A 115,343-nucleotide genomic window follows, 5' to 3' on the forward strand; every position below is an offset into this window, starting at 1 on the left:
TTACCATGAAATTAATATAGGCGGATATGCCCTCATTTTTGCCCTTACCATAGTTTTCTCCGCACTAACGTATTATTTAATTGAGCAGCCCTTTAGAAAGAGATTCTCCACCAAGACAGTACTGGTTTCTGTCCTTGTTGCCTTTATAGTTACAACGGGGGTGTCATACTACATTTATAAGGTCGGTGGTGTAATTCGGGACATTCCAGAATTGGGGTTGACTTTTGGTCAGGGACAGAGAAATATTCATGCGAAGTATAATGACCGAATAAATAGCATTGGTTTAGACTTTAAAAAAGAACCTAACAAATTAAAGGTCCTGATCGTGGGTAATAGCTTTGCTAGGGATTGGGCAAACGTCCTTCTGGAGAGTAAAAATAAAGACCGTATTGATATTTCCTATTCACCAATAATTCAAAATGAAACAGTGTACTTTTCGACAGAAGCAGATATCATATTTATCTCGGAAATAGAAAAACATACAATTCTTACGAGTGACTTGCCTATTAATAAAATTTGGTATGTAGGTACAAAGAACTTCGGAATAAACAATGGTTTGTTTTATAATTATTCAGGACAAGATTACTGTCAACAGAGAACCAAAATGGAAAGTGGATATTTGCTAAAAAATGATTCACTAAAGATGCTTTGGGGCGATCGTTATATTGATTTGATTTCAAGGATAATTGATGATAATGGAACTGTCCCGGTATTCGAAGATGATTGCATGTTCATTAGTCAAGACTGTAGACATCTCACCAAAGCGGGTGCCAAATTTTTTGCTCATTTATTCGAGGATGAACTAGATGAGATTTTAGAGAAATAGATATTTCTTTTAACCTTTTCCATAGCCCCTCCTCTGAAATCTTTGTTATTTTTATCCCTCGCTTAGGCCCCAAAAGCAATGGCAGAATCAACCTTTGAAATAGACCTGGAAGAAAGCGGTCAGGGACAGGACCTTAAAAGTCTTGTGTCCCGATACCTCAAATACTGGCCCTGGTTCGTCGCTGGAGTTATCCTATGTGTTGCCCTGGGCTTCCTGTACATGCGTTATGCGCCGGTGACCTACGAATCCACCGCTAAGATCGAAATCTTAAACGAGGAGGAAGGGATCAATATCAATTCCGACGCCCTTTCCTTATTGGGGACTGGGTCTTCCATCAACATGGAAAACGAAATGGAAGTACTTCACTCCTATCGCATTTTGCGGCAGGTAGTGGTGGCCTTAAATCTCGATGTAAGCTATTATCAGGTCGGTAATGTAAAGACTACGGAAATCTGGAATCCGCCTTTTGCCGTTACCAAATTAATCCAGGAGGATAGCCTTCAGAATTCCTTGAGCTACACCCTGGTCATTAATGGAAACGAAGCCGTAATAACCGACGAGAACGAGCGTTCCCGAACAGTGGCCGTGGATGTTCCGGAATCAGGTGCAGCAGGATATCCTTTTGACTTGGTCTTGCGCCCAGACACCACTCCGAAGGATTACGCAGACAAAGAATTTAAAATAGTCCTGATGCCCCTGAAACAGGCGGTAATGAACCTGGCGCAGCAAATCCGGATCGAACCGGTTAATAAGAACAGTGAAATCCTTGCCTTATCGATTCGCGGCGAATCCGTTGAGCGTTCGGAATCCATCCTCAATGAGCTCATTGCGAAATTCAACCAGGATGGGATTGCAGACCGGCAATTGGTATCTAAACGTACTCTTGACTTTATCGATGAGCGATTTGTAAGCCTTTCTCAAGAGCTGGATTCCATAGAAGTGGGCAAGGAAGATTTTAAACGGATCAACGAGCTCTCGGAGATTTCCTCAGATGTGGATTTCTCGATACAACAATTGGGTTCTGCACGCGATGAAGCCACGCAGCTGGAAACCCAGGTAAGCCTAGCAAATTTACTTAAGAAAGCAGTTACGGACCAATCCTCCTATGACCTCCTTCCAGTCGATGTAGGCCTTGAAAACAGCGGACTTAATTCAATGGTCGCCGAATACAATCAAAATGCCATTGAGCGGGAACGCTTGTCTGCAAGTGTAGGGGCGAACCACCCTACCCTGATCTCGATCTCCAACCAGATGCAGCAGGCGCGGTTGAACATCCTGAAAACGATCAATATTTACCAGACCCAGTTACGGCTTTCCCTGCGCCAGCTCAATCGGGAACGCAGCCGGGCGAATACGGCATTCTCCAGCCTCCCTGAAAAAGAAAAAATCCTTCGCTCCATAGAGCGGCAGCAAAGTATCAAAGAGAACCTATTTGTATTGCTGCTACAAAAACGGGAAGAGGCCGCCCTGAATTACGCGGTTACTGCCCCATCGATCAAAGTGATCGATTACGCCCTGACGGATAGCGAACCGCTTTCCCCTAAAAAACGCATTGTATACCCGATGTCCCTGATGCTGGGGATGTTTGTGCCCTTTATTTTCCTCTACCTCCGCTTCTCGCTTTCCAACAAGGTAGAAGAGCGGGCCGATTTGGTGAAAATAGAACCGGCCATCCCAATAATCGGGGAGATTCCTTCCTACCGCAAGGGGAAAGAAATTATCCGCGAAAAGGATCGCACCGTGCAGGCGGAATCGTTCCGTATCCTCAGTACCAATCTGGAGTATTTAGGTGGAAAGAACGTGGCTTCCGAAGCACCGGCTTTCGAGAATGCTTCCTGCATTCTGGTTACTTCTGCAGTAAAGGGAGAAGGGAAGTCTTCCGTGGCCCTGAACCTGGCCCTCGCGAGTGCTGAGATGAACAAACGCGTCCTGTTAATTGGTGCGGATTTGCGCAATCCCGGCCTGGCCAAATACGTAAAGCCACAGAACTATGCGTACGGTCTCGGAGATTACCTCACCGACTCCAAACTCAATACTTCGGATGTAATCATTGCGGGCAGCCACAACCATGAACAACTGGACATTTGCCTGAGTGGTAAGTTACCAGAGAACCCGGTGAAGTTGCTCTCTGGTTTGCGATTTGGTTCCTTTATCCGGGAGGTTTCCCGAAACTACGACCTGGTTATCCTGGATACCGCTCCCTGCATGTCAGTCGCCGATACCCTGCAAATTGCGCGTTATGCAGATGCTACCCTCTTTGTCGTACGAGCGGGCTATTCCGACAAAAACATGGTAAAATATTCCCGGGAGCTGCACCAGAAGAACCAGTTGCCTCAAATGGCCTATGTCCTTAATGATATGGGCTCGCTAAAGTCGCGGAAGTACTAGGTTATCAAATTCCCATTCTCGTCCCATTCCGCCTGGATGTTCCGCTTGCTTTGGTCTACGCATTTGGCCAACCATTCCGGCTCATAGGCCACCCCGTGCTGTTCCAGCACATCATCGGGAACGCCATCCCAGACATTGGGCATGTTCCCTTTGTATCCGAGCTCTTCAATTCCAATTTTGGAGGTGTAAAAGCCTGTAAGGGTCAGGTTCCGGGCCAGGGAAAAGAAATTTACAGCCATCCCCCGCTCCGATTCAGGAACCTCCGGGTCGTACCAGGCAATGGGGTCAATAATCTGCTTTTGCTGCTCTTCGGAAGCCTTGGCAAAGTCCAGGTTAAAATTGGTGTTGGATTCGTGGTTTAAATACGCCAGGCCGCCGCGTAAGGGAGTTTCCAGCTCCGGGATATCCTTGGCCATAAATTCGATAAAACCAGCCACATCGGCTTCAGAAGCGGCTTTGTAGGTGTCCCCAGCAGGGAGTATCAGATCGCAAAGGGTTACCAGGGTAGCCCGTTCATGGGCGAGGAACACCTCATCCTCCATGAGTTCGGCATCCCGTTCTAACTCTTCCTTGGTCCGGCCGTAGTATTCCTGGGAGCCGCGATCTACTTCTTCGATTAAATCGGTATCGGCCTCGGGCTTGCACCCATGCAGGGCGAGGCTCCCGGCCAGGGAACCCAATACTATATTCCGTAAACTTTCTCTTCTGTCCATGGATCAGATGTTTTGTTGCTTCAATTGGTTCACGATGTAATCCGAAGCGCGCCAGGAGAGCGCAAGGATGGTCCAGGTACAATTCTTGTCGGCCTGGCTCACAAATGGCCCGGCGTCTACCACGAATACGTTGTCCGCGTCGTGTAATTGCTGGAATCTGTTGGTAACGGAGGTCTTGGGATCGTCTCCCATCCGGGTCGTACCCACTTCGTGGATAATGCGTCCCGGGGCGTGCAGTCCGTAATCCCGATCCGCTCCCGGTTTTTCCCCCAGGAGTTCCCCTCCCATATTGGTGAGGATCTCTTCAAAGGTGTTGTGCATGTGACGGGCCTGGTTGCGTTCCAGATCGGACCATTTGTAGTGGAAACGCAATACCGGTATCCCCCATTGATCTACCGTATTGGGATCAATCTCGCAGTAGTTGTCTTTGCGGGCAATGGATTCCCCGCGTCCGCTGACCCCTACCAGGGCGCCGTAGTATTTTTTGACGTCGGAGCGCAGGACATCGCCATAGCCTCCGACCTTGGTGCCAAAGAATTTATTGAAGTCGACCACGTTAAAACCAAAGCCGTAGGAGGGCATTCCCATACCACCCCATTGTTCAATATGGTAGCCGCGTGGGAAATCCAATTTGGAATTGTCTCCCCACCAGGGCGAATACACATGCATTCCCCCTACTCCGTCTTCGTTGTAACTCACCTTGCGGTTCATCAGGTCCGGAACAAAAGCCATACGGTCTGCCCCGGTGGAATCGTGCAAATACTTTCCAACTAAATCACTGCTGTTCCCCAAACCATTGGGGTGTTGCGGGCTCTTGGAATTCAGGAGGATACGCGCACTACTACAAGCCGAAGCCCCGAGCACGACTACCTTTCCTTTGAGTTTGTATTCTTTGCGATCTTCTTTGTTGATATAGCTTACCCCAGTGGCCTTGCCATTGTCGTCAGTGGTAACTTCCCGCACCACACAATTGACAAAAAGGTCTACCTGACCCCGGCTTTTCTGGGCGGGGAAAATCAGGCAGGTCCCGGCCGAGAAATCGGCGTAGACCGAACAGGCGCGACTACATTGTCCACAGTAAAAACAAACCCCGCGTTCCTGGTTGATTCGCTTGGTAAGCATGGACATCCGGGCCGGGTAAACCGGAATCCCGGATTTACGTGCCCCGCGGATAAAGAACAATTCATGAAGTCGGGGTTTAGGAGGAGGCAAAAAGAATCCATCCGGGTCATTGGGTAAACCTTCATTCGTGCCGAATACCCCGATGAGTTTATCGACCTGGTCGTAATAGGGCTTGATATCCTCGTAGCCTATGGGCCAGTTGTCCCCATAACCGTCGACGTCTTTGTGTTTGAAGTCGAGCGGGCCAAAACGCAGGGAAATTCGCCCCCAGTGATTGGTCCTTCCCCCTAGCATATGGGAGCGAAACCAGTCGAACTCGGTACCCTCGACACGGGTGTAGGGCTCCCCTTCGATTTCCCACCCCCCGTAGGCTGCATCGAAATCGCCGAATGGTCGGGTGGTCGATGCGCCACGTCTGGGACTTTCCCAGGGCCACTTCATTTGGGTTTGTTGTTTCGGGGCGGCAGGGTCGTAAAACGGACCGGCTTCTACCACGGCCACATTGAGACCTGCGTCGGCCAGTACCTTGGTTGCCATTCCGCCTCCTGCCCCGGAGCCTACGATTATAGCATCGTAAACTTTGGGATCTTCTATGATTTGCATGCGTTTGGTTGTTAGCTCCGTAAAATTTAGTGGTTTTCGTTCGATTCTATGCGCAATCCTCAAATTTTCTGGTAGGCAGCGCCAAATTCTCCAGAGTACTGACAATTATCATAGTAGTTCCGGATTTATGATAATACATTGAACTTCAACGCAGGCGGATCCCAGTTCATGGCTCGGGAAGTCTAAACGGGTAGTCCGATGAAAAAAGAGAAATCATGAAAAAGTTACTCCTAATTGCTCTCGTGATACTGGTAAGCTGCAACAATGTAAGCCTTGTCGAAAACTGGAAAGACCCGGATACCGTTATTTTTCATGCCAATAAAGTACTTATCGTGGGGATGACCCAGGATGCCGATGTGCGAGAGGCATTTGAAACCAAGCTCGTTCGGGAATTCGAAAAACGAAATGTGGAATCTATGCGGAGCCTGGACGTATTCGATGTATCCTTTACCAATACCCCGCATACAGAAAGGGAGCTGGACGAATTGGAACAACGGCTGCTGGCTAAGGATTTTGACGCTATCCTCTTTACCAAGCTTATTGGCTCCGAAGACAAGAAAGGATTTATCCGGTCCTACTCGGAATGGGATAATTACTGGAGCCGGTTCAATGAAGATTATTTCGAATACCAGGATGTGTACAGCAATCCGGGAACCGAACATACCTTCACGGTGTACCATGCGCAAACTACGCTTTACTGTATTTGCGAAGGCAAAGAAAGAGCGATGATCTGGAGGGGAAGTGTAGACATCACCGACCCCAAGAGTATTGAGAATTCTGTGAATGCCTATATCAAACTCGTTGTCCTGGCTTTGGAGGAACAGGACCTTATTTTTTACGAAGAGCTAAAGGAAGGTCAAACCGATGCGTCTAGAACTGTATTCCGAAATTAATTCCGCTTTCATTCCTGCCTTCAAAATGTCGGAATACATACCCCACCCGAAGGAATCTGAATTTCTTCCACCCCAGGTTTCCAAGGCTGATACCGCATTCGGAGTAGGGTAGGTTGTTGCTTGTCGAAAGTAAATTGAAGTTGAGGATTAAGTTTGACTTCAGATGCTTTAACAGCGGTATCCGATTCATAATAGCTCCTTTGAAATTATGCTCGAAATGACCTTCGAAATAGTCCCGGTTGGTGCTAAACTCATAATAGGGCAGTAAAAAAAAGCTGTTGAGATAGTTACCGCGGGTAATTCGCGTCCTGTTTCCATTGAAATGCTGGAAATCGACAAAGGATATCCCCTCGGCATTCAGGAAGGTTCCGGCCCTGAGATTATATCCAAACCGGCCAAGACTACCCACGTCAAAGTCCTGACTCAACCGGATTTTAAGCTGATCGAAATTATTTTCCGCTTCGCTCCCGGCAAAGCCCTTTTCATAACCCAGATATAGAGTAGGATAGCGATCGGGTGAATAACTGAACCGGCCTGTGGGGTAGTTTATGTATTTCTGGCCGAAACGTATTCGGGTATTAATGGACAACTTTAAGATATTATGCGCCTCAATAGCCCCGTTGATAAAGTCCTGTGGCGCTAAGGGATTGTTAGACGTGTAATTGATGCCCTCATTGTCGATAAGTACGTAATCCGAAGTGTTAAACAATGAACTCCGGTCTTCGTAGCTGAACCGGGCAAACAGGTAAATCCCGTTCACCAGTTCCTGGGAGTAATTGAGTTCGGCAAAACTTCGGTCGTAGAACTTCGCCAAATTGCTTTCGAAAAACAAGGTTGCCAGGGTATTCCCGAATGGAGTAATCGGATTGTTTTCATTGAATTGAGCTGCCTGATTGCCTATTTCCAGCGACAAATAGGGCCTGGAAAAATTATTGAATCGATACGAGGCGCTTACTACTGGGCGGAGTCTTTTATCTGAAAGGCCGTAATTCAACTGCCCGGCCAAATTCAGGCGGGTACCTTTTTCTTCACTGAGTTTCAAGTACTCCAAGCCCAGCGTACCCTGCCAGCCCTGTACGGTATTGAAGGCAACATTAGCCACCGGACTGGTTAGGGTGTACGTCTTTTCCTTGAAGCTGTTGGTATAGGTGTATCCGAACAACAGGGATCCCAGGGTAAACTTGTTGCCTTTGGCATCCACAGAGTCGAGGTACTGCTGAGACTTTCGGATAACCTGTATACTGTCCTTAAAAACGTAGTCCTCGGACTCTTCCTGGGTTAAGGGTACAGGCCGTAATGCTTGCCAATAGGTGGAATCCTTCTTGTTTGCATCGGTGTCAAAAGATAGGATTTCATTGGAAAAGTGGCCTTTGGCAAAGCCAGGATTGAGCTCGTAGTTCTTGTATCCCGCCGTAAACCTTCCGTCGCCCTTGAAGCCAAAGATGCTGTATTGAAAGTCCATTCGCTGCAGGACCTTTAGCCAGGTCTTGCTGGTTACGTCGTAGTTGAAATTTTGCGTGAGGCGTACAGTATCTATAGGCAGGATCTGGGTTTGCTCCCCGGTAACCTTAACGTCGATCGCATAAAACGCCCAGGAATTCTCGACGATGTAAATGATCCCGGCAAATACCCGATCGCCCGGTCTTCTGGGGATTACTTCTATTTGGTTGATCAGGTTATTCTGATCGTCGTAAAACGTACCCAGCAGCCGATAGCGATAGTAGGAAAACGCATTATCCGCAATAGGCGAGATTAATTGAGTCCCAAATTCCACGGAGTTTTCATAAAAATTAAACTCCACGTCCGAGGCATTGTTAAAGCTAAATCCATTATCATCCCCACTGACCTTGGAGGCGATAATCTTCTCGTTAAATTCGTTGTTCTGACGTTCGATTTCCGAGATCGTCTCTGAGAGGTACAGTATTCCGGATCGCGTTGAATCCAAGCCTCCTCCTAAATCCCCTAAATCCTGACCCAGGATGCGCTCCGGTGCATCCTTAATACGTATGAGTCCTTTGGAATAGAAATCGGCCCGATATTCCATTATTTCTTCCCGATGCCTTCGCCTTTCGGCTATGGCATTGCGTATTATTTCGTTCGCGGGATTCTCGGTGGCAGCAACCTGAACCTCGTCCAGGGCGATTTCTTCCTCTTGAAGTACTACATCGAGGGTATAGGGATAAGTGGAAACTGTAACGGTTTCTTTTCGGGTTCGGAAGCCCAGGAATTTGTAAATCAAGGTGAAGGTACCCGTCTGGGAGATGTCCAATTCATAGTACCCATTATCATTGGTAATGGTTCCCGTTAGACTTCCCTCGAGATAAATGTTTACAAAGGCTAAGGGTTCATTCTTGGAATCCGTAACCCGGCCTGTAATCTGCGCTTGGGTGACAACGGTGAATAAAAGTGCCAACAACAGCAGGCGATTGTCCAATATTTTCATAAATGCCTCTTGCGGTCAGGTGAGTTTGAGCTACGCTCGCCCTATAAAGATAAGGACCTAATTCTTCTGAAGGAAAAAGGTAAGGGCCAAAATTACCGCTGCCAGGCCAACGCCTTGATAGAGTATATCCATTCCGCCCGCATAAGTTACAATCCTACCCGTGAAGGATACTGCCATGATAAAGATGATCATTTTGATCAGCATGGATTTTAGTCCATCCAAATCATCAATAACTAACCATGAAGGCAAGTTTGGAATTTTGCCGATATAGAGTTCAAATAGTCCGGTGGCCACTGAGGTAAGAATAACGCCCAGGAGAACCAGGTCTAGTGACTTCAAACTATCCTTAACGATAGTATCTTCGCCTTTGTGTCCCAGAATTATCTCCTGAATGGTCGCATAAATCTGTTTAAAGGCATAGATTTCGACACCCAAGGCAAGGACTATGATGGCGAGGACTGCCACAAGCGATACTGCTCGCAATCCCCAGCCCAGAATTCTATTCATGATATCGGTTTTTGCCTAAGGTCTCAAATTAAGAATTTCCCTGTGTTAACATTTGCCTAAAAAGAGCAAAAATTCCCCCCAATAGTTAGGAAAGCCCCGTCTTTATGTCCTAATTTCAACATAAATTCCGAAAGGCTGCATTATGGATAAGGAAAGAAAAAAAGTCGTAATCGTGGGAGGTGGTTTTGCGGGAATAAATCTTGCTCTAGCACTTTCAAAAGTGAAGTATTACGAGGTTGTTCTTGTAGACAAAAACAACTACAACCATTTTGCTCCGTTGCTTTATCAAGTGGCAACCGGAATGCTACAAGTCTCCAGCATTTCCCTGCCATTCCGAACCTTATTCAAGAACAAAAAACACCTTCGTTTCCGAATTGGAACCCTCAAAAAAATTGATTGTGAAGCAAGGATTTTGCACCTGAATAATGGAAAAATTACCTATGACCTGCTCGTCCTTGCGACAGGTACAGTGACGAATTTCTTTGGGAATGAAAATATCCAGAACGAAGCCTGGCCCATGAAATCCGTAGAAGACGCCGTTAAACTTCGAAATGCTTTGCTTCGCAACGCTGAAAAGGCCTCGATTACCCAGGATCCGGAAAAATTGGAGGTACTTCGAAATATCGTAATCGCCGGTGGAGGACCTGCCGGAGTTGAAGTCGCCGGTATGTTGGCCGAGCTGAGAAACAGGGCCCTGCGTAAATTATATCCGGACCTCGATGCTTCCAGATTACAAATTTACCTGGTCGAAGGAAGCCCGAATCTTTTGGGTGGCATGCGAACGGCCTCTCAGGAGTACGCTATGGAGAGTATGAAAAAACTAGGCATAAAAGTTATCCCGGATGTAATGGTGGAAGACTACAGGGAGGAAACCGTTTATTTAAGCAATGGTCAGGAAATAAGATCGAAAACGCTTATTTGGACCACTGGAGTACGCGCTCAACACTTTGAAGGGATCCCTGAGGAACTCTATGATAAGTCCTTTCGTATTCGGGTAAATCAATACAATCAAATCGATTCGCTGCCAGAGATTTTTGTGATTGGCGATGCTTCTTTACAAGAACACGAAGGTTTTGACGATGGCTATCCCCAATTGGGCAGTGTTGCCACCCAACACGGCAAAACGCTGGCAAAAAACCTGATTCGATTAGCCAAAGGCCGTGCTATGGAACCCTTTGAATATTTTGATAAGGGCACCATGGCCATTATAGGTAAAAGCAAAGCTACTGCCGATCTGGAAATTCCCAAAAAGACGCTAACAGGTTGGTTTGCCTGGGCAGCCTGGCTTACCGTTCACCTGTTCCTGCTGATTAACTACCGGAATCGCATCAAGACCATGTGGGAGTGGACCAACTCCTATCTAACTACCACTGAACCTGAAGGCCTACTTTTAAATCCTGAGAATGACAAAGTCTGAAAAACGACTATAAAGGTTTCCTCCCGCTAATAATATTGTAAAGGACCGCAATCACGGCCAGAACTAAAAGTATGTGAATCAAATTATTGGTTGCTAATCCCTGGATAATTCCCAGGATTCCCAATAACCACACAACTATACATATTACCGCGACTAGCCAAAGAATACTTCTCATTTGTTTACAGGTTTAGATTAAGATTGTTAGACAGCCACTTTCTCTACTACAGGGAGTTTGTTCTTCCTGAATTCACTTGGGCTTATTCCAAATTTCTGTTTGAATATTTTAGAAAAATAACTTCGACTAGTAAAGCCGATAGTATAAACGATTTGGGAGATATTCATATCCGTATTCACCATATAATCTCGAGCGGCTTCCAACCTAACATGCCGGATATACTCGTTTACCGTTTTGGTGTAGAGCAATTTGAATCCTTCCTGTAATTTTGCCTGCGAAATACCCGTCTCGACTGACAACTCGCTTATAGAATAGGCTTTGGAAGGGTTTTTAATTATCCTACCGGCCAATCTGCGGATCACCTGCAGTTCCCTTTTGAGCAAGGTGGTTTCAATCCGCTGCTTGGTGGCTTCCCGATCGTGTTGTTGGATATGCATAGATAGGATTTGATACACCATACCTTCTATTTGCAGAATGCGTATCATCCCTTTTTGCTTCACGCTTCTGAGCGCCTTGATCTTATCGGCCAACTTAAGATTGAAGGTCCCAAAATAGGCGAAGGCCTTGTTATGATCGGTATCTAGAAATACGTGGTACAGCCGCTGATTGAGCAGCGATACATTATTCAATCGTTTTTGCAGGAATTGCTTGCGAACAATTTGAATAACGTTGATCTGCAACTTCATGTCCGCAGGAAAATATCCATAATTGTATCCTCCATCGGTGCTGGTAATTATAACAGACTGAAATTGTTCGAGCTTTCGCTTTTCTACCTGGGATTCAAAACGGTGGAAGCAATGTCCCTCAAGACAGTAAGCAAAATGGATCGGATTGTATTGCGAGGCATCCATGATCAAGGTAAGCGGCTTCTTGAACTCTATATCGTATTCCAATAGGCTTACCCCCCAATCAAAAGTGATATATCGGATTGAACCAATCGCTTTTTCATTATCGATATTCAGGGTGGTCTCTCCCCAACGTTCTAAGATCTCTCCACCGAGGAACTCTTGAATTTGTTGTACGGTACCCGCAGTGCTTTTCGCATCTATCAAAATTTCCATATCCCTGTCGTTCATTTCAAAAATCGATTAATTCATTTAATATGCCGTTCGCAATCGAAGTTAAAAAGTGTTTGATCGGCACGATTCATAACAGCTCCTAAATAGGTCAATTTTCCGTTACAAAAAGCACATCGATTCAGCCTAACCATCCTACTTTTATATTGCTCACTTAAAGAATCAAAAAGATAAGATTCTTACTTGATTTAGTTTGGTTGGTTAGAAAAAAGATCCGTTGCTATACAACGGATCTTTTTGGTTAAGCAGGCCTGGAAAGATAGTTTGTTTTATCAGGCTGAGAGAACTTCCGGCTGGATATTCTTTTTGGTTTTATAATCCCTGGGAGAGCACTTATATTTTAGTTTAAATATTTTACAGAAATAGCTTCGTGACGTCAAGCCAACAGAATAGACCACCTCAGAAACGTTCATATCGGTTTTGCGCAAGAGATACTCAGCGCGTTCCAAACGCACATTGCGGATGTAATCTGCGACTGTCCGTTGGTACAAAAATTTAAAGCCTTCCTGCAGCTTAGAAGACGACATCCCCGAACGGTTACAAAGGTCTTTAAGCGAATACTGTTTTTCTGGGGTCCGACTAATCTCATCTCCCAGAGTCATTATTTTTTTGATCTCCCTTTTTATGAGACTGGTGGAATTTACCTTACCTATTGACTCTGCCAGGAACTGGTCGATATGACTGGCCAAAATTAGCAGGCATATCCCTTCGAAGCGCAGGTATTCCGGTACTGGGCTCTCGTAGTTTATCTGCCCCAACCTTTTTATTAATTCCGCAATTTTTAAGTTTATATTTCCCGGGTGGAAGTAAGGACGGGATTGCTTGGCAATAGATGTGAAACTCTTGATTCTTGCCGGGATCTTGTCGGCTGCTGAGAATTCTCTTTCGACCAGGCCTTGAATATCGAGTTGGATGATGTTAATTGATGTTTCTTTGTCCTCTTTAATAATGAGGTGAAACGGGTGATCCGGATCGGAACACACAACTGCAGATTGCAACTCGTTGAGCTTAACAAGATTCTTATTTGCGGTTTCATAGTAGCAGTCTCCCTGCAAACAATAGAGCAGAAAAATTGATTCGGCCGCCACACCATTCATTGGTACCTTTATGGACTTTTCCAGGCATACTTCATATTGAGATGCGAGGAAACCTTTTTCGATCTGTAAGGAGCTAACTTTTCCTTTACCTAAGGACCTCGCCAACTCAAGAATCCAAAGCCCTTCATGCACCGATCGCTTCCCTAAAAGCGGCGTCGCGTTTGTAAAAACATCTTCCTGTAATTTTTCCCTGGGTGCTATCATTTGGGCTGTGTGGAATTCCCAATAAATCCACAACCCGAAATTACGGGAATCACCAGCCAAGTGGTAACACAATGGATGAAATGTTTAACAAAATCGAGCCAGAGACTAACAATTGATCATAAAGCCTAAACAACTTACAGTAAATGTGTTACACTTTAATTTTTTTGGATCAAAAGATTACAATCGAATTTCCTTACTTCGTTTATTGATGAAAGAAAGAAGTTGCTGATGTATTATAAACTCTCCAATATTGCCGAAAAAAATGTGGTAGAAACGACTTTTGGTCGAAAGATAGAACACCCAAACCTATACGCTCCAAAGTTGGTCGTAAACGGTCTGGGAGAAGACAACCTCTTTATTATTACCGGAAATGACGATTCTTGCATCCACATCGCGATTTGGGGACTAATGCCTAATCAATTCAAAGAGGACTGGATTTCGTTCCAGCGCATCATGAATACGCTGAATATCGATCGGGAAAATTTTCAGGAATCTGACTGGATTCATCAGTCGCTGGTTCAGCGGAGATGTTTAATAATTGTAACCGGATACTTTTCCCACTATTTGCAAAATGGCATAACCTATCCCTACTATATCAGTCTTAAATCTGAGGAGCCTTTTTTACTGGGAGGAGTTTATTCGGAATTGGAAGATGGTTTTTTGAGCTGTAGCCCGCTTACTTGCAAAGCTCTTCCACCTACAAGCAGATTCCATAACCTCAATGATCAAATGCCCCTGGCCATACCTGAGAGCATTACACAAGAATGGCTATCGCCCGAGACGGATACTGAACTCATTAAAGAGATCATCAACAATCCCCCCGCAATGAATTATAAAGCGAATCCTATTGCAAAAGAATTCTTTAAAGAGGATATCGTTTACGAATCCATGCTACAACCCGTCTATTACGACGGCATTCCGGATGGGACTGAATAATTGAATTCCCTAGATTTTGCTCTTTATTTTTTTCCGATACTCCGATGGAAGCAGCCCATAGTGTTCGGAGAATATCTTTGAAAAGTAACTACGGCTTCGGATACCCACTAAATAGACTATTTCAGAAATAGAGAGTTCCGTACTTCTCAGGTAATCCCTGGATATTTCCAGCTTCACTTTCTTCACGTATTCATTTATCGTGGTCGAGTACAACATCTTGAAGCCAAGCTGTAATTTTTTCGGGCTTAGCCCCGATTGCTCCGACATAATTTTAATGGTCAGGGGATTGGAAATATTATCGACTATGTACTCCGATAGCTGATATATCTTCTTTATATCCCCAGCCGACAAGGACTCCGGCATTGTTTCCTCATTGAGGAATTTATGGTGCTCCAGCAGCTGTAAGGCCAGAATAATATTCATGCGACCTTCCAATCCGAGCGTCCGAATAATACCTTCGTCCTTATTGCCGCGCATTTCCCTAACCTGATCGGCAATTTTCAAATTGAAATTTCCCAAGTGTTCAAAAGGCAGGCGCTCTGATTTATCTTCAAATACAGAAAACAAGACCTCGTTCAAATATTGCAAATTACTGTGCTTTTTACGAGCGTATTTTTTCTGATCAATTTGGATAAAATTCACCTTAATTGAAACCCCGGCATCAAAGAAAAACGCGTGCTGAGCATTACCTAAAGGGGAGAGAATCACATTTTGATAGCGCTGCAACGTGTGGCGCGTATTGCTGCCATTATGAACATACCCGAGTTGTCCTTCCGAGACAAAAATGAAGTCTATTGGAGACCTGTTCTCAGGGCGGTAGGTGAGCTTCACATCCTCCACAAAGGTAAGATCATAATCAATCAGGGTAACGCCCCAATCGAATTGGATATATTTAATTGTGCCCTTGCCTACGGCATTTTTGAAGGTTAATACTTTCTGACCCCATAGATCTGAAATTTCCCCCTCCAGTATTTGGTTAAGTTGGTTTAGCAAGTAATCAGCATCCTGATTTTCTATAACTATTTCTTGCATAACACCAGTTCTTAAATTTGGTGTCGCAAAGAAAAATTGAGAAGCCCTTTTCGATTGTCAAAATTGAATGAAATTGTATCAAAAATGAGTAGTTTTTGAACTTAAATTGTTAAACAAACTTAAAAGGGATTACGCGGTAAACTTACCTGTCAGAATTAGGCAGAAAGATTCGAATTATCTTTTTTACGTCGCATGCTAATGTAGTCTTTAGGGCTTACCCCAAAGCGATCTTTAAACAATTTAGCGAAGTAGCTTCTGGAGTTTATTCCGATCCTATAGGTGATTTCCGTGATATTGAGGTTGGTATTTTCCATAAGTGCCTTCGCTTTCTCCAGGCGCACTTCACGGATGTACTGGTTTACAGATTTATTGTAGAGCTTTTTAAATCCCTCCTGCAAGGTTTGTTGGTTGAGTCCTACGCGCTTGGCTATGGAAATTACGCTCCCGAGGGCGTCCATTTCTGCCTCGATGATATTACCGGCTTCTTCGATTTTCTCCGCGGTGGATTGACGCAGAATTTTCCGGCGATCCGGCTGATTCGCATCGTCGAGGAATTGCTGAAAGAAATGCGTTAAAATTTCGTACACCTTACCTTCCAGAAAAACATAGCGCATAAAACCCGTAAGGTCGGTGGTGGTAAATTCCTCAATGAATTTGGCAATATCAAGACTGAAATGGCCTTTTTGATAAAAAGTGTTGACTCCGTTTAAATCCTTAAAAATCCCCTCCAGTTGCTCATCCATTGAGCTGAGGAATTCACTGATTTTATTTTCAAACTCCTTTCGGTTTACCAACAAAGCAAAAAAACAGGCCGATTGCTTCTCTTTAATACTAAATCGATTTTCAAATTCAAGCCCTGCAGAAACCATTAAGGACTCCAGGTGATTGATGGCATGCGGCTCTTTTGCCCTGAAAGCGTGTTCAATGGCTTCCTCCCGGTTAAAAAGCAAAATCAAAGGTTGTACCGGAGTCTTTTCGAAAAGAAGTTGAAAATCCTGCTCAAAGGTGCAATCAAATTCATAAACGGAAATACCGTGATCGAAATCGAAAGCCTTGATATAACCTTTACCCAGATCAGCGCTAAGACTTACTGAATATTCACGTTGTTCACTGGCCACCGAGAGGGATAACTCGTTAGCCAATTGATTTACCAGTTGACCTGCGCGATAATCAGGAATACTCAATTTATTCATCGAACCTTTAGAATAATTACTAATGTAACCCTTTTACAGGGTTTTTATCTACTTGATCTATGCAATGAGTTAAGGTTTCTATGAATCAGGGCAAGCAGTCTAATATAATAACAAGACATTTGTAATGTACTGATTAAGAGATAATCAGATCTTAGAACCTAATAACACATTATATGCTACGTTGGACGATTGCCTTTGTTATACTAGCCATCATTGCCGCCATTTTTGGATTCGGCGGAATTGCAGCAGGAGCTGCAGGAATAGCTAAGATTTTATTCTTTGTATTCTTAGTGCTGGTCATTGTTTCATTAATACGAGGAAGGAAAATAACATAAACATGAAAGATTTGAGAAAAACACTATTACTACTAACGGTTCTGGTCTTTTCCGCGTTGTCTCTGGCCAATTGCAGGGAAACTGAAAAGAGCAATGCCGAAGAAATGATTGAAGAAGTTGAAGATGGCGTTGAAGACGTCGGAGATGAAGTCGAGGATGCCGCAGATGGCGTTGAAGACGGACTTGAAGACGCCGGAGATGAAGTAGAAGATGCCGTAGACGACCACTAAAATACCCCTTAAACACTAATCAGCTTAACTTTCCTGTTCCCATCGTTGCGTGGGCTTGTGATGGAACGGAAAAGCAAAAGCCAGGCGATCCAACGCCTGGCTTTTTCATTTTGAGTTTAGTGAGCTAATTAGTACTTCCAACTCAATACAGAGAGTTGCAGCATAATTTTGATGGAGTCCTTGTAGGACAGTTTGGAGCCGTCGGCGTGGATCCAGCGTTGCAAGGGTTGTTCGCAGATAGCCGCGATAGCTTCCTCTTTTCCAAAAGCCTTGCGCATGCGGAGGAAAATTTCCACATCAAAAAGCCATTTGGTCACAAAAGGATTAGTGAACATTTTCACTACCAGGTCGCGGTGCATCACCTTGGCACCACATTGGGTATCCTTGAAAGGCATCCCCAGGATTCGCTGGATCACCAGGTTAATGGTCTTACTGATAATTTTACGTGCAGATTCCTTGGTAATGTCCGCTCCCATGCGGCTAATCCGGGATCCACTGACAATTTTAAAGTCTGAGTTCTCCAGGGTTTGTACCAGGGCATCAAAATCCCGGAAGTCCGTAGATAAATCCGCATCCAAATACCCGATATAATCGAATTGAGCGTCCTTGGCCAGGTGTAACATACCCTGGCGAACGGCTTCGGCTTTTCCACCGTTTTTCTCACAATTGTAAACGCTGATGCTTTCTTCATTTCCCTTGCGGATACCTTCCAGTACCTCTAGGGTATTATCGGTACTGCCGTCGTTTACAAAACACAGGTGGTACCCCAGGTTTTTGAAGGCAAAATTCTGGAACTCCTCACCCATCAGGCGGTCGGCCTCATTGTAACAAGGGATAACAACTCCCACGCAGTGTTTTCCAACCATTTGGCTTTCCTGCTTCTGAACAGGACTTTCCGATACCTGAGGGGAACCAATAGTGCGCTTAATACGGGCTACCATTTCGTCCAGCCCAACAGGCTTTTTCATGTAATCATTAATCCCCAGGTCAAATCCTTTAAGGATTACCTCCTCATTGGTATTCCCGGAAAGTACCAGGATTGGGGTTTGTTGATTCCGGAATACACGAATGTATTTAACTACTTCAATTCCTTTACAGGAAGCGTAAGCCGCTCCGGATGGCTGAGGCATATTCATATCCAGCAGCACGAGATTGGGTTGAAAGGAATCATAGAGGCGAATACCTTCTTCAGCTGAAGATGCAGTTTCTACTACATATCCGGCCTCTGTCAATTTTTTCTTTACGGATAACAAGATCAATTGTTGATCGTCAATAGCTAAGATTTTCATAGGTTAAGCTTTAGATTTCTATTAATACTATTTAGGTTTTTTGTAATAATATGATCCAAAACTACTCCGGTTAGCCAACTTAATTTGATGGAAATAGGTGGATGGGCTTTTACTGTAGACGAATGGAACGGGTTAGCAGATAGGCGGTTGCAAGAATTTGTTACAATATTCTGATCTTTATTTTGTTATATTTTCTTACATAGATGATGCAACCAAAAACCTATAGTTTACTGGCATTTGCCCTTGTTTTGGGCCTCATTTTCCATGGGGTTAGCATGTTCTTTACCCTGGAGTCTACCTACGATGCCCTGATCCACCTGTTTTTTGCGGATCACTATGCCCAGGATTGGTTCGAACCCTGGGATTATCGCTGGTATACAGGGTTTACCGTACAGTCCTATCCGCCGCTGGTTCATCAGTGCATTGCCCTGCTGTCTCACGTAGGCGGATTAAAGTTCGGACTCTTTACCATGGCCTTAATCATTGTAGGCCTGTTTATTACCGGTATCTACCGGTTTGCACTGGTGCTGACCTCGAGCCAGAAAGTTGCGGGTTATACCGCCATTCTGGGGGCGTTTTCTTCCATGTTCTTAGAAACCCTGCACTTGTTTGGCCAATTGCCGAGCCTTATGGGCATAAGCATCTTGCTGCATGCCCTGCCGGAGATATACTCCTGGATTAAATTGGGGAAGTTGCGGTACCTGGGAACCTCCCTGTCGCTCATTACGGTAATGGTTACCTCGCACCACGTAACGCCCATTTTTGGGATGGTTTTCTTTATTTTCCCCCTGATTGGCCTGGTTTTGATGGACGTGAGCAAGGAAAAAGCCGGGGATATCAAATCCATTACTTTTCGGGTTTTCCTGGGGGAATTCAAAAAACACCTGTTGCGCATAATCCTATTCGGATTTAGCTCCCTGGTGTTGATTATCATTTGCATTCTCCCCTATTGGATCAATTCCAAGAACAACCCCATAACCCAGGTTCCTATTCCTCATGGTTCCCGGGACAACTTTTTAGAAGTCACTTCTTCAGGGCTGGTATTCTTCCTGATTCCCTGGGGCGTGCTCTTACTGATTCTGCCGTACTTGTTCTATCGCTTTTACAGCAAGCGCTTGTTGTTTTTCGGGCTGTCGTTCTCACTGCTTAGCTTGTTAGGAACCGGGGGTACCACCCCCCTGCCCCGGATGATGCTCGGGGCAACCGCCTTTGATATCCTGACCCTCGACCGTTTTACCCTCTGGGCAACGATTATGGCCCTTCCCATCTTCGGGGAATTTGTCTTTAGACTGGTCGAAGGGGATATTAAGGATCGAATTCTGGGTCGCTTGAACAAGTCCTGGTACTATCTGGGCACCGGGGTACTGGGAGTAGGCTTTATCGGAATGGCCATTTTTACCATGAGTTTGGGCTATTTCCGCCCTGCTCAACCCCAGAAAATCAAGATGTTGCCCATCGTTAACTTCCTGAATCAGGACCAACACGACCAATGGCGCTACCTGACCCTGGGATTTGGCGATCAAATGGCCTGGTTGTCGGCACAGACCAACGCCATGACGGTCGATGGCAATTACCATTCCGCACGGCGCTTGCCCGAACTCACCACACGGGCTATAGAACGCCTGGAAAATTCGAAATTCCGGGGAGTTGAAGGGATTGGGTCGTTGCAGCAATTCCTGACCGTGCCCAACAAGTATAATCTGAAGTATATCTTCTCCAACGACAAATTCTACGATCCTATCCTCTATTTCTGCGGCTGGCAAAGGCTGCAGCAGCTCGAAAACGGCATCATGGTGTGGGAACGTCTCAATGTGCCGCCCCTTCCCAAAATCATCCCAAAGGAAGATGTTCCGAACTTCCTGAAACTCATGTGGGGGCTCATCCCCATGGGCACCCTGATTTTCGCCTTCATCTGCAACTTCCAACTCGGTTGGTTGCGAAAACTGATTCGGGGAAAAACCGAGAAAGAGATGACGTTTACCCATACCGTTGTACGCAACGAATTACCGCGACTGCTAACCCGGATAAACGGGGTTTGGGTAATTGTACTGGCCGTAATTTTTATTAGTAGCGGATATGGACTTTACATGGATAATTCCGCCCAGCGCAGCCCGGAGAATGTGGTTAAAGCCTACTACGACGCCCTCGATTTTAAAGAATTTGAAAAGGCCCATTCCTATATTGACCCGGCTTCCGGGGTGACCATTGCGCAGTACATGCTGGAGGTTTCCGTAACTGATGGATTGCTGAGTTCCTATGCAAAAATGGATTCCATCGGAATTTCCATCGAGAACCTCACGGAAGATGCTGCAAGCCTGAAGGCATATACCCAATGGATTACGCCTCTTGAGAAAATCGAGAGGAATTATCAACACAATCTGGTGAAGCGGGAGGGATCCTGGTATATTCAGCCGACACCTGTAGATACGGATATTCCCCCGAACCAGCTTCTGGTCCGGAATCAACCTCAGTTCTTCAATCACGGGCGGCGGCGGATCACCAGCCAACAGACCTACCACGAAGATGTTCTCAGGCAACCAATCCTGGAAGTCCTGCAAGCCAAACTCGTTAAATTTGAAGGACGCTACAGTATTGTGGGCACCCTTCAGAACATAGATAATGCCCCAGCCGATGTTTCCCTTAAAGGGACGCTTTACAATAATGAAAATACGGCCCTGGCGCAATACGATGCGAAATACCACGTGAAACACAAATTGATGCCCAAGGAGACCACCCCCTTCCGAATCGATTTTGAGGGTACCGCCTGGGTCTCTGAAGACGAACAGGCTCCGGGGGTTTTTGATCCGGATACCTTTACCCCTGCGGAGTTTGCAGAAATCCCGGCCACCTTTGATTTGCAATGTGCGGGGAATGTGGCTACCACTGACCTGGAAAAGTCTTTGGTACTCCAGGAGGTTTCCCTGGACGACCGCAATCTGAATGGCACTTTATTTAATGGAGGGCTACAGGAAGTTACGGTTCCTCAGGTTTTAGTTTCCTTTTACCGGGAACCCGGGGAACTCATCTGGGTAGACCATCATTTTCTCAGGGAAGGTGTCCGCGTTCAGCGAAAACAAGAGTTCAGCTATGTAATTCCCGATCTTAGCGGGGTGGAAGTCCTTAAAGAAGGCTTGGAAAACTGTTTTGTCAACGGAACTCCCAATTCGGAAATACGTCGGAAATACACCCCGGATCGGACATCGGATAGCCGTAACTACCTGGAGTTAATGCAACCCGGCACGGCCACCCGGTATATGACGTTGGATTTTAATTCATTCATAGGGAATCCAAGATGATAAATCGATGCTGGCATAGTATTGTTCTGCTTTGTTTCCTGCTGGCTTGCGGGGAATCCAAAGTTACTACAGAAGATATCGCGGAAGGGCCGTACGCCTTGCAAACAGAAGTAACCTTCATTGCAGGAGCACCCATTACCCTGGAGTTTTCGGGCACCCCTTCGGACCAACTGGTGCTGCTGGTCGACAATGCCTGGGGTTCGACCCTGCTCGCTCCTGATGATTCTAAGAGCGTTAGTTTCAGCCTACCCGCGGCCCTTGCGCAAAAGGCCGGTTTATCCAATTGGTATTTGGTGGCAGGCCAGACCGTCCTGGACAGCGGGGAATACACTATTCTGCCGGCTAAGCCTCCAATGCCTACCCTGGAGACCTATATTGGACCCCCGAGCATATTTGCTAACGGATTGGATCAAAGTATGCTGGTGGCCCTGCCTCAGGATCAGTACGGCAATGCGCTCCAGGATTCAACCCCGGTTCGGATCCGGACCCTATTCCGGAATCAGCAAGAAGAAACCCGGGTAAACGTGAATCGATTAATCGCTTACGATTACATAGCTACCAGACCTCAGGCTGGGGAATTGTTTATTGCGGCTTCCGCAGATACCCAGGTCTCCAAAGAATTAACGGTACGGGTACTGGCTTCCCTTCCTACGGATTTTGAAATCGAAGCCATTCGGGAGCACACTTATGCAGATGGAAACCAAATCGTTACCCTTCGTACTTCCCCGATCCAGGACAGTAATGGGAATAGTATCGCAGATGGAACCCTTGTGAACTTCCAGGTAAAAAATATCCTGGGTCCTGCCCTTCATGCACAGGGGCAAACCGTAAACGGCGTTGCCCGGGCCAATTTGCTACACCCCCAGCAGGCCGATACCTGGGAAGTTTCCGCCTATATCTCCGGATTGGCGAAAAGCAATTCCATTGGGTTGGAATTTGAACCCGCGGTGGCGGATTTCTCCCTCTTGCTTTCCGGCGATGGCCGGGAACTGCAGATCACCAGCATCCAGAGCTATATGGAGCAACTAATTCCGGATGGATTAACCGTTTCCCTGACTATTCTGGATGCAATGGGTAAGCCACTCTATACTGACCAATCCAGAACCTTTGCCGGTAAGGCAAGTTTCGATTTGACTTTGGAGTCAATAGAAGATGCCTCCGTATACCGGATTAGTGTCGGCGGTGTAACCAAAGAGATTATACCGTGATAAGCCGTTCAAAAAATCTATACAGAGCCCTGTTGCTCACGAGTTTTCTTCTCGTGAACGGCGCCATTATTTATGGTATTGCCGCAGGCTGGAGTTTCCTCAATACCGGGGCTGATCGCTCAACCATGCTGCATCTGTCCGGAACGCTGGAGGAGTCCTACTTCCCCGAGGTAAACTGGGATCTCGACCAACAGGAAGGGCGGCCTATGGAGCTTCAGACCCTGGGTGAGCTGGAGCAGGATTATCGCAATGCCTGGTATGTTCGCTCCCTGGGATTACTGAATAATGACCGTTTTGGGTTGGACGACTATTTCACCACAGATGCACGCGAAAAACTCTTTCAGCAACTCGATCTGAATATAGCCGCGCAAATCACCGTAAAAAGTACCACCCTACAACACAATCCGCAGTTAGATTTTTATAGTCTCGATGGAAAACTGGTGGTACTGACCGATCACAACGTACAGGGTTATCGGCAAATATTTCGGGACGGTTCCTCAATACACGAAGGACGCACCCAGGAAAGTTTTCGGGTTATCCTGCTATTGGAAGACGGTTTTTGGCGTATCCGCCAACTGGTTAAGATTCCGCATGAATCCCATCCCGATCCAACACCATCCCGGGAGTTTAGTCTGGAAAGTAATAAGGGTATAAACTATTACCCCAAGGGGCAGCCCTGGGGGCTCTTTGGAGAGGATTTTGACCCGATTCGCATTGAAACGGATTTCAGGACCCTCGCTGAGGCGGGATTTAACAGCGTTCGCATCTTTGTTCCGTATGAGGATTTTGGCAATGCTCAAGTTCCGGAAGTGGCCCTGGGGCAACTGCGGGAAGTGCTGGAACTTGCCCAAAATCAGCAACTACAGGTCCTGGTCACCCTTTTTGATTTCTATGGTAATTACGATATCCTGGACTGGACCCGGACGTACCGACACGCGCAAACTGTGGTCAATGCCTTAAAGGATCACCCCGCCCTCTTGGGTTGGGACCTTAAAAACGAACCCGATCTGGATTTTGAAAGCAGGGGAAAGGATAACGTCCTGAATTGGCTCAGGCTACTTTCGGAAAATATGCGGACCTGGGATCCGAATCATCCATTGACCATTGGTTGGTCGAGCCCTGAAGCCGCAATTCATCTTAAGGAAGAAGTAGATTTCATATCCTTTCACTACTACGGCGAACCTGAAGACCTGGAAGCTCGATATCGGGATTTGAGAAAGGCTGCCGGGAATAAACCGCTGGTGCTGGAAGAATTTGGCAAATCGAGTTACAGTGGCTTTTGGAACGTATTTTCTGGCTCGGAGGAAAAACAAGCTGCATATCTTGAGGAACTTCAAAGTTTTATTAAGGAGGAGGAGCTATCGTCCTACCTCTGGACCCTACATGATTTTGACCAGGTTCCTAACCGGGTCGTAGGCCGCTTACCCTGGCGAAAGGCGTACCAAAGACATTTTGGTATCCTGGATACCGAGGGGAATCCCAAGGCAGCATTCGAAATTGTCACGGAAAAGTAAAAAGAAAAGGGGCAATGATTGCTCATTACCCCCTTTCCGACTTAACCTAAAAAAAACCTAATCGATTAATACTGTTTCTACCGGATGCTCATGCGTTGGCAGCTCGATACGTTGCTTGGTATCCTTGGCGAGGATTATGGCCTTGAAATAGTCAACATAACGTCCTGCAATAGCAGACATAGGCAGCGAACAAGCCGCTTTATAATTCTGTACACCAAGGTGGGTGCGATAATTTTCATCAATTAAGAGGGTACGGATGGCTGCAGCCAAAGATTCCACATCCTGAGGTTCAAAGAACTCCCCGCGGTATCCTTCCTCCCGTACCAGGATTCCAAGGTCTCCCAAATCGGGAAGGACAACGGCTTTTCCATAGCTTCCGGCCTGGTGCAATACTCCTGAACTTCCGGTGGTAGAGGTATATGGAAAGACCACTACGGCACTCTCATTAAAGATACGGGGTACATCTTCTTCGGCTACGTATCCGGTGAAACGCAGCTGCGCTACATGTGCATAGTCGTTTTTAACACCTTCCAGGTAACCCGGGGTATTCGGGCTGTCGGTTCCGGCAATTACCACCTCGATATCGAGTTCGGTATCCCGGCGAATCAGCTCTACGGCTTCGATGAGCGATTCTACCTTCTTGTAGGTTCCGAATTTACCAAAAGCCATGACCTGCAGGGGGCCTTCCGGTAAAGTAAAATCTGGTGTTGGTGGCGTTTCGAAGGAACCGTGTGGAATCAGGGCCACATTACGCGCCTTGTATTTCTTTTCAAGGATTCCCTTATACTTACTTATGGTAACAGCCAACACATCTGAGGCCAGTACAAATCGGGTCAACGTACTTCCGATAAAGTTATAAATACGTTGAAGGATCTTGTTCTGAGTAATTCCGGCATTGTCGAGATCTACCTGCTCCATAATGTTATGCAGAAGTGAAATGGTAGGAATTCCCATAATTCTGCAGATGAATGGCAACAACAGGCCAAGGGCAGCGGGGATTTTTTTATCTCCGAATTTCAGGAACTGCAGGTTAAACAAGACGGCGTCCGGTTTTTCCTGACGAATTGCACGCATGATCTTAAATGCGTTTCGGTAGTCGTTGAAGCTCCAGCACTCCTTTACAGTAATCGGGCAACCTGGCTCTTCGAAGGACAAGTCCTTTGGGGCTTCGGTTACATCGGTTAGCAAAACAATTTCGGAAACTTCCTCCTGAAGTCTGAAGTGTTTTACCAGGTGGTATCCATATTCAGTCAGGGTTACTTTACTGGGCGGATAAGCCGTTACGATTGCAAGTTTCATAGGTCTAAGATTTTTAAGATTTAAGGTTAAAGTCTTTTGTAATTCTGATACAAATTTGCGCCATAAACCCAATAAATACAGGCGTTTTCAGGTGGTTGGCGGATAAGTGTAGACGAATGGAAAAACTTGTTGGATAAGCGGTTTTTAAGCTTTCTGACAGCTTGTGCAATGGGATTAAATAAAAACACCCACCTGTCTCCAGGTGGGTGTCTCTGATGCGGCTCATTTCAGGACGAAATTGCTGAACGTCCTTCAGGCCACGAGATTAGTTCCAGCGTATGCTGTATTGCTTGTAATAGATGAGTTGCGTAATCAACAAGGCAACCATGGCCAGGAGCTGGACCTGAACAACCATGGCCAGATTATCGTGAAAATTCATGATCAGCACCACCTGAGAAAGTCCGAAGAAGGCGGAAAACCAAATGGGCTTATACCGGTCAATCGACAGGAAGTAATAGGTGAATATGTTAGCGATAGCGAAAAGTGAAGTTGCCAGCGCATATTGCCACAGCATCCCAGCCATGGACAGATAGGCATCCCCGAATAACAGGGAAATAATCAGTTTTGGAAAGGCGACACAACAACCGACGATAAAGAGTGAAAGAACACCCACATAGCCTACATATTTCATCAGGAGTTTGGTCGTATCCTTCCCTTCTCTTTTGGCATTGACTACCTCTGGAAGCAAAAGCATCACGAACATCCAGGCAACAAAATACACGACCCTTCCGATAAGTGCCAGGGAGGCGTACAATCCGGCCTGCTCTGCTTCAAAATAGCTTTTTACCAACAGGATATCGCTGTTGTTGATCAGTATTTGGGTGAGCTCATAAAAAGCGGTTACAGCAATAAAGTTGCGGATCTGCTTCTTATAAGTAATTTCCAGGTCCCGGGATCCGGTTCGAAATAGTTTCAAACCTTTAAGAGGGAACAATCCCAGGAACAAGGAAACTACAATCCCTATGGCTACCAAAACCCCATGTCCTGCCGGGATTAAGATTAGTGCCATTAGGGTTATGATCAACCTACCCCACATTTCAGATTGATAGGAGAAAGACAACTTGGTGAATTCCTGCAGGCCCTGATAACGACCTCGGTTTACACTCATCAGGAAATAAACCGGAATTCCCACTCCGAATACCCGGAACATCAAGGGTTCCTGGGTATTGAAAAACTGCTGCAGCCATGGAGCGGAAATAAACACCGCCACGCCAAAGGCCAGCCCGAGAATAAAGGCATAGCGATTAATGGTATCGATTACCGCTTGTCGGTTTTCAGGCTCAAAAGCTGCTGTGAATTTGGCAACGGTAACCTGGAAGGTCATCCCTACAAAGGAAAGCACCAACAACAGGGTTACCATAAGGGCAGCTTCGGCAAAAGCCTCCGGCCCTAACATTCTTCCCAGGATCAGGTTATAGAGGTAGTTACCGGCATTAACAACCAGGGTACTTACCAGAAACCATTGCTGGGGCGATATCTTTTTGGCGAGAATACTAAAAGTGGTCATTGCTCAGGATATAAGAGGTTTTGGAAGCCTGCATTACCGGGAGGATTTCTTGGTTCTCCTTTCCGATAATGGAGAGTAGGATATTCTTGCGCAATGCGAAGGCATGCAGCTGAGAAAGTACAAGCGATGCCTGACGGTCAATAGATTTAACGCGACCTAAATTCAGGATAATAGGTTTTTGCGGCACAAAATAAGCCGACAGGTGTTGTCTGAGAATAGCGGCATTACCACTATGTAAGGATCCGTGAACGGAAAAAACACCTCGACATTCTGAAATTTGTAAAGCCATGATAGTAGATTTTTAAAGGTTAAGATTAGGTACTTATTTGAAGCAAATGTCCACGAATCTGACCACTAAAATGGAGCGGTATAGGTGGAAGGCAGTTTAGTGTAGACGAATGGCAGGGTTCGCACTTCGGGTGCGGAAAGACTCGCTGTACCTTTACATTGAACCTAAAATCAGATTTCAGGGGTATTAAAAAATCCCCTTAAAATCAAAGACTTAACCTATGAAACGTTTAATTAGTTTACTGCCAATTGCACTGTTTACCGCCCTTAGTTTCGGGCAGGAAAACATGGCCGCTGGATTCCGAATGTTGGAAAGTGGGGATTTTGCCGCAGCAGAGACCTTCTTTGAATCCTACCTTAAATCCAATCCATCCAACAAGACCGCCCAATTGTGTTACGGACGCGCGGTCGGACTTAATGGAAGGCCTGAGGTCGCAACAAACAAATTCCAGAACCTCCTGAAGCAATATCCCGGGGATCTGGAAATTACCTTAAACTATAATGAGTCCCTGCTTTGGGATAAGAAATTTGACCAGGCCAAACCCCTGTACGCCAAATTGGTCCAAACGGCTCCGGAATCATTCGGCGCCTTGTTGGGTTATGCCAATACGCTTAGTAACTTAAAGGAATATAATGAAGCCCTTACCTGGGTCGAGAAGGCCCTGGCCCTGGATCCTGGAAATCCGAATGCCGAATTATCGAAAAAATATATCCTCCTGGGCTACGCCAATACCCTGGCTACTTCGGACCAGTTCGAGGCTGCCGAAGGTTATTTGCAGCATATCTTTACGATATACCCGGAAGACCGGGAAGCACTCTTGAGTCTGGCTAACCTGTATCTGCAACAGAAAGATTTCACTGCAGCGCGGGACGCCTTTCAAAAAATGGCAACCTCACCACAAGATTCAATAACCGCCTTAAACGGGATTGCCCTGGCGGCCCATCTCGATGAAAAGGATAAAGAAGCTCTGGAAACCGCCGCACTATCTTTGAATAAAGCGCAAATACTGAACGAATTTGAGTTATTGGAACGCGCTCAAAACCGCTACATCCAGGCCCTTATCTGGAACCGCAAGTACGTTCAAGCTGGAAAAATCATAGACAGCCTGGCTGTGGCTGAGCCACAACGCGAATGGATCCTGGCCTTGCGGGCTACCCTGGGACTCTATACCGGCAGCCCTAAGGAAAGTGTTCGGAACTACAACCAACTCCTTGCCCTGGATAGCACCTCTTTTGATGGAAACCTGGGTAAGGCCAATGCCTTGTTCGCTGCCGGACGTCCGGAAGAAGCACTCGAAGCAGCCCGGAAAACCCTGAACTTTTACCCGAATCAGAAAGATGCCCTGCAATTGATCGAAAAGATCAACCGGAACTACATCCCGCAACTTTCTCAGCAAGGCGGGTATAGTTTTGACAATGGCAATAATGTGGCTGTTTTCTCGAATACAACCGTAAGTCTGGCCACTTCCACCAAGTTCCAAACTTCTTTGACCTATGGGTATCGCACCACTGAAAATACGGTTAGCGGAGAAGTTGCTGAATCCCATAACCTGATTGCGGGTGCGGCTTATACGCCATTTCCAAAAGCCACGTTTAGTGCCCAGGTGGGTGCCAACGCAGCAGATTTTATGGGGGAAAACTATGTGCAACCCCTGTTCAATGCAGCCTTCCAATGGGAACCCCTGAAGCTTCAGAATATTCGCCTGGGATACCAACGGGAGATGGAAAACTTTAATGCCGCCCTTATTGCTCGTGAAATTGTAAAGAACCACTATCAACTGACCTATAATCTCGGCACTAACTTTGGTTTGGGTTGGTATACCCAATTAATGCATACGGAGCAATCCGATGCAAACAGCCGGGACCTGCTATTTACCTCATTATACTACAGCCTGCTGCGAAAGCCTGCCCTCAAGGTAGGGGTCAACTATCAATTGATGGGCTTTACGGAACAAGTACCGGAATTGTATTTTAGTCCGTCGCGCTACCAGGCGATAGAATTGTTTGCGGATTTCCGGGGGCAGTTCAGTGAGGAAACAGGCTTTGTCCTAAGCTCGGCTTTTGGACAACAGCAAGTAGAAGAAGATCCGACTTCCGGCCTCTTCCGGATCGAAGCTGGTCTGACCCACCAATTTTCCAAACGCTTCGGGGCCAACCTCTATGGAAAGTACAGCAACGTTGCCTCTGCAACCGCAGCCGGGTTTGAGGCCACCGAAATAGGTGTGCGGGTAAACTGGTTAATGGGAAATCAACCGATATTTAAAACCTCAGTATCACAGTAAGTTCAGGCGCCGCATGAGTTCCGGCCGGTTCGACCGGCTAATAGGAACAACATTTTTGGCGATCAGCACACTGTTGTCCTCGATATCGATAATCTTCGAGAAGTTGATGATGTAAGATCGGTGGATTTGCAGGAACAACTCCTCAGGGAGTTTTGCATGGATCTTTTTAAGGGTCGTATGTACCAGATATTCCTGGTTCTCCGTCTTGATATTGATATAATCTCCTTTGGCCTCGATCAGCAGGATTTCGTCGTACTTCAGTTTGATAAGGCGACGGTCTATATTTATGTAGAGGTCCTCCCCCACCGTATTTCCACCTTCCCCATTGGCGGCCTGCGTGGGCTGAGCAGTAAGACTGTTCTGAACCTTTTGGATACATTTTTCAAACCGTTCGCGTGTAATCGGTTTAACGAGATAATCCACAATAGCCTCGTATTCATAAGAGGCAATTGCAAATTCAGTATCCGAGGTAGTCATGACAATTTTGGGGGGATTCTTCAGGGTCTCAACAAAATCAATTCCCGTGAAGCCCGGCATATGAATGTCCAGGAAAATAACATCGATTGTTTGCTGGTTTAAGAACTTGATCCCGTCGATCGCATTGTCGAACTGTTCAATAATATCCAGATCAGGAACTTCAGAGCAAAGCTGGGCAATGATAGCCCGGGCAGCTGCTTCGTCGTCAATAATGATGCAATTCATGGTCAGATGGTCTTTAAATAAGAAGCTATATAGTTGAGTACCTCCTGGAATTCCCCGCTCAAGTTACACAATCCTTCCCGCAATTCAGCCTCGTGGCGAACGGCCAGTGCATGGCTCCGCTCCATCCCCAAAACATTGATCTTATGTTTGACCTTATGGACGGTTTCATAAGCCATGCGATAGGATTCCTCAGAAATACTCTTTTCATAGAGCGCTTTCTCTGAAGGGAATTCGTCCTTGAGGATGCCGATAAATTGCTGGCGAAAACTCGCATCGCCTCCTGCTAAATTATCGATATAGTCCAGATTGGCTTCTTCTGTCATTTTCTATCCTTTTTTAAGGTGAAATGAAAGGTTGTCCCCTTACCCACTTCGGATTGTAACCAGATTTTACCTTCGTACAAATCAACAATTTTCTTGACGATTGAAAGGCCAATTCCCGTAGAGCGCTCTTTGGTCCCGAGCGACTGGAATATCTTGAAGATCTTCTCGTGATATTCCTGCGGAATACCCACCCCGTTGTCGGAAATGCTAAATTGCCAGTGGGTTGGGGTTTCTTCGCTGAATATTTTCACCAACCCTTCCTCATTCTCAATATGCATTACCGCATTAGACAACAAATTCTGGAATAGCTGGTGCATTTTGGTCTTTTCAGCACAAACCGTGGGTAAGGTATCCATGATTACTACCCGCACGTGCTCGGGAATAAAAATGATTTCGCGAATTTCTTCGACCACCTGGTTCAAATCGACCTCGGTTTCTTTGTCCGAACGCCGGTCGATGCTGGAATATTTGAGGATCCCGCTGATCAGGTTGTCCATCCCTTCGATCTTCTCCTGCATCATTTGCAGTTGGTTAATACCATTATCGTCAAGGACCGACTCGTAATCCTCCTTTAACCAGGAGGCCAGTGCACTGATACTGCGTAAAGGCGATTTCAAATCGTGGGAAACCACATGGGCATATTCCTGTAGCTCTTTATTGCTCACCTGTAGTTCTTTCAACAGGCTTTCTTTTTGAAGTTCGAGCTTTTTGTGATCCGTAATATCCAGGTGAATCCCAATAGAACCGATGACCTGGTTGGCCTCGTTGTATCGGGGAGCACCACTAATTAACCAGTGCCGAGTTTCACCCGATTTATTGAGTACCCGCAATTCGTAAGAATCCGAAGTGTTTTCCAGTCGTTGCGCATTTTTCTCCAAGACCAAATCCTTTTCCTGTACGCTAAGAACATCCCTAGCGGTTTTCCCAAGCAATTCAGCTTCTTCGAACCCACTCATGGCGCAGAAACTTTGGTTTACCATCTGGATCTTATCCTCGTTGTCTACTTCGATCAGCCCCAGGTTCATATTGGCAATAATACTGCTGTACTTATCCTTTTCGGCCTGGAGATTCCTCCTGAAATTCCTCCTGAGGGTAACATCGCTATAGGTCCATAAATGTCCGCGATAGACGCCTTCACTGACGATCGGGATAAAATCCCTTTCCAGGATACGCCCGTCGGTCATTTCGAGTTCATCGGAGAGTACGGTATTCCGTTTTTTAAGGATATCCGCTGCACGCTTATCAAAGGCCTTCGGATCCCCGACGAATTTTTTTGCCTGTTCAATGGCATCCGCACCTTTTTGACCCATAAGTTCTTCAGGAACCGCCTCCATCCCAAACATCTCGCAAAACTTGCTGTTAATCAGGGCAATTTTTCCGTGCTCATCCTCCAGTAAGACGGCCATTTCCAGGTTTTTGATCAGGGTAGCCAGGCGATTTTCAGAGGCTAGTAATTTGTCCTTTGCCTCAATCTCCTTGGTAATATCTTCGACCATGGCGACCTGATAATCGACACTGCCATCGATATTCCGAACGGAACTTACCGATGTCTTCGCCATGAATGCACTCCCATCTTTCCGCTTGTAGCTTTTCTGAATCGCGAAATGATCGAGTTCGCCTTTGTTGAGCTTTTCCACCAGCTTCAGGGATTTCTTGGAATCCGTGTAAGCAGAAATCTGCCCGATAGTCAATTCCTTTAGTTCCTCATTGGAGTAGCCCAGCATCTGTTGCATGGTGGCATTACATTTAATAATGCGATCCCCAACAGCTAGTACAATGCCTAAGGGGGAATTCTCAACAATTATATCGAGCTGCTTGCGTTGTTCTGAGAGCAACGCCTCGATCTCCATTTCCTGGGTGATATCGCGAATAATTCCCTGGGCTGCTATGGGCTTGCCCTCGTTATTGTGAATTAAGCTGGCATTGATCTGAACAAACTTCAACGCCCCATTCTTGGTGTAAATCTTGGCGCGATAATTTTTTAAGATTCCCACTTCCAGGAGCGTTTGCATGGATTCGCGGGTATACTGCAGGAAATCGGGATGAACCAGATTCCCCAGATTCAATGACTCCCGGGTGTAATCAAACCCTAAAAATTCCTTTGCCGATTCGTTAGTGCGGATCACATCGAAATTGAGATCCATGACCACATAAGGATCGATAACGCTGAGAAAGGCCGTATCTACATCCTCGGACTGCTCATCGAGCAAGTTGTTTAGCCGGGCATTGGCACGCTTCAGGTGTTGGGTGGTGTCGTAAAGTTCCTTGGATTTTTCCTCCAGGATTTTTTCCGCCTGTAGTCGCGCTTTTTTCTGACGCTCCAGCGCGCGTTGTAATATTTCCAGCTCGGTTTTAGGCACTCTGGACTACATCAAATCTTACCTCGGTACCATCTTCTTTCAGGACCTCAAAGGATACCTGCGCACTTGCATTGAAGTGCTCAAAACACTTTTCGATCAGGCCGTGAGCCAATCGATACAAGCCTCGTGAAGAACTGTATACCATGGAGATTGAAGTATCGGTTTTCTCCAGGATTTTAAATGTCGGAAGTTCTGCGTCCGGGTACAGCTTTTGCACATGGACATGGATATGATCTTCTATGGAGTATAGCAAACCAATAGGAGAATTATAGCTTTGGATAACTTCCGGATGGGCCTTGCCCAAACTGGAGAATAAATACAATCCGAATGCGTACAACAAATCCTCGATAGGTTTATCGACGATCTTATTGAGGTTGGTCAATAAGGTGACCATTTCGTTGAACTCGTACGTACCTACCGAAGTATATATACCGTCGGAAGGTAAATCCGACGCTTCGATTATGGCGTCTACGGTTTCGAGGCCAAATTCAGATTCGACCATCTCCAGAAATTCTGTAAAAACTATACCCTTCATGCCCTGAGATTTAGCTTTAAAAGTAGGAAAATGACTACTTATGCAGCAAAAAATGTTGTGAAATGCCTGATTCTGTTAGGCTTTTACCAGTTCGTTGTTGCTCCAGTATTCCAAAACCGATTTTATTTTGGTTTCGTAATCCTCAAATTTAAGCGGTTTAATCACATAACCAGCGACCCCGACCTTATAGCATTCCAGCAGGTCGTGGCGATTTTCCGAAGTAGTCAGGATTATCGTTGGGAGATATTTGATTTGATCGTGTTGCTTGAGCTTTGTCAAAAACTCTATACCGTTCATCCGTGGCATGTTCAGATCCAGGAGGATAATATCCGGTAATTGATTGCCGGAAGTCAGCAACTCAAGGGCTTCTTCCCCGTTCTTGGCCTCCATTAATTTGTGCGGGGAGGCTATTTTTTTCAGGACGCGTTGAAACTTCATGGTTTCAATGGCATCGTCTTCTATTAGTAGCAGATTCATAGGCAGGACATGATAGCTTACAAAGAACGCACTTCCATATTTACCAAAAATCATTGTCCGGTGGAGCGGAGAGAAGTGTCGGTGGATGGCAGAAAAGTGTAGACGAATGGAAATGAGATAAATGTACCGAAGACGATGTCAGAGCCTATTGGGGGCTATGGGATAAGGACGAAAATTTGAAATTCTAGTTCTTATTAACCCGGATCGTAATCCTGCGATTACTGATTACCGTTGTTGGTGCGATCATATTCACCGTTACGTCGGCAGTGGGATCATCTGCGGTAATGTTAAGGTCGGTCTGGTCCTGGGTATTCGTTACGGTATTGGTAAGCGTCTGGGAGCTGAGGTAAATGTTGGTTAGCCTCGCCTCGGCGGTAATGGTCATCGTTTCCAACTGACCGGGATTCAAGGTACCGAGATTCCAATTGGGATTGGTAAAGGTTCCTGAAGTAACTGTTGCCGAAATAAAAGTTAACCCATCGGGTAATATATCGGTTAGCACCAGATTGGTCACCGGATCATCCCAGAAATTCTGAACGGTAATGGTAAATGTAACATTGGAGCCGTCCTGCACGCTGCTGTTGTTGACCGATTTATTCAAGACAATATCCGGATCGCAGTTGTATACCGCAATAGAATTGGAATCATAGCTACAGGGGCCTCTGGTTACCCTGAGGTAGTAATCTCCCGGGGTAGTTGCCGTGTAGGAGGAAGTGGTTGCACCAGGAATCAACACCCCATCTCCATACCACTGGTAGGCGTCAAAACTCTCCCCACTGGCAATTTCTAAAACTGCTCCCGGAAGACAGCTGTTTCCGGTGATCTGCAGGTTGATATCCGGAACAGTATCAAATCCCGAATAGTACCCGGCTACTCCCCGGGCGCCATTGAAACCAAAAAATCCTACCGCAATAGGCCCGGTAGACTGCACGCTTACATCCCCTGAGAGGTTGGGCAAATAGAAGGTCTTCCAATCCGTAGTCCCAGCCACTGCAGAAGAAGCTGGCAAAGTAACCGTTCCGCCTCCGTCGGTTACCACGATATTACTATCGGGAGTTGTCGTTGCCGCAATGATGGTAACCCCACCATTGATATTGATTCCCGCAGCATCCCGGATATCGGGAATATTGTCCATGGTATCCGGCAGCAAGCAATTGACCGGGGCCACGAAATTAAGCCCCTGGGTATAGGCCTGGTTGGAACCTGCCATACACTGGTAGGCGTATACATCTTTTGAAGTCTCCACATACATATTGGCCCCTACGGAATTCGAAGAGTAATTGCTCGAGGGAATTTCAAAAAAATCGCCATCGTTAAGCGTTGCAATGGGCGTTGCAGAGCCATTAACGAAGACCTGGGTATTATTTTCGGTTGCAATGATCAATGGAAATTCCGTCCACCCATTACTATTTCCGTTTCCACGGACAAAGACGTATTCCTTTCCCAATCGGTTTTCCGGAACCGGTTGGTCGATCCCGGCATCTCGATTCGAGGAACCTGCCTGCCTACCGTAGTTTAAAGACCCGTTGCTAATGGCGATGTCCTTGTCGGAAACAATGGAGGCCCCGATCCATCCCCTTTCATGGGCAAGGGTTGGTGAAGTCCCGATATAGGTCTCGAAGACAAAGGATTCATTTTGATCCAGGGTAATGGTAAAGGTATCTGCGGTTATCCCGGCGCGATTGCTACCTACCCGAAATTCACAATCCGGATCATAGCCCGAAAGCGTGATTGTGGTATTGTCTTCAGTTGCCATGATTCCGAGGGTGTTCGATTTGGATACATGGCTTCCCAGATTGGGTACCCCACCCCATTTAAAGTTCTGACCCAGGGCAACCCGGCCCTTCGAAGTTAAGGAGGCCGCCTGGCTACCGGAACGACCCCGATAGTTCACATAAAAATTATTTCCTCCCGGGGCTTCGAAACGCAAGCCACTATTGGTAAGGACTACACCGGTATTCGAATCAGAAACCAGGGTAACATCGTTATTCCCATTTCCGAGGTTGTAGACCGCAGGGGTGGTGTTGGAAATGGAGAATGTAGCTACCGGGGTAGCCTGGGTTCCCTGGTAAACGTTCACGGTAAATGCGGTAGTTTCAGGCGTGGAAAGGTATACGGCCTGTTGTTGGATAGCTCCATTATTCTGGCCTTGCCGCAAGGGTGGTAAATAGTGCAAATCGCTTAATTGAGCCTTCGCCCCTAAGCAATAGAACAAGAGAAAGAAGAGTAAATACAGTCCCTTTTTCGCCGAAATCATGGCAGCCAGTAGTCTTTTTCCTGCAAGTAATCAGATATACTGGCCTGCCACAATAATTTGTTGTGAATCGCGTCTTGGGCGATGCGAACGTTCGGACCGCTTAACGATAGAGTGTAAAGTGGCCCACGAACTCGCGCGTATCGGCTTCTCCGTTGAGTTTAATGATATACCAGTAATCCCCCGAAGGCAGGTCGGTGAGTTGGTACTGACCGTTCCACCCGTCCTGGTTCCCTGAGAATTGATAGAGCTCCCGTCCGTAGCGGTCAAATATCACAATGTAAATATTCGGATATGGCTCAATGTTATTCGGTCGCCATATATCATTGACATTATCGCCATCAGGAGTGAAATAGTTGGGGATTTCGATATCGATAAACTCCATAAATATTTCCTCGGTTACCGAGCAGCCGTTTTCGTCCGTTACGGTCACCGAATAGGTGTCCGTTGCCGTGATATAATACTCGGGATCATCTCCATTATCTACCCCGTTAAAGGTATAGGTATAATTACCCGTACCCCCGGCAGCAGTAGCCAGGATGGTATTGATGCCCGGCTCGGTCAAATCCAGGGTAACCGGCTCAAATTCAATGATTTCGAAGTCAAAAGTGTTTTCACATCCGTTGCTGTGGATTACCGTAATGAAGTGGTCCCCTCCGGAAAGATTTTCGAAAGTACCGTCCATTACCATCTCATTAAGATCCGTGGTATCCAGGCCATAGAGTACGTTGCCCAAGATTGTATCGTCTTCAAAAGCAAGGCTCACTGAATTGGTTGCAACACCCATATCGCAGGGATATTCGACCTGAACTTCCCCGGCCAGATTCACCCCACTGGCTACTTCAAATACCTGGTAAATTTCACATCCGTTGGCATCCCTCACAAACACTACATGTGTTCCGGCAGGGAGGTTGTTGTATTCGATAATCCCGGCAGCAAAATCGGAATCATTATTGCTGTTTAAGGCAGAGCTATAGGGAGCTGTTCCTCCATTGATATCAAGGCTTACGGCCCCGTCATTGCTTTCAAAACATACCTCATCCAGTACGGTTGTATTCAGGGTGAGTTCGGCTGGTTCAGTAATGGTAAAGTCAATTACTTCGAAGCATCCCAACGCATCCTGAGCGATTACTGTGTAATCTCCAGGCTCGAGCTCATCGAATACATTGTCATCGACAAACTGGTTGAGGTTCGGAGTGATTGCGAATTGGTAAGGCCCTGTCCCGCCCTGTACATCGAGTGTTATGCTTCCATCGCGAGCACCCGCACAAGTAATATCAGTAATTGTAGGCTGTACTACCAGTGGTGTAGGTTCGTCGACTGCAATTGCCGCGGAGGCCGTTTCACAGTCTTCGCTTTGAACACGCACATAATAGGTGCCTTGCGGTAGGTCCGCAAAGGTACCCGATGCCTGGTTTGGACGGATTTCAGCGGTAAGGGCTGCATCGGTAAACAAGGCATACTGGTAATTTCCGAGCCCGCCGTCGGCAGCCGCAATAATTACTGCGGTGCTATCGCCGGAACAATTAACACTGGCCGACGAACTATCGATATCGAGGACAAGGTTGGCTATCGGGTTTATTGTAATCTCATTGGAGATCACGGAAATACAGTTAAAGCTATCCCGTACATAGTATTGGTACGTGCCGTCGGCAACGTTAGTAAATACATGGGTATCCGGCCCGGCTGCCCCGTTCATTGCACTAAAGGATATTCCATCGGTGCTCCAGGTATAGGGCGCTGTTCCTCCCGATGCACGTAATTCCAATTCGGCACCAAGCTGGCAACTCAGGGTCTGGGTCGTGATCAATTGGGCATTAACCTCAACAGGTTCCGGAATTTCCACGATACTCGATTCAAAGGAACATCCCATATCGTCCAGAACGGTGATAGCATAGAAACCAGCTCCCAGATTCGGGAAGGTCGCTGCGGTTTGGGCGGCAGTAGTCTCCAATACTGTTGTACCGGTGGTATCGCTGTACTGATTCAGGATAAAGCGATAGGTGCTCGGCACATTTCGAGGGTTCAGAACAAGACTTACCGTGGCATCCACATCGCCCTCACACAAGAGCGTAGTGTTAGAAATGGTCCCGGTAATCGGATCTGGCAATAAGAGCTCAAAAGCGTTGGTAGAGACTTCAGTACATCCTAATGCATCGGTAACACTAATATCGTACTGCCCTGCGGTTAATCCCTGGAAAATATGTCCGGTAACTTGCGTAATTACCGTCACATTACCGGTTCCGGTATGGGTAAGGCTTATATCATAAGGAGCCTGCCCACCCTGAGGAGTCACCGAAGCACTTCCCTGGTCATTGGTACATCCAACCTGCGTTAGATCGATCGGTGCCAAAGAAAGCGGGGCACTTGGGGTAGCAATGCTGAAGAACCGTACCTGAGAACAGTCCGGGAAGGCGTCCTGGGTTACTTCCACCAGGTAGTCTCCGGCTGCCACAGCAATGGCAGGAGTTGGACCTGCAGTTGCCGAGTTTCCGGTCAGTATGGCTGCTCCATCGTCTGAACGATCGGCAGGTGTACCATTGGTGGCGTAAATACTCCAGCTAAATCCTCCGGCATAGGTAGCATCTACAAGCGTCAATTGTATGCTGCCATCATCCCCGAAGCAAACGGCATCCGCTAGCTTATCCACAAGCACATCGAAGGTGTTCGGTTCTGCTACTACATGTTCTACCAGCAATTCACATCCGGTATTTACATTGCGCACCCCAAAAGTGTAAGTTCCCGGAGCGAGGTCCGTAAACTGATTGGTCGCCTGATAGGTGGTGGCCGGTAGCTGTCGGAATTCGTAATTACCCGGATTGGAAGCATAGGTGCTCAGGCTCCCGGTAACATCGATGGAGATGTCTTCCCCGGCATTCACACAGCTTATGGCATCGTCTACCTGTACCGTCGCTGCTTGCAACTCGTCATAAGGCGGGATATTGACGATGGTAAATTCGGTACAGCCCATATCGTCGAAGACCCGGACGAGGATGCTTCCTCCTGCATAATCGGTATGGGTATAGGTGGTAGCGGCCCCATCCTGCAAGACCGTACTGGTCGCGTTATCCACAAAGACAAAGCGAACATAATTACCACTACCTCCAGCTATACTGCTCACATCCCAGGCAACAGTGGCGTTGGTGGTTGTATTTCCTGCGGAACATCCAAATGGGGTTACCGCCGGCATCGTAAAGGTGATGGCCGCGGGCTCGTTTACCTGGATATTTGAAACGATTGTAGTACAACCGTTTGGTCCGGTTCCGATTACCTGGTAGGTTCCACCTGGCAAATTCTCGAAAGTCTGGGTAGCCGCGTTATAGCTCCCATTGTTTGGTGTCAGCGTATAGGTGAGCGGGTTATTTCCATTATTTACCTCTGTTATAGCAATGGTTCCATCCGCAGCGCCAAAACAGCTCGTATCCGAAGGGTTTACACTGAAATCCGGAACAATAGCGGGCGGAATTTCCAGGGTAAAACTGCGACTGCATTCCGGTCCGGAGGTTCCCGTATCAAAGACAGTAACCGTATAGGTATCGGCCGTATTCACGCTGATATTCTGCACGGTGGAAGGCAAAGCCTGCCGGGCAACCAGGGTGCCCAGAGTCCCTATAACTTCGTAATCATAGGATCCCGATCCGGAGGTCACCTCCAGCCGGATCTCGGCCTCATTACCAGCGCCACAGCCCAAGGTAGCCGTAAGCGAAGCAGTGGCCTGCAAGGAGGGCTGCACATCGATGCTTTGGGAAGCTGTACATCCAAAACCATCCTTTACCATAACGATATAGGTACCTGCTGCCACATTGGTGAATGTTCCCCCATTATCCAGATAGGTGGTTCCACCATCAAGGGAATACATGATCGTTGGCGAAGTACTGCTAGCGGTAATGGAAACCGTATTCGAAGCAGTACAGTTATCGATGGCTATGGCGTCGATTGTCGGGTTTGGAGACAAATCCATAGCGATACTACCCAGCGGGGTACTGCACCCGAATTGATCCGTTATGGTCACATCATAGTTTCCGGCAGGGGAATTAGCCGGGATTTCAATCGGATTATCTGCGGTCCCCACCATGGGAGCGAAAGGAGCTGGTCCGGTTACCGTGAAGGTGTAGGTTCCACCCCCACCCTGGATATTGTCAATCGAAATAATTCCGGGGCCTTCGCAGCTGATATCCTGAATCTTGGATAAGGTGGCTGTAATCGGATCGAGTTCCTGTAACAACAGGTTTTCACTTGCTGAGGTACACTGAACCACCCCACCATTGACTTGTTCCACAACGATGTAGTATTCATCGGGAGCCAGGCCGGTAACCGTAATGGTACCGGAATAAGGTACATCTCCACCGCTTGAAGTAATTGGATTGTCATCGATATCGTAAAGGGTCCAACGCATGTCGGGCTCTGTAGACCCATCGGTATCGGTTATGGTATAGGTAATCTCCCCATCATTCGAACCGCTACAGGAGGGTTCAAAGGCGGCATCGATTTCCATAGGATTGGTCACGATGTCGTTAACGTTGACACTACTTTGGCGCACACAACCCACGGCATCGCGCACGTAGAAGGAATAGGTCCTTCCGGGTACCAATCCCGGGAAGGTATAGGTTGAACCAGCAGCAACGGGGGCCGTCCAGCCATTGACCGGAGTAACCTGATCAAAATTGGCCGGGTCGTCGGAAAAGGTGTATTCATAAGGTGCCGTACCATTGGAACCGCGTACGCTTACCTGCAGTTCGTTGCAGTTCACGATAATTGGCAGGATCGTAATATCCAGGTCGTCCAGGGGGAAGGGGATTACGAATGGAGGGAAATCGGTTTGACACACCGTATTTCCGAAGCCATCCACGGTTCGCATCGATGGATTTACCGTTGAACCTGAGACATAGCCGGTTAATTCGTCCGTAGTTCCGGGAATGGTATTATCCCCGGTCCAGGTAGCTCCGCCATCGGCACTGAACTCTATGGTTCCGCCAGGCAGCACCGGATAGTTACTGAAACTGAATCCAAAATCACTGACCAGACCGGTACAGGATGCCGGGGTCACACCGTTGATATCGGCTGTGAGTTCTGCGGGTTGCGAGACTACGATGCCGCTATCGGTAACGACACATCCGTGACTATCCGTAATGATTACATCGTATTGTCCGGGCAGCAGGTTGAAATACGTTCTTGTCGTAGCGACCACGCCGGTTTGGGTTTCATCAGATACCCCATTATCGGTATCGACCAGCTCAAAGGTATAAGGGCCCTCCCCTGCAGTAATACTGACCGCAATATTCCCGGTTTCTCCGAAACACTCGGCATCTTCAGGTGTAGCCGTAAACGCCAGGGCTGGTGCTGTAGCCACAGTAACCGTTTCCATATACTGGCAATAGGGAGCAGTACCGCTATTGTCTCGGATATAAACATCGTAGTCTCCTGCGTTTCCAGGGGTTACGGTGTAGGCGTTCGCAGCACCAAAATCGGTGTCCTGAACCGCAGTTCCGGTGGGCAGGAAGGCATAGCTATAGTTGGTATCCCCACCTGAGGCAGTAACGGTAATACTTCCATCTCCACAAGAACTGATATCCTGGATATCGAGCTGCCCCTGCAGCATTGGGTTAATGGTGATACTTTCCGGGGCCGAAACACATCCGAAGGAATCACTGACTTCCACAGTGTAGGTTCCGTCGGAAAGTCCACCAAAGGTATAGGTAGTTACAGTAGCCGGCGTTGGAGTAAGCCATGCGCCTCCATTGATACGGAAGGTATATCCTCCATTACCGGTATTCACAGTTGCAGTAACCTGGGCATTGTTCTGACCGTCATAGCAAGTTGTTGCCGTTACATCAAAATCAACCGTCTGTGGGGCGGTAACAACCACCGCAGTTGTTGTGGCCACTTCACAATTTCTGGAATCGCGAACCCTTAGGATATACGAACCGTCGGGTACATTGTTGAACAGGGTCCCGGACTGGTAAGGACGAACCACAGCCGTTGCGGTGTCCTCTAATTGGAACTCATATCCCGCCGTACCGCCGCTTGCAGCAGCTTCCAGCGTAGCACCGGTATTGAAACAGGTGTAATCCGCAATCAGGTTGAGCTGAGGAATAATTGCTGTTGGCTCAGATAAGGTAGCATCGAAACTCACTGTACAGGTTAGTTCATCGAGCTTACGGACCTGAACGGTATAAGTTCCGGCAGCTAATATCGCAGCGGTAGTTTCAGAGGTATTCAGGGAGCTGGTCCAGGTGGTCCCGCCATCCAGCGAGTACTCATACCCTACTCCACCGGTGAAATTGGCTACCTCAAAACGAATAGAACCGTCAGAACCACCATTACAACTTGGGTCATTGGTGCTCAGTAATTGCGCATCAAATGCCTGGTCGGCTTCGATAACCACATTCAAATCCTGAGTGCGCTCACAAACCTCGGCCGTTTGATAGGCCGTAATGTCGTCCAGTACGAGATCATTCCCGTCGTTACTGTTTACATTGCTTCTGAAGACAATGTCGATATCAGTGTTGGCACCGGGATTGAAAGTTATCGTTCTTTCGTGCCAGTCTGTATCGTTATTATTCTTTGGGATGGCAGGAGCAACCTCAGAGTGGATAACCGTTCCGGTATTGTCCAGGATCTCTACAAGGACTTCAGGGTTGTTCCCGGCATTCCCCACCTGCATCAGGTTATACGCCCAGAAATTCAGGGTAATCTCTTCGTTTGGCAAAACTTCAAGGTCACGACGGGCCCACAATACAGAGTTCAACACCGGAAGACCAGTGTCAGAGAATGTACTGACATCAATAGCCAGGAAACGACCGCCAGCCAGCCCGCTGTGATCCTGCGGACTCAACCAGGAGGGTACCGGGTTGGTGACAAAATTCGTTACTGTGTATTCCCCATTCACAAGGATCCCAGCAGGTCCCCGATTGCAGTTCGTGGTAGATCCATCCTGAGGCTCAAAACAATAGTCTGTACCTACTTCAGCGATCTGGGTTGAGGGACCACTGCCAAAGTCTTCAAAGAACAGGGTGCTTTGATTCGGGGTGAGGGCCGAGGCATATCCTACCGTTACGGTGTAAGTGCCGGCGCTCAGATTGGTAAATACATTGTTATCCCCAGGCGTGTTTGGTGTACCATCCAGGGCATAGGTATAGTCAAAATCACTGGTGTTGCTGGTGTTCAGGGTCAGGGTCGCCGTACCGTCACAGTTGTAAGCGATATCACTGCTTAAAGTTGGATCAGCAACCGGGGAAGGAACCTCGAGCTCCATAGTATGGACACATCCCAGCGCATCGCGCACCTGAAGTTGATAGTTGCCCGGCAGCAACAGTCGCTCATCAGTGCCATCAAAGGTGGAACCTCCATCGAAGCTGTACTCATAAGGTGCCTGCCCGCCTGTAGTGTTGCGAATTTTCACCCGTGCCCCGGCCGGGTTACACGAAGCATCCTCAATAATAGAAGGAGAAGCATTTAAGGGGAAGGGTTGGTCTATTTCATAAGCAATGGTCTCAACGCAAGCCGTACCACTGGAGTCCATTACCGTGATGGTATAGAATCCGGCTGCCATATTAACGAAGGTATTGCTGCTCTGATAGGTAGCACCCCCATCCAGGCTATACTGATACGGTGCGTTCCCCCCGCTGGCCGAAATCGTTAAGGTGGAACTGGACGAATCGGCGCATACAATGGGCGAATGGGAAGCTGTAACCGAAACCCCGCCCAGGTCTTCCACAGTTACCGCGTTGGATAAACTACTGCAGCCATTTCCGTCAAAAACGATAAAGACATAGTCGCCATCTTCGTTGGGGAAATAGGTCGCAGGAGTTCCCCGATAACCAAAGAGGAAACTGGTTGCCGTTTGCTTGGCCGCATCCGGAACACTTGCAGCATCTGCGTATAGTGGAACCCCATCTTTACTCCAGACAGCCAATTGATAATCCGGGCTGGGCGAGCCCCCTCCGGGAGTAAGTATCACAATTCCTGCAGAGCAGGTAATGTTTTCACTGGTCACCGCGCTCAGGGTCAATTCGGGAATTTCATCAACCGTTATGGGCTGGGTATCTGAACATCCATCCTCCGTAGAGGTCACCACCAGATAATCTCCGGGATTTACATTCTGGAAGGTATGGGTATTGTCATTTGTTGCCACTTCCTGGGCCACAAGGGTTCCCTGGCCTCCATTGGTCCCATCGTCCAGTCTCAATTCATAGGAATAATTGGGCAAGACATTCAGGGCCTGGATAGCAACCGTTCCCAATTGGTTACAATCCGCAGGAGTAGTACTGAGGTTAACCTGGAAATCCCGTTCCAGGATTCCGATATCATCGGTTTCGAACAAACAGCTACCCGGGATAGGATCCCCGCTGATCGGATCTAACTGGGTAACCTGCACCACGTAAGTCCCACTGGTTGCAATATCAAAATTAGGACCATTGTTAGCCGAAAACGGCACTACGATGGCATTGGTATTAGCATCGACCAATTGGAAGCCATAGCCCGCTCCAATATTGGTCACCCGGATATTTCCAGGGGTACTACAAAGGATATCTTCATTGGTGTAGTTGATATCCAGATTGTTCTTGAATACGTTGAAATAAAAACGACTGAAACAGCCATTTTGGTAATTGATTACCACGCGATACTCTCCGCTTTCGGTGAGCGTGAAATTATCCTGGGTAGCCAGATTAGTCCAGGAACAGGCTGTGTTTTTATTGGCACAATCGTCTCCTGAATCCGCACAGCTCGCTTCGTCCAGACGTTCCCAAACGATACTGGTGGCATCGGTAATTCCCAATTGGATCAGAGCCTCATCGTTCTCCCCACACAGGAATATCTTGGGCAGGAGATCCCCGTCTACGGAGCAGGTCACGATTTCCCCCTGCATATCGTTATCCGGGTTACTGTCCGAATTAACCTGGTTGAAATAGTCGATAATCGGGTTGGTCTGGGTAGTTCCAAAACGTTCTACAGTAATGCGTTCGGTCTGGTCGGGACAGCCACCGCCATTGGATTTTTCAACGATATAGTTCCCGATATCCGTAACCAATAAGGTACTCGGATCATTATCCGGATCTCCATCGTTCAGTACGGTATCTGCCGCGTCGATTTGTCCGTTATTGTTGTTGTCGATCGCCCAACTGTAGGAGGTAAATCCGGTTCCGGCAAACAGGACCACGTCGTCTCCACAGAGTTGTACCGTTCGCGCCTGATCGCAATTGGCCAGGTCGTCAAGAATATTGTTGGTAGCAACCTCAGGGGTCACCTCACATGGAAAATTGGAGGAGCCGGGTTCGTCGGTATACACCGTACTTGTGGAGGCCCCTTCAAAAGTGGAATAGGCCAGGTTTTGCAACTCAGAAGCACAGGCATTCACGAAATCCGAACAATTGCCCGAAAGCCGAACCGTTATCCGGATGCTATACTCCGGATCGCCTACCTCCACCAAGTTGTCAGGGATTTCAAAACTTATGGTCCGGGTATTCGCATCATAAGTATGGGTTACCCCCGGAGCATTGGAAATGTCAATATTCTCCAGGGTAACATTGCCCGGCAGGATATTTCGGATGGTATAGTTTACGGCATCGTCGTCTCCGGTATTCTGAAAACGGAGCACATAATTATAGGTTTGACCCAGGCTAACCCCCTGGCCGTTGATATCGGTTCCTCCAAGATCTTCGGAGGTGTTGCCGAGCAAAATTTCTGGCGCGAGTACCCGGGTATAGGATGCGGCATTAACCGTTCCATCCGTAGGGTCCACAACGGGAACTCCACTTCCGTACTCACCACCATCTCCTCCATCGGCTGTATTGTCCTTATAAAATTCAACGGCATCGGTACAACCGTCTCCGTCGCTATCCAGATCTAACTGGTCGGGAAGGCCATCGGCATCTGTGTCGCAACCCGCAGTCAATAACATACCCTGCATATTGGTAGGTCCCACCACAGCCTGGCCAATAACCAGATTATTCGCAGCGGGATTCCAGGTAAAGGTCGTAGGTGGGGTGGTCAGTACCATAGGCTCCAAAGGACCATTTGAGGTCCGGGAACCAAAGAGTTGCAACTCCCCCAGTTCGTTAATAATAACCCGCAATAATGGGGTACCCGGAGTGCCGGTTAAAGTATATACTTGGGGGTTCCCATTTTCACCATAGCCGAAGCCATCGAGGAAACGCGCAAAATTCCCGGCAGCATTTTGGAATTGAATTTCCCCGGCCAGGTCCGTGCCATTGATTTCCAGGCTAAAGGAATTGTCAAGACTAAAAATATCCAGGACCATGTAATTGTCCACGCTGAAAAGGGCACTGGAGTGTGAGGCTCCGCTGGAGATATTAAAGGAAAGGCCGGAACATTCCTCGGTATCGTAGACCCCGTCATTATCGTCATCCAAATCAACGACGTCCCGGATCCCATCGTTGTCGTAATCGTTGTGGACTATAACGCTCGCGGAAAGTATATCTTCGGTAATATTCGCATCGACCTGGTCCTGGGTATGACTAACCGTATTGGTCAGATTTACAAGGGGAAGCGTATCGACTTCATCTGCGCGCACTTCCAATTCCAGAAAGGCGGTGTCCCCTCCATCCAGGGTCCCGATATTCCACAGGTTACCGCTGAAGCTACCCGTTATGGTAAAGGCATTTACCAGGGTAAGACCGGCGGGAATATTGTCGGTTATCTGAAGGTTGGTCAATGGACCAACCCCAAGGTTCTGTACCCGGATCGTGAAGGTGGCCGTTTGCCCTTCCATAATCTCGGCCTGGTCAACGGTCTTTTCCACAACTACATCCGGGTCGCAATAAAGCGCCTGGATGGCATTACTATCGTAAGTACAGGGTCCCTTGGTTCCCCGTAAAAAGAACTCCCCGGCACCTGTTGGGGCGTAACTGGGACCGTTGGCCCCGGGAATGGGTTGTCCGTTTTCGTACCATTGGAAGGCATCGAAATTATTGCTTGTAGCTTCAAAGAGTTCCGATCCCACAAAACATCCGCTTCCTCCCCGGATTTCGAGGGTAACCTCAGGCAGGGTATCAAAGCCGGAAAAATACCCAGCTACTCCACGGGCTCCATTATACCCAAAAAAGCCCACTGCCATGGGGCCAGTAGACTGTACGCTTACATTTCCGTTTAGGTTGGGTATGAAAAATGTTTTCCAATCGCTGGATCCCGCCACCGGATTTGAAGGGGGTAAGGCCACCGTGCCATTACCATCCGTTACCACTATATTGGCGTCCGGGGTATTTACCGCGGCAATGATCGTCATCCCTCCGGTTACGTTGAGCCCGGCCATATCCCGGATATCCGGGATGTTGTCCATAACATCGGGCAGTAAACAATTCACCGGAGCCACAAAGTTCAGCCCCTGAGTGTACGGGGTGGTAGCCCCAGCCATACACTGATAGGCATAGACATCCTTAGAGGTTTCCACCAGCATATTGGCCCCCACCGTATTGGAGGAATAGTTGTTACTGGGGATCTGGAAATATTCCCCATTGTCAATGGTCGCAATGGGTGTGGCACTTCCGTTTACAAAAATCTGGGTATCGTCTGAGGTCGCAATGATCAGCGGAAATTCGGTCCATCCGTTGGCATTTCCGTTTCCACGGATAAACACATATTCTTTTCCCAGGCGGTTTTCTGGGACCGGCTGGTCTATACCGGCATCGCGATTTCCCGAACCAGCCTGGCGTCCAAAGTTGATGGAACCGTTACTGATAACAATATCCTTGTCCGATTCAATCGTTGCACCAATCCAGCCATCTTCGTGCGCCTGAGTAGGTGCTGTCCCGATATAGGTTTCAAAAACGAAGGATTCGTTAGCATCCAGGGTAACGGTGTAGGTATCAGCGGTAATCCCTGCCCGGTTATTCCCTACTCGAAATTCACAGCCTGGATCATAGCCAAAAAGTCGGACAGTAGTATTATCCTCCGTTGCCATAATCCCCAGGGTATTGGATTTGGAGTTATGTGCTCCGAGGTTGGGGACACCTCCCCATTTGAATCGTTGTCCCAATGCTTGGCGTCCCTTAGCTGTTAGGGAGGCTGCCTGGTTCTGGGAATTTCCACGATAATTCACGTAGAACTTGTTTCCACTGGGCGCTTCAAAGCGCAAACCGCTATTGGTCAGTACTATCCCTGTATTGTTGTTATTGACCAGGGTAATGTTGTTATCTCCATCGGCAAGCGTCCATACGGCAGGGTTAACATTGGAGATATTGAAGGTTGCTATGGGGGTAGCATTGGTTCCACGGTAGGCGTTTACGGTGAATGTTGTCGGTTCAGGAGTAGAGAGATAAATGGCCTGATCTCGAATACCCTGATTATTTCGCCCCTGTTTGAGAGGTGGTAAATAATGCAGATCGCTCAACTGAGCGTAGGTCGAATGTGAAAAAAGGGCCAAAAAGCCCAGGATGATTAGAAAACGTAGCTTCCCCATGAACGCGTTTTGAAACATATAGCCTCAAAATACGCGCGCATACAGGGGATGCGCAAAGCTTTGTTGCCAAACGCCCAATAGGCGTTGTGAAAGGGCTTTTCTGGGGTTTTGGAGTCCTGTTTTCGGGCGTTTTAGAAGGGGGAGCGATTCGGATTAAGTGCGGGGTTTTAGTGTTGAAATTAAGGGAGAAACCAGGTGAATTTCGTTGGGAGCAATACCTTAAGTAACCGTTTGGATTTGCCTTTTTCCGTGATATGACGTAGGTTTAAGTAATCCTTCGATAGTAATGACTGAGTTAAGTTTAAAAACACTCTCTTCAGCCATATTTCCCGCCATTTTTGGCGTATTTGGCATCTATCACCTGCTGTCATATTTAGTTTTAAAACATCGCCTGCTGGGATATTATTTCATCCTTATAGTAGGACTCACACTCCATTGGAGTTTAAAATTTGTGGCCAGTGGGACCCTGGGTTTTGGCAGCGTTTTCCTTGCGGACAAAATTTCCCTGATCACCGCAATGCTCATTACATTCGGATTATTGATTTTTACCCGGGAGTACCTGAATATTGAGAAGCCAAGCTATCCAAAACTGGCATCGCTGTATGCTGTATTAATAGGCACAACCCTGACCCTTCCAGTATTACATGTACTGAATGAGTTATTGACTCAAATAGCCTGGCTGAATAGCTTTTTAGTCATGACAGCTGCGATCACTGCCATGATTGCCGTACTCCTTAATCTTTTTGCCGGTATTTGGCTGTTTCGCGCCCAAAGCCTTAACCGATACTATTTATATGCCAACGCCCCAATTCTACTGGCGGCAATCCTCTACATAGGAACCTGGTTCCTAAAACGTCAAACTGAATTTGATGCGTCACATATTATTCTGATTACGGCTGTACTTATATGCCTCCAGATGATCCTTTTTTCCATCCTGGTCGGGATAAAGTTCAGAACTATTGAGGATGAAAACCTGGCTTTACAGATCGCGACCAATAAAAGACTCCAAAGCGAAGTCGACAAACAAACCAGGAGCCTTCAAATTGCCAATGAAAAGCTAGAAGCACAGAATGAGGAATTGGAAGAAGTAAATCAGCTAAAGAATAAACTTTTCTCCTTGCTTACCCACGATGTTCGGGGTCCATTAAATAATGTGAAAGCTATCCTGGGGCTAATCCAGGAGGAACTGGCCGACGGAGAAGCGAAACAAATAACCGAAAAGCTGGGGACCGAGCTCTCTGATCGCATAAGCATGGTCAATGGATTGCTTCATTGGTCATATACCCAGCTAGAAGGTGTGAAACTGAATAAGACGCAATGTAATCTGTCGGAAGTACTTACTTCGATTCAAAATGAGTTCCAAAGAATCGCTTCTGATAAGGACATCGAAATTGTCATCGACTCCTCCCATCCCGAATTATATATCGATGAAGAAACGCTTAAGGTCATTTTGCGTAACCTCACCTCCAATGCCATAAAATTCAGTGCTAGCGGTCAACAAGTAGTATTGTGGTCGCGCAAGCAAGCCGACAAGGTGGAAATTGGGGTAAGGGACTTCGGTATGGGAATGGATCCCGAATGGTTTAATAAGCTTAGTGATGCTCCAAAGCCGCAAACCAAATTAGGTACCCAGGGAGAGAAAGGGACGGGTTTCGGTCTGATAATTGCCCGCGATTTTGTGGAAATGAACGGTGGAGAAATGATCTGTGAAAGTGCGCCAAACAAAGGCACGAATTTCGTGTTGCGTTTTGATGCCGGAATTCGGGATCAGAATTGAGACTCCTGAGTCTGCAAAAGGCCATGGATTACGCTCAATGCCGGTCGGGTGATTCGTGGCTTCCCGCAAACAAAAAAGCCAAGCCGGTCTAAGCGAAGAACTGGATTACGCTCACTTGCGTTCGCGTGATCCAGAGGTGGGGGTTGTCTCAAGAAAAGCCAAGCCGGCCTTCACGGCCGGCAGTCTTTTTCATTTCTTACCCGCTTACAAAAGCAAGCTTTTGACGCGTTTCAGAAATGAAAAAGCCAAGCGATTTCTCGCTTGGCTTTTCTTGGTCGGGATGACTGGATTCGAACCAGCGACCACGCGCACCCCATGCGCGTACGCTACCAGACTGCGCCACATCCCGGTTGTATTTCGGCTTGCAAAGATATAATATTCTATTAATTATACGGAGTGGATGTGCACTGATTTTGAAGCAAAATAGGGAATCCAATAGCCCTGTAATCAAGGGGCTAATAGTGAACCCGATTAGGCAGAAAAAATAATTTTAAGTATTTAACACCGAATTGGCAATTGGTATCAAAACTTAATCTACCTTTGACCCTTGAAATTCAGATTGCTACTAACTTAGTAGTCCACAAGACCCAGTAGTCGCTCAGACGAAACAGTACCTAAGACTCCTCTTTTTTTCGCCATCAATATTTCTTAATCCAACAAGCGCAACCGTTTTGCGCCGGGAAAACCTGCTGCTCTAAAATGTATGGCAGCATTATTTAATAGTAACTAGTACAATGCAAAAAGGAAAAGTAAAATTCTTCAATAACTCCAAGGGATTTGGATTTATCAAAGCCGAAGGTTCAGACGAAGATATTTTTGTCCACATGAGTGGTCTAATCGACGAGATCCGTGAGGACGACCATGTTCAATTTGAAGTTGAGCGTGGTAAAAAAGGAATGAACGCAGTCAACGTAGAGTTGGTTGACTAAATTCTTGAAGACCTAAAGAAGGAAGCCACCCGGCTAAGGGTGGCTTTTTTTATGCTTAAAATGTAAAACCGGCGCCCCCCAGGTTGGGGACACCGGCTTTAACGCATGCTCCTCGTTTAATGCTTTAGCGATACAGGGTAAAGTGCCCGACATATTGCTGTTTTTCATTGTCGTTGGCATTGACTACATACCAGTAATCTCCCGTGGGAACTGGCTTCCCGTTATAATTTCCATCCCAGTTCTTAACCTGGTCCAGGATGGCCACCACCCGGCCGTATCGATCGTAAATAATGATCTCAATGTTCGGGAAGAATTCGCGATTCAGCGGTGCCCAGACATCGTTCATGTTATCCCCGTCAGGGGTAAAATAGTTCGGGAATTCCACCATACCTTCAAAGTCGAAGGGGAAGGCGATCATAACGCGACAACCCTGGGAATCCCGTACTTCGATATTTACAGTGGAGTCGAAGTTTATCGTGAATATGTTATCCGTTCCCTGCGACTGTCCATTGAAGAAGTACTCATACCCCCCGAAACCGCCACTGGCCGTTGCCGTGATTTCGTTTGGTCCGCTCTGGATGGCATCCAGGGTAAGGGGCTGGTAATCGTCAATGGTAAACTCTACAAAGGTGGTACACCCATTGGCATGGTACAGGTAAACGATATGATCACCCGCTGGTAAATCCCCCCAGCTGCGTACGTCGGATGCCAGGGATGTAATTGCATCTGTAGGATCCACAGGATCCAGGGCATAGAGAACCTGGGAACTCATACTGCTATCCTCCAGGACTACTTCAGTAAAGTTATTCGGGAAGATTCCATCACACCCGTATTGCGGGATGGCTTCGGCATTCAAATTCACCCCGATCTCCACATCGAAGACAATGTTCGCGGTACAGCCATTGGCATCCCGAACGAAGACTACATAAGAGGTTCCTCCTGGTAAATTGTCGTAGAACAAGGCATCATTGCGGATAAAATCGGCATCGTCGTTAGAGTTGAGACTGGTCTCGTAATACGACACGCCCAAGGCGTCTACAAAAGGCGTTCCCCCGGTAATGGTCACCTGGGCCGTTCCATCGGCAAAACCTTCACAGGTTTCATCGGTAGTGACTGCATCCATATCCAGTGGTGTCGGTTCTACTACGAACACAGTAGTAAGCTCAGAACAACCCTGCTCGTCCTGGATCAGGATGTCGTAGGCACGACCAGGCGCAGGAGCACCTTCCAGGTCCGTAAAGGTGTAGACACCAGGAGTGGCCGGATCGCTGAAGAACTCATTGAAATTGGGTTCTATGGCAAACTGTAGCAGGCCTTCTCCCCCGCTGGTAACCTCAACGGTAATTGTACCATCGTCCTCTCCGGAACAACTCACCGCCGTAGTCGTGGTATTAAATACTATCGGGGCCGGACGTTGAATGGTCAGGGGTCCTTCAATGTCACCACAAGTGGTGCCACTGGTAACCGCGATATAGTAATCGGTTCCCTCCGGCAGGCCTTCAAAGGTTCCGTCGGCCTGCGGTCCACGCACCACCACAGCACCAGGAAGCGGGTTGAACGGATCAGCACCCGGATCTCCGGCATAGAGAATGAACTGGTTGTTTCCAACTCCCCCGGAGGCAAAGGATTCAATTCGCCCATCAATTTCATTCGCACAACTAATATCGTCTGGCAGGTTGGCCACCAAATCCAGGTCTTGTGCATCGATCAGGGTAAGACCGTTTCCGCGAACAACGTCACAGGTATTGGCTGCACTAACCTTACGCACATCGAACTGATAAAAACCAGGTCCTCCATTGATCAGCACCGAAGTAATCCCTGCTCCCATAGATATAAATGGATCTGATGGGGCAGCCGAAGCAGAGCGGTACTCGTAATCAAAACCGGGCTCAGGATTCGTTATCGTCAGGCGCATCTGACCTGCACCTCCACATCCGGGAGCTCTGACCTGTACCAAATTGGGCGATACAGGTGGAGGAGGATTTACAAAATAAGGTGCGGTAACTCCTACACAGTCAAAAGTAGAGGATACTTCAATGGCGTACCAGCCGGTACTGATATACCCCTCTCCGGAAGGACCGGCAAAGGTAGGGCTACCCTGTAGTCCGCTACGGGATAATTCGTCGGTAATGTCATTACTTCCCAGGTAGATCAATTGGTAGAGGTAACCCGATCCCGGAACTCCTCCGGAGGCACCGGCTAAACCAGTGATCGCATCTCCTGAGGCAGGATCATAGGCTTCCAGCACGGCGTTATTTCCTCCTGGACAAACCAGGGCCTGAGGTTCGCGGATCCCTACAAGAATCGGAGGAATCGGAGCCAAAACGATATCTACAGTTTCCGCACATCCCTCTACATCGCGTACCTCAACGCGGTAGTTACCACTGGACAGGTTCTCAAAGCGATCATTGTTGGAGAAGGCCACGACCTCGTTATAGGTACCGGTACCGTCGTCCAGTAAGAGTCGGTATTCGTAAGGTTGGTTGTCCCATCCACCAGTAGCGGAAGCGACAATTACCCCTTGATTATCATTACAGCTAACATTGCCTTCTTCCACCGCGACGGGTACCAACGGACCATTGGGGCCGCGCACTGTTGCCAGATTAGAAGACGCCGGGCAACCCGGGCTATCTACCGATACAATATCGACGATATAGTTTCCAGCGGCAAGTCCGGTAATCCGGGCAGGGTCTCCGGCCAGATCCGGGAAATTTGCCGTATCGAAGCTCCCTGTCGTTACGGCAGGGGCAATGCGGTTTCCACCGGTATCGATCTGGAATACCTCATAGGTGTAGACCCCGGTATAATCGGTTACTTCGATGAATAGGGCGCCATCGTTTCCAGGGACCGCACAGGTCACAGGAGCTGCCTCGGTTATTGTAGCGATCGGATAAATGGGGTCTACCACTACGTGTAAGGGCAACGGATAGCTACAACCTGCAATATTATCGGTGATTTCCAGCAGGTATCCCCCGGCAACAGGCAAGTCCATCTCCACGAAGCTATTTCCTCCTGAGTTCGTAACCGGCGCTACTGCGGCAGGTCCATTGGCTACCGAAAGGGTAAAGTCATTCGTACCCACTACATCGACGCGGATGCGTTCCGGATCCGTACAGGTCAGGGCCGAAACCACACTTAAGGTAGGAATCACATCAGTAGGCGGGTTAAGCACTGGCAGCGTAAAGCTGTCCTGGCATCCATTGGCATCGATAGCATAGACCGTAATGGTTTGCGGGCTCCCGTTATCGACTACCTCAAAGGTGTTCCCGGTCTGGTAATTTTCAAAACCGGTAAGGCTATATTGATAACCCGGTGTTCCTGGATCCACGACGTTTACCGTAACAATCGTTGAGCTGTAGCGGTTAGCTCCTGGCTCACAAGCAAAATCAGGGGCCGAAGCGGTTATTGAGAAAATCGGAGGTTCTTCAATTTCAATATCGTCGATTCGGTCTTCACAATCCCGCGCACTAACGACGGTAACATCGTAGAATCCCGGAGCAAGACCTGTGAACGAACCTGAGGCATTTTGTTGGACAATGGTGGAAGTACCCGCATTATAGAGGGTAAACAGCATGGGGGTATCCACATCTGTTCCCGCCTGAAGTTGCACGTCGATAGCTCCGTCGTCAGCACCGTTACAGCTGATATTGGCTACAATCGGAGTATCCAATACAGGAGGAATGGCAGGTTCCAGGTAAATATTATCCACAAGGAAGGTACAGTTCCCGCTGATATCCACTACGAGATTATCGGTAACTAAAACTTCGTAATCTCCGGGGGCATATCCGGTAAATATCCCCGTATTATTATCGTCGATATAGGTACCGGCGCCATCGCGCAATTCAAAGTTGAAATCTCCGCTACCGCCAGTAGTCGTTACCGTTATTTCCCCATCGGCGACATTACAGGATGGATCTGTGGTAAACCCGCCGTTGGCAATCAGGAATTCATAAACTGTGGCCACACCCTGGCTGGTACAGCCGTCGGCGTCGATAACATCCACGGTATAATCCCCAGGGGATCCAACCGTAAAGGTATATTCCCAGAAGGCGCCATTCAGTACACCAAATTGCTCATTACCATTAAGGGTAAATCGCGGGGTATCCACGGTGGAAGGCATACGCACCAGAATGTCGAAACTCGTAGAAGTTACGTCGCATTGGTTCTCCACAATGAATGTAGGTGCAGGCAAGTCCGGGGCCAGGTTTATAATCGTACCGATGGCAAAAGAGGTACACCCGCTGGAATCCATAACGTAGACATCATAGTTTCCTGCTGGGCCCACAAAGGTCGTTTCCGTAGTATAATCCCCGGGGGTCGGACTTACACCGGTATCCATATAGGCAAAGGTGTAGGGACCACCATCTCCTCCGGAACCTTGCACGGTAAACTGTCCAAGGGCGTTACAATTGGCGGGATCTTCTGCCACAATTTGAATAGAAGGCAGATTCTGATCAATGGTTATCGGCACAGCAGCCGTACAGTCATCGGTCAGGTCTGTAACAATAATCTGGTAGTTCCCCGGCAGGGTTTCATAGGTGTTGCTGTATACAGGCGAAACACCGGTTGGGTTTTCCAACACGATACGGGTACCGTCGTCATCGTTCAACAACTCGATCAACAGATTGGATCCAGCTCCGCCGACAAAGCCATCTACGTTATAGATGATCTGTCCAAAACGGTTGGCATCGCAGAATCCGGGGGTCGAGGTTGCGGTTACATCAAGGGGGTTCGGGCCGTCTACCGGGTCGATCTCTTCCAGATATACACAGCCGGTTCCCTGGTCGGTAACCTCTACGGTATAGGTAACCCCAAACTGCAGGCCGCTAAAGGTATGGCGACGCGGTGGGCTGTTCGGGCTTACAGGAGGGTTGGGATCATTGGCAAGGCGGATCAGGAAAGGTCCGACACCTCCAACAATTTCAACAGTATTGGTAAATCCGCCTGGGGAACAAACCGGAGCGACCACGGGATCAGGAACCACGTCTAATGAGGTCTGGGTAATTTCCACCACATCTTCGTCCCGGCATCCCAGGGCGTCTATGGTGACTACTCGGTAAGATCCTACAGCCTGGGCCGTAAAAGATTCTGAGGTACTGGCTGTGGGGCCAATACGCTCGATTTCCACTCCAAACTGATCCTGGAGGATATAGGTGTAATCCGGAGTTCCTCCGCTAACCGCGGTAACCTGAATACTGGCTTCGACCACACCCGTGAGGCAGGTGGCCACTACATCCGGAACGGTAGCATCCGGCGGAGGCGTACCATCGAGTGGGATAATAACACTGGCAGGAACGGTTTCACATCCCCTGGAGTCCCGGACCACGTAAGAATAGGTCTGTCCGGCATTCAGGTTGGAGAAAACGGTTTGATCCCCGAAAGGCCCGCCATCAAAACTAATTTCATAAGGTGGAATACCACTAGTGGCATCAGGGGTTATGCGTACGATACCATTGTCGGTTTGCCCACAACTGGCAGGAGTTACACTAACGCTGGCCGGATCAATATTCGCCGGAGGATTCAGGGTTACGGGTTGGGTAAGTGCAACGCAGCCCTGGTTATCGGTAATTCGGAAAACATAGTCTCCGGGAACCGTAGTGAAATAGGAAAAGGTATTGGAAACCAGCGGTTGCGGGGCTCCAAACGTCCCTCCATTGTCCGAACTAACTTCGTACTGCTTTGGTCCTGCTCCGGCCAGATAACCGCCCCAAGCGCGAACTTCGATCTCCCCGTCGGCACCGCCACAAGGAATCTCGGCAATAATATTTGCGCTCGCGCGAAGCTGGTTATTGATGGTAGCCGTTACCGTAGCACTACAGTTGTTTCCATCCACGACTTCGATGGTGTAGTTCCCGGGATTAAGACCGGTGAATACGGGGCTTCCCTGCAGGGGCCCGCCGTTGATTCGATATTGGTGCGTTCCAATGGCCGCTGTACCCGCAGTGGAGGTTACCGCCAGGGTAGCTCCGGTGCCCGGAACATAGCAGTAATCAATGCTTCCCGGATCCAGGGCGATGGTCGGGGAGTCGATCGGGGTCAGGTCAAAGCTGAAGGTTTCCACACAACCCTCGGCATCTTCCACAGACAGGATATAGGTACCCGTCTGGGTCAGGTTACCAAAAGTTCTTCCACTTTTTGGCCCCTGCACAGCACCGCTGGGTAACTCCAGGCTATAGCGATAGGTACCCCATCCTCCTGATGCGGTAGCCACTACCCTACCGATATTTCCGTTGGTACAGCTCATCGCTGTCACATTTCCGGTAAGGTTCAATGGGCTGGGTGGTTCTTCGATAACCAGCGTTGCAGTATCCTGGCAGCCGGTATCGGCATCCGTTACGGTAATGGTGTACGATCCGGCTCCTGAAGGAGGAAGCGTTACCGTTGCATTGTTTTGTGGACCTACTTCCGCGCCCCCATTGATATTGTAGGTATAGTTGTTGTTGAACCCGTCGATCAGGAAGGTTCCGCTCCCGTCCGTTGCTCCCGTACAGACGCGAAGGTCACCACCCGATTGAACCCGGGCTCGAATTGTACTGATAACAGCAGGGGTAAAACTCTCCTCATACCAACAGCCATTGGCGTCGGTGATCCGGAAGGTATACGAAGTATTGACGTTGAGGCCGGCAAAGGTATCGCTACCGCCATTGTTGATGCTCACCGGGCTAATGACTTCATATAGCACTATAGCCGCATTACTGGTAGGGGTGAGTTGCACGTCCGTAGTCCCGGCAGTACAATCAATAGCCAGCTGGGCAAAATCCAGGTCAGTAGGCGGATCAACATCCAGGATGGTGATCGGCGTGAGCTCCAGGCGACATCCTCCTGCATCGCGGATAATAGGTGTATACGTTCCCGTTGCCAGGTTGGTATACGTTTCCTGGGTTGAGAAATTCACCCCATCGATACTAAATTCATAGCCGCTACCGGATCCTCCGGAATAGGGTCCCTGGAATTGGATAATACCGCCATCTACACCACCGGCTCCATCACACAGGCGGTCCTGTATTTTGACGGCATCCCCGACAATGGCACCCACATTGGTTACCGAAATCGAGGTTGGAATGGTATAGATACAACTAAAGGCACCCTGTTCATACAACACCTGAATTTGGTTGTAGGTTCCGTCCGGAACGGTCAGTACAGGATTGGTAGACCAGGGATCGGCAGGGTCTGCACGAAATTGCAGGTTATATCCCATAGGGTCTATGATATTCACGGTAATCTGGGCACCGCTGTTACAATCTCCGTCCGTTCCGCTTGCGGTTACGTTCGGTGGAGAAAGCAATTCCACACTTGCCGTAGCTGTTGTGGTACATCCGTTGGCATCGGTTATAAAAAAGTCATAGACGCCTGGTGTGGTTACGTTATAAGTCGTTTGCCCGGTATAGCTTCCTCCTGAATTTCCTCCATCGCTTACGGTAAAGGTATACGGACCAGCTCCCCCATCGGTACGAACAATGATGTCTACATCGTTGGCCCCACAAACCGGATCCGTGCTTAAGCTCTCGTTAACCTCGGTCGAAGCATTAAGTGGCGCCAATCCGTTTCCAATGACAATCGGGTTCCCCCCGGTATCCAGACTTTGCTGAGGTGGCGGAATCCCAAGACCCGGATCCCCGGTACATTGCTGGGTTTCGACTTGAACACTATAAGTGCCAAAACCTACAGCCGCAAAGGTGTAGGGGTTATTCGGGATAAAGGTGGTGAACTCCAAGGGCACGCCGCTGGCATCCAATAAGGTATAGCGGTACGGTCCGGGCACATTGCCCACGTTTACGGTAATGCTCCCTGTTTCCCCAAAACACTGGGCATCTACAAAGGTTACATCGATATCGATATCCAATTGGTCAATAACGATGGGCTCATAAGGATACTCACAGGTGTTGGTGGTATTCTGCAGGCGGGCCTTAACGATATACGTCCCGGGAGTCAGATTGTCGAAAATCGGAGAAGCTTGCCATGGTCCAAAGCCAGCTCCGGAATCTACGCTGAATTCGTAAGCACTGGACAGGTTGGTTACCTGGATACGTCCCGGTACCCCACAGATAAAATCCCGCTTAACGTAGGTCTGGGTAATGGTACTCTTCTTAACCTTGAAGTAGTAATAAACGCCATCGCTCCCACGAACACGGAATTCAGCACCGTTGGCTGCTGAGATAGAGGCTGCGTTGAGCGTAAATGTGGAATTGGTCCCGACGGTTTGCCAGGAGGAATTACACTCATTTCCGATAATAGGCGGACAGTCTTCATTGACATCGTAGGTACACGCTCCCGTAGGAACCAACTGCTGCCATTGGTAAGGTCCGGGCATTCCGCCCAGGGAAATGGTTCGGTTATCGCTGTCCCCACACAGGTTAAACCGGGCAATGGTAAATCCGTTATCACTACAGATTACTTCCTCATCGGCATTCTGGATAATGGTCATGAACATGGGAGCCGCTGCCGGTTCCAAGAACTGTTCGCTTGTTGCCGAAAAGAAGTTTTGAGACTGGTCAGGATCCGGAGAAGCCTCTGCTGAAGCACTTTCTGACGATTCAAACAACGCCAGGGAAGGTACCCATGTAAACAGAGCATTTCCAGCCAGAGCTGAGGTGCCGCAAACCAGGGTAAGAAGCACCAGCATAGCATACCAAAGATGCCTGGTCTTTCTTGGGAGCATAGGTTAAGTCTTGTGCAGAAATCAGCGGGATTTGGGGGCCGTTTGATTCCTTAGCGTAGTTATATTATCGTATAATTCTCAGTATCTTTAGGTGTCGCCACCTTGTATTTCAACTTATTTTTCTAACGATTCATCATGAGAAATAGTATCGCTTTTGTTTGTTTTTTCGTTGTATTGACTTCCATTTCATGCGCCCAGGATCCCGAAAATCAGATCCAAACCCCGGCCGAAACGAATTTTGAAGCCGTGTTGTTCGTCGATCAGCTACAGATTCCATGGGGCATGGCCTTTTTGCCAGATGGCAGCTTGCTGATTACAGAAAAATCCGGACAGCTCTTTCGCTTCCGGAATGGGGAAAAGTCAGAAATTTCCGGCCTACATGATATTTATTTACGGGGGCAAGGTGGGCTCCTCGATGTAATCCTTCATCCAAATTTTAGCGAAAACAACTGGATTTACCTCAGTTACGCCTCTGATGCGGGTTCTGGAAGCGGTGGGCATACGGCTATCGCCCGCGCTCGCCTCGAGGGAAACTCCCTGAGCGACCTTGAGGTGCTCTACAAAGGAAGCCCGAACAGTTCCGCAGGTCAGCATTTTGGTTCGCGCCTGGCCTTTGACGCTGCCGGGTATTTATATTTCACCATTGGAGATCGCGGGAATCGGGATGTGAATCCGCAGGACATTACCCGGGATGGTGGAAAGGTTTACCGTATCCACGACGACGGCCGAATTCCCGACGATAATCCTTTTGTTGGGCAAAGCGGCGCCAAAACTGCTGCCTTCACCTACGGAAACCGAAATCCGCAGGGTATGGCTATTCACCCGGAAACCGGCGCAGTCTGGATCCATGAGCACGGACCTCGCGGAGGCGATGAAATCAATATTGTTGGCAAGGGAAATAACTATGGCTGGCCATTGGTAACCTACGGCATTAATTACAGTGGTACCTCCATAACGGATAAAACCGAAATGGAAGGCACAGTGCAGCCGATCCATTACTGGGTCCCTTCCATTGCCCCAAGCGGAATGGCCTTTGTTACTTCCGACAGCTATCCTGCCTGGCAGGGGAGTCTCCTGGTGGGTTCGCTTTCATTCCAGTATTTAGAACGCCTTGAACTTTCCGGAAACCAGGTAACGAAACGCGAAAAACTATTGGAGAATATTGGCCGGGTTCGCAACGTGATCCAGGGTCCGGATGGGTTTATTTACGTCGCAGTAGAAGGGAAGGGTATCTATCGGCTGGAGCCGCGATAAGCCTTTTAGTTTCCCGAGGCTTCCAGGGCCTTTTGCACGGAACCGTGTTGCTTCAATAATTCGCCGGCGTCCTCATAGCTAAGCTTCAGACTTTCCATCAGATAGCGCGTCCCCCGGTCGATCAGTTTGTTGTTGCTGAGCTGCATATGCACCATGCGGTTTCCCTCCACCCGACCAATCCGGATCATCAGGGCAGTGGAGATCATATTGAGCACCAGTTTTTGGGAGGTCCCTGATTTCATTCGGGTACTTCCGGTAACAAACTCTGGCCCCACATTCACTTCAATGGGGATTTCCGCGGCCTCGGCCAGTGGAGAACCCGGGTTATTGGTGATCCCTGCAGTGAGTAATCCTTCTGCCCTGGCCTTGCGAACTCCTCCCAAAACGTAGGGCGTAGTTCCCGAGGCAGCAATTCCCACCACGGCATCATTAGCCCCGATATTCCATGCCTCCAGGTCCCTCCACGCCTGGGTTGTATTGTCCTCGGCGTGCTCAACCGCCTTGCGAATAGCGCCATCCCCACCGGCGATCAAACCGATTACTCGATCGAAGGGCATTCCGTAGGTAGGTGGAATTTCCGAGGCATCCAGGATACCCAGTCGGCCACTGGTTCCGGCTCCGATATAAAACAGGCGCCCCCCACTGAGGAAGCGGGGAACAAGGGCTTCGACCAGGTCGGTAATCGCTGGGATAACTTCGCGAACTGCGAGGGCCACCCGTTGATCTTCCCGGTTCATATTATACAATAGCGTAGCTGTTTCCGTCTGTTCCAAATGGTCATAAGCGGAAGGCTGCTCGGTAATTTTCTTGAAATCTGCCATAGTCAATGAATTCTGACTGTGATTATAAAAGGTGTATCTCCCGCGATCGGAAAGGATTCAGGCGGTTGTTTTCCGGTTCTAATTCAGTTATCAGGGTATTAATGGCACTGATATCGCAGGTGCGGTACCGATGCTGGGAATTCAGTTTTTCTGAAATACAAAGTAAAACGGCTTTTCGCGAAGCAGCAATAACCGATTTCTTAACCTGCACTACTTCCCAGTCGAACTCGGTGAGCCCATGCAGGGCATCGACATAGCCTGTTCCGATAAAGCCATAATCGACACGAATGTCGCCCAGGGCATGAACGGCATTGGCTCCGGTAGCGATTTGCGCTTCCCGCGAGATTTCCCCACCAATCATGATTACCCGAACCCTGGGTTTTGAAAGCAATTGCAGCGCAACCGGCAAACTGAGTGTAAAGCAGGTGAGACTTAGCTTTTCCGGAATCTGCCGGGCGAGTTCCAAACAGGTTGTCCCGCCATCTATAAATATGACCCCTCCGTCCTTGAGCAAGCCTACTGCCTTTGCGGCAATCTGCCGCTTTTCGTCCAGGGCATAGGTGTGATTGGCTGGTGAGGTAGGTGCAACAAAGCCCAGGGAAACTGCTCCCCCATGTACTTTCTGAAGCTTTTGTAGGGCGTCCAATTCCTTCACATCCCGACGGACGGTATCAATACTAACATCCAGCATTTCAGCCATATCGGTAAGCTGAATGCGGTTGTGTAAGTCTACTTCCCCAAGGATGATGCGCTGTCTTTCCTCCTTAAGCATTCCATGAATTTTGCACAAAGATAGGTATTTCAGGATTATGCTGTTTTCTACGCATTAAACTTCCTTAACACTAAGTTAATTGCATTTTATTGCAATATTAACAGCAAAAAACTGCAAACATATGCGCATTTTTCTATCTTTGCCCCAGAAACAAGTGCTAAAAGTATCCTTATGACCCTTACCGAAAATCCAGTACACGAGTTGGGAATCCCTACGGACCGGGAATCCCAAAAGTTTGAGCGCATTCCCACTCAGATTTTTGAGAACTCAGAATTGGCCTCCTTCACCGTGGCCAACGAAATCGCCGAATTAATCCGTCAACGCCAGAAACAAGGAAAAAAAGTAGTTCTCGGGTTGGCTACAGGCTCCACCCCTACCAAGGTGTATGACTTTTTGGTTCGCTTCCACCAGGAAGAAGGCCTGAGCTTTAAAAACGTGGTCACCTTTAACCTGGACGAGTATTTTCCGATGGAGCCCGATTCCATCCACAGTTATGTGCGCTTCATGCGGGAGCATCTCTTCGATCATATCGATATCAAAAAGGAAAACATCCATATTCCTGATGGCACACTGGATCGGGAGGAAGTACGGGATTTTTGTCAGGAGTATGAAGCCAAAATCAAAGCGGCTGGTGGCCTGGACATTCAGGTATTGGGGATTGGTCGTACGGGACATATCGGTTTCAACGAGCCAGGTTCCTCACTCAATAGCATAACGCGTATGGTACGCCTGGATAGGGTGACCCGACTGGATGCAGCCAGTGACTTCTTTGGCCTGGAGAATGTACCCAAGAAAGCCATTACCATGGGAGTCGGGACTATACTCGCGGCGAAAAGGATTATCCTGATGGCCTGGGGTGAAGGTAAATCAGACATTATCCGCCAGGCGGTTGAAGGTAAGATTCGGGAATCCGTCCCGGCAACCTTCCTTCAGAACCACGAGAATTGTGAAGTAATGACCGACCTGGCGGCGGCTTCCTCCCTGACCCGGGTAGCCACCCCCTGGTTGGTGAGCGAATGTGACTGGAACGACGCACTGATCAAACGGGCAACCATCTGGCTTTCTGAGAAATTGAATAAAGCCATCCTGAAACTGACCAATGAGGATTACAACGAATACGGCATGGGGAACCTGATTGCCGAAATCGGTTCGTCAGAAGACATAAACTTGCGGGTATTCAATGCCCTGCAGCGCACCATTACGGGTTGGCCCGGAGGAAAACCCAATGCCGATGACAGCCAACGTCCCGAGCGTAAAGACCCCTATCCCAAAACATCCCTGATCTTCAGCCCCCATCCCGACGACGACGTTATCTCCATGGGAGGTACCTTGCTGCGACTAGTGGATCAGGGCCATGAGGTACATGTGGCCTACCAGACTTCAGGAAATATCGCCGTGTTCGACGATGAAGTGATTCGCTTTCTGGATTTTGCAACTGAGGTGCAACAAAGCGAAAAACTGCAAGAGCAGTTTACCTCTGTGCGCAAGTTTCTGGCCAATAAGAAGCCAGGAGAGGTAGACAGCCCCGAAATCCAGCAGTTCAAAGGATTAATCCGCAAGGGCGAGGCCCTGGCGGCCTGTCGATACTGCGGGGTAGATGAGGCCAATGCCCATTTTCAGAATCTCCCGTTTTACGAGACCGGAACCGTAAAGAAAAAACCGCACTCCGAGGCGGATATCCAACTTACATACGACTTATTAAACCGGATCAAGCCGCATCAGATCTTTGCCGCCGGGGACCTTTCTGATCCGCATGGAACCCACCGCGTTTGTTTGCAAATTGTTTTCCAGGCCCTGGATCGCTTGAAACAGGATGGAGCGGAGTGGTTAAAAGACTGTTACGTATGGCTCTACCGCGGGGCCTGGCAGGAGTGGGACATCGCAGATATGGAAATGGCGGTACCCATCGGTCCCAAAGACATGGAACGCAAAAAGAACGCCATCTTCAAGCACCAGAGCCAAAAGGATAGCGCCATGTTCCCCGGCAATGACGAACGCGAATTCTGGCAGCGCGCAGAGCAGCGAAATACGGAAACCGCCAGAAAATACAATGCCCTGGGCATGGCGGAATACGAAGCGATGGAAGGATTTGTCAGACACCACTTCTGATGGCTTCATGGCGGTTAACCTGATCGGCCAACCTCGCTCACAAGTTTTAAACAAACCCCGGCCACTGTGTTCGGGGTTTTGTTATTTTTAGGCAATGGCTGAAATTCCAAAGGACAAACGCGCCTGGTTGTGGGTTCCCACCCTCTATTTTACCCAGGGCCTCCCTTACATACTGGTGGTTACCGTATCGGTTATTCTCTATAAGAAATTAGGGGTTGGCAATGCGGAAATCGGGCTGTATACCAGTTGGCTGTATCTGCCCTGGGTACTTAAGCCCCTCTGGAGCCCGCTGCTCGAACTCAAAGGAACCAAACGCCGTTGGTTTCTGGGAATGCAGGCGCTGCTGGCTTTGGCGATGCTCGGGGTCGGGCTGAGCCTGCCTACAAAGTCTTTCCTGGTTACCTCCCTCGCCTGTTTCTGGATGGCCGCCTTTGCCTCAGCTACCAACGACATCGCCTCAGACGGATATTACATGATCGCACTTAGCGAAAAAAAGCAGGCCTTTTTCGTGGGTTTACGCAGCACCTTTTATCGGCTGGCCATGGTAACCGGTCAGGGTTTAATTGTAATACTGGCCGGATTTCTGGAAAACTATTATGGAGACAACGCAAAAGCCTGGTCCCTGACCATGACAGCTACTGCCGGACTAATGCTGGTACTTACTGCGGTTAATTTTTTTGCTACCCCGGCCTATGAAATCCATGGGAAAAGGGAGCGTCCGGAAGGATTTCTCCAGGTATTCGGCAGCTTCTTTGCCAAACCAAATATCGGCTGGGCCCTCGCCTTTATCCTTACCTATCGCCTCGGGGAATCGCAGCTGGTAAAAATGGCGGCCCCTTTTCTGTTAGACGATTCCGGGGCGGGTGGACTCGCTTATGCCACAGAAGAAGTGGGGACGATATACGGGACCATAGGTATTGTTTTCTTATCCATCGGGGGGATTTTGGGAGGAATTTTGATTTCCCGGGACGGGCTCAAGCGCTGGATGCTGCCCATGCTCCTTTCGCTCAACTTACCCAATGCGCTGTATGCTTTGCTGGCGCTGACCCAAACCGATTCGCTATGGGCTGTTACGGGCACCGTAATTGTAGAGCAATTCGGATATGGATTTGGCTTTGCTGCCTTCCTGGTCTACCTGATATATATCGCGGAGGGCACCGCTAAAACGGCCCATTACGCCCTGGCTACCGGGTTTATGGCGCTGGGGATGATGCTGCCTGGGATGATCAGCGGTTATATCCAGCAATGGCTGGGCTATGGTGGCTTTTTTGTTTGGGTAGTCCTGGCAGCCCTGCCTGCTTTCTTCTTGTTGAAACACATTCAATACCCACCGGATTTCGGTAAAAAAAGTCGCTGATGCCTACCTCAATTCAAGCTTACGAAGACGTTGTTGATTCCCTCCCCTTAACCCAAAAAATCGGGCAATTATTAATGCCCGCCGCTTTTGTCAATGACAGCGAAGACGAGATTCAGCGATTGGAATCTCAGATACGGGAATTGGGTATCGGGGGCATCTGTTTTTTCCACAGTCGGGCCAGTGCAGCAACGAATTTTGAAGGGGAAAAAGAGGTGCCTGTAAATCCGGATAGCCTGGGACGCCTCAAAGAGCTGATTGCCCGTTACCAAAAGGCATCCGCAATCCCCCTGCTCATAGCTATCGATGCAGAATGGGGGCTTGCCATGCGACTCGAGAACGGAGAAGCCTATCCCTATGCATTGTGCCTGGGGGCACTTCCTCCCGGCCATGAACTGGTGAGGCGGACGGGATTCAGGATGGGATTAGACTGCAAGGCCGCTGGGATTCATTGGAATCTGGCACCTGTTGCCGACGTAAACCTGAACCCGGCCAATCCGGTAATCGGCTATCGTTCTTTTGGAGCCGACCACCATCATGTAGCTCAACATGCCGTTTCGCTCTATCGTGGGATGCAGCAGGCCGAAATCCTGGGATGTGCCAAACACTTTCCGGGTCACGGCGATACCGCCACGGACTCCCATCTCGAATTACCGGTCCTGGATAAATCTGCAGACTCCCTGGACGCGATAGAACTATTGCCATTCCGCTCCCTGATAAGCGCAGGGATCGAGGGTGTCATGCCCGGTCACCTGACCGTGCCTTCCCTGGATCCTACAGGGCTGCCGGCAACCCTGAGTCCTACCATGATCCGGGATGTGCTTCGCGGAAAGCTCGGGTTTCGAGGTGTAGTGGTCAGCGATGCCCTGAATATGCACGCCGTAAGCAAGCGCTATGCGGCTCCCGGGGAGTTAGCAGCCGTGGCCCTCAATGCGGGGAACGATATCCTTTGTTTTGTGGAGGACCTGGAGCAATCCGTTGCCGCTATTGCTGATAAAGTGTCGCATGGGGATAAGAACAGTATCACAGCCCAACGGTTAGAAGATTCTTTCGCGCGAGTCTGGAAACTCAAAGAGCGCGTTTTTCAATCGGACACCACTACATCCTCTCCCAACTCGAATGAACCGAAACTCAAACCTGAAAGTCCGGGGGCCCTGCGGAAAGCCCTCGCTGCTGCGACCTTGACTGCTGTTAAAACAAGAACTACAGAACGGGATACTACAAGACGTGCCTGGATCCTGGCCGGGGAAGACCTGGGCCCTTTCGAATCCGAACTCGGTGCAGGGCATCTCGGGAATAGTATGCGCATCTCATGGGATAAACAGGGTATCCTTTCACAGGATAGCCGCTGGCCATTACCCGATGAGTCAGAAGTTGTCCTTGTGCTGGCCCCGCCAAAACTTAAACCGGCCGGAAATTTTGGGCTGCCGAAATCGTTTACGGATTTTCTGGTTACACTTTGTGAACAACGCAACGTATCCCTATGCCTGCTGGGGAATCCATATGTATTAAATTTACCTGGCTGTGCACAAGCAGCCGAAATCCTACTGGCTTATTCGCCCCTCGCTGAATTTCAAAAGCAGGCTGCGCGTTATTATTTGGGGAAGGTCGAGGCCCCTGGAAATCTTCCTGTGAAGATTCCGGGCCATTAATCAAATACCGATGGAAGCAAAAACGTATCGCATACTTGGCATGATGTCCGGAACCTCGCTGGACGGTTTGGATATGGTCCTGGCGGACCTGGATTGCAACGATTCCGGATGGACGTATCGCATCCTGGAAAAGACCTGTATTGACTACTCCCCTGGCTTCAAAAACAAGCTACAGGAAGCTATTGCCCTGGATGCAACTTCTCTGCTGGCCTTTCACGCGGAGTATGGCCGCTGGTTGGGAAAACAAGCCCGGGAATTTCTGGATAATCACCAGGCTGTAGCCCATGCTATAGCCAGCCACGGGCACACCATTCACCACCGACCCGAATCGGGATTCACCTTTCAACTAGGTGCTCCCCAGGAACTTGCGCTCGAAGCGGGCATTCCGGTAATTGGTGATTTCAGAAGCCTCGATGTGGCCCTTGGAGGACAAGGCGCACCCCTGGTGCCGCTCGGAGACCGGCTACTGTTCCCGGAATACGATTTTTGTCTGAACCTTGGGGGAATCAGCAATGTTTCCTTTGAAGCCGAAGGCAACCGCCTGGCTTACGACATTGGTATCGCCAATATGCTTCTGAATTATCTGTGTCGGGAGGAGGGTTTGGAATATGATAAGGGTGGCGCTATCGCCCGGGAGGGACAACTTATACCCGCCCTACAACAGGCGCTGGATTCCCTGGAATACTACCGCTTACCCTATCCAAAAAGTACGGGATACGAGTGGTTTCGCGATGCAATGATTCCCATTTTAAAGAATCATCCCGGGGCTTTACCGGATTTGTTGCACACTGCAGTAGCACACATTGCCGCTCAGATTGGAAAACAAATCAACAACCTAATCTCCAATACCCTATCATCTAGCGAAAGAAGCGACTTCCGCCTGCTGATCACCGGAGGTGGCGCACGAAATACTTATTTGATTGAGCGGATTCAGGCGAGTTGCGGAGCACAGGTAGCTGCGGTAATCCCGGATCCCGAGGTAATCGATTATAAGGAGGCTTTGGTTTTTGCCTTATTGGGAGCCCTCCGACTCGAAGGACAACCCAATGTCCTGGCGTCTGTGACCGGGGCCAGCCGAAGCAGCTGTTCCGGCGTCGTATACCTTCCTTAAAAGACACTTATTTTCACGCAGTATCCCGCGTTCTTCTGGTCCAGACCTGACTTTCTATGTGACTTAACCCATCTTCTGACGGGAAGAGGCATCCTGGAGACCATCCATAACCCATTGTTTTTCTGATAGTTATTATTCTATTGATAGTACTACTATCGTTTATGTTAGTTTTACTGTATTATTCTAAAAGTATTACTATTAAATATTTGTTAATTGCCATTGCCATGATTGCATGCAGGGCTATTTTTGTTCCGTTTTTAAGCTATATCGTTAAACAATATGAAGCGAATATTAGTATTTATCCTCCTTGGTCTGACCCTTCAGGCATCTTATGGGCAGGGTCCAGACGAAGATCAACTCGGGGCCTGGTACATGTACTTCTACAGTGCCGATTTCGGAGATACCCAATGGGGAGTCCAGGGCGACTTTCAATACCGGGACTGGCGGGGACTCGGAGACAGAGAACAATTATTACTGCGCTCCGGACTAACCTTTACGCCTAAAGATTCGGGGGTAAAATTCACCCTGGGTTACGCAAATATTTCCACCGGACAATTCGGCACTGATATCGATAACCCGGTAGTGGAAAATCGTATCTATCAGGAAGCGCTTTTTTCTAATGTGATTTTGAAACGACTCTTACTTACGCATCGATTCCGCTATGAACAACGTTGGGTAGCCGAGCAGGATTTCCGTACCCGATTTCGATACAACATTTTTATCAACGTGCCTTTCGAGGGTACTACCCTGGATAAAGGAACCCCCTATTTCGCCTTTTACAATGAGCTTTTTATAAACGGAGAAAGGACTATAGGTGAAGACTTGGAAGTTCAGTTTTTTGACCGAAACCGGACCTATTTAGGCCTGGGATACGCGCTCAGTGATAAGCTGAGAATGCAAGTGGGATGGATGCAACAGACCACGGTAAACTGGCAAAAAGGACAACTTCAATTTAGCTTACATCACACATTTTAAAAATTGACACCTCGATTAACTATTAACTAAATCTGCAATTATGAAAAAGAATTTTTTACCCGTTCTAGCGCTTTCGGTTCTGGCCCTGCTTACAGGGTGCCAGGAGAAGGCCAATGAAAATCCACAGGAGCTTATGACGGAAAACCAACCCCGCCAGCTCGAAGAAGCTGTGGAGAGTATCCTGACTGCCGAAGAACAGGCCAGTATGACGCCTGACGAAATTATCGGCAGACTTAAAAAGGGTAACGAGAATTTCATGAACAACAATCTAACCCGCCGCGATCATTCCGCCCAACGCCGCAAGGCAATGATCGGCCAATATCCACAGGCAATTGTATTGTCCTGCGTAGATAGCCGGGTACCCGTAGAAGATGTATTTGATCTGGGGATTGGAGACATCTTTGTAGCCCGGGTTGCCGGAAATATCGAAAACGAGGATATCGTGGGCTCGATGGAATTTGCCACGGCCGTTGCCGGGTCTAAGGTTGTCATTGTTATGGGGCATACCGCTTGCGGGGCGGTAAAATCCACTATCGACAATGTAGATGCCAGAGCGTTGAACATGAACTCACTGGCCGATTTAATGGATGAGATCAGACCTGCGGTAAATGAGACCCCGGTAGAGGGAGCGATTTCCTCCGAAAACGTAGAATTTACAAATGCGGTTATCACCAATAATGCCATGAGGACAGTCCAGAATATCAGGGATGCCTCTCCAACAATGGCTAAAATGGAAGATGAAGGTAAGATCAATATCATATCGGCGGTTTACGATATGGAAAGTGGAAAAGTGACCTTCAACCGCGATTAAAAGAGCAAATTAATAACTTAAGAATATCAGCAATATGAAACGCAATAGCACCAATTCTCCGACTGAATCCAGGAGGTATGCTTTCTTCTCCAGTTTCAGACAGAGCAAGCGTATCAAATGGACCGAGAGTCGCAAGTACGTTTACTAATTCCCATGCCATGGGAGAATAAGACCGCCCTACTGGATTGCAGTAGGGCGGTTTTTACTTTTTAATACACGTAGAGTTGCTTAAAGTGGAATATTCCCGTGTTTCCTTCGGGGTTGTTCCACTTCTTTTTTCTCTAGGGAAGCAAAGCCGCGAATAAGCTTGCGGCGCGTTTCCCGGGGCAGGATTACTTCATCGATAAACCCACGGCGCGCAGCCCGATACGGGTTGGCAAAGGTATCGGCATATTCCGCCTCCTTTTCGGCCAGTTTCTCGGTCGGATTCGCTGCAGCATTGATTTCTTTTCGGAAGATAATCTCACTGGCTCCCTTGGCTCCCATTACGGCAATCTCCGCTACCGGCCAGGCATAATTGAGGTCGGCTCCAATATGCTTGGAGTTCATTACGTCATAGGCTCCTCCGTAGGCCTTTCGGGTGATCAGGGTAATACGCGGGACGGTAGCCTCACTAAGGGCGTACAAAAGTTTAGCGCCATGAACAATTATCCCGTTCCACTCCTGATCCGTCCCCGGGAGGAATCCAGGAACATCCACAAGCACCAACAAGGGGATATTAAAGCTGTCGCAGAAACGCGTAAATCGGGCAGCTTTACGGGAACTATCCGCATCGAGAACCCCGGCCAGGGCCAGAGGTTGATTCGCTATGACTCCAATACTCCTCCCGCCGAGGCGTGCAAAACCAGTAATGATATTATCGGCAAATTGCTCGTGGATCTCGAAGAAACTGTCCGTGTCAATAATCCCCGAAATCACTTCTTTCATATCGTAGGGCTGGTTTGGGTTGGCCGGGATGATCTCCTGTAAGGCCTCCCGGTATTCCTCTCCCAACTCGTAAGGAAGCGAAGGAGGAAGTTCCCGGTTATTCTGAGGAATATAGGTGAGCAGTGTACGCAGATCCAGCAGGCAAGCCGCATCGTTTGGGGCAGTCCGGTGGGCAACACCCGATTTGGCCGCATGGGTTTGTGCTCCGCCCAGTTCTTCTGCGCTTACGGTTTCGTTGGTGACGGTTTTAACTACATTCGGTCCGGTTACGAACATATAACTGGTCTGTTCGACCATGGTAATAAAATCCGTCATTGCCGGGGAGTATACCGCACCGCCAGCACAGGGACCCATAACCGCAGACAGTTGAGGAATTACCCCGGAAGCCCGGACATTCCTGTAAAATATATCGGCATACCCACCCAGGGAACGAACCCCTTCCTGTATCCGTGCTCCCCCAGAGTCATTTAATCCAATGATGGGTGCCCCGGCTTTCACGGCCAGGTCCATGACTTTGCAAATTTTCTCCGCATGCGTTTCCGAAAGCGAGCCTCCAAAAACGGTAAAATCCTGGGCAAAGACATAGACGAGTCGTCCGTGGATGGTCCCATATCCTGTTACGACCCCATCGCCGTAAAACTGCTGATCCGCCATCCCGAAATCAGTGGTTCTGTGGGTAACCAGAATACCCAGTTCCTCAAAGCTATCCTTATCTAACAGATACATGACCCGTTCGCGTGCCGTTAGTTTTTTATTCTCATGTTGCTTGTCAATACGCTTTTGACCTCCACCCAGACGGGCTTCGGCCAACTTCTCCTGCAACTTTTGAATTTTATCTTCCATAGTGATTTTGATAAATGGGTGGCTTAAGCGTGATTTATCCTGAGTTTTCCTTTCTCCTTCAGGTAATGTCGCAGGGCTATCCGGGCAGCTATTTCCGCTTCGCGCTTTTTTTGGTCCCGAATCTTTTCGGGTTGATAATGGAGCTTTACAAAATGGGTGCTGAAATCCCCACTGACAAAAGCAGGGTGCCTGCAGACAAAATCCCCGAACTCCAGGGTAGTTGCTACCCCTTCTACCCGATAGGCCGCAATGGCATCAATCATACGTCGGATAGCCGCATTCCGGTCAGGTCCATACGTGATTAACTTGGAGAGCATGGGATCGTAATAAATCGGGACCTGCATTCCCTGCTCATAGCCATTGTCTACACGTATGCCCTCCCCTTCCGGTAACGTGTAGGTCGCGAGTTGGCCCACACTGGGTAAAAAATTATCCAAAGGATCTTCGGCGTAAACCCGTAATTCGAGAGCATGACCCTGAATGCGTAATTCCTCCTGAGAAAGCGGAAGTTTTTCGCCACGAGCCACACGGATTTGCCATTCCACCAGATCCTGTCCGGTGATCAATTCGGTTACCGGGTGCTCCACCTGCAGCCGGGTATTCATCTCTAAGAAGTAAAAGTTATGATCGGCATCCAGGAGGAATTCTACCGTACCCGCACCCACATAATCACAGGCCCGTGCCACATCAACGGCAGCCGTTCCCATAGCATTTCGCAACTCCGCATCCAGAACAGCGGAAGGAGCTTCTTCCACCACCTTTTGGTGTCTGCGTTGAACACTGCATTCCCGCTCAAATAAGTGTACGATGTTACCGTGGGTATCGGCCATGATCTGGATCTCAATATGCCGGGGTTTGGCCACATATTTTTCGATGAATACCGAGCCATCGCCAAATGCGGATTCCGCCTCGCTCATAGCGCGGGCAATTTGTTCCTTCAATTCGGCGGGTTTCTCCACGACGCGCATCCCCTTACCCCCACCTCCTGCAGCGGCCTTTATCAAAATAGGATACCCGATCTGTGCCGCGATTTCCCGAACTTCTTCCGGATCGTTAATCGGCTCTTCCGTGCCCGGAACCATGGGAATGCCATAGGCCTTAACCGCTTCCTTGGCCGCCAACTTGTCGCCCATTACCTCAATGGCTTTGGGACCAGGCCCGATAAAAACGAGTCCAGCTGCCGTGACCTGCTGGGCAAATCCGGCATTCTCACTCAGGAATCCATAACCGGGATGGATGGCGTCTACCCCAAGTCGCTGGGCTGCGGCTACAATCCGGTCTCCCCTGAGGTAGGAATCGGAGGAAGCCGGCCCGCCCAGGCAAACCGCTTCATCGGCAAAACGGACGTGGGGTGCATCCCGATCCGCTTCCGAATACACTGCCACGGTAGCCAGTCCCATTTTCCGGGCCGTGCGCATAACCCGCAGCGCGATCTCACCTCTGTTGGCAATCAATACTTTCTTCATAACCTTAATCTTCAAATTCCAGCAACAGGGCCTTTTTATCTACTGCCATCCCTGCCGAAACAGCAACCGCTTTAATCTTACCATCCCGGGGCGAACGAATCGCATTTTCCATCTTCATAGCTTCCAGCACCAATAAGGTCTGACCTTCCTCCACCGTATCCCCGGCCTCCACTTCCAGAGAGAGGATCAAGCCCGGCATGGGCGCTTCGATCTGGGAAACGCTGCTGGCAGAATTTAAACTGTATCCCATCGCTTCGATTTGAAGGTCCAGGGCATCCGCAATCTGCACTTCATAAGTGGTATTGCCAACCAGGACCTCATAATGCTTTTGAGGGAATCCCCCGGACTGGATTCGCGCCTGAAAGCGCTGCTCCCCGTCCAACACATGGAGCTTGCCACCGGCTGCCTCTTCGATCACTTCTGCTGCACCGGCCGCTGCCTCGTTGAGCTCAAAGGTTCCGTATCCCGCAACGGTAAGGCGATATTGGTTACTCATAGATTCCATTTTTAGTCTTCCGGGGAAATTAGCAATAAAATAATCATCGGGGAAATTCCTAATTTTGCCCAAAACGTGCGGAATGCTGACCATTGGAATTGCGGGGGGGACAGGATGCGGTAAAACTACCGTAGTCAACCAAATCATAGAGCAGCTGCCCGTAGAAGAAGTTGGCGTGATTTCCCAGGATTCCTACTACAAGGATCTCTCGCATTTGAACTATGAACAGCGGAGCAAGATTAACTTTGACCACCCTTCGGCTATTGATTTTGACCTGCTGCACGAGCATTTGGAAAAGCTGAAAAAAGGAGAAACGATTGACCAGCCCGTCTACTCCTTTAAGGAACATAACCGCACGGGAGATGCGGTGCCTACTCCTCCGAGAAAGGTCATGATCGTAGAGGGGATCCTGATCCTAACGAATCCTGAAATTCGCGAACTTTTCGATATCAAAATCTTTGTCCATGCGGATTCGGACGAACGCCTTATCCGGAGGCTTAAAAGGGATATAAACGAGCGTGGGCGGGATCTGCAGGAGGTCCTGGACCGGTATCAGAATACGCTGAAACCCATGCACGAACAATTCATTGAGCCTACCAAAGAATACGCGGATATCATAATTCCCAATAACCGGTATAATACGGTAGCCATTGACATTGTCCGGACCATCATCAATGAAAAATTAGTGTGAAAAAGTGGTTTGCCAACTTACGGGGAAAGCGCTGGTTCAGAATAGCCAGTAATATTTATGTGCTGATATTGAGCGTCTTTGTGGTTTGGATGCTCTTCTTTGACACCAACTCCATGCTGATCCACAACGAACTGCATCGTGAAAATCAGAAGTTACAGCAGCAGAAAGAGTTTTTGCAAGAGCAGATTGCCCGGGACCGGGAAATTATCGAAAGGCTTTCCGACCCGGCCGAACTGGAAAAATTTGCGCGAGAAAAGTACTTTTTGAAAAAGGAAGGAGAGGATATTTACATTATCGAATATCAGGATAGCCTCAAACAAGAGCCGGATGACCGCTAACGAATTATTTAAAGAATTTCCGCCCATAGACCCCAAGGCGTGGAAACTAAAAATACAGGCCGAACTCAAGGGAGGGGATTTTAATGAACTCCTCACCCACCTGACGCCCGAAGGGATTCGCATCAAGCCCTACTACACCGCTGAAGATCTGAAATCCGTTGCTTTGGTAAACCCGGACAGGGGTTCCTGGAAAATAGGATATTCCCTGGATCCTGCTCGCGCGACCGACCCATTGGAAGTTGCCCTTGAAGCTTTAACCCAGGGAGCGGAAAGGTTGCTCCTTCCCGGGGATATTTCGAATACCTCATGGCTGAATGACCTGGAGAATCAATTGCCGGATGGTAGCAAGATTCTTTGGGAATGTGCGGGTGCAAAAATCCCGGATTCCAAGCTTAGGGGACCACACCTTTTCCTGATTGACCCCGTTGGTAACCTGGCGGCCACCGGAAACTGGGTGGAAAATATGAAGCAGGATCTCAGCGAAGCCGTATACGCTTTCAAAGCCGAAAGCGGACATTTCAGGATCTTGATTCGCGGGGAAGTCTATCAGGAAGCCGGGGCCAACCGGGTTCAGGAACTGGCTTACTCCCTGGCTCATATTCAAGAGTACCTGCTGCGTCTGGAAGCGCTCGGTCAGGATCTGAGTCGTTTGCCTGCACCCGTATTTAAGGTAGCCTTAGGGGGAAATTACTTTATGGATATTGCCAAGTTAAGGGCGCTCAGGAAATTGTGGTACCTCCTGGGCACGGCTTCCGGCCACAGCGGGAAGTGTCAGATAATCGCCCGGCCATCTTTGCGCAACAAGACCCTGTACGACTACAACACCAACATGCTCAGAACCAGCCTGGAAACAATGGCTGCCGTACTCGGGGGAGCAGACGTAATCAGCAACTTGCCCTACGATTCCCTGTATCAGGACCACAATTCTTTTGGGGATCGCATTGCACGTAATCAGCTCTTATTATTAAAACACGAGGGGCACTTGGACAAAGTGCAAAATCCCGCCGACGGAGCGTATTACATTGAATCCCTTACCGAAGACTTGGGCAGCAAAGCCCTGGATCTCTTTAAATCAATGGAGCAAGGAGGAGGATTGCTCGAGCAATTAAAATCCCATACCCTCCAACGGAAAATACGAGAGAACGCCACCCGGGAACAGGAAGATCTGACTAAAGGCGAACAGGTATTGGTCGGCACAACGGTTTACCCGAATCCGGCGGATCAAATGGCGGGAGCAGTCTCCAACGATTTTGCGAAACCGGGTAATGGACATAAGACACTACTCGAACCCCTGCCCATTCGACGCCTGGCACTACCCTATGAACTTAAAAGGTTGGAAGATGAAGCGCGATAAGGTTCAGGATTTACAATGGAATAACGGGGAAGCCACCGCACAATCAGGTGGTGCTTCGGGTACAGCAAAATCCATAGGCGGAGGGTCCGCTGCAACTGGGGATGAATACATGACTGCCGAAGGCCTCGGTTTAAAACCTAAATACGAAGCCGCGGACATCGAAGCGCTAAAGCTCACCGACTACGCCGCCGGCCTTCCTCCTTTTCTGCGGGGGCCCTATGGAAGCATGTACGTGCAGCGCCCCTGGACCATACGACAATACGCGGGATTCTCTACTGCGGAAGAAAGTAATGCTTTCTACAAGAGAAATCTGGCGGCGGGACAAAAAGGGCTTTCGGTGGCCTTTGACCTGCCTACCCACCGGGGTTATGACTCAGACCATCCGCGTGTAACCGGGGATGTCGGCAAAGCCGGGGTAGCCATTGACAGTGTGGAAGATATGAAGCGCCTTTTCCAGGACATTCCCCTGGATAAGATGTCGGTGTCCATGACCATGAACGGAGCGGTTATCCCAATTATGGCCTTCTACATTGTAGCCGCTGAAGAACAAGGGGTATCGCCGGAGCAGCTCGCCGGGACCATTCAAAACGATATCCTCAAGGAATTTATGGTGCGCAACACCTATATCTATCCTCCCGAACCCTCCATGCTCCTGGTTGCAGAAATTTTCCGCTACACCAGCAAGCACATGCCCAAATTCAACAGCATCAGTATCTCGGGTTACCACATGCATGAAGCGGGGGCGCCGGCACATATGGAGTTGGCATACACCCTGGCCGATGGGTTGGAATACCTGCGCACAGGGATTCGCGCCGGCTTGAAAATAGATGCCTTTGCCCCGCGCCTGTCCTTCTTCTGGGGGATCGGGATGAACCATTTCATGGAAATCGCCAAGCTTCGGGCCGGCAGGCTTCTGTGGGCGAAGATTGTAAAGGACTTCAATCCGGAAAACCCGAAATCCATGGCCCTCAGGACCCATAGTCAAACCTCCGGCTGGAGCCTGACCGAACAGGATCCTTTTAATAATGTGGCGCGCACCATGATCGAGGCGGCTGCGGCTGCTTTTGGGGGAACGCAGAGCCTGCATACCAACGCCCTGGATGAGGCCATTGCCCTGCCTACGGATTTTTCTGCGCGTATTGCCCGGAATACCCAGCTCATCCTGCAACAGGAAAGTGGCATAACCCGAACCGTGGACCCCTGGGGAGGGAGTTATTATGTCGAGCACCTCACTGCAGCCCTTTGTGAGAAAGCCTGGGAATTACTCGAAGAAATCGAAAGTCACGGCGGTATGACCCGGGCTATTGAAGCCGGGATCCCGAAAATGCGTATCGAAGAGGCCGCTGCGCGCAAGCAGGCCCGAATCGACAGCGGAAAGGACGTAATTGTTGGCTTAAATCGTTTTGAAAGTCCGGACGACTCGCCATTGCAAATTCTGGAAGTAGACAACACCAAAGTACGCCAGCAACAGGTAGCACGCCTGGAGGCGTTAAAGGCAAATCGCAATGAGGCCGAAGTACAGGATGCCCTGGCGATTCTGGAAACGACAGCGCGAGAAAAGCTCACCGGAGAACCCGGGGGGGATACTGATTCAAATTTATTAGCTTTAGCCGTAAATGCGGCTCGCAAAAGGGCCAGCTTGGGAGAAATTAGTATGGCCCTGGAAAAGGCTTTCGGAAGACATACGGCCCAGGTTCAATCCATAACCGGAGTGTACGCCAAAGAAATTCAAAACGACCCAGATTTTAAACGCGCCCAGGAACTTTCCGACCGTTTTGCCGCGGCCGATGGGCGACGCCCGCGAATAATGATCGCGAAAATGGGACAGGACGGTCATGACCGCGGTGCCAAAGTTGTTGCTACGGCCTATGCCGACCTGGGTTTTGACGTGGATATCGGCCCCCTCTTCCAAACCCCGGCCGAAGCCGCAAAGCAAGCCGTAGAAAATGACGTACATATCCTGGGGGTGTCTTCGCTTGCAGCGGGTCACAAAACCCTGGTTCCCGAGGTGATTAAAGCACTAGCCGATATGGGCAGACCTGAAATTCGGGTAATTGTCGGTGGGGTAATTCCCAAACAGGATTATGACTTTTTGCACGCTGCCGGAGTAAGCGGAATTTACGGTCCGGGGACCAGGATTAGCGAGGCAGCCGTAGAAATTCTGGAGGGTTTACTGGAAAGTATCCGGGATTGATTGCAGCCAAGTGACTCAGCTTGTTAAAGTTTAGCCACTATTGTCCTCAAACCCCCGAAGTTATTCACTTCCTGTTAACAACTATCGTTTCCTCAACTGGCAAATAATCGTATTTTTAAGCCCTAACTTATCTTACTTATGGGCAAGATTATTGCTATAGCGAATCAAAAGGGAGGCGTAGGTAAAACGACCACAACCGTTAATCTGGCTGCTGCCCTTGGTGTCCTTGAAAAAAAGGTCCTGCTGATCGATGCAGACCCTCAGGCCAATGCAACTTCGGGCCTGGGCGTTGATGTGGAGGATATCGCTATCGGAAGCTATCAATTGCTGGAACATACTAAAGAAGCCGCCGAGTGTGTGGTTGGAACGAATTCCCCCAATGTGGACCTGATTCCAGCCCATATTGACCTGGTGGCTATCGAAATCGAACTGGTAGACCAGGATCGCCGGGAATACATGCTTAAGGAAGCCCTTGCGGGAATAAAACACAGCTACGATTATATCCTGATCGACTGTGCCCCTTCCCTGGGTTTGCTCACCCTGAATGCCTTGACGGCTGCCGATTCGGTAATCATCCCTATTCAATGTGAATATTTTGCCCTGGAAGGTCTGGGCAAACTGCTCAATACCGTCAAAAGTGTCCAGCGTATCCATAATCCGGATCTGGATATCGAAGGGATGTTACTAACGATGTACGATTCCCGCCTGAGACTTTCCAATCAGGTTGTCGAAGAGGTTCGCAAACATTTCGGAGATATGGTATTTGAAACCATCATTCAACGCAACGTGCGCCTGAGTGAGGCTCCAAGCTACGGGGAAAGTATCATCAAATACGATGCGAGCAGCAAAGGCGCGGCCAATTACCTGAACATGGCGCACGAACTCTTACAGAAAAACCCTCAAACCGTTTAAATGGCAAAGGCAACCAAAAAGCAGGCGCTGGGTCGCGGCTTGTCGGCCCTTTTAAACGATCCTGATAACGATATCAAATCGGCGAGCGACCGCAATGCCGACCAGGTTGTGGGCTCTATAGTAGAGCTGGATCTGGAACGGATTGAGGTAAACCCCTATCAGCCCCGTACAAATTTTAGCGAGGAAGCCCTGGAGGAATTAGCCACCTCCATCAAAGAACTCGGTTTGATCCAACCTATTACGGTTCGTAAAATGGATTTTAACCGGTACCAGTTGGTCTCCGGTGAAAGACGTTTCCGAGCCTCTCAGAGAATTGGCCTCAAAACAATTCCCGCCTATATCCGCCTGGCCAATGACCAGGAAACCCTGGAGATGGCCCTGGTCGAAAACATTCAGCGCCAGGATCTGGATCCTGTTGAGATTGCCTTGTCCTATCAGCGTCTGATCGATGAGATCGGCCTTACTCAGGAAAGGCTTAGTGACCGGGTGGGTAAAAAGCGAAGCACGATTACCAATTACCTGCGATTGCTGAAACTGGACCCCATCCTGCAAACCGGGATGCGAGATGGCTTTATCAGTATGGGACACGGCCGGGCTCTGGTCAACGTGGAGAATCGCGACAAGCAACTCAGCATCTACGAGAAAATACTTGCCGACGGCCTTTCGGTTCGCCAGACAGAATCCCTGGTACGCGAGTCCCGTGAAGGAGCTCCTCAAACGCAGGGCAGCCCGTCTGCAACAAAAACTGCCGTGCGGCTCCCGGGTTATGCTACCCAGGGACAAGAAGAGCTGAAAGCCTTCCTGCAGGCGGCTGTTAAAGTACAGGCTAAGGGAAGTAAAGGAAAAATTACGGTCCCTTTTAGCTCTGAAGACGAATTCCGAAGAATTCTCAAAAGAATCACGGGTGTCTAGGGGAATCATTTTCCTCCTCCTGCTATTGGTTGCCCCTGCACTTTGGGGACAGCAACCCAGCGATTCTCTGCAAACAACACCTCCGCAACAGGTCGATTCCACCCTGCAGCAGGAGGAGCTAAGCCGGAAAGAAGCTCGGAGAAACGCACGAAAAGCCCAGGACTCCCTGAAAAGGGATCTCCGGGAAAAAGGGATTTCCATTGAAGATGTGCAACAGCGACAGGAAGTCAATCCACTCGCCCCTAGCCGGGCCGCCTTTTATTCGGCAGTACTCCCGGGTCTGGGACAAGCTTATAACAAGCGATACTGGAAGGTTCCCATAGTATGGGGAGCCATCGGCACAGGAGTTGCCGTTTACCTGTACAATGATGGTTTATACGATCGATTCCGAACTGCTTTTAAACGCCGGCAGGCGGGTTTTACCGATGATGAGTTCTTCGACGTAAATCCGGACGACGATATTATCCCTACAGACCCCCTGTTTTCCCTGGAGGCCCTGGAAGATGGGCAGGAGCGCTACCAGCGCGACCGGGACCTGGCCATGCTTATTACTATTGCCCTTTACGCACTCAATATTATCGATGCCAATGTGGATGCCCATTTGAAACAATACAATGTGGATGAAAACCTGAGTTTGAATATCCAGCCTTATCTGGAGCTCACTCCCATTGAGCAAGTTCCCAATTATGGGCTGGCGATGCGGATATCATTCTGACAAAATGAAGATAGGATTATTCGGATATGGCAAAATGGGGCAGCTTCTCGACAAGTTGGCCACGGAACAGGGCGATGAAATCGTAGCCCGGATCGATGGACCGGATTCGGATCCGCCACTCGATCAAATGGACGTAGCTATCGACTTCAGCCTCCCGGAATCTGCCTTTGATAATATTTCGCTTTGTCTGAAGGCGGGTGTACCTGTGGTGTCCGGTACTACCGGCTGGTTAGATCGGTACGAGGAAGCAGTAGCCCTCTGTGGGGAAACCGGAGGAGCCCTACTCTATGCCTCGAATTTCAGCCTGGGGGTAAACCTGTTTTTTGCCCTAAACGAACAACTTGCGCGGCTCATGCAAAACGCCCCGGGATATGCCGTCCACCTGGAAGAAACCCATCACATACACAAGTTGGATGCTCCAAGCGGAACCGCCATTACCCTGGCAGAAGGGGTTGTGGAAAACAGCGATTACCCGGCCTGGAAACCCGAGGAAGCCCCTGGCTTGGGACTGCCCATTCGTTCCATCCGGGAAGGGGAAGTACCCGGCACCCATGTGGTTAGCTGGAGTTCTCCGGTAGATCGAATCGATATTACCCATACCGCACATAACCGGGAAGGTTTTGCTCGAGGCGCCTTGTTTGCCGCATCCTGGTTAGTTGGAAAGCAAGGGGTATTCAGCATGAAAGATGTGTTAAACCTCCGTTAAGCCAATGCCCGGATTCCTCCTGAAAGGCTTACTTTGATCAAAATTCCTAATTTTCTGCGCCAGAACTCTCATATTTGCCAACCAAAGCGCACTAAGACCTAAAACCAAAGACACTCATGAACTTTACCCAGTGGATCCTCTTCTTTTTCGCGGTACAGCTCATTCATTTTCTCGGAACCTGGAAACTCTATCAAAAAGCCGGTCGTAAAGCCTGGGAAGCCGCTGTCCCTATTTACAACGCCTATGTCTTGATGCAAATCATCGGACGTCCGAGATGGTGGGTGCTACTGCTTTTTATTCCGATCATCAATTTGTTGATGTTCCCGGTGGTCTGGGTGGAAACGGCCCGGAGTTTTGGACAAAACAAGCTTAAGGATACCTGGTTGGTGCTCCTCAGCCTTGGGTTTTATCTGTATTATATCAACTACGCCCTGGACGTGAGCCATGTGCCAAATCGCGACCTGAACCCGAAATCTGCTTCAGGGGAGTGGGTATCGTCTATCGTTTTTGCCGTGGTAGCGGCCACCTTCGTGCATACCTATTTTATGCAGCCCTATGTGATCCCGACAGGGTCCCTGGAAAGAACCCTTCGTGTCGGGGACCTGCTTTTTGTGAGCAAGATGCATTACGGGGCCCGCGTGCCTATGACAACTGTCGCTGCCCCCATGGTACACGATACGCTTCCGGTAATAGGAACGCGTTCCTATTTGAAAAAACCACAATTACCCTACATGAGGCTTCCGGGCTTTCAGGAGGTCAAAAAGAACGACCTGGTGGTCTTTAGCTGGCCTGCCGATACCGTAAAGCAGTTTTTTCAGTTGGATAAGCGCGTAGATAAGCCCATTGATAAGAAGTCCAATTACGTAAAGCGATGTGTCGGTACCCCAGGAGATTCGCTTCAGGTTATCGATGGCTATGTATTCGTTAACGGCCAACAGCTCGAACTTTCCGAGCGGGCACGTCCCATGTACGACTACACAGCTTATAGCAGCAAAGGAGTGGCTACGGAATGGTTCCGTCGGGTAGGCGCCGACGAGTTTGTGCGCACCTATCTGTGCGAACAACTCAACCAGTCCCAGCTGAATTTTATCGTACCCTACATTCGCCAATCCCAAAATCAAAACGGACAAACCGTAATTATTACAGATGCCCAGGGGCTATCTGTAGAAGTTGTACGCGCCGCTGGGATACGCAATATCCGGGAGATTTCCCTGCGGGAGCGCGCAGTAGCCCTAACGGATGAAATGGCCGAGGCCTTAAGAAACATTAAGGGCGTTGATTCCCTGGTGCGGCTGGTTGAGCCAGCAGGTACTGCAGGATTCAAAATTTTCCCAGAAAATCCGCGCTACCCATGGAATTATGATAATCTCGGACCCATCTATATCCCGGGAGCCGGAGACCAGGTTGCCTTAAGTCCCGAAGTACTGCCCCTATACAAAAAGATAATTCGTGATTATGAAGGTCATGATGTAAGCGTAAACGGGAATCAGGTCTATATCGATGGCCAGCCCGCAACCAGCTTTACCTTTACCCAGGATTATTACTGGATGATGGGAGATAATCGCGACCACTCCGAGGACAGCCGCGCCTGGGGATATGTACCGGCCAACCACATTGTGGGTAAGCCAGTATTTATCTGGATGAGCTTTGATAATTTCAATCAGGGCATGGCCAATTGGAAGCCACGTTGGGACCGCATATTCACAACGGTCAGTGGCAGCGGGGAGCCTCAGTCTTATTTCCGGCATTTTTTGGTAGCCCTGGCTGCCTTCTTTGTCCTGGATTATTTCTGGAGGAAACGACGCAAGAAAAAGAAGCAGGGCGCATAATGCCTGTGAGCGAATACCGCTGAACGTGGAGCTACTCCTACATCCTACTTATTTTCCCAATGTCATCAGTCTACGATGCCTTCAGGAAGGCGGGGTTGTTTGGGAAGTTTGGGATAACTACCAGAAGCAAACGTACCGTAACCGCTGTTACATCTGTACCGATCGCGGACGGCAAATGCTCAACATCCCAATTCGACATAGCGGAGGAGCTAATGGCCGCCAACGTTACCGGGATGTTCAGATAGACAACACTTACCCCTGGCAACGTCAACATTGGCGGAGCCTGGAAACCGCCTATCGCGCTGCCCCCTTTTTTGAGTATTACGAATCGAGGCTCCGGAAAATCTTCGAAGAGGAATTCGAAACACTCCTTGACCTGAACCTAAGTACGGCGAGGCTGCTCTGTGAATTGCTGGAAATAGATTTTCCCGAAGCTACATCCACTGCTTATGAAGCTGAACCCAACGAAAAACAGGACCTGCGATTCCTGGCCGGCGCCAAAACCCCGCTCGATCTTGACTTTCCTTCCTATCCCCAGGTTTTTGAAGACCGACACCCCTTTGTTGCCAACCTCAGTGGATTGGACTTACTTTTTAATGAGGGGAAACTCGCCGGGGAATACCTTAAAAAAATATCCTTGCCTGTACAATCGTGATGCGGGATCTACTCCATTATGGCTTGCACCTGGGTCTTCCGCTCCTGGCTGCACTCCTGGTTTACAGGGAAAAGTTTTGGAGGGCATTCTTTTGGATGCTGGCAGGCTGGAGTATTGACATAGACCATCTACTTGCCGATCCTATTTACGACCCCATGCGTTGCAGTCCGGGATTTCACCTGCTTCACAGTTTACCGGCTTTGGGAGTCTATTACATCCTGGCCGTTTATCCGAAAACGAGATGGTTTGGATTGGGTTTAATCATGCACCTGATCGCCGACTCCTTCGATTGCTGGGCAATTCTGGAATTTTCAAGCTAGGTGATGCATTGGACCTGGACCGCGAATCCTCCCGGTATTAATCTTCCTTCCCTGCTTTAAAGAGAAAATCCTTCTCGGCCTGGGTAAGGCTTTCGTACCCCGACTTACTGATCTTATCCAGGATACCATCGATTTTCCGCTGCTTGGTGGCCTTATCGTAATCGGCTTTGGTGGGCGCGGATCGTTGCTTCTTATAAACCGTTTTCATCGGCGCTTTACGCTCGCGCTTTTCAAACAGCCCTCCCAGGCTATTGAAGAAGTTCGCCAAACCATCCAGCAAGCGGGAAAATCCGGCGCCCAGATCTTTCCCTTCCCGGGACTGACTGGCATACAGGTAACCGAGCAAGGCACCGCCCAGGTGGGCAATCCTTCCTCCTGCATTATCTCCCAGGGGAATCATCAGTAAATCCAGCAATACAAAGAAGGCCCCTACATGCCAGAGTTTAACATTGAAAAAGAAGATCCGGATTGGGAGGTTCGGGGAATAAGTGCAGACGTAAATCAACACCGCCATTACCCCGGCCGAAGCCCCGATCAGCGGAGAACGGCTGGCGGCAAATGCCGGGAAAATATTATAGGCTGCCAGGAAAAACAATCCCCCCAGAATAACCCCCAGGAAATAGACATTCACAAAGCGGCGCGTCCCAAAGAAATTAAAAAAGATACGGGCCATATAATACAGCAGCAGCATATTGAAAAACAAGTGCCAGAAACTCCCGTGTAAGAAACTATAGGTAACCAAAGACCAGGGTTGCAGGGCAAAATCCCCAAGCCCTTTCGGCAACTCAAACCAGGCCTCCAGTGCCAAAATCGGAATCTGGAATAAGAACGAAGCCAGCCTGAAAACCAGGTAGACTGCTACATTGACCACAATGAGTTTTTCTGCAAAATTTGCCCGGGCAAACTGATATTTTAAGTTGCCACTATTCATCAATTCCAGCGGTTTTGATTAAACTGATTTTTCTTCCAGTACCACATCATCAGGAAACCTATAAGCGCTCCTCCCACGTGGGCAAAATGCGCAATCCCCGCACCAAAAATGGAATATCCGGTAAGTCCGGAGAACAAATCCAGGGCAATAAGGGCCGGGATAAAATATTTTGCTTTGATGGGGATCGGGAGGAAAATGAGAAACAATTCCGCATTTGGAAAAAGCATACCAAAGGCCACCAGCACCCCATAAATGGCCCCCGAAGCACCTACAGCCGGGGTATTGAATGCCTGAAATGTGCTTTGAACGGTCTCAATAGAGGTCTTTTCCACCCAGGCCGGCATATATTGTTCCTTGGCCATCAAATCCAAAACCTGCGAAGGGTCAAACCCCGCAGCTGCAATAGTATCCAATCCGCGATGCACCTCAATATAGCTCACTCCGCTGTGGATTAAGGCAGCTCCAATCCCTGCCGAGAAATAGAAAAACAGGAATTTTTTGGTTCCCCACATCCGTTCCAAAGGAGTTCCGAAGGCCCAGAGCGCATACATATTAAAAAGAATATGCATAAAGGTGTCCGGGCTGTGCATAAACATATGGGAGACCAATTGCCATATCCTGAAATTGGGATGCTCGGGATACCATAAGGAGAGTTGCTGATACAAAATATCCCCATATAACATGGAGGCTACATAAAACAATACGTTTATGATCAGCAAGTGCTTTATCCCATCGGTAAGTCTTCCCATCAATTCAGTTTTTTAGCGATATCCTCAAGGCTGAGGGTGGTGTGTATTGGTTTATGGGACGGAGAGAGGTCCGGCTCTTTACATGCAAACAAATCGTGTACCAGTGTCTGACAGGACACCGGATCCAATGCTGCCCCAGGTTTCACAGCCATGCTGCGACTCATAGAGCGGGCCAAGCGATCGGCCTGGGAAAAATGGGCATCGTCTTCATGTGTTTTCCAATCGGCGAGCAGATCGTCTATCAATTCAGCAGCCTGGCTTTCTGCCAATTCCTCTGGAATTCCAATGATTTCAAGGCAGTCGGACTTCCAATCCCCAAAGCTGAAACCCATCCCGCCGAGCGTATCTTCCAATCCCTTTAGAATGTGCATATCCGCAGGCTCCAAAGGCAGCTTAATAGGAAACAGCAACGCCTGGCTATTCGGCATATTCCGGGTCAGGTTTTGCATCAGTTGTTCGTAGATCACCCGTTGGTGGGCCCGATGCTGGTCGATCAATACAATACCTGATTTAATGCGGCTCACGATATAGCGCTTGCCCAATTGGAAAATCCCCTGTTGGTTGTCGTCGCGATCCTCCGTAAAAAGGTTCGCCTGGCTCCCCTCGGATTCAATGATTAAATCCGCAGGAATTTCAAAGGCTTCATGCTCATAAGCAGTGCGCTTTCGAGCCGCAGGAGCTCCTGCGTTATCCGCAAAAGGATTAAAGGACCGATCTACGCTAACTGTGGGTGAAACCGCCTCCCGGTTGCGATAACCATAAGGGGTTTCCAGATTCTGGTCGCTTTCAAAATCCAATACGGGCCTGATGCTGAATTGCCCCAAGCTGTGTTTGATCGCCGAGCGCAGAATGGCGTACAGGCTTTGTTCGTCCTCGAACTTGACTTCGGTCTTGGTTGGGTGGATGTTGATATCCAGACGGTCTGGTGGCAGGTCCAGATAGAGGAAGTATCCCGGATGAACGTCCGGTTTTAATAACCCTTCGAATGCACTGATGACCGCATGATGCAAATAGGAACTCTTGATAAATCTTCTGTTGACAAAGAAGTACTGTTCCCCCCGGCTCTTGCGCGCGAATTCCGGCTTGCAAATAAATCCCTCCAGGCGCGCTAATTGTGTTTCCTCCTGTACAGGAACCAGCCTATCGTCCATACGGCGACCCATCAAATGCGTCAGGCGTTGCCGCAGCGGTGATTCCGGGAGTTGGTGAACCTCCTGGTCGTTATGGGTAAGGCTGAAGGCAACCTCAGGGTGAACCAGGGCTACCCGATTGAATTCTTCCAGCACGTGGCGGAATTCCACCTTGGCGGATTTCAGGAAATTTCGACGCGCAGGGATGTTGAAGAAAAGGTTTTTTACACTTACCGAAGTGCCTACTGGCGTAACGACAGCCTCTTTTAATTGTACCTGATCCCCGGCAAGTCGGAGTTTAATCCCAAGCTCAGTATCGGATTCCCGGGTGAGCATTTCGACCTGGGCAATAGCAGCGATCGAAGCCAGGGCTTCTCCCCGGAATCCCTTGGTATGCAGTTGGAATAAATCTGCTGCCGATTGAATTTTGGAGGTTGCGTGACGTTTAAAGCTCAATGCCGCATCCTCCGGGCTCATCCCGCACCCATTGTCGACAACCTGAACCAGGGCCTTTCCGCCATCGCGGACCACTAATTCAATACGTGTTGCTCCGGAATCAATAGCATTCTCCAGTAACTCCTTGACAATCGAGGCCGGACGCTGCACAACTTCCCCTGCAGCGATTTGGTTCGCAACATGATCGGGTAAAACTTTAATGCGGTCGGCCATCAGGACGGAAAAAATATGGATAGGTCAAAATCTAAAATGTACAGGACGATAAGGAGCAAAATGGCAAAAATGACCAGGAATCGCAAACGCAGGTTACGGTCGCCTTCCCTTTTGAGATCATTCACTGCATTTCGAAACCGATTCTTTACTCCGCCCTGCCGGTCTACTGTGGTACGAAACTTATCGAACTTATGCTCGAACTTATAGGGATTATTCATAAGCCCATCACGCCCGTGCTCCCCTTCAGAATAGCGGGGTTTGTAGCCGTACTTCTTATTTTTCTTAAGCTTCGAAGAAAGTTTCATAATGCACCTCCAAAAATAGGGAAAATGAGCGCGAAGACCGCGTGGAGGCTGCCAAAAAAAGTTAAGATCTACAGGGCCGCCATCTGAATGGCAGCAACGGCTGCTTCGGTACCCTTATTTCCGTGTTTGCCACCGCTTCTCGCTTTGGCCTGATCCATATTGTCGTCGGTGAGGACGCAAAAAATAACCGGGGCGTTTCCTCGGAGGTTCAAGTCTTTGATGCCTTGTGCGGCGGCAGAACAGACGAAGTCAAAATGGGCCGTTTCTCCGCGGATTACACTGCCAATAGCTATAACCGCATCGGGCATTTCCCGCTCTATCATTCGGCGACAACCATAGGCCAGCTCAAATGTTCCGGGAACTTCCCATCGAATTTGGCGGTCTTCGGCGACCCCACAGGCGATTAGGGTATCCCTAGCCCCCTGATACAGGGCTTCGGTAATTTCTGTGTTCCATTGAGATACCACCAGACCAATGCGCATCCCGGAAGCATCCGGCAGCTTAGTAGCGTCAAACGCACTGAGGTCTTTCCCGGCGGTAGCCATTACTGAGCAGCTTGAGCCCGGCCGATATAGCCTTCTACCCCATTCGCCTGGGCAGATTGCGGGAATTCTTCTGAGATACGCTCGAAATATCCGAGCGCCTTAGCTCCCTGGCCTAGTTCCAGGGCCGCAATACCTGCTTTTTGAAGATATACGGGGGTGGTAAATTCATTATCCTCTGCCTTAAGCGCCTTCTCGTAGTAGTTCAGCGCATCAGACGTTTGTCCGAGTTCCATAAAGGCATCTCCAATGGCCCCCTGGCTTACTGCCTCATAGGTCCCTCCATCGGATTTGAAATCCTCCAGGTAACTAATAGCCTTGTCGTATTGATCCAGGTGCAAATAAGAAACACCTGCAGCGTAATTGGCCAGATTGGCCGCCTTGGTTCCCGAATACTCTCCAATGATGTCGAGGAGGCCATATTTACCTTCAGCGCCATTCAGGGCCAGGGTATAGAGCGAATCCGCTATGGCATCCTGCTGTTGAGCCTGACGGAAATACTCCATAGGATAAAAGAGTTCGTTGCTGGCTGTGGTTTCCTTAGGTTCCTGAATAAATTTCTCGTATCCCAGGTAAGCCAAAACTCCTACGGCGACAACTCCGATAATACCCAGAATGTAGTTCTGGTTGCGGGCTACCCATTGTTCGGTGCGGGAGGCACTGGTGTCCAGTGTGTTGAATACTTCGGCCGTTGTACTCTCTTCCGCCCATTGCCGAGCCTCTTCTGCCTTATTTTTTGGCTTGTGCCCGCGTTTCTTGTATGTCGCCATTATTTGTATTATTTGGTCGCGCAAAAATAAAGGTTTTATCGTAAACCGAAAGTCATTTTATTTGTTATTTTTCCGCCCTGCCAACGCCTTTAAATAGTTCGGCCAGAGACTGATCTTCATGATACTAAATCATTTGTCTTTAATTAATTACAAGAATTTTGATAGTCGGAAATTCCAATTCGACCAGAAGATAAATTGCCTGGTGGGGGCTAATGGAAAAGGCAAGACCAATGTATTAGATGCAATTTACCACCTGGCTTTCGGTAAAAGTTATTTCAATCCGGTCAGCTCACAGAATATCCGACACGGGGAAGAATTTTTCCTGATCGAAGGTGCGTTTGAGCGGGACGTGGACGGGGATTCAGAGATGTCCGGAAACGCTCGAGAAGTAAAGGTGAGTTGTAGTTTTAAGAAAGGTGCCAAGAAAACGATCAAGCGCGATGGCAAGATTTACGACCGGATTTCAGACCATATCGGGGAAATCCCGTTGGTCATTGTATCTCCGGCAGATCGCGACCTGATCCTGGAGGGAAGTGATACCCGCCGGAAATTTATGGACGGCGTTATCGCCCAGTCCGATCGCGCTTATCTGCAGGATGTTCTGGACTACAATAAGGTGCTTTCCCAACGCAATGCACTGTTGAAATATTTTGCGGCGAACAGTCAGTTTCAACCCGACACCCTGGAGGTCTACAACGGACAATTGCAGGAACTGGGGGAGCGCATTCACGCCCGTCGCAAGGCGTTTATTGAAGCCTTCCAACCGTATTTTACCGCACAGTACCAGACTATTTCAGGCGGTGGGGAAACCGTTAGCCTCCATTACAAAAGTCATTTGGACGAAGGCCCGATGGAGGAGCTCTTTGCCTCCAGCCTTTCTCGGGATCGCCTTTTGCAGTACACTACCAAAGGAATACACAAGGACGATCTCAAAATGAACATTGACGGTCATCCCATTAAGAAGTTCGGCAGTCAGGGACAGCAAAAATCCTATCTGATCGCACTCAAATTTGCGCAGTTCGCCCTGATGAAGGATCGTTTAAAAGGAACACCGATTTTACTGCTGGACGATATCTTTGACAAATTAGACGCAGGACGTGTGGCGCATATCGTCGGAATGGTCAACGGGGAAAATTTTGGCCAGATCTTTATCAGTGATACCCATGCCAACCGGACCGAAGAAATTGTTGCACAAACCCATCAATCTTATGCTTTGCTCAAACTTTAAGCTCAACTTTTTAAGGTCCTTATTCCTGACGGCCTCCGGACTGGCGCTTCTGATATCCTGCGGAAATTCCGTGGGCAATCCCGAACTGCTCAATGGATATTGGGAAATCCGGGAGGTCGAATTTCCAGATGGGCAGCAAAAGGAATACATGGCTAACAGTACCATCGATTTCTTCCAGGTGGAAGGCCTGGCCGGGTACCGGAAAAAGGTACAACCTCAGGTAAATGGTACCTTCCAGACTTCTGATGATGCAGCACCTTTGCGTATCGTACAGGAGGAAGGAAGCCTATATCTCGTCTTTGAACAGGAGGAAGAAAGTTGGCAGGAGGAAGTCCTGAAACTAACCGATTCAGAGTTGATTACAAGGCACGATAACGGATTGGAATATACGTATGAGCGGCATAATCCCCTACCTTTAGCCAATGGCACGAAGTGATGAAGAACAATCCCTGGGCGATGCCCTGGATGCATTCCTGAAAGGCTCTAAGCTGCGAAAAGGCCTGGACCAGGTCGACATTACCCAAGCCTGGTCAGAGGTACTCGGTCCGGGCGTGTCTAACTACACCCAAAACGTACGCCTGCAGGGGACGACACTTTACGTAAGCCTCAGCTCTTCAGTGCTCCGGGAAGAATTAAGCCTGGGCCGCAGCAGGATTGTAGTCCTGCTTAACGATCACCTGGGCCGGGAAATTATCGATTCGATAGTGTTGCGGTAGATCAGGAATAGATCTCGCGGCCGGAAAAATGGAAAGCTCCTTCGATGGCAGCGTTTTCGTCACTGTCCGAACCGTGAACGGCGTTTTCACCGATGTCCTTCGCAAATAATTTACGAATAGTGCCTTCGGCGGCTTCTGCCGGGTTGGTGGCCCCGATCAGTGCGCGGAAATCCTCAACAGCATTGTCCTTTTCCAGGATAGCCGAAACAATTGGCCCACGTGTCATGAAAGTAACCAGCTCCCCGAAAAATGGGCGCTCCTTGTGGATGGCATAGAATTCCTCGGCATCCCTCCGGCTCAGTTGGGTATACTTCATGGCAATGATCTTAAAGCCTGCAGCCGTGATTTTCTCCAGGATTGCCCCGATATGTCCGTTTTCAACGGCATCGGGCTTGATCATTGTAAAGGTTCTGTTTCCGGTCATTATCTAAAATTTTCGGCAAAAATAGGCTTTTGCAGGCAACCGGCAAACTCAGGTTTGTTAATAGCTATCAATATTGCTGCACCATTTCCCGAAGCACTTGCCCTTTATCGCCTCGTATTTGCAAGGTAGCCTTACGGCTGTCCAAATCGAGCAGGACCATACCAAAACTCTCAATAGCCACTACTTCCCCGACCCGATAGCGATTGGGTTCACCTGAAAAATTGCGATAGGCATGGGTGAGCCCGCTGGAGGTAAAATCGATCAGTGGATATGCAGCTGCTTTATATTCTATCTGTGATATTTCGGAAATATGGCGGTCCCCGGTTAGCATGATAACTCCCTTAGCTCTTGAATTAACAATAGTTTCCAGGAGTCGGGATTGCTCGGCCGGGAACAAGCCCCAGGTTTCAAAACCGTGTTCTGAGGAAAGTACCTGGATGCTACTGACGATTATATTAAAGTCGGCCTGGGAAGCTTCTAACTCCCGGGTTAGCCAATTCCATTGTGCTTCTCCAAGAACTGTTCCCCCGTCGCGAAGCTTGGGAATATATCGCTTTTTACCTGTGGGATCGGGTTGCAACGGACTGCGGAAATACCGGGTATCGAGCACCAAAACTTTTACTGACTGCCTGCCCACCTCAAACTCATGGGTGGCATAAACCCCCTCCCGCTGGCGTCGCGGACTGGCTGCAGGAACATCCATGAAATCCAGAAAAACCTGTTGGCTTTCGGCCTTGGCCGCAAATTCCACCCCCCCGTCATTGAGGCCATAGTCGTGATCGTCCCAGGTGCCAATTATCGGCATATTTTGACGCAATCGCGCGTATGCCGTATCTGCCTTCATGAGGGCATACAGGGCAGCCATTTTCTCCATATCGTCCGTGTCGGCATAGATGTTATCGCCACCCCAGATCCAGAGATCGGGATCCTGGTCCAGGATATCGTCCCAAAGCAGGTTGGGCAAATCGGTTCGGTTACAACTTCCGAAGGCGATCCGAAATTCAGCGGCTTCCTCCCGCTTCTCATCTCCGGTGGCTGGCTTGTTAGACTTGCAGGACAGCATTAAAAACACAAGGGACACCCCGATTAAATAACGATACATACGCGCAGATTTAGATCGACTTAAATGTACCCAATTCCCTGTCAATAATTGTATCTTTGCGCCCATGAATGCGGAGCACGCCCGACGTTTGAATGAATTATTGGCCACAAGGCCTCCTATTCTGCTGATACCACATAAGAATCCTGACGGGGATGCCATAGGCAGTTGCCTGGGACTCATGCATTACCTCCAGGCAGTCGGCCATCAGGTCAGCGTCCTGGCGCCCAATGATTTCCCCCAATTCCTGCAATGGATGCCGGGAGCAAGCGAAGTAATCCGTTTCGATCGGCAACCAGAAGCCGGAGCGGGTTTGATACGTGAGGCGGGACTTATTTTTACACTGGATTTCAACGCGCTGGACCGCAGTGGTGCCCTGGCCGAACCCTTAAAGCAGGCTACTGCTCCCATGGTAATGATCGACCACCACCAGAGTCCCGATGATTACGCAACGGTTACCTATTCGGATCCTTCGATGAGTTCCACCTGCGAAATGGTGTACCACTGTATTGCCGCCCTGGGAGGAATCGGAAAACTCAACGCAGACGCCGCCTCTTGCCTCTATGCAGGCCTTTTAACCGATACGGGCTCGTTTAAGTTTCCCTCCACCTCCCCCATAACCCTGCGGATTGCCGCTGATCTAATGGAGCGCGGGGCAGTTCCTTCGGAAATCCACCGTCAGATTTACGACACAAACCGGCCGGAACGCATCCAGCTATTAGGCTGTGCCTTAAGCAATCTCAAGATACTCCCGCAGTACCGTACCGCCTACATTACCCTATCTCAGGAAGAGCTCGATCGGCACAATTTCCGCAAGGGAGATACCGAAGGCTTTGTGAATTACGGGCTTTCTCTCGACGGTGTTATCCTGGCTGCTATCTTCATCGAGAATACCGATGAGGAGATCGTTAAAATTTCATTGAGGTCCCAGGGGGATTTCTCCGTAAATGCTATGGCGCGTGCTCATTTTGAAGGCGGAGGGCACATCAATGCCGCTGGGGGCCGCAGTACAGAATCACTAAAGGAAACTACGCTTCGGTTTGAAAGTATCTTGTCGGAGTACGCCAAAGATTTGCAACCATGAATGTAAAACCCCTGGCATTTATCTTATTACTTCTACTCCTGGCCGGATGCCAGGACGCTGTACCGCGTTGGCCGGTTGAAGAAAAAGGGGGATCTTTTCTCAAGGTATCGGCCGAGCGCAACCGCAAACTCCTGGAAGAAGAGATGCTTTTCCTGGAAGAATTGCTCGCCAAAGATTCGCTCCGCACCTATACCACCAGTGCCAGCGGCACCAAATATTATTTCGAAACCAAGGCTCCGGAAACGGAGCCTATTGCAGCGCCTGATGATCTGGTTACCCTCCAGTACAACCTAATGACCTGGGGCGGAGATACCATATATTCCCGGGAGGAAATCGGGCTACTTAAATATAAAGTAGATAAGCAGGAACTATTCCCCGGGATGCGTTCCAGTGTGAAATTATTACGCCAGGGGGAAAGCGCGGTATTTTGGTTTCCCTCCTCCCTGGGCTATGGCTATCACGGCGACCAGGATCGGATTGGTCCTAACCTGCCACTAAAGAGCCAGGTCTGGATCCTGGATATCGAAAAATCAAAAGATTCATTACCCCTCAAACCCTAAGATTTTTATGAAAAACTTACTGTATCTTCTTTGTATCAGCATGCTTCCACTTGCCGGTTGCAAATCCAATCAGTACGCAGATTTGGGTGATGGGCTATACGCCCACATGAAAACGACTAAAGGAGACATTGTCCTCAGGCTCGAATACGAAAAGACACCGGTAACCGTGGCCAGCTTTGTAACATTGGCCGAAGGAACCAGCCCTTATGTAAGCGAAGAATACAAAGACAAGCCCTACTACAACGGCGTAACCTTCCACCGGGTTATGAACGATTTCATGATTCAGGGTGGAGATCCCACAGCCTCTGGTCGCGGAGGGCCAGGGTATCAGTTCAAAGATGAATTCAACGATTCGTTGCGCCACGATCGCAAAGGACTACTCTCAATGGCGAATCCAGGATATCCCAACACCAATGGGAGTCAGTTCTTTATCACGCACGCCGAAACACCCTGGCTCGATGGAAAGCATACCATTTTCGGAGAAGTTGTTGCCGGTATTGAAGTGGTAGACTCTATTGCCGCAGTTGAAGTGAGTCAGGGGAGCAACAAACCCGTGACCGACGTGGTTATGGAGGAAGTCAATATCATCCGGCAGGGCAAAGACGCCCGAAAATTTGATGCCCTGGCTGTAATGCAGGATTACTTTGCCGAAATAGAAGCAAAGCAGGCCGCAGTAAAGGCTTTCGGAGAAGAACTTGTTGCCCAGCGTATGGAAGCGGACAGCATGGCTTCCGGATTAAAATACATCGTACTCGAGTCAGGCGAAGGGCCTAAGCCGGAAATTGGGCAAATGGTATTGGTAAACTATGCCGGATATTTAGAAAACGGGACCCTTTTCGATACCAACATCGAGGCCGAAGCCCTTAAATCCGATCAGTTCGAAGTAATAAACCGAAATCACCGGGGAATCTTTCAACCTTCTCCCATGCTTTTCAGTCCCGACTCCAGGTTGGTAGCCGGATTTAAGGAGGCTTTGCTGTCGATGCAAGTCGGAGATAAGTGGCGGGTATTCATTCCCCCCTACCTCGGATACGGACCGCAGGGAAGTGGTCCTATCCCCCCGAATGCCAATCTCATATTTGACCTGGAGTTAACGGGAATTAGCGAGTAAGCGATCCGTACTTAATCTTTGATTTGCGCAAGCAAATCCTTTAAAAACCGCCAGAACTTTTGGGTGGAGGAAATCGATGCGCGTTCGTCCGGGGAATGGGCGCCCAGTATGTCCGGACCAAAGCTGATCATATCCATGTCGGGGTAGTTGTTTTTGATTATTCCGCATTCCAATCCCCCGTGGCCGGCTTCGATTTTTGGTTCCTCGTTAAAAAGTTCCTGATAGCGGGTTGCAGCGAGTTGCAATAACTTGGAATCTGGGGCGGGTTGCCACCCCGGATAATCCCCTGAAGTGCTTACTGCATACCCGGCCAAAGCCAGGATCCCACTCAAACTGTCCAGCAGATCCCGTTTTCTGCTTTCCGATGAGGATCGGGTCAGGCATCCGATCTCCAAACGTCCCCCGGATGCAACTACCCGTGCGACGTTGTTGGATGTCTCGGTTTGTTCCGGGAACTGATAGCTCATGTAATATACCCCACTGAGCAGGGCACGTATGACCCGCAGTAGTTGGTCCGCATCTTCAACGGCCATCACCCGCTCCGGGAGTTCAGCACTCGCCCAACCAATTTGCAATCCGGGTTCAACCGCCGCGAATTCGCCTTTAATAGTTTCCGACAGCCGGGCAAAGACTTTAATAAATTGCTCACGGGACGCTTTATCCAAAGCTACCAGGGCCTTTGCTTCCCTCGGTATGGCATTTCTAAGGTTTCCCCCGGAAAACGAAGCAAGTTGTAGAGGAACTTCTTGCTGGCATTCCTGCAGGACCCGAGCCAAAATCTTATTCGCATTCCCGAGACCCTTATGAATGTCCATTCCGCTATGTCCGCCCTGGAGGCCTTCTACCGTAATATAAATCCCCTGACTCGACGGGTTAACAGCAACTTCCGAATAAATTCCGCTGCCTGTGAGATCAATTCCCCCGGCACACCCAACGGTGAGTACATTATCTTCTTCTGTATCCAGGTTTAAGAGTCGGGTACCTTTTAACCAGCCCGGTTGTAAAGATTTTGCCCCTGTCATTCCGGTTTCCTCATCGATCGTAAAGAGCGCTTCTATAGGAGGATGTTCCAGGTTATCCGAGGCAAGAACAGCCATTATCGCAGCAACCCCCAGCCCATTATCGGCACCCAGAGTAGTCCCTTGAGCACGGACCCATCCTGCTTCCACATACATGCGGATTCCTTCCGAGTCAAAATCGAATCCGGTTCCTTCATTCTGCTGGTGGACCATGTCGAGGTGGGCCTGTAAAACCACAGGTGAAAAGCCTTCCCTGCCCGAGGTTCCGGGCTTGCGGATCAGAACATTGCCTACAGCATCAGTGGAAGTTTCCAAACCCAGCGACTTTCCGAAATCCTGCATAAACGCGATAATGCGTTCTTCCTTTTTCGAGGGTCGGGGAACGGCATTAAGGGCTTCAAAATGCGCCCATACTTCCCGGGGTTCCACAGCTTCTAAAACCTGGCTCATAAGACGGTAATTTTATTGGCCGACTAAGGTATAAAATTCGAAGCGGCTTCTTCTAGCTGGCAAAATCCATATTTTTAAGGCAGAAAAAATCACTGTAAATGACGGCCAAGCGTGCGCCCTGGTTTAAAAAAATCCCGAATCTGCTGGTTTTAAGCCTCCCGCTGCAGTGGTTGCTGATCCAATGGCTGAGCCGAAATCCCGAATGGGTAGAACGCAATTACAGCCAGGGGATCTATCTCATTTTTTCCGGCTTTTTCCGCTGGCTTTACGGCTGGATCCCCTTTTCGATTGGGGATGTGATTTACATATTCCTCCTGGCTTATTCCACCTACCTCCTGATTACGCGATGGCGTGGCATTCGACTGCATTGGAAAAGTTATCTGCGAAATATCATTGCCGCCTTTGCGGTAATTCACTTTACCTTTTATCTGCTTTGGGGACTCAATTACTTCCGCCAACCCCTGGGAGATCGCCTGGGGCTTAAAAAGGAATATTCCCAGGGTGAATTGCTGGCAATGACCCATTACCTTACCGAAAAGGTGAACCGGCAACAGGAGTCGCTTCCGGCCGATTCCCAAAAGCTGCTTTTTGAACCTTATGAGAAGGCGGTGATCTTTGACCAAACCCTGGATGGGTATGGCCGCATTGCAGATAGCGTTCCCGCCCTGGCTTATAACCGACACAGCCTGAAAACTTCCCTGATCAGCACCCCTTTAACCTATATGGGGTATGGCGGATACCTGAACCCTTTTACCGGGGAAGCCCAGGTAAATGCCAGGCTGCCTTTATTTCGGTTCCCGGTGGTCAGCGCCCATGAAATTGGCCATCAGTTGGGTTATTCGGCTGAAAACGAAACGAACTTTATCGGTTACCTGGTTACCCGGCAGCAGGAAGATCCGCTGTTGCAGTATACGGCAGAGGCTTATGCCTTGAGTTACTGCCTTTCTGAAATTAACCGACGCGACTCCGTTTTGGCCAAACAATGGGTCAATCGACTCAATCCTGGAGTCCGGGCGCATTATGCGAAGCAGCGAACCTTTTGGGAAGCCTTTGAAAATCCATTGGAGCCTGTTTTTAAGGCCATTTTTAATTCATACCTCAAGGCCAACAAGCAACAAGATGGAATCCGGAGTTACAACCGGGTTGTGGGGCTAATAATCGCCTATCATCGGCAGCAGGGACTCCTTCCACAAATCCCGGAACCCACTCCCGAGGACTGATTATCCGGAATCCCTGAATTCTCGGTTTAATTGATCCAAATATTCGGGTATTATAGCCAGTAAACGCCTGTAGTTCCTTATTTTTAGTGTCGACTAATTCAACTTATACTACGCTCTTATGAAATGGAAATTCTTCCTCCCGGCGATCTTCCTGTCCGGGATGCTCGCCTATGGCCAGGAATACTATCCCAAAAACGATGGGGTTAAGGCCGAAAACGACAATTACACGGCACTGACCGGGGCCACTTTGCATATTGCTCCCGGAGAGGTAATACAGAACGGTACCCTCCTTATTCGCAACGGAGAGGTAGCCCAGGCCGGTGCATCTGTGCGCATTCCGGCAAATGCCGTGGTTTTTGATCTGAAAGGGAAACACATTTACCCCTCTTTTATCGATGTATTCTCGGAATACGGCATCGCCAAGCCCAAGCGCGCCCAGGGTGGTGGACGCTCTGCGGACTACAATCCTTCTCGGGAAGGCTTTTACTGGAACGATCACATACGACCCGAACAAGAGGCAATAAACGCCTATTCCTATGACGATAAAAGTGCAGGTAGCCTGCGCAAATTGGGATTTGGTACCGTCAACAGCCATATCCCGGACGGGGTTGCCCGGGGAACTGGGGTTACCTTAAGTCTGAACAAAGAAGGAAACGAAAATACCCGCGTAATCCAGCAGAACTCGGGACAGTATTTCTCCTTCCAAAAAAGTGTGACTTCCCGGCAATCCTACCCATCTTCCCTTATGGGCGCTATGGCGCTGCTGCGGCAGATGTATTACGACGCCCGGTGGTATGAAGGAGGAAACTCCCCGACTACGGACCGCGCCCTGGAGGCTTTAAACAGCAATAAAGGGTTGGTCCAGTTCTTTGCAGCCGGTGATAACGGAAATGTCCTGCGCGCCGATGGAATCGGCGATAATTTCGGCGTTCAATACATTATCCTTGCAGGAGGAAGGGAATACGAAGATGTTCAGGCTATCAAGGCAACAAATGCAGCCCTGGTGCTCCCACTGGATTTTCCAGCGGCTTTCGACGTCTCCAATCCTTTTGAGGCCGATTTGGTTTCCCTTGAGGATATGCGGCACTGGAACCAGGCACCTTCCAATCCCAAAGTAATGGCCGACAACGGCGTCCGCTTTGCCTTTACTTTACACGGATTAAAAAACAATGCCGAATTTCATAAGCAAATCCGCAAAGCCATTTCCTATGGCCTAAGCGAACAACAAGCTTTGGAAGCCCTGACCACTACCCCGGCTTCACTGCTGGGCCAATCCGATAAAATCGGCAGCCTGCGTCCGGGTCGTCTGGCAAACTTCCTGATCACATCAGGACCCGTATTCTCGGAAAGCAGCACGCTGTATGAGAACTGGGTACGCGGCCAGCGCCATATCCTTTCCGATATGGACCAGAAGGATATCCGGGGCACCTATTCGCTTAGAGCCGGTAGCCAGTCCTTCACCATGGAATTATCCGGAAAGGCAGCTGCCCCAAAACTCAAAATTTCCAAAGACACGACAGAACTCAAAGGAAAACTCAGCTATAAAGGCGATTGGATCGACCTGAGTTTTACCGACGGGGAAGATCGCTATCGCATGACCGGAAGGGTTAGCGGTACCTCAGATAATATTCAAGGGCCCGGAGTTTTGCCGAACGGACGGGAAACCCGGTTTACAGCCCGAAAGACCGCAGCTTATGACGCCGAAAAAGAAGAAGCGAAAAAATCGGAAGACAAGCCTACGGTGATGCCGGTTATGTATCCCAATGTGGGCTATGGTTTTGAAACCATGCCAACAGCTTCGGATATCTTATTCCGCAATGCCACTGTTTGGACCTCAGAAGATGCCGGCATCCTGGAAAATACCGATGTACTGGTCCGCGATGGAAAAATCGCGCGAATTGGGCAGGACCTGAATGCCGGACGAGCGCAGGTGATTGACGCTACAGGAAAACACCTCACAGCGGGAATCATCGATGAACACAGCCATATTGCAGCGCTCGCCATTAACGAAGGCGGGCACAACAGTTCGGCAGAGGTAAAAATGACCGACGTTATTGATCCGCGAGACATGGATATTTACAGGAATCTTGCCGGGGGCGTAACCACCATACAATTGCTCCATGGCTCTGCCAACCCCATTGGGGGGCGCTCGGCCATCCTGAGACTCAGATGGGGTAATCCGGCCTCCGGACTCATTTTCGAAGACATGCCCAAGTTTATCAAATTCGCCCTGGGTGAAAATGTGAAACAAAGCAACTGGGGAAGCCGCAGCCGTTTTCCACAGACGCGGATGGGGGTTGAACAGGTCTTCATCAACTATTTCCAACGGGCTAAGGAATACCAGGCTCAGAAAGCTTCGGGCAACGCTTACCGCTACGATGAGGAGATGGAAGTTCTGGCGGAGATTCTCAATGGTGAGCGCTTTATTAGCTGTCACTCCTATGTTCAGAGCGAGATAAATATGCTCATGAAGGTCGCCGAACAGATGGGCTTCCGCGTAAACACCTTTACGCATATCCTGGAAGGGTATAAGGTAGCCGATAAGATGGCCGAACATGGCGTAGGCGGATCTACCTTCAGCGACTGGTGGGCCTATAAATACGAGGTAAAAGATGCCATCCCTTACAATGCTGCAATCATGCATAACGCCGGGGTTACGGTTGCTATCAATAGTGATGACGCTGAAATGTCACGGCGTTTAAACCAGGAGGCTGCGAAAACGGTGAAGTATGGTGGAATGAGCGAAGCAGATGCCTGGAAGACGGTTACGATTAATCCTGCAAAACTCTTGCATCTGGATGATCGCGTAGGAAGTATCAAGGAAGGCAAAGATGCCGACCTGGTACTTTGGAATAACAACCCGTTATCGGTTTATGCCCGGGCGGAAAAGACCTATATCCAGGGGGTTGCCTATTTCGATATGGAACGCGACCAGCAACTGCGCGAGCGGGTTGCCAACGAGCGGAACACGCTGATCCAGATGATGCTGGACGACAAAGATGGCGGCAAGAAAAGAATGCCTGCCAATAACCGAAAAGAACGCATGCATTGCGATAGCGAATAATAGCTGTAACCAGGAAAATGAAAATCATGAAAAATTTTAGCAAGATATTTTTTGGAATTGCCCTGCTTGCAGGTTGGACGCTTAGTGCTCAACAAACTCCGGCAGGTCCTCAGAGCGAAACCATTTCCATTACCGGAGCAACGCTTCATATTGGAAATGGGGAAGTAATTGAAAACGGAACTGTTGTATTCAGTGACGGTAAAATAACGGCAATAGGAAGCGATGTAGCTGCCAGCGGACGAGTTATTGAAGCTGATGGTAAACATGTATACCCAGGGTTCATAGCCCCGGCCAAATCGCTTGGACTGATCGAAATAAATGCTGTTCGGGCGACCGACGACCAGGACGAAATCGGAGCCATGATTCCGCATATCCGAAGCCTGATTGCCTACAATGCAGAATCACAGGTAGTCGAAAGCATGCGGCCCAACGGTATCCTCTTAGGGCAAACCACCCCGCAAGGGGGAACTATCAGCGGTACCTCATCCATTGTACAGTTCGATGCCTGGAACTGGGAAGATGCTGCGGTAAAAACCGACGATGGCATCCACCTGCACTGGCCGCGATCCTTTCGCCGCGGACGCTGGTGGCTTGGGGAGCCAAGAGGCTTGCGATTCAATAAGGACTATACCAAAGAAACAGCAGATGTCCTGGACTTTGTACGAAATTCCAAAGCCTATGGGGCGGGGGAAAATGCGCCGATAAATCCGGCTTTTGCTGCAATGCAGGGGCTTTTTGACGGCTCAAAAACGCTCTACATTTACGCCAATACCGAACGGGAAATTATCGATGGCGTCGGCGCTTTGAAGGAAGCTGGTATCGCCAAAATTGTACTGGTAGGCGGTTACCAGGCCAAGGAAGTTGCCGCCTTCCTGAAAGAAGAGAACATCCCAGTTCTGGTGCAGGAACCCCATGCCTTACCGGCTATGGATGATGACAATTACGATTATACCTATCAGCTGCCTAAAGATTTAGTAGATGCCGGGCTACTGGTCGGTTTGCAAAATGAAGGCATGAGCAACTTCCAAACCCGAAATCTGCCCTTCTACGCCGGGCACGTTGCCGGAATGGGTCTCGACCGGGAAGAAGCGTTAAAATTGATCACTGGAAATACCGCCAAAATACTCGGGATAGACGATAACTACGGAACTCTGGAAACCGGAAAAAGTGCCACCTTGTTTATCAGTGCCGGGGATGCCCTGGATATGCGCACCAATCAATTGAGCCACGCCTTTATCGATGGGCGCGAAATCTCTCTGGAAACCCACCAGACTGAGCTTTGGCAACGCTACAGCAATAAGTATTCCGGCGAGTGAGGTTAGACTTTGACTAATATCAAACATATCAGCAGTCTCCAGAATCCGGAGGTCCGGCAGCTGGAGCACTGGAATAGAAAATCCCGGGACCGAAGGAAATCGGGCCGCTTTTTACTGGAAGGAGTACGGGAATTGGGGTTGGCTTTAGCTGGCGGATATACGGTTGCACACCTTTATTTCTGTCCGGATATCATCGATTTGGCCGAGCTGAACGCTATGTTTCCCAATTTGGATTGTCCGCGAACGAGTCTGAGCCAGGAGGTTTACCGCCACCTGGCTTTTCGCGGTAAAACCGAAGGGGTATTGGCTGTGCTACACGTTAAGTCCCATGAGCTCGACGACTTAAAATTCGATTCTGAGAACCCCTTGATTCTTATTGCAGAATCCCCTGAAAAACCCGGAAACGTCGGGGCCCTTCTAAGGACTGCGGATGCCGCCGGGGTCGATGCAGTGATCATCGCTGACCTCCTGGGGGATTTATACAATCCAAATACCATACGATCCAGCGTAGGCTGCCTATTTACCGTACCCATAGCCACAGCTTCAACCTCAGCAACCATAAACTGGTTAAAATCCAAGAACATACAGCTGTTTGCAGCGAGCCTGGAAGGAGCAAAGGATTACCACGATGTCGATTTCGGCAACGCCTGCGCAATTGCCGTGGGCACAGAAGCTACCGGATTGACGACCCCCTGGACTGAAGCGGCTGATTCGGCCATTGTAATACCCATGCGGGGAGCTATAGATTCGCTCAATGTATCGGTAGCTGCGGCTGTTTTGATATTCGAAGCGCGCCGGCAGCGCAGCTTGTAAATTTTGGCTATTTTACTCCACTAAAATCCATCCATTGACCGAAACCACCCTCTTCCCCCTGCTTCTGACTATTCTCGTGCTGGATTACGTGACCGACCTTATCCTGGACTATTTAAATGCGCGGAAATTTACTGCCCCTCCCCCAGCTGAACTCAGCGACTTATATAGTGAAGAAGAATATGAGCGTTCCCAACGATACAAGTTGGTTAATTACCGTTTTGGCCTGGTTTCTTCGACTTTTTCCCTGCTTTTGTTGCTTGGCTTTTTGGTGTTTGGTGGATTTCAGTGGATGGATTTGCTGGTTCGTCAGTGGAGTCCGGATCCGATGATGCAATTGTTTTTCTTTTTTGGTTTGCTGTATTTCGGTAATGATTTGTTCAGCCTTCCATTTAAAATTTACGGAACATTCGGGATCGAAGCCCGTTTCGGATTCAACCGGACCACTCCCGGATTATTCCTGGCCGACCTGCTCAAAGGCTGGGTACTGGCAGCCCTTATCGGGGCTTTGCTTTTGGGCGCAATCTATTGGTTCTACACCTGGGCAGGTCCCTCCTTTTGGTTATACGCCTGGGCACTGATAACAGCGTTCAGCATACTGGCTAATTTATTTTACAGCAGGCTGATTGTTCCTTTATTCAACCGACAGCGACCTCTTGAAGACGGTTCGCTTCGCAAACGCATTGAGGAGTATGCTGAGCGCGTTGGTTTTGGTCTGAAGCAGATCTTTGTTATTGACGGCTCTAAGAGGTCTACAAAAGCGAATGCTTATTTTTCGGGCTTCGGAAGTCAAAAAAGAATTGCTTTGTTCGACACGCTGTTGGAGGATCTTGACGAAAACGAAGTCGTTGCTGTGCTGGCTCATGAAGTAGGGCATTACAAGCGAAACCATATCATCATTAATCTGGTTGTTTCCGTAATCCTTACCGGAATTACCCTTTTTGTACTCTCCTTGTTTCTGAACCGCCCTGAATTAGCTGGTGCACTCGGAGTTAGCCAGGTGAGCTTCCATGCCTCCCTGCTGGCCTTTGGTTTGTTGTACAGTCCGATTTCTACCCTGACCTCCCTTTTTGGGAATTATCTCTCCCGCAAGTTTGAATTTCAGGCCGATGATTATGCCCGTAAAACCTATGGAGGGCAGCCTCTGGTTTCCTCCCTGAAGAAGCTTTCCAGAAATCACCTCAGCAACCTTACGCCTCATCCGGCCTACGTTTTTGCACACTATTCACATCCACCGTTGATTCAACGGATACGAAACCTCTCTAAATAAAAAAGCGGCCTAAGGGCCGCTTTTTCGTTCCGGAACCTATTGGAGTTCCAGGCTAATTCAATAAAAGATTAGAATCGATCCAGGTTCATAACCTTGGTCCAGGCCTGAACAAAGTCCGAGGCAAATTTCTCCCGTGCATCATCTGCAGCGTAAACCTCCGCAATGGCCCGCAATTCAGAATTCGAACCGAAAATAAGGTCGGCGCGGGTAGCGGTCCATTTCACGGCACCATCTCCGCGATCTCGTCCTTCGAAGACTTCCTGATCGTCATCGGTTGCTTTCCAAACCGTTCCCATATCGAGGAGATTTACGAAGTAGTCATTCGTCAGTGCTCCTGGCTTGTCCGTAAGGATTCCGTGAGCCGAGCCATCAAAGTTGGCATTCAGGGCACGCATTCCTCCGACAAGTGCTGTCATTTCCGGCGCGGTAAGGGTCAGCAATTGTGCCTTGTCTACAAGGAGTGATTCCGTGCTGGCGGTTGATTTGCCTGCCTTATAGTTGCGGAACCCATCGGCGATAGGCCGCAAGTGCTCGAATGATTCGGCATCCGTCATTTCCGCGTCGGCATCCATGCGTCCGGGTGTAAATGGTACATCCATGTCAAAACCCGCATCTTTCGCTGCTGCTTCTACTGCAGCCGCTCCAGCCAGTACAATCAAATCGGCCATGGAAATTTTCTTTCCTCCCTGGGCAGCGCTATTAAAATTACTTTGAATAGCCGTCAGGGTGTCGAGAACCTTAGCCAACTCCTTGGGATTATTCGCTTCCCAGGCTACCTGAGGCTCCAGACGAATACGTCCGCCATTGGCTCCCCCACGGAAGTCAGATCCGCGGAAGGTGGAAGCCGAAGCCCAGGCTGCGCGGATAAACGCTGCGCGATCCATTCCGGTGGCCAGGATTTCCTTCTTAAGGTTGGCAATATCTGCTTCACTAACGAGTTCATGGTCTACTGCAGGGATTGGGTCCTGCCAGATCAGGTCTTCTGCAGGTACTTCTGCCCCTAAGTATCGCGCTTTTGGACCCATATCCCGGTGGGTAAGTTTAAACCAGGCTTTTTGGTAGGCCTCTTTGAATTCCTCCGGGTTTTCCAGGAAACGGCGGGAAATTTTTTCGTAGGCCGGATCCATACGCAGCGAAATATCAGTAACCAACATGAACGGATCGTTCATTTTGCCTTCGATATGTGCATCCGGCACTGTTCCAGCCCCGGCACCATCTTTAGGCTTATACTGCCAGGCCCCTGCAGGGCTCTTGGTGAGTTCCCATTCATAGCCGAACAGGTTCTCCAGATATTTGTGGCTCCATTTTATTGGCGTATCCGTCCAGGCACCTTCCAGACCACTGGTAATGGTATCGGCGCCGACTCCGGATTTATAGTTGCTCTTCCAACCCATTCCCATCATTTCGATGGTGGCTCCCGCAGGTTCAGCTTCCAGCCAATCGGTATCCTTGGCCGCTCCGTGGGTCTTTCCAAAGGTGTGTCCACCGGCGATCAGCGCAACGGTTTCTTCATCGTTCATGGCCATACGTCCGAAAGTCTCGCGGATGTAGTGAGCTGCTTCCACCGGATCGGGATTTGCGTTATGTCCTTCCGGGTTTACGTAGATGAGTCCCATGTGGGCTGCACCCATTTGACGCTCAAGGCTTCCGTCTTCATCGTAGCGGGCATCGTTATCGAGCCAGCCTGTTTCAGATCCCCAGTAAATATCTTCTTCTGGTTGCCAGATGTCTTCCCGTCCCCCAGCGAATCCATACATAGGCAGTCCCATGGATTCATGAGCTACATTTCCAGTAAGGATCAAAAGGTCGGCCCAGGAAATCTTTTTTCCGTATTTCTTTTTGATCGGCCATAAAAGCATGCGGGCTTTATCCAGGTTGGCATTGTCCGGCCAGCTGTTGAGGGGTGCGAAACGCTGGGCTCCCGTTCCTCCGCCTCCGCGTCCATCCGCAATTCGGTAGGTTCCTGCGGCGTGCCAGGCCATACGAATAAAGAAAGGTCCGTAATGCCCGTAGTCTGCAGGCCACCAATCTTTGGAATCCGTCATCAGGTCTCGCAGATCCTGTTTTAGTGCTTCCAGGTCTAAGCTTTTAAAGGCTTCGGCATAATTGAAATCCGGATCCATCGGGTCGGCCTTCTCGGAATGCTGACGCAGGATATTCAAGTTCAGGGCATTGGGCCACCAATCGCGATTGGTAGTCCCTCCCCCGGCAGCATTGTTCAATTGGCCATTTAAGAAAGGGCAATTGGCTGCATTGGAATCATTGACATCCCAGGCTTGGCCATTGGATGCATGTGGGTTGTTGTTCTCAGACATTTGTTCGATGATTTTAGGTATGTGTTAGAAAATCCCGACTTCAAAAACCGATGTCAGGATCCTTTTATTCTTGTGTACGCTACGGGAATAATGCGTCTGCAAATGCTGCTGATCGCCACACCCGTTTAGGTTCTTTCAAAATTAACATAATTGAATCTTATTGTATTCAAAATACCATAGGTTTTACTTATACATCTTAGGTAAAAACTATTTACGGGAATTAGCGTTTTTGTATCTTTTCCGGGATGAAAACAAATCGCTTCTTTTCCCTGTGTTTTGTGCTACTGTTAGGGCAGTCTTTGCAGGCGCAAACAAATGATTCCGGCAACCCACAGTCCAACCCCTCCCTGAGCGCACTCTTCGCGGAGTGGCGGGCATTTGAAACGCCTCCCATGCGGGAGGGTGCCCCCGATTACACGGTAGGGGGAAGGCAGGCCCGGTGGGGAACATTTCTGGAACTCGAAGATAACCTGGAAGCTTTGGATACCGTGGGTTGGCCTGTTGCCGACCAGGTAGATTGGATGCTTGTGCGGGCGGAAATGAACGGCTATCGCTTCAATGACAAAATCCTGCAACCCTGGAAGCGGGATCCCGCTTTCTACAAATCCCTATGGCTTTCGCGAAGTGATGTCCCGGATCACGAAGGGCCTACCCACCATCGGATAACGGAACTCTGGCAATACCAATTCCCCCTGGACACCGACAGTCGAAGTCGGTTTATATCCGATTTACAAGTGATCCCTGCAATAAACAAGCAGGCCCGGGAAAACCTTACTGGCAATGCACGGGAACTCTGGATCGCCGGTATTCGGGATATCGAGACCCAACTGATCGATCTTCTGGATATCGGAAAATTGCCCGGCGTACAAGAAGACAAGGAATTATTGAAGATTATCGTTGACGCGGTAGAAAGCACTACGGAACTGATAGAATGGCTCCGGTCGGAAGCCCCTAAAAAAACAGGTCCCTCGGGAATTGGCAAAGAAGCCTATACCTGGTACCTGCAAAATGTCCACCTGGTTCCCCTAACCTGGGAGGACGAGGTGATGCTCCTGAAGCGGGAGCTGGCCCGATCCTGGAGCTCCCTGAAACTGGAAGAGCACCGAAACCGCGACTTACCGGTTCTCGAAGCAGCTGCTTCCCCTGAGGAGTACGATCAGCGGGCCGATGCCGCCGCGCGCAATTTGATCGACTTCCTGGATCAGCAAGAAATTGTAACGGTGGCCCCGTATTTTGAACCCGCGCTCAGGGAACACCTGGGGGCCTTCGTGCCCGAAGCCACCCGAAATTTCTTTTGGATTGCCACGCATTACGATCCCCGACCGCTCTATTCCCATTTTTATCATTGGTTTGAACTGGCTCGTATGGATACAGAACCGAACAGCCGCGAAGTGCGCAGGGGTCCGTTGCGCTACAATATTTTTGATTCCAGGAATGAAGGGGTCGCCACTGCGGTCGAAGAAACTTTCATGCAGGCTGGATTATATGATAATCAGCCCCGATCCCGGGAAATTGTCTACATCATGATTTCCCAACGTGCTGCCAGAGGCTTAGGCAGTCTTTATGCGCACGCCAATTTAATGACCATGGAAGAAGCCGGTGGGATTCATTCCGAATATACCCCCCGCGGTTGGATGAAAACCGAACCCGAATTACTCCGGTTCGAACAACACCTCTACATGCGGCAGCCCGGGTACGGCACCAGCTACATTACCGGGAAATACCTTTTTGAGCAGACAATGATGGAGGTAGCGCGGCTGATGGAGTCTCAGGATCGTCCTTTTAACCTGCAGGCTTACATGGATCAACTCAATAAAATCGGGAATATTCCTATCGCCCTTTCCCAGTGGGAAATGACGGGAATTAGACCTACATTTAGTACCGCTCCGTTTCCGGAAACTCGTCAATAGTCAAAAACTTCAGAAGCCTAATCCGATATGAAAAGAATCTTGCGAATCTTGCTATTACTCATAATCGCTGTGATAGCTATTGTCCTGTTTAATACCCTTACGATGAATTCCCAGCAGGTCGAGGCAGAACCGCTGGCCATGCCCGAGATTAGCGATTCGGCATATTACCGACTGGCGGGTGCCCTTACCTATAAGACCATCTCCTTTAATGAAGATACCCCTCCTGATTCTGCGGCGTTCTTTGGGTTACACCGGTTTCTGGCAAAGAGTTTCCCCCGGGTACACCAGGAAATGGAACTCACAAAAATCAGCACCTACAGTTTGCTCTACAAATGGCAAGGGAGCGATACTTCGCTAAAACCTGTTATCCTGATGTCGCACCAGGATGTTGTTCCGGTAGACGAACCTACACTCGCCGATTGGGAAGCCGGTCCCTTTGAAGGAGTCATGACCGATACCCATATCCTCGGTCGTGGGGCCATGGACGACAAGAGTACCCTGGTCGCCGGTTTGGAAAGTGCAGAAATGCTCCTTGCCGAAGGCTTCCGACCGCAACGAACGATTTACTTTGCCTTTGGGCATGACGAGGAAATCGGCGGGCACAATGGGGCGAATGAAATTGCAAAATACCTGAAAAACCAAGGCGTTGAGGCATTGGTTACCCTCGATGAAGGTGGAAATTTAGCCGACGGTCTGGTCCCTGGAATCGAAGGATCGGTTGCGCTGGTAAACCTGGCCGAGAAAGGATATGTGAGCTATAAACTCAGGGTCGAAACTGCCGGAGGGCATAGCTCAATGCCTCCCAGTGAAAATACCGTGGGTATCCTGGCCAAAGCCATCGTAGATCTGGAAGAAAACCAATTGCCATACAAAATGGTTTCCCCCCTACCGCAAATGCTTGAGGCCCTGGGCCCGGAATTGCCATTTACCCAACGAATGGCTGTCGCGAATCCCTGGCTCTTCGGTCCCTTTATCCTGGAAACCGTTAATGCGCATACCACTACTGCCCCGACGATCATATCGGGCGGGGTCAAGGATAATGTTATTCCAACGGTAGCTGAGGCCACGGTCAACTTCCGCATACTCCCAGGCGAAAGTATCGAGACCGTTGCCGCGCATATCCGGGAAACAGTACATGACACCATCCAAATTGAACCGCTTGGTTTCAAGACCAATCCTTCCCGGATTTCTTCCGTGGAATCCAAGGGGTACACCACGCTGCAAACGACCATCCGCGGACTCTTCGGCGATGTCCCTGTGATACCGGGACTGGTGGGCGGAGGTACAGATGCCCGCTACTTTTACGATGTCTCCGAAGATGTCTACCGCTTCTATCCCATGCGGATAAACAAGGATAACATCGGAGGATTTCACGGTATTGATGAAAAAATTTCCAAGGCAAATTATGCGGAGATTATCGGATTTACCTACCATTTTATTCGCAACATCCAGTAAACCTCAGGTGCAGTTAACGGGTCCTATCAAGAAAGGTTCTTACGCCGGCTATATGCTTGTATTGACCACCCTTTTCGCCTTGTTGGGATGCCGGAACGATCAAAATCCGCAACGCATTCGCATTGCCGTAGCAGCGAATATGCGGGAACCCCTGGAGGAGATTGCGGGTAAATATGCCGCCGCAGGGGGATTGCCGCCCCAATTGATTTCAGGGTCCTCTGGGAAACTGGTGGCCCAAATCCGGGAAGGCGCACCTTACGACATTCTGGTATCTGCCGACACCACTTATCCCAATACGCTTTATCGGGAGCGATTGATATCGAAACCCCCTAAAATCTATGCGCAGGGGCAACTGATCCTTTGGAGTATGAACCCGGAAATACCGGCCGATCTGAAACGCCTCCAGGATCCCGATTTCGGACCCATCGCCATAGCGAATCCCCGAATGGCACCTTACGGAAGGGCTGCCCTGGAGGTTCTTAAGGGTTTGGATTCCGGACGGGTGAACCAACGGGAATTGGTAACCGGGGAGAACATTTCCCAGGTAAACCAATTTATCGCCAGCCAAAGTGTTGTAGCAGGATTTACAGCCTTATCTACGGTACGTTCTCCAAGGTTATCAGAAAAGGGTAGTCATATCCTGGTGGGACAGGAGCTTTACACGCCAATAGCTCAGTCGGCATGCCTTCTCGAAAATTCAAAAGAAGTACGGGAAGAAGCTGAAAAATTTTTCGCCTATCTTTTTTCAAAGGATGCTCGCGAAATTCTGGAAGAATATGGCTATGTTGTGCCGGATCAAATGCCTTACCCATGAATTGGGAGCCCTTATTGCTCACCTTAAAGCTCGCGCTGACGACCACGTTGGTGCTGCTCCTGGTTTCCCTGCCCCTTGCAGCCTGGCTCTCAAAAAGTCGGAGTCCGCTTAAATCTGTAGTGGATACCCTGGTAAGTATGCCTCTGGTTTTACCACCGACCGTTATCGGCTTTTACTTTCTGATTGCCTTTAGCCCCTCAAATGCCTTTGGTCAATGGCTGGACGAACACCTGGGGATTCAACTTGTTTTTTCCTTTCCCGGGTTGGTATTGGCCTCAGTACTTTACAGCCTCCCCTTTATGGTCCACCCTATTCAGGCCGGATTGAGAAGTCTGCCTCCTTCCCTTGCTGAAGCCTCCTATATCCTGGGTAAAGACCGGCTGACCACGTTTTTCCGGGTATTACTCCCCAATATCAGACCTGCACTATTCACGGGCCTGGTATTATCATTCGCGCACACTGTAGGGGAATTCGGGGTCGTTTTGATGATCGGGGGCAGTATTCCGGGGGTGAGCCGGGTCGCTTCCATTGCCATTTACGAGGAAGTGGAAACAATGAACTATGCCGCTGCGCACACGTATTCCCTGATCCTTTTCGGGCTTTCCTTTGCCATATTGCTTAGTGTAAACCTGATCAATGGTGGAATCCTTAAAAGGTATTGGAGATGATGCACGTTCAACTGAACAAATCCCTCCATGGACCTGAGGGCGATTTTGAGCTCGCCGTGGACTTGCAGTTGGAATCCGGAACCTTCCTCGGGATACACGGGGCTTCAGGGGCCGGAAAAACTTCGCTGCTTCGAATGATTGCCGGGCTAATGCCTCCTGATTCCGGCAGGTTGGAAATCAATGGAGTCCCTTGGCTGGAAACTTCAGGGAAAGCAATGCCGCCTCAAAAAAGGAATGTCGGCTTCCTATTCCAGGATTACGCCTTATTCCCGCATTTAACCGTATTGGGCAATCTGGAATTCGCTGCCAATTCACCCTCAGACAAGGATCGCATCCCTGAATTACTGAGAACCATGGAGTTGGAAAAATTACAACACAGTATGCCCGGCGTCCTTTCCGGAGGACAGCAACAGCGGGTGGCCCTGGCAAGGGCCCTGGTCCGGCAACCCCGGATACTCCTCCTGGATGAACCGCTATCCGCCCTGGATGCCCCAATCCGGAGGCGACTGCAGGACTATCTGGGTAAAATTCACCGGGAATATAGGACCACGACCATAATGGTAAGCCATGATCCCTCCGAATTACATCGTCTGGCGGATCGCGTGGTCGAACTCAGGGCTGGCAAAATAGTCGAGGATCGGGCACTGGATCAGGGCTCCGGAGAAATCCCCCTACCCAAAGCCGCACTGAAGGCAAGCGGACGTATCCTGGAAATCGAATTAGAGGGCAAGGAGGTGCTGCTGCGAATCGATACCGGAGCGCAGACCATTAGGATCAGCCTACCGGCAACTGAGGCCAAATCCCTGAAACCAGGACAAAACATTACCTTCCAGGCTTCCATTGACACCATTAAAATCCTGAATAATCCCTGAATTTATGCCCAATGATCCACTAACCCCAGAGATCAGAACACTTCCGCAAACCCTATTGGTCGGACATTACCTGGAAATGAACGTGTTGTCCGATAGAACCCGTGAACTTTGGATGGGTTTTGGCCCGCAGATCAAGCAAATAGCTCATCGAGCCAACCCAAACCGGTATTCCCTGGAAGTCTATCCGGATCCGGACTATTTCAATGATTTTGACCCGAATAAAAAATTTCAGAAATGGGCGGCTGTAGCCGTTACCCGTGCCGAAGATCTGCCGGTTGGAATCGAAGTGCTGGACCTGACAGAAGGGCAGTATGCGGTTTTCACGTACAGGCAAAGGATGGCCCCTCCACAGGAATTTTACCGACGTATTTATATGGAGTGGCTGCCCCAATCAGGCCTTAAACTGGCACATCGGCCGCACATAGCCATTATGGGCCCGGAGTACGACCCTACGGATCCGGATTCCGACGAAACGCTTTGGATTCCAGTCCAGGCGTGAGGGGCACGCTTTTTGTTGTTGGTATAGGGGATTTATCCTATTTTTAAATCACTTATGCCTGCTCAAACCCTCATAGAACGCGAGAATAAGGAGATTGCCAAGCAATACAAGGAACTACTGCGTATCAGTTACCAGACCCTTACCCCTGAGGACAAGAAACTGATTCGGCAGGCCTTTGATGTGGCGGTAGATGCTCATAAGGACCAGCGGAGAAAATCTGGGGAGGCCTATATTTTCCATCCTATAGCTGTCGCCAAGATCGTGGCTTCAGAAATTGGCCTGGACGCCGTATCCATTGCCGCCGCCCTCCTGCACGATGTCGTCGAAGACACGCCGTATACGCTCGATGATATCGAGCAGATGTTCGGGGAAACGGTTGCCCGTATAGTAGATGGGCTTACCAAGATCGCCCACCTGAAAAAGGACACCAATATCTCGCAACAAGCGGAGAATTTCCGCAAGATGTTGCTCACCCTTAATGATGATGTTCGGGTAATCATCATTAAGATTGCCGATCGGTATCACAACCTGCTTACCATGGATTCCATGCCAGAGCACAAGCAGGTCAAAATAGCCTCGGAAACCCTCTACATCTATGCCCCCCTGGCCCACCGAATCGGGCTGTACAACATTAAGACCGAACTCGAGGATTTAAGCCTGAAGTACACCGAACCTGAAGTATATCGGGATATCCTGGGCAAGATCGAAGACAGTAAGGAAGATCAGGAGCGCTACATTGCCGACTTTAGCTCCGTAATTCAGGAATCCCTGGACAAGGAAAAGCTGAATTATGTAATTAAAGGCCGATCCAAATCTATC

85 protein-coding genes and 1 tRNA gene (2 of these 86 only partly in view) are annotated in these 115,343 nt (G+C 49.1%); 49 read left to right on the forward strand and 37 right to left on the reverse strand.

Annotated elements, in window-relative coordinates:
- Together BM318_RS00815 and BM318_RS00820 are read left to right on the forward strand one after the other, a co-directional pair.
- On the forward strand, positions 1 to 826 hold the end of the coding sequence (locus BM318_RS00815; protein ID WP_177218234.1) for an acyltransferase family protein. It extends 929 nt beyond the left edge of the window; 826 of the gene's 1,755 nt are visible here — the last part of the coding sequence; its start codon lies off the left edge, out of view; its stop codon occupies positions 824 to 826.
- Between the two features lie 78 nt (positions 827 to 904).
- A complete protein-coding gene (locus BM318_RS00820; RefSeq protein WP_092979915.1) occupies positions 905 to 3,214 on the forward strand; it encodes a GumC family protein in 2,310 nt (769 codons plus the stop codon).
- On the opposite strand, the gene BM318_RS00825 is transcribed toward BM318_RS00820, so the two are convergent.
- A complete protein-coding gene (locus BM318_RS00825) occupies positions 3,211 to 3,927 on the reverse strand; it encodes a gluconate 2-dehydrogenase subunit 3 family protein (RefSeq protein ID WP_092979916.1) in 717 nt (238 codons plus the stop codon). The genes BM318_RS00820 and BM318_RS00825 overlap by 4 nt on opposite strands.
- A gap of 3 nt (positions 3,928 to 3,930) precedes the next feature.
- Positions 3,931 to 5,652 (reverse strand): GMC family oxidoreductase, encoded by a 1,722-nt coding sequence (locus BM318_RS00830; protein WP_092979918.1) that lies wholly within the window; start codon positions 5,650 to 5,652, stop codon positions 3,931 to 3,933.
- A gap of 215 nt (positions 5,653 to 5,867) precedes the next feature.
- On the opposite strand from BM318_RS00830, the gene BM318_RS00835 reads away from it, so the two are divergent.
- The gene (locus BM318_RS00835; RefSeq protein WP_092979919.1) at positions 5,868 to 6,545 is read left to right on the forward strand and encodes a hypothetical protein; all 678 of its coding nucleotides are present in this window, start codon (positions 5,868 to 5,870) and stop codon (positions 6,543 to 6,545) included.
- Here the strand turns inward: BM318_RS00835 and BM318_RS00840 are convergent.
- Together BM318_RS00840 and BM318_RS00845 are read right to left on the reverse strand one after the other, a co-directional pair.
- Positions 6,523 to 8,988: a DUF5686 and carboxypeptidase regulatory-like domain-containing protein gene (locus BM318_RS00840; protein WP_092979920.1), complete on the reverse strand. Its 2,466-nt coding sequence runs from the start codon at positions 8,986 to 8,988 to the stop codon at positions 6,523 to 6,525. The two genes, BM318_RS00835 and BM318_RS00840, sit on opposite strands and share 23 nt — an antisense overlap.
- 57 nt (positions 8,989 to 9,045) lie before the next feature.
- Positions 9,046 to 9,495 (reverse strand): YqhA family protein, encoded by a 450-nt coding sequence (locus tag BM318_RS00845; protein WP_092979922.1) that lies wholly within the window; start codon positions 9,493 to 9,495, stop codon positions 9,046 to 9,048.
- A 142-nt stretch (positions 9,496 to 9,637) separates the two neighbouring features.
- On the opposite strand from BM318_RS00845, the gene BM318_RS00850 reads away from it, so the two are divergent.
- Complete coding sequence (locus BM318_RS00850; protein WP_092979925.1) at positions 9,638 to 10,912, forward strand: NAD(P)/FAD-dependent oxidoreductase; 1,275 nt, start codon at positions 9,638 to 9,640, stop codon at positions 10,910 to 10,912.
- A 7-nt stretch (positions 10,913 to 10,919) separates the two neighbouring features.
- Here BM318_RS00850 and BM318_RS14290 read toward each other — a convergent pair whose 3' ends face one another.
- The 3 genes from BM318_RS14290 to BM318_RS00860 all read right to left on the reverse strand — a co-directional run bounded on the left by BM318_RS14290 (position 10,920) and on the right by BM318_RS00860 (position 13,464).
- Entirely contained in the window at positions 10,920 to 11,087 is a 168-nt protein-coding gene (locus BM318_RS14290; protein WP_143099893.1) for a lmo0937 family membrane protein, read from the reverse strand.
- A gap of 26 nt (positions 11,088 to 11,113) precedes the next feature.
- A complete protein-coding gene (locus BM318_RS00855) occupies positions 11,114 to 12,163 on the reverse strand; it encodes a helix-turn-helix domain-containing protein (protein ID WP_245759701.1) in 1,050 nt (349 codons plus the stop codon).
- A gap of 272 nt (positions 12,164 to 12,435) precedes the next feature.
- A complete protein-coding gene (locus tag BM318_RS00860) occupies positions 12,436 to 13,464 on the reverse strand; it encodes a helix-turn-helix domain-containing protein (RefSeq protein ID WP_143099894.1) in 1,029 nt (342 codons plus the stop codon).
- A gap of 228 nt (positions 13,465 to 13,692) precedes the next feature.
- Here BM318_RS00860 and BM318_RS00865 point away from each other — a divergent pair, with 228 nt between their 5' ends.
- On the forward strand, positions 13,693 to 14,400 hold the full coding sequence (locus BM318_RS00865; RefSeq protein WP_092979928.1) for an SOS response-associated peptidase family protein: 708 nt from the start codon (positions 13,693 to 13,695) through the stop codon (positions 14,398 to 14,400).
- Between the two features lie 9 nt (positions 14,401 to 14,409).
- Here BM318_RS00865 and BM318_RS00870 read toward each other — a convergent pair whose 3' ends face one another.
- Both BM318_RS00870 and BM318_RS00875 read right to left on the reverse strand, forming a co-directional pair.
- Positions 14,410 to 15,432, reverse strand: a complete 1,023-nt coding sequence (locus tag BM318_RS00870) for a helix-turn-helix transcriptional regulator (RefSeq protein WP_092979930.1) — start codon at positions 15,430 to 15,432, stop codon at positions 14,410 to 14,412.
- 155 nt (positions 15,433 to 15,587) lie between these two features.
- Positions 15,588 to 16,625, reverse strand: coding sequence for a helix-turn-helix domain-containing protein (locus BM318_RS00875; protein WP_092979932.1), 1,038 nt, complete (start codon positions 16,623 to 16,625; stop codon positions 15,588 to 15,590).
- Positions 16,626 to 16,798: 173 nt separating this feature from the next.
- Here BM318_RS00875 and BM318_RS00880 point away from each other — a divergent pair, with 173 nt between their 5' ends.
- On the forward strand, positions 16,799 to 16,960 hold the full coding sequence (locus tag BM318_RS00880) for a DUF1328 family protein (protein ID WP_092979933.1): 162 nt from the start codon (positions 16,799 to 16,801) through the stop codon (positions 16,958 to 16,960).
- 2 nt (positions 16,961 to 16,962) lie between these two features.
- On the forward strand, positions 16,963 to 17,190 hold the full coding sequence (locus tag BM318_RS00885) for a hypothetical protein (RefSeq protein ID WP_177218235.1): 228 nt from the start codon (positions 16,963 to 16,965) through the stop codon (positions 17,188 to 17,190).
- A gap of 128 nt (positions 17,191 to 17,318) precedes the next feature.
- On the opposite strand, the gene BM318_RS00890 is transcribed toward BM318_RS00885, so the two are convergent.
- Positions 17,319 to 18,479 carry a response regulator gene (locus BM318_RS00890; RefSeq protein ID WP_092979934.1) on the reverse strand — a complete coding sequence of 387 codons (1,161 nt, stop codon included), beginning with the start codon at positions 18,477 to 18,479 and terminating at the stop codon, positions 17,319 to 17,321.
- A gap of 206 nt (positions 18,480 to 18,685) precedes the next feature.
- Between BM318_RS00890 and BM318_RS00895 the strand changes: the two genes are divergently transcribed.
- From BM318_RS00895 to BM318_RS00905, 3 genes are read left to right on the forward strand one after another with little or no spacing between them, the layout of a single operon-like run.
- Positions 18,686 to 21,775, forward strand: coding sequence for a hypothetical protein (locus BM318_RS00895; RefSeq protein ID WP_092982004.1), 3,090 nt, complete (start codon positions 18,686 to 18,688; stop codon positions 21,773 to 21,775).
- Positions 21,772 to 22,983 carry a hypothetical protein gene (locus BM318_RS00900; protein ID WP_092979936.1) on the forward strand — a complete coding sequence of 404 codons (1,212 nt, stop codon included), beginning with the start codon at positions 21,772 to 21,774 and terminating at the stop codon, positions 22,981 to 22,983. The genes BM318_RS00895 and BM318_RS00900 overlap by 4 nt, the downstream gene beginning before the upstream one ends.
- 32 nt (positions 22,984 to 23,015) lie before the next feature.
- Positions 23,016 to 24,497: a cellulase family glycosylhydrolase gene (locus tag BM318_RS00905; protein ID WP_245759702.1), complete on the forward strand. Its 1,482-nt coding sequence runs from the start codon at positions 23,016 to 23,018 to the stop codon at positions 24,495 to 24,497.
- A gap of 57 nt (positions 24,498 to 24,554) precedes the next feature.
- Here the strand turns inward: BM318_RS00905 and BM318_RS00910 are convergent, their stop codons facing one another.
- The 3 genes from BM318_RS00910 to BM318_RS00920 all read right to left on the reverse strand — a co-directional run bounded on the left by BM318_RS00910 (position 24,555) and on the right by BM318_RS00920 (position 27,592).
- Positions 24,555 to 25,796 carry a glycosyltransferase gene (locus BM318_RS00910; protein WP_092979937.1) on the reverse strand — a complete coding sequence of 414 codons (1,242 nt, stop codon included), beginning with the start codon at positions 25,794 to 25,796 and terminating at the stop codon, positions 24,555 to 24,557.
- A 265-nt stretch (positions 25,797 to 26,061) separates the two neighbouring features.
- Positions 26,062 to 27,303: an oligosaccharide flippase family protein gene (locus tag BM318_RS00915; RefSeq protein ID WP_092979938.1), complete on the reverse strand. Its 1,242-nt coding sequence runs from the start codon at positions 27,301 to 27,303 to the stop codon at positions 26,062 to 26,064.
- A complete protein-coding gene (locus BM318_RS00920) occupies positions 27,290 to 27,592 on the reverse strand; it encodes an STAS domain-containing protein (protein ID WP_092979940.1) in 303 nt (100 codons plus the stop codon). The genes BM318_RS00915 and BM318_RS00920 overlap by 14 nt, the downstream gene beginning before the upstream one ends.
- A gap of 220 nt (positions 27,593 to 27,812) precedes the next feature.
- On the opposite strand from BM318_RS00920, the gene BM318_RS00925 reads away from it, so the two are divergent.
- Positions 27,813 to 29,873, forward strand: a complete 2,061-nt coding sequence (locus BM318_RS00925) for a tetratricopeptide repeat protein (protein WP_092979941.1) — start codon at positions 27,813 to 27,815, stop codon at positions 29,871 to 29,873.
- Here the strand turns inward: BM318_RS00925 and BM318_RS00930 are convergent.
- The 7 genes from BM318_RS00930 to BM318_RS00960 form a co-directional block, all read right to left on the reverse strand.
- Positions 29,865 to 30,575 (reverse strand): LytR/AlgR family response regulator transcription factor, encoded by a 711-nt coding sequence (locus BM318_RS00930; protein WP_092979943.1) that lies wholly within the window; start codon positions 30,573 to 30,575, stop codon positions 29,865 to 29,867. The two genes, BM318_RS00925 and BM318_RS00930, sit on opposite strands and share 9 nt — an antisense overlap.
- A 2-nt stretch (positions 30,576 to 30,577) precedes the next feature.
- A complete protein-coding gene (locus tag BM318_RS00935) occupies positions 30,578 to 30,898 on the reverse strand; it encodes a hypothetical protein (protein WP_092979945.1) in 321 nt (106 codons plus the stop codon).
- Positions 30,895 to 33,258 (reverse strand): PAS domain S-box protein, encoded by a 2,364-nt coding sequence (locus BM318_RS00940; RefSeq protein WP_092979947.1) that lies wholly within the window; start codon positions 33,256 to 33,258, stop codon positions 30,895 to 30,897. The genes BM318_RS00935 and BM318_RS00940 overlap by 4 nt, the downstream gene beginning before the upstream one ends.
- Complete coding sequence (locus BM318_RS00945; RefSeq protein WP_092979949.1) at positions 33,251 to 33,793, reverse strand: heme NO-binding domain-containing protein; 543 nt, start codon at positions 33,791 to 33,793, stop codon at positions 33,251 to 33,253. The genes BM318_RS00940 and BM318_RS00945 overlap by 8 nt, the downstream gene beginning before the upstream one ends.
- A 75-nt stretch (positions 33,794 to 33,868) precedes the next feature.
- Complete coding sequence (locus BM318_RS00950; protein WP_092979951.1) at positions 33,869 to 34,270, reverse strand: response regulator; 402 nt, start codon at positions 34,268 to 34,270, stop codon at positions 33,869 to 33,871.
- A gap of 184 nt (positions 34,271 to 34,454) precedes the next feature.
- The gene (locus BM318_RS00955; protein WP_245759703.1) at positions 34,455 to 36,446 is read right to left on the reverse strand and encodes a DUF11 domain-containing protein; all 1,992 of its coding nucleotides are present in this window, start codon (positions 36,444 to 36,446) and stop codon (positions 34,455 to 34,457) included.
- Between the two features lie 181 nt (positions 36,447 to 36,627).
- Complete coding sequence (locus BM318_RS00960; protein ID WP_245759704.1) at positions 36,628 to 48,942, reverse strand: T9SS type B sorting domain-containing protein; 12,315 nt, start codon at positions 48,940 to 48,942, stop codon at positions 36,628 to 36,630.
- Positions 48,943 to 49,228: 286 nt separating this feature from the next.
- On the opposite strand from BM318_RS00960, the gene BM318_RS00970 reads away from it, so the two are divergent.
- Complete coding sequence (locus tag BM318_RS00970) at positions 49,229 to 50,719, forward strand: sensor histidine kinase (protein ID WP_092979955.1); 1,491 nt, start codon at positions 49,229 to 49,231, stop codon at positions 50,717 to 50,719.
- Between the two features lie 272 nt (positions 50,720 to 50,991).
- Here the strand turns inward: BM318_RS00970 and BM318_RS00975 are convergent.
- Positions 50,992 to 51,068: transfer RNA gene (locus BM318_RS00975), tRNA-Pro, on the reverse strand.
- 385 nt (positions 51,069 to 51,453) lie between these two features.
- Between BM318_RS00975 and BM318_RS00980 the strand changes: the two genes are divergently transcribed.
- Entirely contained in the window at positions 51,454 to 51,648 is a 195-nt protein-coding gene (locus BM318_RS00980; protein ID WP_092979957.1) for a cold-shock protein, read from the forward strand.
- A 124-nt stretch (positions 51,649 to 51,772) separates the two neighbouring features.
- Here the strand turns inward: BM318_RS00980 and BM318_RS00985 are convergent, their stop codons facing one another.
- Complete coding sequence (locus tag BM318_RS00985) at positions 51,773 to 60,307, reverse strand: T9SS type B sorting domain-containing protein (RefSeq protein WP_092979958.1); 8,535 nt, start codon at positions 60,305 to 60,307, stop codon at positions 51,773 to 51,775.
- A 135-nt stretch (positions 60,308 to 60,442) separates the two neighbouring features.
- Here BM318_RS00985 and BM318_RS00990 point away from each other — a divergent pair, with 135 nt between their 5' ends.
- On the forward strand, positions 60,443 to 61,561 hold the full coding sequence (locus BM318_RS00990; RefSeq protein WP_092979959.1) for a PQQ-dependent sugar dehydrogenase: 1,119 nt from the start codon (positions 60,443 to 60,445) through the stop codon (positions 61,559 to 61,561).
- 5 nt (positions 61,562 to 61,566) lie between these two features.
- On the opposite strand, the gene BM318_RS00995 is transcribed toward BM318_RS00990, so the two are convergent.
- Together BM318_RS00995 and BM318_RS01000 are read right to left on the reverse strand one after the other, a co-directional pair.
- Positions 61,567 to 62,382, reverse strand: a complete 816-nt coding sequence (locus tag BM318_RS00995) for an N-acetylmuramic acid 6-phosphate etherase (RefSeq protein WP_092979961.1) — start codon at positions 62,380 to 62,382, stop codon at positions 61,567 to 61,569.
- Positions 62,383 to 62,404: 22 nt separating this feature from the next.
- Entirely contained in the window at positions 62,405 to 63,154 is a 750-nt protein-coding gene (locus tag BM318_RS01000; protein ID WP_092979963.1) for a DeoR/GlpR family DNA-binding transcription regulator, read from the reverse strand.
- A gap of 171 nt (positions 63,155 to 63,325) precedes the next feature.
- Here BM318_RS01000 and nagB point away from each other — a divergent pair, with 171 nt between their 5' ends.
- From nagB to BM318_RS01030, 6 genes are all read left to right on the forward strand, one after another.
- Entirely contained in the window at positions 63,326 to 65,263 is a 1,938-nt protein-coding gene (nagB, locus tag BM318_RS01005; RefSeq protein ID WP_092979965.1) for a glucosamine-6-phosphate deaminase, read from the forward strand.
- A gap of 94 nt (positions 65,264 to 65,357) precedes the next feature.
- Entirely contained in the window at positions 65,358 to 66,620 is a 1,263-nt protein-coding gene (locus BM318_RS01010) for an MFS transporter (protein ID WP_092979967.1), read from the forward strand.
- Positions 66,620 to 68,269 carry a glycoside hydrolase family 3 protein gene (locus BM318_RS01015; protein ID WP_092979969.1) on the forward strand — a complete coding sequence of 550 codons (1,650 nt, stop codon included), beginning with the start codon at positions 66,620 to 66,622 and terminating at the stop codon, positions 68,267 to 68,269. The genes BM318_RS01010 and BM318_RS01015 overlap by 1 nt, the downstream gene beginning before the upstream one ends.
- A gap of 10 nt (positions 68,270 to 68,279) precedes the next feature.
- On the forward strand, positions 68,280 to 69,380 hold the full coding sequence (locus BM318_RS01020) for an anhydro-N-acetylmuramic acid kinase (RefSeq protein WP_092979971.1): 1,101 nt from the start codon (positions 68,280 to 68,282) through the stop codon (positions 69,378 to 69,380).
- A gap of 279 nt (positions 69,381 to 69,659) precedes the next feature.
- Positions 69,660 to 70,355: a DUF2490 domain-containing protein gene (locus tag BM318_RS01025; protein WP_092979973.1), complete on the forward strand. Its 696-nt coding sequence runs from the start codon at positions 69,660 to 69,662 to the stop codon at positions 70,353 to 70,355.
- 40 nt (positions 70,356 to 70,395) lie between these two features.
- A complete protein-coding gene (locus BM318_RS01030) occupies positions 70,396 to 71,166 on the forward strand; it encodes a carbonic anhydrase family protein (protein ID WP_092979975.1) in 771 nt (256 codons plus the stop codon).
- A gap of 228 nt (positions 71,167 to 71,394) precedes the next feature.
- Here BM318_RS01030 and BM318_RS01035 read toward each other — a convergent pair whose 3' ends face one another.
- The 3 genes from BM318_RS01035 to BM318_RS01045 are packed head-to-tail and all read right to left on the reverse strand — an operon-like array spanning position 71,395 to position 74,898.
- Positions 71,395 to 72,936 (reverse strand): acyl-CoA carboxylase subunit beta, encoded by a 1,542-nt coding sequence (locus BM318_RS01035; protein ID WP_092979977.1) that lies wholly within the window; start codon positions 72,934 to 72,936, stop codon positions 71,395 to 71,397.
- Between the two features lie 23 nt (positions 72,937 to 72,959).
- Entirely contained in the window at positions 72,960 to 74,402 is a 1,443-nt protein-coding gene (locus BM318_RS01040) for an acetyl-CoA carboxylase biotin carboxylase subunit (protein WP_092979979.1), read from the reverse strand.
- A 4-nt stretch (positions 74,403 to 74,406) separates the two neighbouring features.
- Entirely contained in the window at positions 74,407 to 74,898 is a 492-nt protein-coding gene (locus tag BM318_RS01045) for an acyl-CoA carboxylase biotin carboxyl carrier protein subunit (RefSeq protein WP_177218236.1), read from the reverse strand.
- Between the two features lie 82 nt (positions 74,899 to 74,980).
- Here BM318_RS01045 and udk point away from each other — a divergent pair, with 82 nt between their 5' ends.
- The 11 genes from udk (at position 74,981) to BM318_RS01100 (ending at position 85,524) form a co-directional block, all read left to right on the forward strand.
- Positions 74,981 to 75,589, forward strand: coding sequence for a uridine kinase (udk, locus tag BM318_RS01050; protein WP_092982007.1), 609 nt, complete (start codon positions 74,981 to 74,983; stop codon positions 75,587 to 75,589).
- Positions 75,586 to 75,927: an FtsB family cell division protein gene (locus BM318_RS01055; protein ID WP_317040328.1), complete on the forward strand. Its 342-nt coding sequence runs from the start codon at positions 75,586 to 75,588 to the stop codon at positions 75,925 to 75,927. The genes udk and BM318_RS01055 overlap by 4 nt, the downstream gene beginning before the upstream one ends.
- Positions 75,917 to 77,281, forward strand: a complete 1,365-nt coding sequence (locus BM318_RS01060; RefSeq protein WP_092979982.1) for a methylmalonyl-CoA mutase family protein — start codon at positions 75,917 to 75,919, stop codon at positions 77,279 to 77,281. Before BM318_RS01055 ends, BM318_RS01060 begins: the two co-directional genes overlap by 11 nt.
- Positions 77,268 to 79,475 carry a methylmalonyl-CoA mutase gene (scpA, locus tag BM318_RS01065; RefSeq protein WP_092979983.1) on the forward strand — a complete coding sequence of 736 codons (2,208 nt, stop codon included), beginning with the start codon at positions 77,268 to 77,270 and terminating at the stop codon, positions 79,473 to 79,475. The genes BM318_RS01060 and scpA overlap by 14 nt, the downstream gene beginning before the upstream one ends.
- Positions 79,476 to 79,613: 138 nt before the next feature.
- Positions 79,614 to 80,387: a ParA family protein gene (locus tag BM318_RS01070; protein WP_092979984.1), complete on the forward strand. Its 774-nt coding sequence runs from the start codon at positions 79,614 to 79,616 to the stop codon at positions 80,385 to 80,387.
- Complete coding sequence (locus tag BM318_RS01075) at positions 80,388 to 81,299, forward strand: ParB/RepB/Spo0J family partition protein (RefSeq protein WP_092979986.1); 912 nt, start codon at positions 80,388 to 80,390, stop codon at positions 81,297 to 81,299. It abuts the gene before it with no gap.
- Positions 81,292 to 82,014, forward strand: coding sequence for a DUF5683 domain-containing protein (locus tag BM318_RS01080; RefSeq protein ID WP_245759705.1), 723 nt, complete (start codon positions 81,292 to 81,294; stop codon positions 82,012 to 82,014). Before BM318_RS01075 ends, BM318_RS01080 begins: the two co-directional genes overlap by 8 nt.
- Positions 82,015 to 82,018: 4 nt before the next feature.
- Positions 82,019 to 82,720 carry a 4-hydroxy-tetrahydrodipicolinate reductase gene (dapB, locus tag BM318_RS01085; RefSeq protein ID WP_092979988.1) on the forward strand — a complete coding sequence of 234 codons (702 nt, stop codon included), beginning with the start codon at positions 82,019 to 82,021 and terminating at the stop codon, positions 82,718 to 82,720.
- 116 nt (positions 82,721 to 82,836) lie between these two features.
- Complete coding sequence (lepB, locus tag BM318_RS01090; protein WP_092979990.1) at positions 82,837 to 84,549, forward strand: signal peptidase I; 1,713 nt, start codon at positions 82,837 to 82,839, stop codon at positions 84,547 to 84,549.
- 25 nt (positions 84,550 to 84,574) lie between these two features.
- Positions 84,575 to 85,204, forward strand: coding sequence for a WbqC family protein (locus tag BM318_RS01095; protein ID WP_394333319.1), 630 nt, complete (start codon positions 84,575 to 84,577; stop codon positions 85,202 to 85,204).
- Positions 85,204 to 85,524 (forward strand): DUF6122 family protein, encoded by a 321-nt coding sequence (locus BM318_RS01100; RefSeq protein WP_092979992.1) that lies wholly within the window; start codon positions 85,204 to 85,206, stop codon positions 85,522 to 85,524. The genes BM318_RS01095 and BM318_RS01100 overlap by 1 nt, the downstream gene beginning before the upstream one ends.
- Positions 85,525 to 85,561: 37 nt before the next feature.
- On the opposite strand, the gene BM318_RS01105 is transcribed toward BM318_RS01100, so the two are convergent.
- The 6 genes from BM318_RS01105 to BM318_RS01130 form a co-directional block, all read right to left on the reverse strand.
- Positions 85,562 to 86,455 carry a rhomboid family protein gene (locus tag BM318_RS01105; protein ID WP_092979994.1) on the reverse strand — a complete coding sequence of 298 codons (894 nt, stop codon included), beginning with the start codon at positions 86,453 to 86,455 and terminating at the stop codon, positions 85,562 to 85,564.
- Positions 86,455 to 87,204 carry a rhomboid family intramembrane serine protease gene (locus BM318_RS01110; RefSeq protein ID WP_092979996.1) on the reverse strand — a complete coding sequence of 250 codons (750 nt, stop codon included), beginning with the start codon at positions 87,202 to 87,204 and terminating at the stop codon, positions 86,455 to 86,457. Before BM318_RS01110 ends, BM318_RS01105 begins: the two co-directional genes overlap by 1 nt.
- On the reverse strand, positions 87,204 to 89,003 hold the full coding sequence (gene mutL / locus BM318_RS01115) for a DNA mismatch repair endonuclease MutL (RefSeq protein WP_092979998.1): 1,800 nt from the start codon (positions 89,001 to 89,003) through the stop codon (positions 87,204 to 87,206). Before mutL ends, BM318_RS01110 begins: the two co-directional genes overlap by 1 nt.
- Positions 89,003 to 89,308 carry a riboflavin synthase subunit beta gene (locus BM318_RS01120; protein WP_092980000.1) on the reverse strand — a complete coding sequence of 102 codons (306 nt, stop codon included), beginning with the start codon at positions 89,306 to 89,308 and terminating at the stop codon, positions 89,003 to 89,005. The genes mutL and BM318_RS01120 overlap by 1 nt, the downstream gene beginning before the upstream one ends.
- A 68-nt stretch (positions 89,309 to 89,376) precedes the next feature.
- Positions 89,377 to 89,853 (reverse strand): 6,7-dimethyl-8-ribityllumazine synthase, encoded by a 477-nt coding sequence (gene ribH, locus BM318_RS01125; RefSeq protein ID WP_092980002.1) that lies wholly within the window; start codon positions 89,851 to 89,853, stop codon positions 89,377 to 89,379.
- A complete protein-coding gene (locus BM318_RS01130; protein ID WP_092980004.1) occupies positions 89,853 to 90,620 on the reverse strand; it encodes a tetratricopeptide repeat protein in 768 nt (255 codons plus the stop codon). The genes ribH and BM318_RS01130 overlap by 1 nt, the downstream gene beginning before the upstream one ends.
- Positions 90,621 to 90,738: 118 nt before the next feature.
- On the opposite strand from BM318_RS01130, the gene recF reads away from it, so the two are divergent.
- From recF to BM318_RS01145, 3 genes are read left to right on the forward strand one after another with little or no spacing between them, the layout of a single operon-like run.
- Positions 90,739 to 91,848 carry a DNA replication/repair protein RecF gene (gene recF / locus BM318_RS01135; RefSeq protein WP_092980006.1) on the forward strand — a complete coding sequence of 370 codons (1,110 nt, stop codon included), beginning with the start codon at positions 90,739 to 90,741 and terminating at the stop codon, positions 91,846 to 91,848.
- A complete protein-coding gene (locus BM318_RS01140; RefSeq protein ID WP_092980007.1) occupies positions 91,829 to 92,284 on the forward strand; it encodes a hypothetical protein in 456 nt (151 codons plus the stop codon). The genes recF and BM318_RS01140 overlap by 20 nt, the downstream gene beginning before the upstream one ends.
- Positions 92,271 to 92,564: a DciA family protein gene (locus BM318_RS01145; RefSeq protein ID WP_092980008.1), complete on the forward strand. Its 294-nt coding sequence runs from the start codon at positions 92,271 to 92,273 to the stop codon at positions 92,562 to 92,564. The genes BM318_RS01140 and BM318_RS01145 overlap by 14 nt, the downstream gene beginning before the upstream one ends.
- A gap of 1 nt (position 92,565) precedes the next feature.
- Here the strand turns inward: BM318_RS01145 and BM318_RS01150 are convergent, their stop codons facing one another.
- Both BM318_RS01150 and BM318_RS01155 read right to left on the reverse strand, forming a co-directional pair.
- Positions 92,566 to 92,988 (reverse strand): nucleoside-diphosphate kinase, encoded by a 423-nt coding sequence (locus tag BM318_RS01150; RefSeq protein WP_092980010.1) that lies wholly within the window; start codon positions 92,986 to 92,988, stop codon positions 92,566 to 92,568.
- A gap of 67 nt (positions 92,989 to 93,055) precedes the next feature.
- On the reverse strand, positions 93,056 to 94,090 hold the full coding sequence (locus BM318_RS01155) for an alkaline phosphatase D family protein (RefSeq protein WP_092980011.1): 1,035 nt from the start codon (positions 94,088 to 94,090) through the stop codon (positions 93,056 to 93,058).
- A gap of 64 nt (positions 94,091 to 94,154) precedes the next feature.
- Here BM318_RS01155 and BM318_RS01160 point away from each other — a divergent pair, with 64 nt between their 5' ends.
- Genes BM318_RS01160 through BM318_RS01170 form a run of 3 tightly spaced genes read left to right on the forward strand, consistent with a single transcriptional unit; the run spans position 94,155 to position 96,842 of the window.
- Complete coding sequence (locus tag BM318_RS01160; RefSeq protein WP_092980012.1) at positions 94,155 to 95,171, forward strand: DHH family phosphoesterase; 1,017 nt, start codon at positions 94,155 to 94,157, stop codon at positions 95,169 to 95,171.
- Positions 95,168 to 95,731, forward strand: coding sequence for a gliding motility-associated peptidyl-prolyl isomerase GldI (gene gldI, locus BM318_RS01165; RefSeq protein ID WP_092980014.1), 564 nt, complete (start codon positions 95,168 to 95,170; stop codon positions 95,729 to 95,731). The genes BM318_RS01160 and gldI overlap by 4 nt, the downstream gene beginning before the upstream one ends.
- 7 nt (positions 95,732 to 95,738) lie before the next feature.
- Positions 95,739 to 96,842, forward strand: coding sequence for a peptidylprolyl isomerase (locus BM318_RS01170; RefSeq protein WP_092980016.1), 1,104 nt, complete (start codon positions 95,739 to 95,741; stop codon positions 96,840 to 96,842).
- Positions 96,843 to 96,853: 11 nt separating this feature from the next.
- Here the strand turns inward: BM318_RS01170 and BM318_RS01175 are convergent, their stop codons facing one another.
- Positions 96,854 to 98,311 carry an aminoacyl-histidine dipeptidase gene (locus BM318_RS01175; RefSeq protein ID WP_092980018.1) on the reverse strand — a complete coding sequence of 486 codons (1,458 nt, stop codon included), beginning with the start codon at positions 98,309 to 98,311 and terminating at the stop codon, positions 96,854 to 96,856.
- 98 nt (positions 98,312 to 98,409) lie between these two features.
- On the opposite strand from BM318_RS01175, the gene BM318_RS01180 reads away from it, so the two are divergent.
- The 5 genes from BM318_RS01180 (at position 98,410) to BM318_RS01200 (ending at position 105,991) form a co-directional block, all read left to right on the forward strand.
- Positions 98,410 to 99,531, forward strand: a complete 1,122-nt coding sequence (locus BM318_RS01180) for a DUF3810 domain-containing protein (protein WP_092980019.1) — start codon at positions 98,410 to 98,412, stop codon at positions 99,529 to 99,531.
- Positions 99,532 to 99,649: 118 nt separating this feature from the next.
- The gene (locus BM318_RS01185; protein WP_092980021.1) at positions 99,650 to 102,595 is read left to right on the forward strand and encodes an amidohydrolase family protein; all 2,946 of its coding nucleotides are present in this window, start codon (positions 99,650 to 99,652) and stop codon (positions 102,593 to 102,595) included.
- A gap of 26 nt (positions 102,596 to 102,621) precedes the next feature.
- Positions 102,622 to 103,911, forward strand: coding sequence for an amidohydrolase family protein (locus tag BM318_RS01190; protein ID WP_092982011.1), 1,290 nt, complete (start codon positions 102,622 to 102,624; stop codon positions 103,909 to 103,911).
- Positions 103,912 to 103,920: 9 nt separating this feature from the next.
- A complete protein-coding gene (locus tag BM318_RS01195) occupies positions 103,921 to 104,724 on the forward strand; it encodes a TrmH family RNA methyltransferase (protein ID WP_092980023.1) in 804 nt (267 codons plus the stop codon).
- A 34-nt stretch (positions 104,725 to 104,758) separates the two neighbouring features.
- Positions 104,759 to 105,991 carry a M48 family metallopeptidase gene (locus tag BM318_RS01200; protein ID WP_092980025.1) on the forward strand — a complete coding sequence of 411 codons (1,233 nt, stop codon included), beginning with the start codon at positions 104,759 to 104,761 and terminating at the stop codon, positions 105,989 to 105,991.
- Positions 105,992 to 106,059: 68 nt separating this feature from the next.
- Here BM318_RS01200 and katG read toward each other — a convergent pair whose 3' ends face one another.
- The gene (gene katG / locus BM318_RS01205) at positions 106,060 to 108,306 is read right to left on the reverse strand and encodes a catalase/peroxidase HPI (RefSeq protein WP_092980027.1); all 2,247 of its coding nucleotides are present in this window, start codon (positions 108,304 to 108,306) and stop codon (positions 106,060 to 106,062) included.
- A gap of 245 nt (positions 108,307 to 108,551) precedes the next feature.
- On the opposite strand from katG, the gene BM318_RS01210 reads away from it, so the two are divergent.
- The 7 genes in view from BM318_RS01210 to BM318_RS01240 are tightly spaced (at most 54 nt apart) and all read left to right on the forward strand, a layout consistent with a single transcriptional unit that may run on beyond the window.
- The gene (locus BM318_RS01210; protein WP_218154975.1) at positions 108,552 to 110,216 is read left to right on the forward strand and encodes a DUF885 domain-containing protein; all 1,665 of its coding nucleotides are present in this window, start codon (positions 108,552 to 108,554) and stop codon (positions 110,214 to 110,216) included.
- A 27-nt stretch (positions 110,217 to 110,243) separates the two neighbouring features.
- On the forward strand, positions 110,244 to 111,671 hold the full coding sequence (locus tag BM318_RS01215) for a M20 family peptidase (protein WP_092980028.1): 1,428 nt from the start codon (positions 110,244 to 110,246) through the stop codon (positions 111,669 to 111,671).
- Positions 111,622 to 112,485 carry a molybdate ABC transporter substrate-binding protein gene (gene modA / locus BM318_RS01220; protein ID WP_177218237.1) on the forward strand — a complete coding sequence of 288 codons (864 nt, stop codon included), beginning with the start codon at positions 111,622 to 111,624 and terminating at the stop codon, positions 112,483 to 112,485. The genes BM318_RS01215 and modA overlap by 50 nt, the downstream gene beginning before the upstream one ends.
- Positions 112,482 to 113,153, forward strand: a complete 672-nt coding sequence (modB, locus tag BM318_RS01225) for a molybdate ABC transporter permease subunit (RefSeq protein ID WP_092980031.1) — start codon at positions 112,482 to 112,484, stop codon at positions 113,151 to 113,153. The genes modA and modB overlap by 4 nt, the downstream gene beginning before the upstream one ends.
- Positions 113,150 to 114,025 carry an ABC transporter ATP-binding protein gene (locus tag BM318_RS01230; protein WP_092980032.1) on the forward strand — a complete coding sequence of 292 codons (876 nt, stop codon included), beginning with the start codon at positions 113,150 to 113,152 and terminating at the stop codon, positions 114,023 to 114,025. The genes modB and BM318_RS01230 overlap by 4 nt, the downstream gene beginning before the upstream one ends.
- 4 nt (positions 114,026 to 114,029) lie before the next feature.
- The gene (locus BM318_RS01235; protein ID WP_092980034.1) at positions 114,030 to 114,524 is read left to right on the forward strand and encodes a GyrI-like domain-containing protein; all 495 of its coding nucleotides are present in this window, start codon (positions 114,030 to 114,032) and stop codon (positions 114,522 to 114,524) included.
- 54 nt (positions 114,525 to 114,578) lie between these two features.
- Positions 114,579 to 115,343 carry the 5' end (the start) of a RelA/SpoT family protein gene (locus BM318_RS01240; protein ID WP_092980035.1) on the forward strand. 1,443 nt of this gene lie beyond the right edge of the window, so only the first 765 of its 2,208 coding nucleotides appear in the window; its start codon is at positions 114,579 to 114,581; the stop codon falls past the right edge of the window.

Source organism: Robiginitalea myxolifaciens, assembly GCF_900115205.1.
Lineage (GTDB): Bacteria > Bacteroidota > Bacteroidia > Flavobacteriales > Flavobacteriaceae > Robiginitalea > Robiginitalea myxolifaciens.

What these genes read in the sequence shown, in the direction of transcription:
- BM318_RS00820 (WP_092979915.1), top strand. Translation starts at nt 905, where the DNA reads ATGGCAGAATCAACCTTTGAAATAGACCTGGAAGAAAGCGGTCAGGGA.
- BM318_RS00825 (WP_092979916.1), bottom strand. Translation starts at nt 3,927, where the DNA reads ATGGACAGAAGAGAAAGTTTACGGAATATAGTATTGGGTTCCCTGGCC.
- BM318_RS00830 (WP_092979918.1), bottom strand. Translation starts at nt 5,652, where the DNA reads ATGCAAATCATAGAAGATCCCAAAGTTTACGATGCTATAATCGTAGGC.
- BM318_RS00835 (WP_092979919.1), top strand. Translation starts at nt 5,868, where the DNA reads ATGAAAAAGTTACTCCTAATTGCTCTCGTGATACTGGTAAGCTGCAAC.
- BM318_RS00840 (WP_092979920.1), bottom strand. Translation starts at nt 8,988, where the DNA reads ATGAAAATATTGGACAATCGCCTGCTGTTGTTGGCACTTTTATTCACC.
- BM318_RS00845 (WP_092979922.1), bottom strand. Translation starts at nt 9,495, where the DNA reads ATGAATAGAATTCTGGGCTGGGGATTGCGAGCAGTATCGCTTGTGGCA.
- BM318_RS00850 (WP_092979925.1), top strand. Translation starts at nt 9,638, where the DNA reads ATGGATAAGGAAAGAAAAAAAGTCGTAATCGTGGGAGGTGGTTTTGCG.
- BM318_RS14290 (WP_143099893.1), bottom strand. Translation starts at nt 11,087, where the DNA reads ATGAGAAGTATTCTTTGGCTAGTCGCGGTAATATGTATAGTTGTGTGG.
- BM318_RS00855 (WP_245759701.1), bottom strand. Translation starts at nt 12,163, where the DNA reads ATGAACGACAGGGATATGGAAATTTTGATAGATGCGAAAAGCACTGCG.
- BM318_RS00860 (WP_143099894.1), bottom strand. Translation starts at nt 13,464, where the DNA reads ATGATAGCACCCAGGGAAAAATTACAGGAAGATGTTTTTACAAACGCG.
- BM318_RS00865 (WP_092979928.1), top strand. Translation starts at nt 13,693, where the DNA reads ATGTATTATAAACTCTCCAATATTGCCGAAAAAAATGTGGTAGAAACG.
- BM318_RS00870 (WP_092979930.1), bottom strand. Translation starts at nt 15,432, where the DNA reads ATGCAAGAAATAGTTATAGAAAATCAGGATGCTGATTACTTGCTAAAC.
- BM318_RS00875 (WP_092979932.1), bottom strand. Translation starts at nt 16,625, where the DNA reads ATGAATAAATTGAGTATTCCTGATTATCGCGCAGGTCAACTGGTAAAT.
- BM318_RS00880 (WP_092979933.1), top strand. Translation starts at nt 16,799, where the DNA reads ATGCTACGTTGGACGATTGCCTTTGTTATACTAGCCATCATTGCCGCC.
- BM318_RS00885 (WP_177218235.1), top strand. Translation starts at nt 16,963, where the DNA reads ATGAAAGATTTGAGAAAAACACTATTACTACTAACGGTTCTGGTCTTT.
- BM318_RS00890 (WP_092979934.1), bottom strand. Translation starts at nt 18,479, where the DNA reads ATGAAAATCTTAGCTATTGACGATCAACAATTGATCTTGTTATCCGTA.
- BM318_RS00895 (WP_092982004.1), top strand. Translation starts at nt 18,686, where the DNA reads ATGCAACCAAAAACCTATAGTTTACTGGCATTTGCCCTTGTTTTGGGC.
- BM318_RS00900 (WP_092979936.1), top strand. Translation starts at nt 21,772, where the DNA reads ATGATAAATCGATGCTGGCATAGTATTGTTCTGCTTTGTTTCCTGCTG.
- BM318_RS00910 (WP_092979937.1), bottom strand. Translation starts at nt 25,796, where the DNA reads ATGAAACTTGCAATCGTAACGGCTTATCCGCCCAGTAAAGTAACCCTG.
- BM318_RS00915 (WP_092979938.1), bottom strand. Translation starts at nt 27,303, where the DNA reads ATGACCACTTTTAGTATTCTCGCCAAAAAGATATCGCCCCAGCAATGG.
- BM318_RS00920 (WP_092979940.1), bottom strand. Translation starts at nt 27,592, where the DNA reads ATGGCTTTACAAATTTCAGAATGTCGAGGTGTTTTTTCCGTTCACGGA.
- BM318_RS00925 (WP_092979941.1), top strand. Translation starts at nt 27,813, where the DNA reads ATGAAACGTTTAATTAGTTTACTGCCAATTGCACTGTTTACCGCCCTT.
- BM318_RS00930 (WP_092979943.1), bottom strand. Translation starts at nt 30,575, where the DNA reads ATGAATTGCATCATTATTGACGACGAAGCAGCTGCCCGGGCTATCATT.
- BM318_RS00935 (WP_092979945.1), bottom strand. Translation starts at nt 30,898, where the DNA reads ATGACAGAAGAAGCCAATCTGGACTATATCGATAATTTAGCAGGAGGC.
- BM318_RS00945 (WP_092979949.1), bottom strand. Translation starts at nt 33,793, where the DNA reads ATGAAGGGTATAGTTTTTACAGAATTTCTGGAGATGGTCGAATCTGAA.
- BM318_RS00950 (WP_092979951.1), bottom strand. Translation starts at nt 34,270, where the DNA reads ATGAATCTGCTACTAATAGAAGACGATGCCATTGAAACCATGAAGTTT.
- BM318_RS00960 (WP_245759704.1), bottom strand. Translation starts at nt 48,942, where the DNA reads ATGGGGAAGCTACGTTTTCTAATCATCCTGGGCTTTTTGGCCCTTTTT.
- BM318_RS00970 (WP_092979955.1), top strand. Translation starts at nt 49,229, where the DNA reads ATGACTGAGTTAAGTTTAAAAACACTCTCTTCAGCCATATTTCCCGCC.
- BM318_RS00980 (WP_092979957.1), top strand. Translation starts at nt 51,454, where the DNA reads ATGCAAAAAGGAAAAGTAAAATTCTTCAATAACTCCAAGGGATTTGGA.
- BM318_RS00985 (WP_092979958.1), bottom strand. Translation starts at nt 60,307, where the DNA reads ATGCTCCCAAGAAAGACCAGGCATCTTTGGTATGCTATGCTGGTGCTT.
- BM318_RS00990 (WP_092979959.1), top strand. Translation starts at nt 60,443, where the DNA reads ATGAGAAATAGTATCGCTTTTGTTTGTTTTTTCGTTGTATTGACTTCC.
- BM318_RS00995 (WP_092979961.1), bottom strand. Translation starts at nt 62,382, where the DNA reads ATGGCAGATTTCAAGAAAATTACCGAGCAGCCTTCCGCTTATGACCAT.
- BM318_RS01000 (WP_092979963.1), bottom strand. Translation starts at nt 63,154, where the DNA reads ATGCTTAAGGAGGAAAGACAGCGCATCATCCTTGGGGAAGTAGACTTA.
- nagB (WP_092979965.1), top strand. Translation starts at nt 63,326, where the DNA reads ATGACCCTTACCGAAAATCCAGTACACGAGTTGGGAATCCCTACGGAC.
- BM318_RS01010 (WP_092979967.1), top strand. Translation starts at nt 65,358, where the DNA reads ATGGCTGAAATTCCAAAGGACAAACGCGCCTGGTTGTGGGTTCCCACC.
- BM318_RS01015 (WP_092979969.1), top strand. Translation starts at nt 66,620, where the DNA reads ATGCCTACCTCAATTCAAGCTTACGAAGACGTTGTTGATTCCCTCCCC.
- BM318_RS01020 (WP_092979971.1), top strand. Translation starts at nt 68,280, where the DNA reads ATGGAAGCAAAAACGTATCGCATACTTGGCATGATGTCCGGAACCTCG.
- BM318_RS01025 (WP_092979973.1), top strand. Translation starts at nt 69,660, where the DNA reads ATGAAGCGAATATTAGTATTTATCCTCCTTGGTCTGACCCTTCAGGCA.
- BM318_RS01030 (WP_092979975.1), top strand. Translation starts at nt 70,396, where the DNA reads ATGAAAAAGAATTTTTTACCCGTTCTAGCGCTTTCGGTTCTGGCCCTG.
- BM318_RS01035 (WP_092979977.1), bottom strand. Translation starts at nt 72,936, where the DNA reads ATGGAAGATAAAATTCAAAAGTTGCAGGAGAAGTTGGCCGAAGCCCGT.
- BM318_RS01040 (WP_092979979.1), bottom strand. Translation starts at nt 74,402, where the DNA reads ATGAAGAAAGTATTGATTGCCAACAGAGGTGAGATCGCGCTGCGGGTT.
- BM318_RS01045 (WP_177218236.1), bottom strand. Translation starts at nt 74,898, where the DNA reads ATGAGTAACCAATATCGCCTTACCGTTGCGGGATACGGAACCTTTGAG.
- udk (WP_092982007.1), top strand. Translation starts at nt 74,981, where the DNA reads ATGCTGACCATTGGAATTGCGGGGGGGACAGGATGCGGTAAAACTACC.
- BM318_RS01060 (WP_092979982.1), top strand. Translation starts at nt 75,917, where the DNA reads ATGACCGCTAACGAATTATTTAAAGAATTTCCGCCCATAGACCCCAAG.
- scpA (WP_092979983.1), top strand. Translation starts at nt 77,268, where the DNA reads ATGAAGCGCGATAAGGTTCAGGATTTACAATGGAATAACGGGGAAGCC.
- BM318_RS01070 (WP_092979984.1), top strand. Translation starts at nt 79,614, where the DNA reads ATGGGCAAGATTATTGCTATAGCGAATCAAAAGGGAGGCGTAGGTAAA.
- BM318_RS01075 (WP_092979986.1), top strand. Translation starts at nt 80,388, where the DNA reads ATGGCAAAGGCAACCAAAAAGCAGGCGCTGGGTCGCGGCTTGTCGGCC.
- dapB (WP_092979988.1), top strand. Translation starts at nt 82,019, where the DNA reads ATGAAGATAGGATTATTCGGATATGGCAAAATGGGGCAGCTTCTCGAC.
- lepB (WP_092979990.1), top strand. Translation starts at nt 82,837, where the DNA reads ATGAACTTTACCCAGTGGATCCTCTTCTTTTTCGCGGTACAGCTCATT.
- BM318_RS01100 (WP_092979992.1), top strand. Translation starts at nt 85,204, where the DNA reads ATGCGGGATCTACTCCATTATGGCTTGCACCTGGGTCTTCCGCTCCTG.
- BM318_RS01105 (WP_092979994.1), bottom strand. Translation starts at nt 86,455, where the DNA reads ATGAATAGTGGCAACTTAAAATATCAGTTTGCCCGGGCAAATTTTGCA.
- BM318_RS01110 (WP_092979996.1), bottom strand. Translation starts at nt 87,204, where the DNA reads ATGGGAAGACTTACCGATGGGATAAAGCACTTGCTGATCATAAACGTA.
- mutL (WP_092979998.1), bottom strand. Translation starts at nt 89,003, where the DNA reads ATGGCCGACCGCATTAAAGTTTTACCCGATCATGTTGCGAACCAAATC.
- BM318_RS01120 (WP_092980000.1), bottom strand. Translation starts at nt 89,308, where the DNA reads ATGAAACTTTCTTCGAAGCTTAAGAAAAATAAGAAGTACGGCTACAAA.
- ribH (WP_092980002.1), bottom strand. Translation starts at nt 89,853, where the DNA reads ATGGCTACCGCCGGGAAAGACCTCAGTGCGTTTGACGCTACTAAGCTG.
- BM318_RS01130 (WP_092980004.1), bottom strand. Translation starts at nt 90,620, where the DNA reads ATGGCGACATACAAGAAACGCGGGCACAAGCCAAAAAATAAGGCAGAA.
- recF (WP_092980006.1), top strand. Translation starts at nt 90,739, where the DNA reads ATGATACTAAATCATTTGTCTTTAATTAATTACAAGAATTTTGATAGT.
- BM318_RS01140 (WP_092980007.1), top strand. Translation starts at nt 91,829, where the DNA reads ATGCTTTGCTCAAACTTTAAGCTCAACTTTTTAAGGTCCTTATTCCTG.
- BM318_RS01145 (WP_092980008.1), top strand. Translation starts at nt 92,271, where the DNA reads ATGGCACGAAGTGATGAAGAACAATCCCTGGGCGATGCCCTGGATGCA.
- BM318_RS01150 (WP_092980010.1), bottom strand. Translation starts at nt 92,988, where the DNA reads ATGACCGGAAACAGAACCTTTACAATGATCAAGCCCGATGCCGTTGAA.
- BM318_RS01155 (WP_092980011.1), bottom strand. Translation starts at nt 94,090, where the DNA reads ATGTATCGTTATTTAATCGGGGTGTCCCTTGTGTTTTTAATGCTGTCC.
- BM318_RS01160 (WP_092980012.1), top strand. Translation starts at nt 94,155, where the DNA reads ATGAATGCGGAGCACGCCCGACGTTTGAATGAATTATTGGCCACAAGG.
- gldI (WP_092980014.1), top strand. Translation starts at nt 95,168, where the DNA reads ATGAATGTAAAACCCCTGGCATTTATCTTATTACTTCTACTCCTGGCC.
- BM318_RS01170 (WP_092980016.1), top strand. Translation starts at nt 95,739, where the DNA reads ATGAAAAACTTACTGTATCTTCTTTGTATCAGCATGCTTCCACTTGCC.
- BM318_RS01175 (WP_092980018.1), bottom strand. Translation starts at nt 98,311, where the DNA reads ATGAGCCAGGTTTTAGAAGCTGTGGAACCCCGGGAAGTATGGGCGCAT.
- BM318_RS01180 (WP_092980019.1), top strand. Translation starts at nt 98,410, where the DNA reads ATGACGGCCAAGCGTGCGCCCTGGTTTAAAAAAATCCCGAATCTGCTG.
- BM318_RS01185 (WP_092980021.1), top strand. Translation starts at nt 99,650, where the DNA reads ATGAAATGGAAATTCTTCCTCCCGGCGATCTTCCTGTCCGGGATGCTC.
- BM318_RS01190 (WP_092982011.1), top strand. Translation starts at nt 102,622, where the DNA reads ATGAAAAATTTTAGCAAGATATTTTTTGGAATTGCCCTGCTTGCAGGT.
- katG (WP_092980027.1), bottom strand. Translation starts at nt 108,306, where the DNA reads ATGTCTGAGAACAACAACCCACATGCATCCAATGGCCAAGCCTGGGAT.
- BM318_RS01210 (WP_218154975.1), top strand. Translation starts at nt 108,552, where the DNA reads ATGAAAACAAATCGCTTCTTTTCCCTGTGTTTTGTGCTACTGTTAGGG.
- BM318_RS01215 (WP_092980028.1), top strand. Translation starts at nt 110,244, where the DNA reads ATGAAAAGAATCTTGCGAATCTTGCTATTACTCATAATCGCTGTGATA.
- modA (WP_177218237.1), top strand. Translation starts at nt 111,622, where the DNA reads ATGCGGAGATTATCGGATTTACCTACCATTTTATTCGCAACATCCAGT.
- modB (WP_092980031.1), top strand. Translation starts at nt 112,482, where the DNA reads ATGAATTGGGAGCCCTTATTGCTCACCTTAAAGCTCGCGCTGACGACC.
- BM318_RS01230 (WP_092980032.1), top strand. Translation starts at nt 113,150, where the DNA reads ATGATGCACGTTCAACTGAACAAATCCCTCCATGGACCTGAGGGCGAT.
- BM318_RS01235 (WP_092980034.1), top strand. Translation starts at nt 114,030, where the DNA reads ATGCCCAATGATCCACTAACCCCAGAGATCAGAACACTTCCGCAAACC.